Annotated in this window: 108 protein-coding genes and 1 tRNA gene (2 of these 109 cut by a window edge); 40 read left to right on the forward strand and 69 right to left on the reverse strand. The window is 51.1% G+C overall.

The window, feature by feature from the left end:
• Positions 1–1,228 carry the 5' portion of a glutamate--tRNA ligase gene (gene gltX / locus ACEVG1_RS14135; RefSeq protein ID WP_374744395.1) on the reverse strand. The gene continues 305 nt to the left of window position 1, outside the view, so only the first 1,228 of its 1,533 coding nucleotides appear in the window; its start codon is at positions 1,226–1,228; its stop codon lies beyond the left edge, outside the window.
• A gap of 157 nt (positions 1,229–1,385) precedes the next feature.
• Between gltX and ACEVG1_RS14140 the strand changes: the two genes are divergently transcribed.
• From ACEVG1_RS14140 to ACEVG1_RS14155, 4 genes are all read left to right on the forward strand, one after another.
• The gene (locus tag ACEVG1_RS14140; RefSeq protein ID WP_374744397.1) at positions 1,386–2,606 is read left to right on the forward strand and encodes a sensor histidine kinase; all 1,221 of its coding nucleotides are present in this window, start codon (positions 1,386–1,388) and stop codon (positions 2,604–2,606) included.
• Complete coding sequence (locus ACEVG1_RS14145) at positions 2,587–3,102, forward strand: DinB family protein (protein WP_374744398.1); 516 nt, start codon at positions 2,587–2,589, stop codon at positions 3,100–3,102. The genes ACEVG1_RS14140 and ACEVG1_RS14145 overlap by 20 nt, the downstream gene beginning before the upstream one ends.
• Before the next feature lie 297 nt (positions 3,103–3,399).
• Entirely contained in the window at positions 3,400–4,695 is a 1,296-nt protein-coding gene (gene gluP / locus ACEVG1_RS14150) for a glucose/galactose MFS transporter (protein ID WP_374744399.1), read from the forward strand.
• A gap of 199 nt (positions 4,696–4,894) precedes the next feature.
• Positions 4,895–5,743: a DUF2911 domain-containing protein gene (locus ACEVG1_RS14155; RefSeq protein ID WP_374744400.1), complete on the forward strand. Its 849-nt coding sequence runs from the start codon at positions 4,895–4,897 to the stop codon at positions 5,741–5,743.
• Positions 5,744–5,810: 67 nt separating this feature from the next.
• Here the strand turns inward: ACEVG1_RS14155 and cdaA are convergent, their stop codons facing one another.
• A complete protein-coding gene (cdaA, locus tag ACEVG1_RS14160) occupies positions 5,811–6,599 on the reverse strand; it encodes a diadenylate cyclase CdaA (RefSeq protein WP_374744401.1) in 789 nt (262 codons plus the stop codon).
• 77 nt (positions 6,600–6,676) lie between these two features.
• Between cdaA and ACEVG1_RS14165 the strand changes: the two genes are divergently transcribed.
• The gene (locus ACEVG1_RS14165) at positions 6,677–7,393 is read left to right on the forward strand and encodes a pyridoxine 5'-phosphate synthase (RefSeq protein WP_374744402.1); all 717 of its coding nucleotides are present in this window, start codon (positions 6,677–6,679) and stop codon (positions 7,391–7,393) included.
• A gap of 9 nt (positions 7,394–7,402) precedes the next feature.
• Here the strand turns inward: ACEVG1_RS14165 and lepB are convergent, their stop codons facing one another.
• The 5 genes from lepB to ACEVG1_RS14190 form a co-directional block, all read right to left on the reverse strand.
• Positions 7,403–8,824: a signal peptidase I gene (lepB, locus tag ACEVG1_RS14170; RefSeq protein WP_374744403.1), complete on the reverse strand. Its 1,422-nt coding sequence runs from the start codon at positions 8,822–8,824 to the stop codon at positions 7,403–7,405.
• Positions 8,825–8,947: 123 nt separating this feature from the next.
• Entirely contained in the window at positions 8,948–9,691 is a 744-nt protein-coding gene (gene dapB, locus ACEVG1_RS14175; RefSeq protein ID WP_374744404.1) for a 4-hydroxy-tetrahydrodipicolinate reductase, read from the reverse strand.
• A 65-nt stretch (positions 9,692–9,756) separates the two neighbouring features.
• A complete protein-coding gene (locus ACEVG1_RS14180) occupies positions 9,757–10,497 on the reverse strand; it encodes a DUF5683 domain-containing protein (RefSeq protein WP_374744405.1) in 741 nt (246 codons plus the stop codon).
• On the reverse strand, positions 10,497–11,420 hold the full coding sequence (locus ACEVG1_RS14185; protein ID WP_374744406.1) for a ParB/RepB/Spo0J family partition protein: 924 nt from the start codon (positions 11,418–11,420) through the stop codon (positions 10,497–10,499). Before ACEVG1_RS14185 ends, ACEVG1_RS14180 begins: the two co-directional genes overlap by 1 nt.
• Before the next feature lie 3 nt (positions 11,421–11,423).
• Entirely contained in the window at positions 11,424–12,224 is an 801-nt protein-coding gene (locus ACEVG1_RS14190; RefSeq protein WP_374744407.1) for a ParA family protein, read from the reverse strand.
• 126 nt (positions 12,225–12,350) lie between these two features.
• Here ACEVG1_RS14190 and ACEVG1_RS14195 point away from each other — a divergent pair, with 126 nt between their 5' ends.
• On the forward strand, positions 12,351–12,872 hold the full coding sequence (locus ACEVG1_RS14195) for an NADPH-dependent FMN reductase (protein ID WP_374744408.1): 522 nt from the start codon (positions 12,351–12,353) through the stop codon (positions 12,870–12,872).
• A gap of 55 nt (positions 12,873–12,927) precedes the next feature.
• Here the strand turns inward: ACEVG1_RS14195 and ACEVG1_RS14200 are convergent, their stop codons facing one another.
• From ACEVG1_RS14200 to ACEVG1_RS14245, 10 genes are all read right to left on the reverse strand, one after another.
• Positions 12,928–14,976, reverse strand: coding sequence for a M16 family metallopeptidase (locus ACEVG1_RS14200; RefSeq protein WP_374744409.1), 2,049 nt, complete (start codon positions 14,974–14,976; stop codon positions 12,928–12,930).
• Between the two features lie 39 nt (positions 14,977–15,015).
• Positions 15,016–16,350: a M16 family metallopeptidase gene (locus ACEVG1_RS14205; protein ID WP_374744410.1), complete on the reverse strand. Its 1,335-nt coding sequence runs from the start codon at positions 16,348–16,350 to the stop codon at positions 15,016–15,018.
• A 158-nt stretch (positions 16,351–16,508) separates the two neighbouring features.
• Positions 16,509–17,570: a beta-ketoacyl synthase chain length factor gene (locus ACEVG1_RS14210; RefSeq protein WP_374744411.1), complete on the reverse strand. Its 1,062-nt coding sequence runs from the start codon at positions 17,568–17,570 to the stop codon at positions 16,509–16,511.
• Positions 17,563–18,762 (reverse strand): beta-ketoacyl synthase, encoded by a 1,200-nt coding sequence (locus ACEVG1_RS14215; protein ID WP_374744412.1) that lies wholly within the window; start codon positions 18,760–18,762, stop codon positions 17,563–17,565. The genes ACEVG1_RS14210 and ACEVG1_RS14215 overlap by 8 nt, the downstream gene beginning before the upstream one ends.
• Positions 18,759–19,013 carry a phosphopantetheine-binding protein gene (locus tag ACEVG1_RS14220; RefSeq protein WP_374744413.1) on the reverse strand — a complete coding sequence of 85 codons (255 nt, stop codon included), beginning with the start codon at positions 19,011–19,013 and terminating at the stop codon, positions 18,759–18,761. Before ACEVG1_RS14220 ends, ACEVG1_RS14215 begins: the two co-directional genes overlap by 4 nt.
• Entirely contained in the window at positions 19,006–19,632 is a 627-nt protein-coding gene (locus tag ACEVG1_RS14225) for a hypothetical protein (protein WP_374744414.1), read from the reverse strand. Before ACEVG1_RS14225 ends, ACEVG1_RS14220 begins: the two co-directional genes overlap by 8 nt.
• A gap of 3 nt (positions 19,633–19,635) precedes the next feature.
• Complete coding sequence (locus ACEVG1_RS14230) at positions 19,636–20,763, reverse strand: beta-ketoacyl synthase (protein ID WP_374744415.1); 1,128 nt, start codon at positions 20,761–20,763, stop codon at positions 19,636–19,638.
• On the reverse strand, positions 20,760–21,179 hold the full coding sequence (locus ACEVG1_RS14235) for an acyl-CoA thioesterase (protein WP_374744416.1): 420 nt from the start codon (positions 21,177–21,179) through the stop codon (positions 20,760–20,762). The genes ACEVG1_RS14230 and ACEVG1_RS14235 overlap by 4 nt, the downstream gene beginning before the upstream one ends.
• Positions 21,179–22,462, reverse strand: coding sequence for an ABC transporter permease (locus tag ACEVG1_RS14240; RefSeq protein WP_374744417.1), 1,284 nt, complete (start codon positions 22,460–22,462; stop codon positions 21,179–21,181). Before ACEVG1_RS14240 ends, ACEVG1_RS14235 begins: the two co-directional genes overlap by 1 nt.
• A complete protein-coding gene (locus ACEVG1_RS14245; RefSeq protein ID WP_374744418.1) occupies positions 22,455–23,237 on the reverse strand; it encodes an ABC transporter ATP-binding protein in 783 nt (260 codons plus the stop codon). The genes ACEVG1_RS14240 and ACEVG1_RS14245 overlap by 8 nt, the downstream gene beginning before the upstream one ends.
• Before the next feature lie 97 nt (positions 23,238–23,334).
• On the opposite strand from ACEVG1_RS14245, the gene ACEVG1_RS14250 reads away from it, so the two are divergent.
• Entirely contained in the window at positions 23,335–25,818 is a 2,484-nt protein-coding gene (locus ACEVG1_RS14250) for a family 20 glycosylhydrolase (RefSeq protein ID WP_374744419.1), read from the forward strand.
• Positions 25,819–25,826: 8 nt separating this feature from the next.
• On the opposite strand, the gene ACEVG1_RS14255 is transcribed toward ACEVG1_RS14250, so the two are convergent.
• The 11 genes from ACEVG1_RS14255 to hutH form a co-directional block, all read right to left on the reverse strand.
• Positions 25,827–26,822 carry a BtrH N-terminal domain-containing protein gene (locus tag ACEVG1_RS14255; RefSeq protein WP_374744420.1) on the reverse strand — a complete coding sequence of 332 codons (996 nt, stop codon included), beginning with the start codon at positions 26,820–26,822 and terminating at the stop codon, positions 25,827–25,829.
• An 8-nt stretch (positions 26,823–26,830) separates the two neighbouring features.
• The gene (locus ACEVG1_RS14260; protein WP_374744421.1) at positions 26,831–27,232 is read right to left on the reverse strand and encodes a hypothetical protein; all 402 of its coding nucleotides are present in this window, start codon (positions 27,230–27,232) and stop codon (positions 26,831–26,833) included.
• A gap of 6 nt (positions 27,233–27,238) precedes the next feature.
• A complete protein-coding gene (locus tag ACEVG1_RS14265) occupies positions 27,239–27,703 on the reverse strand; it encodes a hypothetical protein (protein WP_374744422.1) in 465 nt (154 codons plus the stop codon).
• Positions 27,696–28,133 (reverse strand): 3-hydroxyacyl-ACP dehydratase, encoded by a 438-nt coding sequence (locus tag ACEVG1_RS14270; protein ID WP_374744423.1) that lies wholly within the window; start codon positions 28,131–28,133, stop codon positions 27,696–27,698. The genes ACEVG1_RS14265 and ACEVG1_RS14270 overlap by 8 nt, the downstream gene beginning before the upstream one ends.
• Positions 28,134–28,137: 4 nt before the next feature.
• Entirely contained in the window at positions 28,138–29,274 is a 1,137-nt protein-coding gene (locus ACEVG1_RS14275) for a beta-ketoacyl-ACP synthase III (RefSeq protein ID WP_374744424.1), read from the reverse strand.
• Positions 29,274–30,206 (reverse strand): hypothetical protein, encoded by a 933-nt coding sequence (locus tag ACEVG1_RS14280; protein ID WP_374744425.1) that lies wholly within the window; start codon positions 30,204–30,206, stop codon positions 29,274–29,276. Before ACEVG1_RS14280 ends, ACEVG1_RS14275 begins: the two co-directional genes overlap by 1 nt.
• Positions 30,203–31,069: a hypothetical protein gene (locus ACEVG1_RS14285; protein WP_374744426.1), complete on the reverse strand. Its 867-nt coding sequence runs from the start codon at positions 31,067–31,069 to the stop codon at positions 30,203–30,205. Before ACEVG1_RS14285 ends, ACEVG1_RS14280 begins: the two co-directional genes overlap by 4 nt.
• Before the next feature lie 9 nt (positions 31,070–31,078).
• The gene (locus ACEVG1_RS14290; protein WP_374744427.1) at positions 31,079–31,330 is read right to left on the reverse strand and encodes a phosphopantetheine-binding protein; all 252 of its coding nucleotides are present in this window, start codon (positions 31,328–31,330) and stop codon (positions 31,079–31,081) included.
• A 13-nt stretch (positions 31,331–31,343) separates the two neighbouring features.
• A complete protein-coding gene (locus ACEVG1_RS14295; RefSeq protein WP_374744428.1) occupies positions 31,344–32,558 on the reverse strand; it encodes a beta-ketoacyl synthase in 1,215 nt (404 codons plus the stop codon).
• Positions 32,559–32,625: 67 nt separating this feature from the next.
• Entirely contained in the window at positions 32,626–33,366 is a 741-nt protein-coding gene (gene fabG, locus ACEVG1_RS14300) for a 3-oxoacyl-ACP reductase FabG (RefSeq protein ID WP_374744429.1), read from the reverse strand.
• Positions 33,366–34,889 (reverse strand): histidine ammonia-lyase, encoded by a 1,524-nt coding sequence (gene hutH, locus ACEVG1_RS14305; RefSeq protein WP_374744430.1) that lies wholly within the window; start codon positions 34,887–34,889, stop codon positions 33,366–33,368. Before hutH ends, fabG begins: the two co-directional genes overlap by 1 nt.
• 104 nt (positions 34,890–34,993) lie before the next feature.
• Here hutH and ACEVG1_RS14310 point away from each other — a divergent pair, with 104 nt between their 5' ends.
• The 3 genes from ACEVG1_RS14310 to ACEVG1_RS14320 are packed head-to-tail and all read left to right on the forward strand — an operon-like array spanning position 34,994 to position 39,244.
• Positions 34,994–36,217, forward strand: a complete 1,224-nt coding sequence (locus ACEVG1_RS14310; RefSeq protein WP_374744431.1) for an NAD(P)/FAD-dependent oxidoreductase — start codon at positions 34,994–34,996, stop codon at positions 36,215–36,217.
• 32 nt (positions 36,218–36,249) lie between these two features.
• Positions 36,250–37,896 (forward strand): C45 family autoproteolytic acyltransferase/hydolase, encoded by a 1,647-nt coding sequence (locus ACEVG1_RS14315; protein ID WP_374744432.1) that lies wholly within the window; start codon positions 36,250–36,252, stop codon positions 37,894–37,896.
• A gap of 49 nt (positions 37,897–37,945) precedes the next feature.
• A complete protein-coding gene (locus tag ACEVG1_RS14320) occupies positions 37,946–39,244 on the forward strand; it encodes a phenylacetate--CoA ligase family protein (RefSeq protein ID WP_374744433.1) in 1,299 nt (432 codons plus the stop codon).
• Here the strand turns inward: ACEVG1_RS14320 and ACEVG1_RS14325 are convergent.
• The 9 genes from ACEVG1_RS14325 to ACEVG1_RS14365 form a co-directional block, all read right to left on the reverse strand.
• Positions 39,241–40,287: a low specificity L-threonine aldolase gene (locus ACEVG1_RS14325; protein WP_374744434.1), complete on the reverse strand. Its 1,047-nt coding sequence runs from the start codon at positions 40,285–40,287 to the stop codon at positions 39,241–39,243. The two genes, ACEVG1_RS14320 and ACEVG1_RS14325, sit on opposite strands and share 4 nt — an antisense overlap.
• 14 nt (positions 40,288–40,301) lie before the next feature.
• Positions 40,302–41,144 (reverse strand): hypothetical protein, encoded by an 843-nt coding sequence (locus tag ACEVG1_RS14330; RefSeq protein ID WP_374744435.1) that lies wholly within the window; start codon positions 41,142–41,144, stop codon positions 40,302–40,304.
• A 401-nt stretch (positions 41,145–41,545) separates the two neighbouring features.
• Complete coding sequence (locus ACEVG1_RS14335) at positions 41,546–44,299, reverse strand: DNA gyrase/topoisomerase IV subunit A (protein ID WP_374744436.1); 2,754 nt, start codon at positions 44,297–44,299, stop codon at positions 41,546–41,548.
• A gap of 101 nt (positions 44,300–44,400) precedes the next feature.
• Entirely contained in the window at positions 44,401–44,784 is a 384-nt protein-coding gene (locus tag ACEVG1_RS14340) for a type II toxin-antitoxin system VapC family toxin (protein WP_374744437.1), read from the reverse strand.
• A complete protein-coding gene (locus ACEVG1_RS14345) occupies positions 44,785–44,988 on the reverse strand; it encodes a DUF2281 domain-containing protein (RefSeq protein ID WP_374744438.1) in 204 nt (67 codons plus the stop codon).
• A 51-nt stretch (positions 44,989–45,039) separates the two neighbouring features.
• The gene (locus ACEVG1_RS14350; protein WP_374744439.1) at positions 45,040–48,762 is read right to left on the reverse strand and encodes a 1-acyl-sn-glycerol-3-phosphate acyltransferase; all 3,723 of its coding nucleotides are present in this window, start codon (positions 48,760–48,762) and stop codon (positions 45,040–45,042) included.
• 41 nt (positions 48,763–48,803) lie between these two features.
• Complete coding sequence (locus tag ACEVG1_RS14355; RefSeq protein WP_374744440.1) at positions 48,804–49,979, reverse strand: DUF2062 domain-containing protein; 1,176 nt, start codon at positions 49,977–49,979, stop codon at positions 48,804–48,806.
• A gap of 13 nt (positions 49,980–49,992) precedes the next feature.
• Entirely contained in the window at positions 49,993–50,460 is a 468-nt protein-coding gene (locus tag ACEVG1_RS14360; RefSeq protein WP_374744441.1) for a hypothetical protein, read from the reverse strand.
• 3 nt (positions 50,461–50,463) lie between these two features.
• Positions 50,464–50,832, reverse strand: coding sequence for a hypothetical protein (locus ACEVG1_RS14365; RefSeq protein ID WP_374744442.1), 369 nt, complete (start codon positions 50,830–50,832; stop codon positions 50,464–50,466).
• A gap of 74 nt (positions 50,833–50,906) precedes the next feature.
• Here ACEVG1_RS14365 and ACEVG1_RS14370 point away from each other — a divergent pair, with 74 nt between their 5' ends.
• Entirely contained in the window at positions 50,907–52,022 is a 1,116-nt protein-coding gene (locus tag ACEVG1_RS14370) for a lactonase family protein (RefSeq protein ID WP_374744443.1), read from the forward strand.
• Positions 52,023–52,031: 9 nt separating this feature from the next.
• Here ACEVG1_RS14370 and mnhG read toward each other — a convergent pair whose 3' ends face one another.
• The 7 genes from mnhG to ACEVG1_RS14405 are packed head-to-tail and all read right to left on the reverse strand — an operon-like array spanning position 52,032 to position 57,746.
• On the reverse strand, positions 52,032–52,382 hold the full coding sequence (gene mnhG / locus ACEVG1_RS14375; protein ID WP_374744444.1) for a monovalent cation/H(+) antiporter subunit G: 351 nt from the start codon (positions 52,380–52,382) through the stop codon (positions 52,032–52,034).
• The gene (locus tag ACEVG1_RS14380) at positions 52,379–52,651 is read right to left on the reverse strand and encodes a cation:proton antiporter (RefSeq protein ID WP_374744445.1); all 273 of its coding nucleotides are present in this window, start codon (positions 52,649–52,651) and stop codon (positions 52,379–52,381) included. Before ACEVG1_RS14380 ends, mnhG begins: the two co-directional genes overlap by 4 nt.
• Positions 52,648–53,124 (reverse strand): Na+/H+ antiporter subunit E, encoded by a 477-nt coding sequence (locus ACEVG1_RS14385; protein ID WP_374744446.1) that lies wholly within the window; start codon positions 53,122–53,124, stop codon positions 52,648–52,650. Before ACEVG1_RS14385 ends, ACEVG1_RS14380 begins: the two co-directional genes overlap by 4 nt.
• Positions 53,125–53,135: 11 nt before the next feature.
• The gene (locus ACEVG1_RS14390; RefSeq protein ID WP_374744447.1) at positions 53,136–54,665 is read right to left on the reverse strand and encodes a proton-conducting transporter membrane subunit; all 1,530 of its coding nucleotides are present in this window, start codon (positions 54,663–54,665) and stop codon (positions 53,136–53,138) included.
• Positions 54,662–55,018, reverse strand: coding sequence for a Na+/H+ antiporter subunit C (locus tag ACEVG1_RS14395; RefSeq protein ID WP_374744448.1), 357 nt, complete (start codon positions 55,016–55,018; stop codon positions 54,662–54,664). Before ACEVG1_RS14395 ends, ACEVG1_RS14390 begins: the two co-directional genes overlap by 4 nt.
• A gap of 3 nt (positions 55,019–55,021) precedes the next feature.
• Entirely contained in the window at positions 55,022–55,435 is a 414-nt protein-coding gene (locus ACEVG1_RS14400; protein WP_374744449.1) for a Na+/H+ antiporter subunit B, read from the reverse strand.
• Between the two features lies 1 nt (position 55,436).
• A complete protein-coding gene (locus ACEVG1_RS14405) occupies positions 55,437–57,746 on the reverse strand; it encodes a putative monovalent cation/H+ antiporter subunit A (protein ID WP_374744450.1) in 2,310 nt (769 codons plus the stop codon).
• Positions 57,747–57,893: 147 nt separating this feature from the next.
• On the opposite strand from ACEVG1_RS14405, the gene ACEVG1_RS14410 reads away from it, so the two are divergent.
• The 3 genes from ACEVG1_RS14410 (at position 57,894) to ACEVG1_RS14420 (ending at position 61,175) form a co-directional block, all read left to right on the forward strand.
• Entirely contained in the window at positions 57,894–58,853 is a 960-nt protein-coding gene (locus ACEVG1_RS14410; protein ID WP_374744451.1) for a D-2-hydroxyacid dehydrogenase, read from the forward strand.
• A gap of 3 nt (positions 58,854–58,856) precedes the next feature.
• A complete protein-coding gene (locus ACEVG1_RS14415; RefSeq protein WP_374744452.1) occupies positions 58,857–60,002 on the forward strand; it encodes a glycerate kinase in 1,146 nt (381 codons plus the stop codon).
• Between the two features lie 93 nt (positions 60,003–60,095).
• On the forward strand, positions 60,096–61,175 hold the full coding sequence (locus ACEVG1_RS14420) for a metallophosphoesterase (protein ID WP_374744453.1): 1,080 nt from the start codon (positions 60,096–60,098) through the stop codon (positions 61,173–61,175).
• 99 nt (positions 61,176–61,274) lie between these two features.
• Here the strand turns inward: ACEVG1_RS14420 and acs are convergent, their stop codons facing one another.
• Positions 61,275–63,194, reverse strand: coding sequence for an acetate--CoA ligase (acs, locus tag ACEVG1_RS14425; protein WP_374744454.1), 1,920 nt, complete (start codon positions 63,192–63,194; stop codon positions 61,275–61,277).
• Positions 63,195–63,302: 108 nt separating this feature from the next.
• Between acs and ACEVG1_RS14430 the strand changes: the two genes are divergently transcribed.
• Positions 63,303–64,178 (forward strand): UbiA family prenyltransferase, encoded by an 876-nt coding sequence (locus ACEVG1_RS14430; protein ID WP_374744455.1) that lies wholly within the window; start codon positions 63,303–63,305, stop codon positions 64,176–64,178.
• Here the strand turns inward: ACEVG1_RS14430 and ACEVG1_RS14435 are convergent.
• Positions 64,167–65,123, reverse strand: a complete 957-nt coding sequence (locus ACEVG1_RS14435) for an NAD(P)-dependent oxidoreductase (RefSeq protein WP_374744456.1) — start codon at positions 65,121–65,123, stop codon at positions 64,167–64,169. The genes ACEVG1_RS14430 and ACEVG1_RS14435 overlap by 12 nt on opposite strands.
• Positions 65,120–65,899 carry a 16S rRNA (adenine(1518)-N(6)/adenine(1519)-N(6))-dimethyltransferase RsmA gene (gene rsmA / locus ACEVG1_RS14440; RefSeq protein ID WP_374744457.1) on the reverse strand — a complete coding sequence of 260 codons (780 nt, stop codon included), beginning with the start codon at positions 65,897–65,899 and terminating at the stop codon, positions 65,120–65,122. Before rsmA ends, ACEVG1_RS14435 begins: the two co-directional genes overlap by 4 nt.
• A gap of 115 nt (positions 65,900–66,014) precedes the next feature.
• Here rsmA and pdxA point away from each other — a divergent pair, with 115 nt between their 5' ends.
• From pdxA to miaA, 4 genes are all read left to right on the forward strand, one after another.
• Positions 66,015–67,070 carry a 4-hydroxythreonine-4-phosphate dehydrogenase PdxA gene (gene pdxA / locus ACEVG1_RS14445; RefSeq protein ID WP_374744458.1) on the forward strand — a complete coding sequence of 352 codons (1,056 nt, stop codon included), beginning with the start codon at positions 66,015–66,017 and terminating at the stop codon, positions 67,068–67,070.
• A gap of 81 nt (positions 67,071–67,151) precedes the next feature.
• A complete protein-coding gene (locus ACEVG1_RS14450; RefSeq protein WP_374744529.1) occupies positions 67,152–68,573 on the forward strand; it encodes a CCA tRNA nucleotidyltransferase in 1,422 nt (473 codons plus the stop codon).
• A 68-nt stretch (positions 68,574–68,641) separates the two neighbouring features.
• Positions 68,642–69,223, forward strand: coding sequence for a hypothetical protein (locus ACEVG1_RS14455; RefSeq protein ID WP_374744459.1), 582 nt, complete (start codon positions 68,642–68,644; stop codon positions 69,221–69,223).
• Complete coding sequence (miaA, locus tag ACEVG1_RS14460) at positions 69,223–70,137, forward strand: tRNA (adenosine(37)-N6)-dimethylallyltransferase MiaA (protein WP_374744460.1); 915 nt, start codon at positions 69,223–69,225, stop codon at positions 70,135–70,137. The genes ACEVG1_RS14455 and miaA overlap by 1 nt, the downstream gene beginning before the upstream one ends.
• Here the strand turns inward: miaA and ACEVG1_RS14465 are convergent.
• Positions 70,124–71,194 (reverse strand): branched-chain amino acid aminotransferase, encoded by a 1,071-nt coding sequence (locus ACEVG1_RS14465; RefSeq protein ID WP_374744461.1) that lies wholly within the window; start codon positions 71,192–71,194, stop codon positions 70,124–70,126. The two genes, miaA and ACEVG1_RS14465, sit on opposite strands and share 14 nt — an antisense overlap.
• A gap of 79 nt (positions 71,195–71,273) precedes the next feature.
• Positions 71,274–71,606, reverse strand: coding sequence for a YegP family protein (locus ACEVG1_RS14470; protein WP_374744462.1), 333 nt, complete (start codon positions 71,604–71,606; stop codon positions 71,274–71,276).
• 219 nt (positions 71,607–71,825) lie between these two features.
• Between ACEVG1_RS14470 and ACEVG1_RS14475 the strand changes: the two genes are divergently transcribed.
• A complete protein-coding gene (locus ACEVG1_RS14475; RefSeq protein ID WP_374744463.1) occupies positions 71,826–73,604 on the forward strand; it encodes an OmpA family protein in 1,779 nt (592 codons plus the stop codon).
• A gap of 146 nt (positions 73,605–73,750) precedes the next feature.
• Here ACEVG1_RS14475 and ACEVG1_RS14480 read toward each other — a convergent pair whose 3' ends face one another.
• Positions 73,751–76,393, reverse strand: coding sequence for a CHAT domain-containing protein (locus ACEVG1_RS14480; protein ID WP_374744464.1), 2,643 nt, complete (start codon positions 76,391–76,393; stop codon positions 73,751–73,753).
• Positions 76,381–78,366 carry a PKD domain-containing protein gene (locus tag ACEVG1_RS14485; protein WP_374744465.1) on the reverse strand — a complete coding sequence of 662 codons (1,986 nt, stop codon included), beginning with the start codon at positions 78,364–78,366 and terminating at the stop codon, positions 76,381–76,383. The genes ACEVG1_RS14480 and ACEVG1_RS14485 overlap by 13 nt, the downstream gene beginning before the upstream one ends.
• Before the next feature lie 22 nt (positions 78,367–78,388).
• Here ACEVG1_RS14485 and ACEVG1_RS14490 point away from each other — a divergent pair, with 22 nt between their 5' ends.
• From ACEVG1_RS14490 to ACEVG1_RS14520, 7 genes are all read left to right on the forward strand, one after another.
• A complete protein-coding gene (locus tag ACEVG1_RS14490) occupies positions 78,389–79,006 on the forward strand; it encodes an RNA polymerase sigma factor (protein WP_374744466.1) in 618 nt (205 codons plus the stop codon).
• A 5-nt stretch (positions 79,007–79,011) separates the two neighbouring features.
• Positions 79,012–79,737 carry a tetratricopeptide repeat protein gene (locus tag ACEVG1_RS14495; RefSeq protein WP_374744467.1) on the forward strand — a complete coding sequence of 242 codons (726 nt, stop codon included), beginning with the start codon at positions 79,012–79,014 and terminating at the stop codon, positions 79,735–79,737.
• Between the two features lie 384 nt (positions 79,738–80,121).
• Positions 80,122–80,454 carry an ArsR/SmtB family transcription factor gene (locus tag ACEVG1_RS14500; RefSeq protein ID WP_374744530.1) on the forward strand — a complete coding sequence of 111 codons (333 nt, stop codon included), beginning with the start codon at positions 80,122–80,124 and terminating at the stop codon, positions 80,452–80,454.
• 60 nt (positions 80,455–80,514) lie between these two features.
• Positions 80,515–80,979, forward strand: coding sequence for a DUF6428 family protein (locus ACEVG1_RS14505; protein ID WP_374744468.1), 465 nt, complete (start codon positions 80,515–80,517; stop codon positions 80,977–80,979).
• Between the two features lie 19 nt (positions 80,980–80,998).
• Complete coding sequence (locus ACEVG1_RS14510; protein WP_374744469.1) at positions 80,999–81,613, forward strand: low molecular weight phosphatase family protein; 615 nt, start codon at positions 80,999–81,001, stop codon at positions 81,611–81,613.
• Positions 81,614–81,616: 3 nt separating this feature from the next.
• Positions 81,617–82,675 carry an ACR3 family arsenite efflux transporter gene (gene arsB / locus ACEVG1_RS14515; RefSeq protein ID WP_374744470.1) on the forward strand — a complete coding sequence of 353 codons (1,059 nt, stop codon included), beginning with the start codon at positions 81,617–81,619 and terminating at the stop codon, positions 82,673–82,675.
• 3 nt (positions 82,676–82,678) lie between these two features.
• A complete protein-coding gene (locus tag ACEVG1_RS14520) occupies positions 82,679–83,512 on the forward strand; it encodes a helix-turn-helix transcriptional regulator (RefSeq protein WP_374744471.1) in 834 nt (277 codons plus the stop codon).
• Positions 83,513–83,514: 2 nt separating this feature from the next.
• Here ACEVG1_RS14520 and ACEVG1_RS14525 read toward each other — a convergent pair whose 3' ends face one another.
• The 7 genes from ACEVG1_RS14525 to ACEVG1_RS14555 all read right to left on the reverse strand — a co-directional run bounded on the left by ACEVG1_RS14525 (position 83,515) and on the right by ACEVG1_RS14555 (position 89,468).
• Positions 83,515–85,971 (reverse strand): TonB-dependent receptor domain-containing protein, encoded by a 2,457-nt coding sequence (locus tag ACEVG1_RS14525; protein WP_374744472.1) that lies wholly within the window; start codon positions 85,969–85,971, stop codon positions 83,515–83,517.
• A gap of 446 nt (positions 85,972–86,417) precedes the next feature.
• Positions 86,418–86,870 carry a nucleoside deaminase gene (locus tag ACEVG1_RS14530; protein WP_374744473.1) on the reverse strand — a complete coding sequence of 151 codons (453 nt, stop codon included), beginning with the start codon at positions 86,868–86,870 and terminating at the stop codon, positions 86,418–86,420.
• Positions 86,871–86,942: 72 nt separating this feature from the next.
• Positions 86,943–87,608: a flavodoxin reductase gene (locus ACEVG1_RS14535; RefSeq protein ID WP_374744474.1), complete on the reverse strand. Its 666-nt coding sequence runs from the start codon at positions 87,606–87,608 to the stop codon at positions 86,943–86,945.
• Positions 87,595–87,984, reverse strand: coding sequence for a GTP cyclohydrolase I (gene folE, locus ACEVG1_RS14540; RefSeq protein WP_374744531.1), 390 nt, complete (start codon positions 87,982–87,984; stop codon positions 87,595–87,597). The genes ACEVG1_RS14535 and folE overlap by 14 nt, the downstream gene beginning before the upstream one ends.
• 7 nt (positions 87,985–87,991) lie before the next feature.
• On the reverse strand, positions 87,992–88,639 hold the full coding sequence (locus ACEVG1_RS14545; protein WP_374744475.1) for a sigma-70 family RNA polymerase sigma factor: 648 nt from the start codon (positions 88,637–88,639) through the stop codon (positions 87,992–87,994).
• Between the two features lie 2 nt (positions 88,640–88,641).
• Complete coding sequence (locus tag ACEVG1_RS14550) at positions 88,642–89,025, reverse strand: hypothetical protein (RefSeq protein WP_374744476.1); 384 nt, start codon at positions 89,023–89,025, stop codon at positions 88,642–88,644.
• Positions 89,026–89,392: 367 nt separating this feature from the next.
• A tRNA-Met gene (locus tag ACEVG1_RS14555) sits at positions 89,393–89,468 on the reverse strand.
• Positions 89,469–89,584: 116 nt separating this feature from the next.
• Between ACEVG1_RS14555 and era the strand changes: the two genes are divergently transcribed.
• The 4 genes from era to ACEVG1_RS14575 all read left to right on the forward strand — a co-directional run bounded on the left by era (position 89,585) and on the right by ACEVG1_RS14575 (position 92,920).
• Positions 89,585–90,463 carry a GTPase Era gene (gene era, locus ACEVG1_RS14560; RefSeq protein ID WP_374744477.1) on the forward strand — a complete coding sequence of 293 codons (879 nt, stop codon included), beginning with the start codon at positions 89,585–89,587 and terminating at the stop codon, positions 90,461–90,463.
• A gap of 112 nt (positions 90,464–90,575) precedes the next feature.
• Entirely contained in the window at positions 90,576–91,244 is a 669-nt protein-coding gene (locus tag ACEVG1_RS14565; RefSeq protein ID WP_374744478.1) for a 30S ribosomal protein S16, read from the forward strand.
• A 106-nt stretch (positions 91,245–91,350) separates the two neighbouring features.
• Positions 91,351–91,872, forward strand: a complete 522-nt coding sequence (gene rimM, locus ACEVG1_RS14570; RefSeq protein WP_374744479.1) for a ribosome maturation factor RimM — start codon at positions 91,351–91,353, stop codon at positions 91,870–91,872.
• Between the two features lie 91 nt (positions 91,873–91,963).
• Complete coding sequence (locus tag ACEVG1_RS14575; RefSeq protein ID WP_374744480.1) at positions 91,964–92,920, forward strand: methylenetetrahydrofolate reductase; 957 nt, start codon at positions 91,964–91,966, stop codon at positions 92,918–92,920.
• Between the two features lie 13 nt (positions 92,921–92,933).
• Here the strand turns inward: ACEVG1_RS14575 and ACEVG1_RS14580 are convergent, their stop codons facing one another.
• Positions 92,934–94,604, reverse strand: coding sequence for a glutamine--tRNA ligase/YqeY domain fusion protein (locus ACEVG1_RS14580; protein WP_374744481.1), 1,671 nt, complete (start codon positions 94,602–94,604; stop codon positions 92,934–92,936).
• Positions 94,605–94,789: 185 nt separating this feature from the next.
• On the opposite strand from ACEVG1_RS14580, the gene ACEVG1_RS14585 reads away from it, so the two are divergent.
• Positions 94,790–96,088, forward strand: a complete 1,299-nt coding sequence (locus tag ACEVG1_RS14585) for an FAD-dependent oxidoreductase (RefSeq protein ID WP_374744482.1) — start codon at positions 94,790–94,792, stop codon at positions 96,086–96,088.
• A gap of 26 nt (positions 96,089–96,114) precedes the next feature.
• Here ACEVG1_RS14585 and ACEVG1_RS14590 read toward each other — a convergent pair whose 3' ends face one another.
• The gene (locus ACEVG1_RS14590; RefSeq protein WP_374744483.1) at positions 96,115–96,588 is read right to left on the reverse strand and encodes an Lrp/AsnC ligand binding domain-containing protein; all 474 of its coding nucleotides are present in this window, start codon (positions 96,586–96,588) and stop codon (positions 96,115–96,117) included.
• Between the two features lie 398 nt (positions 96,589–96,986).
• On the opposite strand from ACEVG1_RS14590, the gene ACEVG1_RS14595 reads away from it, so the two are divergent.
• Positions 96,987–98,024: a hypothetical protein gene (locus tag ACEVG1_RS14595; RefSeq protein WP_374744484.1), complete on the forward strand. Its 1,038-nt coding sequence runs from the start codon at positions 96,987–96,989 to the stop codon at positions 98,022–98,024.
• A gap of 4 nt (positions 98,025–98,028) precedes the next feature.
• On the opposite strand, the gene ruvC is transcribed toward ACEVG1_RS14595, so the two are convergent.
• Positions 98,029–98,595: a crossover junction endodeoxyribonuclease RuvC gene (gene ruvC / locus ACEVG1_RS14600; protein ID WP_374744485.1), complete on the reverse strand. Its 567-nt coding sequence runs from the start codon at positions 98,593–98,595 to the stop codon at positions 98,029–98,031.
• Between the two features lie 139 nt (positions 98,596–98,734).
• Positions 98,735–99,565 carry an energy transducer TonB gene (locus tag ACEVG1_RS14605; RefSeq protein WP_374744486.1) on the reverse strand — a complete coding sequence of 277 codons (831 nt, stop codon included), beginning with the start codon at positions 99,563–99,565 and terminating at the stop codon, positions 98,735–98,737.
• A 176-nt stretch (positions 99,566–99,741) separates the two neighbouring features.
• On the opposite strand from ACEVG1_RS14605, the gene ACEVG1_RS14610 reads away from it, so the two are divergent.
• Both ACEVG1_RS14610 and ACEVG1_RS14615 read left to right on the forward strand, forming a co-directional pair.
• Positions 99,742–100,716 (forward strand): lysylphosphatidylglycerol synthase domain-containing protein, encoded by a 975-nt coding sequence (locus ACEVG1_RS14610; RefSeq protein WP_374744487.1) that lies wholly within the window; start codon positions 99,742–99,744, stop codon positions 100,714–100,716.
• Positions 100,697–101,833 (forward strand): glycosyltransferase, encoded by a 1,137-nt coding sequence (locus ACEVG1_RS14615; RefSeq protein WP_374744488.1) that lies wholly within the window; start codon positions 100,697–100,699, stop codon positions 101,831–101,833. Before ACEVG1_RS14610 ends, ACEVG1_RS14615 begins: the two co-directional genes overlap by 20 nt.
• Here the strand turns inward: ACEVG1_RS14615 and ACEVG1_RS14620 are convergent.
• From ACEVG1_RS14620 to ACEVG1_RS14635, 4 genes are all read right to left on the reverse strand, one after another.
• The gene (locus ACEVG1_RS14620) at positions 101,826–102,572 is read right to left on the reverse strand and encodes a lysophospholipid acyltransferase family protein (RefSeq protein ID WP_374744489.1); all 747 of its coding nucleotides are present in this window, start codon (positions 102,570–102,572) and stop codon (positions 101,826–101,828) included. The two genes, ACEVG1_RS14615 and ACEVG1_RS14620, sit on opposite strands and share 8 nt — an antisense overlap.
• A gap of 93 nt (positions 102,573–102,665) precedes the next feature.
• A complete protein-coding gene (locus ACEVG1_RS14625; protein WP_374744490.1) occupies positions 102,666–103,370 on the reverse strand; it encodes an SDR family NAD(P)-dependent oxidoreductase in 705 nt (234 codons plus the stop codon).
• Positions 103,371–103,384: 14 nt separating this feature from the next.
• Positions 103,385–104,377, reverse strand: coding sequence for a YbhN family protein (locus ACEVG1_RS14630; RefSeq protein WP_374744491.1), 993 nt, complete (start codon positions 104,375–104,377; stop codon positions 103,385–103,387).
• Between the two features lie 93 nt (positions 104,378–104,470).
• Positions 104,471–104,806, reverse strand: coding sequence for a hypothetical protein (locus ACEVG1_RS14635; protein ID WP_374744492.1), 336 nt, complete (start codon positions 104,804–104,806; stop codon positions 104,471–104,473).
• 143 nt (positions 104,807–104,949) lie between these two features.
• On the opposite strand from ACEVG1_RS14635, the gene ACEVG1_RS14640 reads away from it, so the two are divergent.
• The 5 genes from ACEVG1_RS14640 (at position 104,950) to ACEVG1_RS14660 (ending at position 109,172) form a co-directional block, all read left to right on the forward strand.
• The gene (locus ACEVG1_RS14640) at positions 104,950–105,474 is read left to right on the forward strand and encodes a hypothetical protein (RefSeq protein WP_374744493.1); all 525 of its coding nucleotides are present in this window, start codon (positions 104,950–104,952) and stop codon (positions 105,472–105,474) included.
• Positions 105,475–105,504: 30 nt separating this feature from the next.
• Positions 105,505–106,026 (forward strand): DUF2911 domain-containing protein, encoded by a 522-nt coding sequence (locus tag ACEVG1_RS14645; RefSeq protein WP_374744494.1) that lies wholly within the window; start codon positions 105,505–105,507, stop codon positions 106,024–106,026.
• 79 nt (positions 106,027–106,105) lie between these two features.
• The gene (rfbA, locus tag ACEVG1_RS14650) at positions 106,106–106,978 is read left to right on the forward strand and encodes a glucose-1-phosphate thymidylyltransferase RfbA (protein ID WP_374744495.1); all 873 of its coding nucleotides are present in this window, start codon (positions 106,106–106,108) and stop codon (positions 106,976–106,978) included.
• Positions 106,979–106,982: 4 nt separating this feature from the next.
• Complete coding sequence (gene gmd / locus ACEVG1_RS14655; RefSeq protein ID WP_374744496.1) at positions 106,983–108,101, forward strand: GDP-mannose 4,6-dehydratase; 1,119 nt, start codon at positions 106,983–106,985, stop codon at positions 108,099–108,101.
• A gap of 147 nt (positions 108,102–108,248) precedes the next feature.
• Positions 108,249–109,172, forward strand: a complete 924-nt coding sequence (locus ACEVG1_RS14660) for a hypothetical protein (RefSeq protein WP_374744497.1) — start codon at positions 108,249–108,251, stop codon at positions 109,170–109,172.
• A gap of 15 nt (positions 109,173–109,187) precedes the next feature.
• On the opposite strand, the gene ACEVG1_RS14665 is transcribed toward ACEVG1_RS14660, so the two are convergent.
• The 3 genes from ACEVG1_RS14665 to ACEVG1_RS14675 form a co-directional block, all read right to left on the reverse strand.
• On the reverse strand, positions 109,188–112,943 hold the full coding sequence (locus tag ACEVG1_RS14665; RefSeq protein ID WP_374744498.1) for an ATP-binding protein: 3,756 nt from the start codon (positions 112,941–112,943) through the stop codon (positions 109,188–109,190).
• 88 nt (positions 112,944–113,031) lie between these two features.
• A complete protein-coding gene (locus tag ACEVG1_RS14670; protein ID WP_374744499.1) occupies positions 113,032–113,802 on the reverse strand; it encodes a succinate dehydrogenase/fumarate reductase iron-sulfur subunit in 771 nt (256 codons plus the stop codon).
• Positions 113,803–113,871: 69 nt separating this feature from the next.
• On the reverse strand, positions 113,872–115,343 hold the 3' portion of the coding sequence (locus ACEVG1_RS14675) for a fumarate reductase/succinate dehydrogenase flavoprotein subunit (protein WP_374744500.1). Its footprint extends 460 nt past the window's final position; the window shows 1,472 of its 1,932 coding nt (coding positions 461–1,932); the start codon falls outside the window, past its right edge; its stop codon occupies positions 113,872–113,874.

Below are 115,343 nucleotides of genomic sequence, written 5' to 3' on the forward strand. Positions count from 1 at the left end.
CGGGGCGTTTGAAAAAAAACGATGCCTGTTCCCAGAAGTCCGGGAGGAACGTGAGCCTGTCTTTGACGAGGGCCAACACATCGGCGAGATACTTGTCATTTGCGTCGCGGATACCGTTGTTCGCCAATAATGCATTCAGTCGCGGCAGGATGGCTTGGTCGTCACTCCGCTTTATCCATTCGTGGTTGAACCATTTGGCTTTTTCAAAATCGAACTTCGCCCCCGCTTTACTGATTCGCTCCGTGGAAAATTTTCCGATGAGTTCGTCGAGTGTAAACAGTTCCTGGTCGGAGCCATCATTCCAGCCCAGTATGGCCAGCAGATTGACGAACGCTTCGGGGAGGAAGCCCATTTCGCGGAAGCCTTTCGTGATGGTGCCGGTTTTCGGGTCTTGCCAATTCATGGCGTACACCGGAAAACCGAGCCGGTCGCCATCCCTCTTGCTCAGCTTGCCATTGCCGTCGGGTTTGAGGATAAGGGGCAAATGTGCCCACTGTGGCATGGCTTCGCGCCAACCGAGGTATTCCCATAGGAGGATATGTACGGGAGCCGACGGCAACCACTCTTCGCCACGGAATACATGGCTAATGGCCATCTGGTAGTCATCTACCACCACGGCCAGGTGGTAGGTAGGCATGCCATCTGCTTTGAGGAGTACCTTATCATCGGTCAATGACGAGTCGAAGCTCACGGTGCCACGTATCATGTCGTCTAGGCTGATGGTTTCATCGATGGGCATCTTGATACGGATTACGTAAGGGTGGCCTGCATCCAACAACTGCCGGGCTTCGGCGGGGGAGAGGCTGAGGGAGTTGCGTAGTTGCAGCCGATTTTCGTGGCTGTACCGGAAGTTGGGGTGCAGCTTGCGCTGCGCGTCCAGCTCTTCGGCGGTATCGAACGCATAGTATGCATATCCATCGGCCACAAGCTGTTCGGCATATTGACGGTAAGATGGTTTGCGGTCACTTTGGCGGTAAGGGCCGTAATCGCCGCCATGTTCGGGGCTTTCGTCTGGCTCGATGCCGCACCACGCGAGGCAATCCTGTATATACGCCTCCGCACCGGGCACAAACCGAGTTTGGTCGGTGTCTTCGATCCGTAACACAAATGAGCCGCCATGCTGGCGGGCAAATAAGTAGTTGAATAATGCCGTACGTACACCGCCCAAATGCAGACCACCAGTGGGACTGGGGGCAAAGCGTACCCTTACCTTCTTATTGAAATCCATGGTGCAAACTTAGATAAATTTATCAAAAGTTATCAGTCCCCCTGTTGCCTTTGGCCACCTGTTTTTGGAACGGAAACACAAAAAATACGATGGTTGGAAACCACCATCCGACAGGAATTATGTATTTTGGCAAAAATTTATAGGCGTCCTATCGTAGATGAATCCTTACCAATACAACCAGCAGCGCTGGAAATTTGCCTTGTTGATTTTTGCGGCCTTCATAGCGGCGGCTTCGTTGCTTTACACCAATTTTCTGGTGAGGAACCTATCGAAATCTGAACGCACAAAAGCGGAAGTGTGGGCAATGAGTACCCGGAGCATCATTACCATGCCCGATGTGGACGATGAGATGATCACGTTCATTTACGCCGTCCGGGATAGCCTTTCTTTACCTGCAATTATCGCTGATGCAAGTGACAGCATCATTTACTGGCGTGATCTGGACTCCACCAAGACCAATATTTTGGCGGATGACGTGGGGATGAACGTCGTGTACGATCCGGCGTATTTCAGTCGGCAGTTGGCTATCATGAAGAAGAGCCATCCACCGATTATCATCAATTTACCCAACAACGGGCAGTGGTTTGTATACTATAAAGACTCGTTGTTATTGAACCAGTTGCGCTTTTTCCCCTATGTACAGCTCACACTGATTGCCATTTTCTTGGCCATCGCCTATACGGTATTCAATTCGATCCGCAAGTCGGAGCAAAACCTTGTGTGGGTAGGGTTGGCTAAGGAGGCCGCCCACCAATTGGGTACCCCTATATCCTCGCTCATGGCATGGCTGGAGCTGGTGCGGGCCAAGTTTGATGCCGAAAGCGATCCATTGCTCAACGAAATGGAAAGCGATGTGAAGCGTTTGGAAGTCGTGGCCGACCGTTTCTCGAAGATCGGCTCCGCCCCGGTACTGAAGAGCCAGGCGGTTTACAAGATGGTGGTCGATTTTGTCAATTATTTCAAGGTGCGGACGAGTGACAAGATTATTTTCAATGTTTCTGGCGAGACCAAAGCGGAGGCCATGCTGAATGTGCCCCTGTTTGACTGGGTACTCGAAAATCTGTTGAAGAACGCTGCGAATGCCATTGAGTCGGCGGGCCGGATTGATATCGTTATTTCAGAAAACATTGCCAAAGAGCAAATTTTTATCGACATTAGCGATACCGGAAAGGGGATACCCCGCGGCCAGTTTGAGGCGGTCTTCCAGCCGGGGTTTACTACCAGGAAGCGCGGGTGGGGGCTGGGGCTCAGCCTTACGAAGCGCATGATTGAACACCATAAAGGGCAGATTTTCGTCAAAGAATCGGAGATTGATAAAGGAACCACATTTAGAATCGTATTACCAAGTAGCCAAACGTATGAACCCGCTCAGATCTGATGAATATCCAGCAATCTATTCCCCTTATATCGATACCGTTGCCGGCGATGTGATGGAGTTGCTCAACGAGCAAATCACCACGTTTCCCGAGTTCCTGATGGGTGTCCCGGCAGGGAAATCGGAGTTCGCCTACGCCGAAGGTAAATGGACCCTTAAGGAGGTGGTGGGGCATGTTATCGACACCGAAAGGGTGATGGCTTATCGCGCCCTACGCTTTGGCCGGAACGACACCAAGGAGCTGATTGGCTTTGAACCGGACGATTTCGTTGCCAATGCACGCTTCAACGAGCGGTCACTCGAAAGTTTTTCGGAGGAATTTATTCTTGTAAGGAAGTCAAACCTCGAACTCTTTAAGCATTTCAACGACCATGAATTGGCACGTAAGGGCATCGCGTCCGAACGGTTAATCAGTGTACGGGCATTTATGTATATCATTGCAGGCCATCTTAACCATCACCGAAACATTATCCGTGAGCGGTATCTTGGTGGAGAGTGAGGGTCGGGAAATAAAAAATAAAGCGCTTTAAAAACCTTTTTCAATCCATTTTGTAGTTATAGTATCTACGAAACCATTTCCATGGTTTTATGATACGGTTTAGGTGTAGGAAATGTCCCGATTACTCGGGACGTTTCCTATTTTTATGGCCCCATACACGGTTCCCCTACCTATCCACCGCCAACACAACCGTTTGCATAATCTTTTTTGTTTCAAATGTTGATTTTATTTTATAGTCTTGCAGACTGGGTGGTGTATAAACCACCCACCTAAAAATGGAAAGTAAACTATAAATCAATGAATGCTACACCAACTCAACAGAAGACAGCGTTATTGCCGATGATCATATGCTGCGCACTGTTTTTTATCCTAGGTTACATCACTTGGGCCAACGGGGCGCTTATTCCATTCGTGCGATTGGCGTTTAATTTAGGGACCGATTTACAGGCTTTCTTTATTTTATTTGCATCCTACATCGCTTATTTCTTTTTAGCGCTTCCCAGTTCGTGGATATTGGCTAAGGTCGGCTTTAAAACCGGCATCGTCCTCAGCTTGGTTTTGATCGTGGTCGGGGCGCTGATTATATTGCCGGCCGCATCGCAGTTAAGTTATGGTTTGTTCTTGACCGCTATATTTGTCCAGGCATCGGGAATGGCACTTCTCCAAACAGCAATCAATCCCTATCTCAGTATCATTGGCCCCATCGAGAGTGCCGCCCAACGGATTTCCATTGTAGGCATTTTCAATAAAACCGCCGGCATCATTGTCCCTTTCGTTCTTGGAAGTATATTGTTAAAAGACTACGACCGGATTTCGACTAAAATAAAGGATCTTCAGACAGGGGCTGAACATGACGCATTGCTGGTTGAGCTCTCGGAAAGGATCCATAGCCCATATATCGGAATGGCCATTGGCGTGGCCATCCTCGCCGTCATTGTATATGTGGTGAAGATGCCCGAGGTTGATGTCAACAAAGAAGAGGTGGTAGAAGAGCAGGTGGGCGTCAAAAAGAAAAGCAGCATTTTCCAGTATCCCCACCTTTTCCTGGGCTCGTTGGCCATATTCTTTTGTGTGGCCGTTGAAGTGATGGCTGGCGATATCATCGGTACGTATGGGCAACTATTGTCACTCCCCCCATTCTTTGTGAAGTATGGTACCGCATTCACCCTCAGTTGCATGCTTTTGGGCTATTTTATTGGCATTGCAACCATCCCGCGGTTTATCTCGCAGCAGGCGGCGCTCAGGGTCTGTACGTTGGTCGGTATTGCGTTCACTTGTATTTCGGTATTCTCTTCAGGGCTGACGTCTTATTTTTTCGTGGCATTTCTGGGAATGGCCAATGCACTGATGTGGCCGGCGATATTTCCATTAGGCATTAAAGGGTTAGGTCGGTTCACCAAGGTTGGTTCGGGAATCATGATTATGGGTATAGCAGGTGGGGCGATTTGGCCATTGGTTTACGGCTATTTAAAAGACACGCTTGGCGTGGATTTCCAACACGCATTTCTATACGCTATGATTCCAGCGTATCTTTACCTCCTTTATTTTGCAAGTTACGGACACAAAGTAGGGCAGGAACAGAAAGCCAATTAAATACAAGCCGGAAATTGCGCCTGATTTTCCTGCACCGATCTGATAGGTGCAGGAAAACAGGACTTGGTGAAATAAATAATAACCTATTAACGCGGCACGTCTTTCCGCTAGTATGCCGCAATTGTAATATTTCGGTAATGTTGGACGGATGCTTGCCTAATATGCTTAAATTCGGGCCTTGTAACCAACGACATGTAAGATGAAAAAAAAGTTATTGAACACTGTAATGATTGCCTTGGTGATTGCCGTGGGTTGGCAACCGGCAGCAGCCCAAGTTAAACTGCCACCGGCGAGTAGTTCGCAGACGATTACCCAAGGTTTGGGTATCAGTACGGTAACGCTGAAGTATAGTCGCCCCAACATGAACGGCAGAAAGATATTTGGCGGGCTTGAACCCTATGACCAAGTATGGCGCACCGGTGCGAACGGCATCCCGACACTTACGTTTGATGATGCGGTGACGATTGCGGGCACCCGTGTGGAAGCAGGCACCTACGGGCTATTGACCATACCGGGTAAAAACAAGTGGACCGTCATCTTCAGCAAGAATAGCGAGCAGTGGGGGGCCTATTCGTATAAGCAGGAAGAGGATTTGTTCCGTTTCGACGTGAAACCCGAACGGCTGGGTAAGGCGGTGGAAACCTTTACCATTTCTTTTTCCGATGTGCAGCCACAGCGCGCACGGTTGAATATCGCTTGGGAAAAGACACAGATAAGCTTCGATTTGGTGGTTGATCAAGACGCTGAAATCATGGCATCGATCGACGAAGCGATGAAAGGGGAACGTAAGCCGTATTTCCAGGCTGCGCAATATTACTACAAAAACGATAAGGACATCCAAAAGGCACTTGAGTGGGTCAACGAGGCCGATAAGTCACCGAACCCCGCACCCTACATCAAGTATTGGAAAGCACTCATCCAATTAAAGGCGGGCGATAAACAGGGAGCCATTGCAACGGCTACCCAAGGCGTTGAGATTGCTAGGGAGCAAAACAACGACGAGTACGTGAAGCTGAATAACCAGGTGATTGTCCAAGCCAAGAAATAGGTTAGCGAAACATATCCGTGTCATAAGCCAAATAGCCCCTACACCCACGTGTGGGGGCTGTGTGCTTTTATAGGGAAGCGTTCAGCAACTCTTCAAGTTCTTCGTGGCTGATGTTCATATTTACATTGCCATCCTTGGCAAACGATATTTCGCCCGTTTCTTCCGATACCACCACCGCCACTGCATCGCTCACTTCCGTAACGCCGATGGCGGCACGGTGGCGAAGTCCGAAATGGAGCGGTAGGTCCTCGCTCTCAGACAGGGGAAGTACGCAACTGGCCGTCATGATCTTGAAGTCGACAATAACCACTGCCCCGTCATGCAGCGGGCTGTTTTTCTGAAAAATACTCTCCAGCAGACGCTTGGATAAATGCGCATTCATGTACTCGCCACTGGTTTGGTAATACTCTTCATCAAAGTATTTGGCAAATACGATCAGGGCGCCCGTGTATGATTTGGAAAGGCTTCGGCAGGCGTCGATGATGGGTTTGAGGTGAGCGTGATGGTCGTGCTCCGTGGCTTTTTTGCTCACGAAAACAGACCACAGGAAATTTTTGCGCCTCACGGAAATGTTCTTGCCGATATGGATGAGGAACCGCCGTATTTCCTGCTGGAAGACCACCACCAGCGCCAGCGAGCCCACGCTGATGAAACCGCCGAAAATCTCGGTGAGCAAATGCATGTTGAATTGCTTAACGAGTAGGAAAATAACGTAGATGAGCCCCAAGCCAATCAGGATATTGACTGCGATGGTGCCCCGTATCAAGCTGTATACGTAGTAGAGGATGACAGCCACGAGAAGGATGTCGACGATATCAAGCAACCGGAAATTGAAGTCGAAGCTCTGCAAGTCCATATCTTGGGCAAGTTAATAAAAAGTTCTCCATATAGCTTACCTAAGTTTCTATCTTTGCTAGACAAAAAACAATAACCATGGCTCGACTTTCGGTCAATATCAATAAAATCGCAACGCTCCGCAATTCGCGGGGCGGCAACAACCCCAACGTACTGGAGGCCGCGCTGGCCTGTGAGCGGTTTGGCGCCCAAGGCATCACGGTGCACCCGCGGCCCGATGAGCGGCATATCCGTTACCAAGATGTGTTTGACCTGAAGACGGCCATCCATACCGAATTGAACATAGAGGGCAATAGCCGTGAAGAGAAATTCGTGCGGTTGGTCTTGGATGCGCAGCCCGCACAAGTTACGTTGGTTCCGGACGATCCGGGACAGATCACCTCCAACCATGGGTGGGATACGCTTAAACATCGGTCATACCTGCAAGATATGTGCGCGTTGTTTAAGGGCGAAGGTATACGGGTCTCCATTTTCGTGGATGCCGATCCTGCCATGGTAGAAGCCGCGGCCGAAACCGGTGCCGACCGCGTGGAACTGTATACGGAAGCTTACGCGCGGGATTACGTGGATAGCCCTGAGCGAGCCTTGGCACCTTACTTCGAGGCCGCAAAGGTGGCTCAACAGGTTGGATTGGGACTCAACGCAGGGCACGACCTCGACTTGCATAATCTGCGGTACTTCAACCAGCATATACCCGGGTTGTTGGAAGTGAGCATTGGCCATGCATTGATCGCCGATGCACTATACCTAGGATTGGAAGAAACCATCAAGCGATACAAAGAGCAACTGCGGTAAGAAACGGTATTACTTGATTCCCATAAAGATGCGGTTCCAACGTATCTTGTCGAAGAACGTACCCTTTTCATCCCAGCTTAGCCATACGAACAGCGCTTTGCCTACAATATGGTCTTCGGGCACGAAGCCCCATGTCCGCGCGTCTTCCGAATTGTGGCGGTTGTCACCCATCATCCAGTAGTAGTTCATTTTGAATGTGTAGCTATCGGCCTTGGCACCGTTGATGTACACGCCGTCACTGCGGCTTTCCAACTCGTTGCCTTCATATACCCGGATAACGCGCCCGTAGAGCGGCAGCGTCAAGCTATCCAGGGTAACCGTCCACCCCTGTTTGGGGATGACCAGTGGGCCGAAATTATCGATATTCCAGTGGTATAACGAATTGCTCGGGAATATGCCCGGCTCATGGGTGTCCTGGTGCCTGATATTGGGGACGATTTTCGTGACATTGGCCCACCCCTTCACTTCTTCATAAGCCTCGTCGGTAAGGAAAAGCTGGTAGGGCTCGCGCGCATAAGGGTTATAGTCGATGCGCATATCCGTAAGCCGCTGTGGGTTCAAGCCGGTTCCGTCTGTATAGACGTAATAATCCATTTGGCTATGCGGCGGTTTGAAACCCGGTTCGCCATTGACGTACAGGTTGGCTCCGCGCAGCGAAATGGTGTCGCCGGGCATGCCTACGGCGCGCTTGATGTAATTTTCGCGTTTGTCAATGGGGCGGTTGAAGGGTGCATCAGCCTCCATCGGGTAGTTGAACACAACCACATCGTTGCGCTCGATGTCCTGGAATCCGGGAAGCCTTTTATACCCTATTTTTATACCTTCCCAATAGGCTTTCCCACCGACAATCGGCATGGTGTGGTGTGCAAAAGGGAAGGCTACCGGGGTCATCGGTATCCGGGGGCCGTAGTTCAATTTGCTCACGAACAGGAAGTCGCCCACCAGCAAGCTTTTCTCCATGGAGCCAGTGGGAATCATGTACGCCTCGATGAGGAATCCCCTGATCAATGTAGCGGCCACGACGGCAAATACGATGGCATCGGCCCACTCCCGGGCAACGGATTTCTTGTATGGATATTTCTCCTTGAATTCGGCACTGAACGATTGGCCGAGGTACACGACTTTTGGGTCGTTGCCCCACCATGGCAGCACTACGAAGGGCAATAGTACCATAGCTGCATATTCCCAAAAACGGCGCTTGCCAAAGCATTTGACCAGATCGAGGTATAACCCATAAAAAATGAAGATATTGACAATCGGGATGAGCAGCAGGGCTACCCACCAAGCGGGATGCCCGGTTATCTTGGTAATGACATATTCCCGGTAGATGGGTACCAGCGATTCCCAACCCTTGCGGCCGGCTTTTACGAATAGCTTCCAAAGCCCAAAGTGGATGAGGATAAGCACGATGGCAAAAACGATGTATCCCATATGTTAGGTTTTTGTTTTGTATATGATTATTAGCTGTCTACTATATATGCCCGCCAAACTTAGATAAACTTGCTTTTATATACAAGTTTATCGATCTCTCATCTGCCGCTGAAGAACAAGTTATTATAGATGAAAGTTAAACATCTCAGTCACTTGGTAAAATCCTGTACGGCCCTGCAACCATTCGGCGGCAACCACGGCACCCAGCGCGAAACCCGCGCGGCTATGCGCCGTGTGCTTAAATTCCAACTGGTCCACTTCCGAGCTGTACAGTACGGTGTGCGTGCCGGGTACTTCATCGATCCGATGGCTTTCAATGAGCAACTCGTGCGTTTTCGGAACAGCCTCTTCACCTTCACCGATCAGGTTGTTTATCCACCCCGTCTTCGCATCGTTATGCCCGATAATCCCCTCGGCAATGGTAATGGCGGTGCCACTCGGCGCATCCAGTTTGTGGGTGTGGTGAATCTCCTCCACTTGCACGTCGTATTGCTTATAAGGGCTCATTGCAGCTGCCAGCAACTTGTTGATGTGGAAGAATACATTGACCCCTATACTGAAGTTAGAGCCATAGAGGATGGTTTTGTTACCATCCAGGCACCGCTTTTTTACCGCTTCAAGTTGGTCATACCAACCTGTGGTACCTACCACGATGGGTACATTGGCCTCAAAACATAGGTCAATGTTGGCCACTGCGGCTTCCGGTCTGCTGAAGTCAATCGCCACATCGGCTCCGCTTAGGTCCGTCGCATCCATATTGTCGCGGTTGTTTTCATCCACGATCAGGTGGATGTGGTGTCCGCGTTTCTGGGCGAAGCGCTCGATCAGCTGTCCCATTTTGCCGTATCCGAGTAATACGATGTTCATGTCTTATGTCTTTAGTCGTAAGTCTTTAGTCCTATGTTTTTAGTCATAAGCCTTATGTCAAGCGCTCAAAATCTAACCCCCACTTTCACGCCGATGGTATAAGGCTGGGCCTGGTATGTCCATGATGAGCCGGGGCTGGCCAACAGGGTAGGCCCAATGTTGAAAGCCAGGTCATCGCCTATTTCCCATCGGTGTTTGAGCATTGAGTTGACGTAGGCTTCTACGGTCTGAAGCCCCCACCAACCCAATGTAACCAGGATGGTGAGATCACGGTTTCGGCGGTAATAGTCTTTCGCAGTGATCATATAGTCCGTAATCTGGCTACCTGTTCCAAGTTGCGGGTATTTCGTATCCGGCGGGATCGCGTGGTTATTATTAATTCGGTATTGCACTTCTCCGAGAATATCGTGGTAATATCGGTTGTTGAACTCGAAAATCAATACGGCACTCACGAAACCACCATAGATTACCGGCACTTTGGCCCACCACCATCCACCGTTTGTGATCTGGCCCCAGCCGGGTACCATCAGTGAGCGCTTCCATGGCCTATTGGAAAGGGCTTCCAATGCCAACCTCGCAGAATCCTTAAACACGACCTGTTCCTGCTCGGCGGCCTCCCGTTCCCGTTTCTCCCGTTCCCGCCGTTCCTTTCGGGTCTCCGCGGCAATCGTGTCGGCAGCGGCGGCACTTACGCTATCAACCGCTGGTTTGGGGATGCTATCGTGCCGTAAGCTATCGGTTTCCTGTGCGTATAGGGCGCCCGCGGATACCAATGCTACCAGCAAGATAATAAGCAGTCGATTCATCACCAATCCAATAATTCAAGAATCCGGTTCAGGTCGTCTTCAGAATGGAAGGGGATTTCGATGGCGCCCTTTCCTTTTTTATCGGAAACTTTCAGCCGTACCCGTGTCGAGAACTTGGATGCCAAGTCGTCTTCTACTTTTTGGTATTGGAAGGACAGGGCTGTATTTTTCGGGCTTTTGGCCACGCCCTTGCCGGCCTGTTGCTGCATATCGCGTACCAATTCCTCCGTTCTCCGTACGGAAAGTCCCTTTTTGACTATCTCGCGGAAAATGTATAGCTGTTTGTCGATTTCGGGGATGTTGATTAGTGCCCGTGCATGGCCCATACTGAGCTGCCCATCGCGGATGGCCGCCTGTATCACGGGTGGCAGTTTTAACAACCGCAGGTAATTGGTTACCGTCGATCGGTTTTTGCTCACGCGTTCGCCGAGTTCCTCCTGCCGGAGGTTGCATTCTTCGATCATCCGCTGGAAACTTAACGCCACTTCCATGGCATTGAGGTTTTCGCGCTGGATGTTCTCAATGAGCGCCATCTCCAGCATCTGCTGATCGTTTGCTGTGCGCACGTAGGCCGGTATGTCCGTTAGGCCGGCAAGTTTAGCCGCACGGAGCCGCCGTTCGCCGCTGATAAGTTGGTAGGTGTCCCGTGCTGTTTGCCTCACGGTAATCGGCTGTATCAACCCCTGGAGTTCGATCGAGTCGGCTAGTTCACGCAACGCTTCCCCATCGAAATCTGTGCGTGGTTGGAAAGGGTTGACCGCAATTTGGGAAATAGGAACCGGACTGATACCGGCCGGTATTCGCTGTTCTTTCAATTCGCCCGTACCGCTGCTGCCGGCAGATCGATGCGTTACCTCTTCGGAGGTATCGAGCAATGCACTTAATCCCTTACCCAAACCTATTTTCCGTTGTTGTGCTGCCATGGCTTACGATACGCTTACGTGTGCTGTTTCTTCTTTGGTAAGGTTGTTCTTCTGAAGGATTTCCCGAGCCAGGTTGAGGTAATTAATCGCCCCCTTGCAGTTTGCATCGTGCATGATGACGGCAATACCGAAGCTAGGCGCTTCACTCAACCGCGTATTGCGCTGGATAATGGTTTCGAAGACAAGTTCATTGAAATGTGTGCGCACTTCTTCCACCACTTGGTTGGAAAGCCGTAGCCGCACATCGTACATCGTGAGGAGGATGCCTTCGATCTCCAGCGCGGTATTGAGCCTGTTCTGCACGATTTTAATGGTGTTTAGCAGCTTACCCAACCCCTCAAGAGCGAAATACTCGCATTGTACCGGGATGATGACCGAGTCGGAAGCCGATAGCGCGTTGATGGTAATCAGACCCAGCGAAGGCGAACAATCGATTACGATGAAATCATATTCGTCTTTTATTTCGTTTAGGATGCCGCGCATTTTATATTCCCGTTCATGCAGGTTGATCATCTCGATTTCAGCACCCACCAGATCGATGTGCGCAGGTAGCAGGTCGAGGTAGGGCGTATCGGTATGCTGGATGGCCTCGCGTGGATTGAGGTCGTTGACCAGGCATTCATACACGCTGGCTTTGACCGTGCGGGGGTCGAAGCCAATCCCCGATGTTGAGTTGGCTTGGGGGTCTGCGTCTACCAACAACGTTTTATATTCCAGCACCGCCAAACTGGCTGCCAGGTTAATGGAGGTAGTTGTTTTACCCACCCCTCCTTTCTGATTAGCTATTGCAATGATTTTACCCATGGGTGATGAAAAATTAGCGCTCTTTATTATTTCGCCCGCCAAAAGTATCCATTAATTTGTACTTTTGGGCATTTTAGTAACTGCGAAAGCGACGGGCTAAGATACGCTTTTTTAATTTAATCCATTATGATAACCATCATATCCGGCACGAACCGCCCACATAGTAATACGTTCAAGCTGGCTACTTATTATCGGCAAAAACTCACCGAGCGGGGCGTTGATTCGCATATCCTTTCGCTCGCCGATTTATCGGCCGATTTTATTACCGCCGATATGTATAAAAGCCGTAGTGCCGCTTTCCAGCCTTATCAAGATTGTATTACGGCTACCGAAAAGTTCATTTTTGTTATCCCCGAATACAATGGCAGCTTTCCGGGGATATTGAAGACATTTGTAGATGCTTGCCAGTTTCCCAATAGTTTTTTTAACAAAAAGGCAGCATTGGTGGGGTTATCGAGCGGTAAGTATGGCAATGTACGCGGAGTGGACCATTTTACCGGTGTGTGCCATTACGTCCGCCTGCAGGTATTGCCGCTGCGCATCCATATCCCACACATTTTCCAGGAACTCAATGACCTGGGTAACCTCTATCGGGAAGATACCTTACGGTTTACTAACGAACAGATCGACGAATTTATACGGTTTTAAAAAAAAATGGGCACGCATGCGTGCCCATTGATAGCTTGCTTTTGAATGCGGGGAACTACTTCAGTTCCTCATCGCCGATTTCGCCGTTGATGGCCACGGCCTTGGTTACGGCTTTCAGCGGCATGGGCATCATTTTACTGACAATGGAGACGGTTTCCGGTAGCTGTATGCCATCGTAGGTCCGGTAATTTTCGATGGTCGTTTCGCCCGAAAGTTCACTTTCTGTTTTCAGCTTGAGGCCCGAGGCTACGCTGAAGTAGGCCACGGATACGTTCGTTCCCTGGGTTACCTTTAGCTTGTAAGCTTCTTCGTCGTTTACGTTGACGATGCCATCCAGCTCAAGCGTAGTAGCACCGTCCGTTGCATAGGTGAGCTCGGGAAAGATGGTCAGGAGGGATTGGTACGCGGAGGCGGCTTCGGCCGGCAACTCTTGCGATTGCCCCTGCGCGGTCACTGTTACATTGGAGGGGGTAACCACTACCTTAGATAATACCTGTGGGCCGAGTTTCGTGTTCTGCACCGCGATGCCTTTGGTTTTATCCACCAATTGCTCAATGGTGATGGTCATTCCCTGTATTTCCGCCTCGCTCACCGTTTTGATGGTGTTGACGGCGGCCAGTTTCTCCTTGCCACCGATGGCTTCTAGGTATTTCGTTACCACGCCTTCCGCAGTGATGCTTGCGTCCGTGATGGCCACTTTCACTTCCGGATCACCGGTAACTGTATAGTATTGCACATCGCCGAACCGGGCCATCTGATCAGCGAAATCATCGGTTTTTCCTACAACGGTAATCTGCAGGTTATCGGCATGTACATATTTGCCGGCAATGGCATTGATTTGATCCAGCGTCAAGGCATCCAAGTTTTTCAGGTAGTTCTGGTAGTAATCTTTCGGTAGCTCTTGCAACTCGGTGTTGATGGCAAAGCGTGCGATCGTTGCAGGCTGCTCCAGCGACCGGCCGAAGCTACCCGCCATGGATGCCTTGGCCAAATCGAGCTCTTTTTGGGTAATAGAATGCTCGCCGATGTGCTTCAATTCGTGGATAAACTCCTGTGTGGCGCTATCGGTTACTGCATTGCGTACACTCGCGCTGGTGTTTAACCGCGCTACCAATTCGTCCGGACTGATGCTGCCATAAGCACCATAAGTGTAGCCTTTATCTTCGCGCAAGTTCTGGAAAAGCCGCGCCGAAGCCCCGCCACCCAAGATGTCGGCTACAACCGATACGGCAATAACGTCGGGGTTATTGGGCTTTAATACAAGCGGGTACCCTACGTTAATGACCGACTGGGCACTGGCCGGCCGGTTTACGAGGATGACCTTGTTGCCCGCCGGCGCTTGTGGTGTAGGCCAATCATGTTTCGGTACATCACCGCGCTGCCAGTCCGAAAAGTAGGTCTTCACCAGCTTCTCCGCTTCCGCCGCCGTAATGTCTCCTACAATGGCCAGGTAGGCAATATTCGGTTTGAAATAGGTGTTGTAATAGGCCTTGATATCTTCCACCTGCACATTTTCCACGGTCTTTTCGGTTTCGGTCTCGCCGTATGGATGATCCTTGCCATACATCACGGCATTTCGCACCACACCAACAATGCTGTTGGGATCTTCCTTTGCTGCTGCCAGCCCGGAGATGGCCTGTTTTTTCAGCTTGTCCAATTCGGACTGCGGGAAAGCCGGGTTGAATAAAACGTCGGCGAAAAGGTCGAGCAACTGGTCGTTGTATTTTGTCAGTGACGATGCATTGGCCGAGGTAGACGATGCACTGATGCGTGCTCCGATGCGGTCAATGGCTTCGTCGAGCTCGTCTTTGCTGCGCGCCGTGGTGCCACCCATGAGCATCTCGCCCACAAATGAGGTGAGCCCGGCCTTGTCGCCCTCTAGGATGGGGTCACGGTCTAATACCAAGGAGTAGGTCACCCGCGGTAACTTGTGGTTTTCCACTACAAATACCTTCAGGCCATTGGGCAGGGTAAACGTAGCAGGGTCACCGATATTGATTTGGGGGGCAGGTCCGGGTTCCGGGTATTTGCTGCGGTCTGCTTGTGCAAAGGCGGTTGCCGTGCCGCACAGAGTTACCAAGAGAAATATGCTGAACTTAGTCATTGTTGTCTTTTTTATGGTCATTGCTTAAGGGTTGGATGATTACTCACTGTCAGCGGGTTTCGGGAGGTAGTAGAGCACCACCCGCCCGTCTTTACCGAGGTATTCCTTCGCCACGCGCTGGATGTCGGCACGCGATACATCGTTGTATTTATCCATTTCGCGGTTCACCTCGTTGGCATCACCGAAAAACGTCTTCGCTTCGGCCAGACTTTCGGCTATGCCGGCCACGGAGGCGTGGCGGCTTACGACCGCGTTTTCAACCTGTGCTTGTAGCTTCTGGAAATCGTCTTCCGATATGCCGTTGGCAATCACTTTCTCCAATTGTTCGTCTATGGCATACTCCAGCGAGTCTGCCGATACGCCCATGTTGGCAATCCCGTACAACAAAAATACACCGCCATCTTCCAAGTCTAGTGGAAATGCAGCCACCGCTACCGCTTTCTGCTGCTTATCTACCACCTCTTTGGTCAGCAACGAGCTTTTCCCGCCCGTAAGATAGGTAGAGAGCATGCTCAGCGCATGGCTATCTTTGTGTTTTTTCGGCGGCAGGTTATAGGCTTGGATTACGGCGGGCAGCTGGATGTTGTCGTATACCACATCGCGAGTTTCTTCCGTCCGCCGGGGCTCGGTCACCGTGGGCCGGTTGATGGTGCCGGTACCTACAGGAATCTCGGTGAAATACGCCCGTACCCATTCTTCGGTCTGGTCGTAGTCGATATCGCCCGCAATAGACAATACGGCGTTGTTGGGTACGTAATAGGTGTTGTAAAACTGCATGAATTCGTCAAGCGTTGCAGCGTTCAGGTGGTCCAGTGATCCGATAACCGGCCATTTGTAGGGATGTACCAAATGCGTCCGTTTGAAGGTCTCTTGCAAGATGGTTCCATACGGTTGGTTGTCTATGCGTTGCCGCATTTCTTCTTTCACTACACTGCGTTGGGTCTCCACGCCAATGGTGTCGATCTTGGCATGCAGCATCCGCTCACTTTCCATATAGAGGGCGGTTTCGAGGTAGTTTGCCGGTACCACTTCGTGGTAATAGGTGATGTCGTTTGATGTGTATGCATTGAGCGTGCCACCAATCGACTCGATTTTTTTCATGTATTCGCCACGGCCGATATTTTCGGTGCCTTCGAAGAGCAGGTGCTCAAAGAAGTGGGCAAACCCGGTGCGCTCGGGGTTCTCGTTTTTGGAACCCACGTGGTACATCACGGATACAGCCACGATGGGGGTGGTCTTGTCCTGATGCATCACCACGGTGAGACCATTTTCTAGCTCAAATTCCTTGAATTCGATGCGGTTTTGGGCCAAAGCGATGCCACTTGTGCAAAGCGATGCGCCCACGAATGTGGAGAGGATTAAGAATTTATTCATTGTGCCATGTGGTATTAATAGAACTTATTGGATGTTTATGATAAAACATACTGCAAGTTTACCATATCTTGGATGAAAAATGGCACAGGTTGTTACAACTTTCGTATAACCTCAGGTTTTAAGTGTTGGTTTCCAGTGGTCTGTAGGGATGTGGATAGCTACCGTTCTACCAACACCAGTCCGTGGTTCCTCCCACGCCGCTGCGTATAGATCAGTAAACGGGTGAGCTGCTTTGGTTGCGGTCCACCCAGATGCAGTGCCGTTGGGATACGTTGCTCTCGGAGCATTTGCAGTGCCAATGCCAGCGCAGCGGCAATCACGGTGTCGTATTCGCCCAATACATGCTTGAACCCGATAATGGGTACTCCAGTAAACAGGGATTGCGTTACTTCCCGGTAAATGCCGTCGTAGCGGGAGTCGCCGTTATAGCCCATGAGCACGGCGTCGATCGCGTGGGCGCCCAGGCCGTTCTTTTGTAAGAAGCGGTCCACCAATGCCATCGGTTCATCGCTTTCTAGCCGTGCTTCCACGGCGGTTACCTTACCGATGGTAGCTGCCGACGGATGTGATGAGGCCACGAAAAATGTGGACCCTTCGGCAATGATTTCACCGGGCGTTGGGGGGGCGCCGAGAGCAGTAGGGACGGCCGGGGCATCGCGTTTGAGGTATTCGGCGATATTCCAGAAATCGGTGGTCCGTTCGCCGAGCTCATCCACACCACCCAGCAGGATGGTGGCATCGGGGTGTTCGCTCAGGTATACCATGCCATCGAGCAACGCCGACTCGAAAGAATTGGCGTTGTTTACATAGGTCATGTTGTAACCGTTGCATTTAAGGGCCAGCGCAATAGCTGCAGCAGCCATGTTATGGGTGGATTGGATGAACGGTGTCGGGTTTAGGGCTTGCCCTTCGTCAGTCAGGAGCGCCTCAACAAAACGCTCCGAATCGCGGAGACAGCCCAATCCCGACCCGGTAATGACAGCATCCACTGTGGTCCTATTGGCTTTCTGCAGTGCCGATTGCGACGCGAAAATCGCCATGCGCATGCTTTTGTTCATACGCCGTAGCTGCAGCGGCGGAATCAGCGATTTATAGTCGGGGTCACGTGCCGGTATGGGATTTTGCGTATAGGGCAGTATGCTATCGAAAAAATAGTCGGTTTCGGTGGTCGGCTGGATGGAAATGCCGGCCATGCCATGGATATAGACGGGCTTAATCATGGTTGCTTGAAAATAAGAGAGAACTGCAGTTACCCCCGAATCCGAACGAATTGGATAGCACGTGGTTAATCGCTGTCGGCCGCAGGGTCGTTTGTGGAACGATGCCCAGTGCGGCGATGGGCTGTGAAAAATTCAGGTTGGGAAAGATTTGCTGGTGCTGTAACGCGAGCACCGAAAAAACCGCTTCGATTGCGCCGGCGGCGGCCAATGTATGGCCGGTGTATGCTTTCGTGGAGCTAAAGGGCGGAATCGAGGCGGCATCGCCGTAGATGCGGAGCAGGGCTTGCCCTTCCGCAAAGTCGTTGTTGGGCGTGGCGGTACCGTGGGCGTTGATGTAATTAACCGCGCCCGCATCCAATCCAGCTACTTCCAGTGCCTGTTTCATCGCTAGGTAGGCGCCCTCACCATTGTCCGACGATGCGGTTTGGTGGAATGCATCGTTTGCATGGCCATAGCCGGAGAGGTAGGCAACGGGCGCTTTCGACTGCTGCCCTGCACGTTCCAGCACAAGGTATGCGGCGGCCTCGCCGAGATTCAATCCGTTGCGATGTTCATCGAACGGGCGGCAATGGCCATCGGTATAAATCATCAGGGAGTTGAACCCGTTGAGGGTGAAGCGCGATAAGCAGTCCGTGCCACCCACGATCGCGCGGTCCAGTAAGCCGGCCTTGATCATCCGCGCACCCAACATGATCGCATTGGCTGCGGAAGAGCAGGCGGTACTGATGGTCGTCACAAAGTCGCTTATGCCAAGGTAGCGGGCCATTTGCTCGGTGGAGTACCCACAGGGATGTGTAGGGATAAAGTGGCGGTGCTCGTCGGAAACCAGGTAGTCTTCGTAATATTGTTCGGTCGCATCCATGCCACCCACCGTGGTGGCAGAGATGAGTCCGGTCCGGTTGCCGTCGGCCAGATCGATTCCAACGGTAGCTTCCTTAGCGGCTAGCAAAGCCAGCAAGGTGCTGCGTGTATAGGCCTCACCGGCGGGGATTGCCAGCCGTTCAATCAACTGCTCATTCGTGATATCCACCTCGCCGACCAAGAATTTACCCCGGTGGGGGGTGTCCAGTTGCCGGATGGGGCCAATCCCATGGCGCGATGCACACAATGACCGGTAGTTGGACGATACGTCGTCACCGATGGCTGAAACAGCCCCCATTCCCGAAATAGCAACCCCGGTTGGAATGTTCATGTTCGGTTGGCCTCAATAAAATCGGCCATCGTTTGGATGGTTTCAAAAACTTTCCGTCCCTCTTTCGGGTCGGAAAGCTTGATGCCGTAGCTTTTGTCCAGCATCACGATGAGCTCAAGCGCATCGATGGAATCCAAGCCCAGTCCGTCGCCAAACAGCGCTGTCTGATCGTCTAAATCATCGACGGTCAGGTCCTCCAGATTCAATTGTGCAATGATCTTGGCTTTTAGCTCTTGTGTCAGTTCACTCATCTTCTTCGTTGTATAATTTTTTCAGTTGCGCGATGCTATGCGCCAGTTTCCCCGAAGTTCCAATGCGGTACAGTAGCAGGTCGCACGTTTCTTCCGTTACTTCCGTCCACCCGCAGAGGACGCCTTTCCCGCTCTGTTGGCCGTCCAATGTCGCATGTACGTACGGCACCATAAACTCGGGCAAATAGCTGTCAAAAATAAAGAAAACATTCTCGCTTTGCAATTGGTGGCGGATACTGATTTCGCCCATGGCAATATTGGGTAGGGTATATACGAAGGTAGCCGGGCTGGCCTGTGGGTCATCGGGCCTGAAAATATCGTGGGCATGGCGGCTGTCTGACAAATAACTGGACGACCGGTTGGCGAAAACGAGGGCTGTATGGCGCTTGTAGGGCCCTGATGCACGGGCAATAAGTTCAGCGGCAACGAAAATGGCCTTGCATAGGCCGTCCATCTTGTGGAATTTCGGATAGTCGATGGCCAGCTTACGGTAGGCCGATTTGAGGAAGTCGCCCAATGGCATCGCCGGGTCGGCAGTTAAAAAGCTGTTTCCATCCACGCGGACGGAGCGACCGCGGATGGAACAATAGGACCGGATACCGTAGTTGCTTCTTTCCATGCGCTACACTTTTTGGATCATCATAGCGATATTGCAGCCCCCGAAACCGGAGGCTGTTTTCAGGAATGTGCTGAGCGGTTGTGCGGCTCGCTGCGTAATGATGTTCAGCGGTTGGCTCGTGCCGGGGTGTGCAAATCCGTGAGAAGGGATCAGCTCATTGTTTTTCAGGGAATGGATGGCCATCACGGTTTCGAGCAGGCCGCTCGCTCCGAGCGTATGGCCAAAGTAACCTTTCAGGCTATGGGTGGGTACTGCCGACAGGCCGCACCGTTGGAAGGCGATGGATTCCATCTCATCGTTGTACGGGGTGGCGGTACCATGGGCAGAAATGAAATCCGGCGTTATGTTGCCTGCTTCGTGTGTGGCCTCTTGGATGCTCAGGTATAATCCCTCACCCGTACGCGAAGGTCCCGATATGTGGTTGGCATCGTTGGATGAACCTACACCCAGTATCTCCACGGCATCCTGCGTAGGCGTTGTTGAGAGGTAAACCGCTACCACTGCCTCGCCGAGGTTCAGCCCTTTCCGGTCCCGGTCGAATGGGCGGCAAGGCCCATCGGCCAATGCTTGGAATGCGTCGAATCCGGATACGACGAACCTCGATAGCTCGTCGCCACCTGCTACAATCGCCCGTTTGTACCGGCTATTGTACCGAAGCAGACGCCGGGCCACGGATATCGCCAGCGCACCCGATATGCATGCATTGGAAAGGGTGAGCAACGGGTTCTCGAATCCGAAGTAACGCCGGATGGCCTCCGCCATCGCAGTGAGATTCGCTCGCTGTTGCGGAAAGGCACTTTCGGGGTTACCCAATAGCGAAATATTACCCTTCGTGGTCGAGAGGATGACCAGTGTCTCGTTATCCAGCGGAATATCGTGTTTGTCGATAAGCCGCTGCAATACCAGGATGGACAACCTTTCCAACCGTGTATAGTGCCGTGCGTCTTTGACCAAATGGTGCCACGGCGCGTCGTCCATCTGTGCTGCATAGATGGGGTGGTCGCAGAGGTTGGCATCTACCACGGGTGCTATCGCCGTATGTCCATCCCGCAATCGTTGGAAATTCAATTCGCTCCCCGCCCCCAACGGGGAGATGACCTCGTCGCCGATGATGTATACCTGATCCCTCATAACAGGCCCTGTTTGGTCTTCCAATCGGCAAAGAACGGTGGGTTGGTGAGCACCAGCTCGCCGTTCAAATCGGTGAAAACCTGTATCGTCTCGCCGGTTGCCACTACGTGCTGGGCCGTATTGAATATCGTGTAGTGAAATATCATTTTGGCGGCGGCGCTATTGACAAATACGGTTTCGATGTCGGCCCACTCGCCATGGCGCAGGGGCAATTTATATTCGCACGTGCACTTCACCACCGGGGCAAGGTAGCCCTGCTCACGGATATGGCGATAGCTGATGTCCATGGCTTCGCCAAATGCTTCTCGGCCGTCTTCGAAGTAAGTGATGTAGTGGCCATGCCACACGATGCCTAGGGGGTCCGTCTCATTGAAGCGTACGCGGAAGTGGGTGCGGTGTCGTAGGGTAGGGTCCATCAGCTTATGTTGTTCCGTTTGTCATACAAAATTGCGGCCAGCAACGTAACCGCAAAAAACATAAGTAAGTAGGTGAGTGGCTGCGCGATGTCGGCGGCAGATCCATTCCGTAGGATCACATCATAAAATGCCGAAATCCCCCAGTTCATAGGTGAAAATGCTGATATTTTCTGCATGATTTCGGGCATGATGAAGGTGGGCACCCATACACCGCCCAGCGCGGCAAGGATAATGACGAAAATGGCGCCGAAGGGGGCGGACTGCTCTTGTGTTTCGGCGATGGTACCAATGAGGATACCCAAGCCGATGGCGGCAAGTCCAGCGACAAAAGCAATCAGCAACATCAACGGGAATTGCCCGCCCGGGTCAAATTCAATCAGGCCAATCAGCGGGAACACATATTTGGCAATCATCAACATCAAGATGAACTGGATAAGGCAGATAGCCGTGTAGGTGAGTATTTTGCCCCCAAGGATAATGGCGTAAGAAACAGGGCTGGTACGCAGCCGGATGTAGGTGCCTAGGTTCTTTTCTTTAACCAGGTTGATGCCCAGTGGCACCACGATGAAGAAAATGCCAAACAAGATCCATGCTGGTACATTGTGTTGCACCGCGTTGGGTATAATGCCGTCGTTTCCTTTCTGGGCGATCGTTTCCTTGAATGAAATGATTTCGCCATTCAATAGCCCCGGATCTTTTTCCAGGCCCATTTGGTCGATGAAGACATCGTATATTTTGCGGACTTCCACCTTGGCGAGCAGCTGCTCGATGCTGCTTTTCACACCGTTCCGGAAGGTCTGACCCGCTGCCGGATCAAAATAGATGGTGATTTCCTGCGTTTTCCACGTCTTTTCTTCGGCCTGGGCGCTGTCGGCATCAACCAATGCAAATTCCGCTAGTATCTGGTCAACATTGTGGTTTACCTTTTCGGTCAACTCCTTGCTGATGCCCTCGGGGATGATGAGGGCAATCTGGTACTTGCCTTCGCTCACCAGTGTCCGCGCGCGTGCTTCGTCTATAGGTTCGCCTCCCGCTTCCGTAACCAATTGGATGTTTGGGGCTTCACTTAAGTTGGTGGCAACCATCTGGCCGATTTCACCATTATCTTCATCAACCAATACAATCGGCAGGCTCGATTCGCCCACTGCTTTGAAGGTGCTTTCCTGGATGAGGGTGATGGTGACAATCAATACCGCCGGCATAAAAAACAGGATGGCGAGGCCGCCCCAGTCGCGAAGCAGGAGCAACACTTCCTTGTATGCCGATGCCATCAGTTTACGCATAATCCCTTAATTGGCTTCCGGTATGGTGTATAAATACATTTTCGAGGGTGGTAGCTCCCGGTACCGCCGCAATAAGCTGGTCGGGCTCGCCTGCCACCACGATGCTCCCTGCATCGATGATGGCTATCCGCGTGCAGAAATGCTGTGCTTCATTGAGGTGGTGCGAACTGTAGATGATGGTGGTGCCTTGTTGGTTGAGCTCACGGAGCAATGCCATGATGACCTCTTTGGAGTGTACATCCACGCCCACCGTAGGCTCGTCGAGGAAAAGTACGTCGGGGCGGTGCAGTATTCCAGCCAGTAGGTTTACCCGTCGCTGCATACCGCCAGAGAAGGTTTTGATGGGCTTTTTGGCGAACTCCGATAACCCGACCCGTTGTAGCCCTTCCGTAATACGGTTCGCTAACTCCGTTGCAGAAAGCCCGTACAAGCTCCCGAAATAGTAGAGGTTTTCCTCGGCCGTGAGCGTGGGGTAAAGCGCGTATTCTTGCGGTACTACACCTAGCTGCCGTTGGATGGACCTACGTTGTCTGCCGTAATTCAACGAGCCAAACCATAGTTCTCCCGATGAGGGCTTGATCATTCCGCACAAGGTAGAAATCAAGGTGGTTTTGCCCGCTCCGTTGGGGCCCAATAGACCGAAGATCTCTCCTTTGCCGATGGAAAGCGATAAATCCTTAAGTGCATACCGCTCGCTGCCCGCATATCGTTTAGACAGCTCATGTATGCGGATGATTTCGTCCATGGGGGCGAAAATAAGGAAAGTTGGGGACATGGATGTGTTTGGTGTAATTTTCTTATACTTGCTCTACGGAAGGGGAGGTCCGTGTATCACCCATGATGATCCAACGGAAATTAAAAAAATGGTTATAATGATGTATCGAAATCTTTTTCTCGCTTTGTTTGTTCTCGTGGAAATGTCGGCCTGTTCAACGCGCAATATGGGCGACAATGGTGCTGGGATTTCTCTGCAGTGGGAGATCTTGGCTTCGCCTTATCCGGGAACGGACGAAACGCATTCCACGCTGACCATTACCAATAATACGGCCGATACGCTCGCAGCCACCGGCTGGTCCATTTACTTCAATACGGGTGTGGCTCGGGTGGCCGATACCGATAGTGCGGTGGCCGGCATTGAAATGATCAATGGCGATTTTTTCCGGTTCTATCCGCGCGAAGGGTGGCAATCGCTGGCGCCGGGTGCCACCGTAGCCATCAACGTCATGTCGCGTATGTTGCGGAACATCACCGATATCCCCAGGGGGTTTTACCTCGTCTCGGACAATCATCCGGCAGGGGTATCGTTACCAATGGAGGTAGTACCTTTTGCGCAGGCGGATAGTTTGGAAATAGTACTGGCTGCTCAGGTGTATGAACAGAACGTCCACATCGCTGATATACCGCTGGCACAATTGCCTCCCGTGCTGCCCACGCCGGTAAGCTATACATACACGACGGATTCCTTTACATTGACCGCTTCGGAATTGACCATATATGCCGATAGCGCTTTTGCTAATGAGGCCGCTTTCCTGCAAGACGAACTCGCCAGGGTTCTAACCCGAGCGCCACGGTTGGTAGACGATCCGCTTGTCGCGTCGATTGTGCTCCGCCGACAGGAAGGCATCCACCCTGAGGGGTACCGATTGCTGGTCGATACGGGCGGTGTGGTAATCGAGGCGACAACCCCGGCAGGTGCATTTTACGGTATCCAGTCGCTCAAAGGATTGTTACCTCCTTCGGCATGGGCAAACCAAGTGGCTGCGATTACCCTTCATGGGGTTACCATTACGGATGAACCGCGGTTTTCACACCGTGCGGTGATGTTGGACATAGCGCGTAATTTCCAGACCAAGGAGCAGGTGATGAAGATACTGGACCTCCTGGCGCTTTACAAAGTCAACGTGATGCACTTCCATTTCAGTGAAGACGAGGCATGGCGGTTGGAAATACGGGGACTCCCCGAACTGACCGAGGTCGGCGCCCGGCGTGGCCACACGCTTGACGATACGGAATGGCTCATGCCGTCGTACGGTTCGGGCCCCGATGTGGCCAACGTAACGGGGAGTGGGTTTTACACGCGCGCCGACTATATCGAGCTCCTACGATACGCCACGAAGCGCCACATCCGCGTCATCCCTGAGATCGAAACGCCAGGCCACGCCCGGGCGGCGATAAAATCGATGGATGCGCGTTATCGGGCTTTTATGGCCAAGGGCGATACCGCCGCGGCAACGCAATACCTGTTGCGCGACCTCAACGACCAGTCGGAATACCGCTCGATACAGAATTGGGACGATAACATCATCAACGTGGCATTGCCTTCTGCGTATGTATTTCTGGAGAAGGTGGTGGACGAGCTCATCGCCATGCACAAGGAAGCGGGTGCACCGTTGCAGACCATCCATTTCGGTGGCGATGAGGTGCCCGATGGCGTATGGGAAAAATCGCCCGCTGTACATCAGCTCATGGCCGCGGAGTCTGATATCGCGCATGTTGACGACCTGTGGCACTATTTTTTCGGCCGCGTTAACGATCTATTGCAATCGCGCGGGCTTTACCTCTCGGGGTGGGAAGAAATCGGTATGAAAAAGGCTGTGGTAGATGGTCGGCGCAAAATGGTGGTGGAGCCACGCTTTGCAGATGAAAATTTCCATACGGATGTATGGAATAACCTCGGTGACAATACCGACCTCGCGTACCGACTAGCGAATGCCGGCTACCGGGTGGTATTGACTAACGTGACGAACTTTTATATCGATTTGGCCTATAATAGCAGCTTTTATGAACCTGGCCAATATTGGGGTGGGTATGTAGATGTAGGAAAGCCTTTCCGGTTCGTGCCATACAACCAATACCGCGGGTTAGATACTGAAACCACCGGCGAGCAGCTCACGGGCATCGGCCGGGCTAACATCGTGGGGTTACAGGCACCGCTGTGGAGCGAGATCATCACGTCGCCCGAGCGGATGGAGTACCTGCTGCTGCCCAAGCTTTATGGGCTTGCGGAACGCGCTTGGGCAGCTGATCCCGCATGGGCTGAAAGTAAAGCAGCCGAATTATATGCGGCCGATTGGTCGAGGTTCTTAAACACGGTAGCCAAACGTGAGTTGCCCCGCGCAAGTCATTACGCCGGTGGTTTCGCCTACCGCATCCCTACGGCAGGCGTGGTTGAGCAATCGGGGAAACTCCATGCGAATGTGCAACTGCCCGGGTTTGCTATCCGGTATACCGTGGATGGCAGTGAGCCAACCGAACAAAGCACGCGTTATACTGAGCCGGTAGCCGCGACAGGCGGGGTGGCTTTCCGTGTTTTTGACGGCAATGGGCGGGGTGGGCGTACGGTTTTTTGGAGGTGACGGAAGGGTCAAATGTCTTTTTTCAATGCGTTGAAAAACTGCTTTTCCCGCTCGGCAAGTTCCATTAGCTGTTCGGATAGTTTTTCATAGACATCGCTTCCCGACTTGCGGTTTTTGTATATGCGCGAAATATCCAATGCAAAGTCGCGCCAGGCATCGCCGATGGCGGTCATCTCTTCCGATCGCCGGGCGAGTGCATCGTTATTGAGCATTCCACTAGCTTCTTGTAAAAAAGCCGCATAGATAAACCGGAAGCCGCCGCCACCGGTACCGATTTCTTCCTGCATGCGCACCAACTGGCCCAGGTAATGGTTGGTTTTTTTGATCCCGATGGTCTTTGGCCATTTGCGGATATTGCGCGCTACCCATTTCATCGCATTTACACCGATAATGGGTACCGGTGCCAGCATGTCGTTGCACGTTTGCCGGATGCCCTTTTTGATGGCCTTTTCGAGGTCGTAATGTTCCGGAAGCCGTTCCAAATAATACAAGTGCCCCTTGGGTGGTAGCGCGCCTTTAGCAAAACGTACCCGCTGGAGCTCGGCGTCAGTGAGCTTGGTGGTATAGTCCATTACCGGATCACTGATGAGGTATCCATCGGCTTCCTTGCCGTAGACCACCAGGTTGTGTGCATTGAAGTGGAACCGGTATTCGTCGGGGAAGTAGGTGAGGTTATACACGCCCACTTGCAGCCCTACGGGAATGCCCCGGGCGAGCTTCTCATCCAATACGGCCTGCGCCTTTTCGGGCGAAGAAAACCGTTGGTGTACCACCTTGATGCCCAATCGGCGCGCCAGTTTTCGGAAAATGCTTCCCGGCATAGGGCGGTAGCTGAATCCCGGGGCGAAATTGACCTTTAGGAAGGGAAGGTATACAAAAAACAAGCCGCTGCCAATGCCGAAAACCATCGGTTCAGACAAGGTGACCCCTTGGTGGTTCAATAAATTTGATATAACCCCATTTTCGCAATGGGCGGATTGGCGGTGTTCAAAAGCAATATCCATGTAGTTGTTCAATCAATCGGCGATTTCAGTTGCGCCACGGTAATGCCGAAAACATCTGCATACTTTCGGAGTGTTTTGTCTTTCAGCTTATCGAACCGATGCGGATAAAAGTGTCGCTTCACGAACCAGCGGTGTATGCCCACATAGCTGGCCAATAGGGGCAAATCCATGCGGTGGAGTTCCATATAGTAAGCGATGGGGCTGAGTGTGCCTGCCGCTACCGCTTGTTTGGTGGTGGCTATACGCTCGTCGATGAGCTCCAGCGACTCGTTAAGGGCTAAGGTCTTTACTTCCCAGCCCCTGCTGGGCACCACCGTATACCGGCCATGCTCGTCTACCGCATAGCAGAGTTCATGGACATTCTTTTTGGCCAAACTGCCATCGTCCTGTGGTACTTCGTTTTTATTCATGGTCACTCACTGCTCCTTGGTTTGCAACAGCATTTTCATCGTTGCTTGCAATGCGATTTCGCCGCCAACCGAAATCGTTCCCCGGATATTGCAAATTTTCAAAAAATCCGAGGTAAAAACAAGCTCGGTTTGTGTGTGGGTATATAATTCCTGTCCAACGAGGGGGAGCGTTGACACGTGGAGATCAAGTATCGTGCTAATCACACCGAGGTTGTTTTTTTTCTTATCCCAGAGCACTTCATCGGGCCTGATAAAGAAATAGTTGAGGAAAATGAAGCTCGTCTGTGCAAGGTTTTCGAGCATTCCCATTTCTGATAGTACTCCGTGGGCCACAAAAAGGCAGTTAGGCGTGACAGAAAATGCGGTTTCCGTTTCCACGCCTTCCACTCGTACCACACGGTCTACCAAGACCATGGGCGGTCGGTGGGGGATGAGTTCTTCGATGGCGGGGAAGGTCATGGCGCTATTCACCTTCCTTGGCTATGACGGTTCGCATTTCGCCCGTTGCAATCAGCTTGCCGTGGCATTTCACTTCGCCGCGTACGGCGGTAACCCCAAATAACTGCTGCAAGATATAGATGGTAGTGGAGAGCGTTTGGCCCGCATGGGGCAACCGATGGATTTCGAAATTCTTGATGGAACCAATATACCCCACCGGCGGCGAGAGGTTGCGCATGGAATAGTCGTATCCCTGATGCAGGGCGATGGTCTGTGCGAAATGTTCGACGACGCCTGCTTCGGCGAGCACCCCGTTGCTATCAACCAATACGTGTTGGTGGGGGATATCAAAGGAGGAAACGATGCGGTTAGTTTCGTATTCAATCAGCGTATCCACCAATACAAAAGGGGGTTGCTGCGGGATTAATTTGCATATCTGTTCTTGCGATGAGATGAGCGTCATAACATTAGGTTACTTCCAACAACGCGTAAACATAAGAAAATCTTCCGCTTTCGGGGACCGACAGCAGTATTTTTTCGCCCTTTTTGAGCGTCTTCGTATTAAAAAGCTCTTCCAGCTGGATATAGCTGGAGGCCGATCCAACGTTGCCGATTTTCTCCAGATTGATGAACCATTTCTCTTCGGGGATGTCGACACCTGCCGTTGAAAAAGCTTCGACAAGCCGGTCTTTAAAAAAATAAGACGAAATATGGGGCAGGAAGTGGTCGATTTCGCCGGCCACGAGCTGGTGCTTATCCAGTATTTCCCGAATGCTTTGCACGCCCTTGGGGATTACATATGACTCCAATAACTTGATGTCCTGTTTGATGGCAAACATCGACTGCTCCAACCACGCTTCCGGCGATGCGTCGCTCCAAGGGAGCAGCTTGCCGTTTACCTTGATGGCCCCGGCATACATGCAGGGTTCCAACTCGTGGGCGTAGGAAATACCATCCACCCAACGGATGGCAAGCGATGTCCGATGGTCGTTGGGTTGGTGGCTCAGCAGCATGGCGGCAGCCCCATCCGAGAGCATCCACCGTAGGAAGTCTTTCTCGAAGGCAATGATGGGATTTTGCTCCAGTGCCGCCAACCGTTCGGACTCGTTGTTGAATTTGTCGGCCCGGAGCCAAGAAGATACCCGTTCGGACCCCGTACACACCGCCCGCTCGGCGCTACCGGTCGCAATGGTCATGTAGGCATACTTGAGGGCGTTCATGCCAGATGTACATATGCCCGAAGCGGAGTTGAGTTCCATGGGCTTGTTTTTCCACAGTCCGTGCACCATGCTGGCATGCGAAGGCAGCAGCTGGTCTGGGGTGGAGGTACCACACGATAGCACGTCGATTGCAGACTTAGACACCGCGGATTGCTCCACCAAACGGTTTATCGCTTCTATGGTGAGCTCGGCATTGGTATGTGTGGGCTGTCCATCGGCGCCGATGGCATAATACCGCGAGGTAATCCGGTTGTTGCGCAGCACGATGGCACGTGCCCTGGAGGGCGCACCATTGATGACACCCAATACCGTTTCCATCCGGTCGTTAGCAACTGGGTCATTGGGCAGGAATGTGGTAATCGCATTGATATATACCGTTGGCATTACCGGGGCATTTTAAAATGAACAGACTTATAGTACCTCGTTTCTTTCTTAATGAAAGAAAGGAACGGCAAATGTAGTATTAAAAATAATAAACTGACGATTGGTGCGAGTACCCATATGGCGAAGAGCAGGTAATAGTTGAATGCTTTGAGCCATGGTCTTCGCGCCTTTGCCCCGGGCGAACCTTTGCTCCGGATGAGTTTGGCCCATTTGGCAAAAAGTGTATTCGCCCGTTTGTCGGTGAAAACAAGAACCGGCCTGATCATTACGGCGCCCAACTCCAATAATTCAACTTGGAGGGAACTGTAATCGTTGCGTTTCAGGTGGGCCAATATCGGTATGCCGAACTTATTGGATTCGGCGATGTCTTTGTCAGAAACCCCCGGTTTGGGGAATAGCCCCAAATAGGCATCTTTCCGCCCGGTCATCATCCAGTGCACGATGGTAATCACGCTGACATGGTTGAGGTGGCGGTCTACCCGTGCAATATTGCCCACGTGGTTTGCCCCGATAGCGTGTAATAGCCGTTTTACTTTCTCCTGTGCCATTACCCACATATTGCGGCAGTTGATTACCGTAATCACCGGTTTGCCGCGCAATAGCCGATCGGCAGCCTCGCTTTTCAGGAACGAGTTGAATGGGATCGATGGCGAAAGGTACCACACTTGGTAGCCCAGTACGACCAGGTCGTAATCTTGCTGAAGAATAGCGTCATCAACGGGCGCTAGTTCGCAGGGGAGTTGCAGGAACGACTCGGGGAAGGCGTCGAAGAACGTGTGCCCGTCCCACGGGAAGGGATAGTCCACCGCGGGTGTTATCCGATGATACGTCAATTCCACTCCCGGATCAGCCGCGAGCGGCGAAAGCAGGCGATCCAATATTTCCCGCTGTTGCCCCGTTTGGGTATAGTATATGACTAAAACACGCTTCATGTCTTCCAAAAATCATAGTAATTAAACCACTGTAGCGGGTATTTCGTTAATATATGCGCTATACTCTGTACGTAGGCTTGGAGCAATGACTGGGCATCACGGTGGTTGAACGTAGCAGTACGTGCATACAGGTGGTAATGCCTGCGGCGTTCGCGCATCACATAGACAAAAAGCACCGGCGTGCTCAATCGGGAGCTGATGAGGAACGGTCCCGCGGGGAAATGTGCTTCTTTTCCCAGGAAATCGGCTGTCATCGTTTTGCTTCCTTCCACGAAGCGGTCGCCCGTGAAGCAGATCATCCCTTTCTCATCGATGACCCGGTTGATCTCGAACACGTGCGATAGGTCGTCGTTCACAACGATAAATTCCGTCTTGGGTTTAGCCATGATATTGGCTAGGTACGACTTGATGGCCCGCCGCTCTTCATCGGTGGTGACCAGGTGTATCTTTTTGTCAAATTCGCCCATGAAGTACTGGGATACCTCGAAATTGCCCACATGGGCACTGATGAGGATGCCAGCACTATTATCTTTGGCCAGTTGCCGGATCTGGTCTATCCCATCGAACTCATATGTGTATTTATGCTCCAACCCGGCTGTGATGGCAATTTTGTCGATGATGGTTTGCCCGAAAACGAAGTAATTGCGGTAGGTGTTGATGGCGCTGCGAAAGAATGCCTGTTTGCGATGGTGGCGGAAATAACGGTATATGGCCCCCGTTTGGCGTGGCGAACTGAAAAAGTAGTAAAGCGAAACGAAAATCAGCAGGAAATAGGCAACGGATATTCCCGCGTGCTTAATCAGGAAAATAAATATTTTGTATCCGGAAACGGTACCCCTCGATTTTCCTTCCCATTCAGCCATTGGATGTGATTAGGCAATCGCATGTATCTTGCTGCCGATTAAGTCGTATAGGTTATCGAATGTATTTACGTTGGTAAAATCCTTGCTTTCCAGCTTGATGCCGAAATTGGATTCGATAAGGACAACCAAATCCACATAGTCCAAGCTGTCCAAATCCAATGATTCTTTCAAATCCGCATCGGGTTGGATGACGTCGGACTGCACCTCGAACTCCTCTATCAAAAACCTATTGGTAATATCAATAATCTCTTCCCTGCTCATGGATGCTGCGCTATTACAGTTTTTTTACAATCAATGCGGAGTTCGTTCCACCGAATCCAAAAGAATTTGACAAAAATACATTAAAATTTTGGTTTATGGTATTTTTTACCAAACTCAGACCGCGGGCAGTTTCGTCTATCTCATCGAGGTTGATGTTGGGGGCAATGAACCCGTGCTGTGCCATGATGAGCGAATAAACGACTTCGCTGGTCCCAGCCATCCAGCATTCATGGCCGGTCATCGACTTGGTGGAACTGACCATCGGGTCCGAGCCGAACAACTGGGTCAATGCCCGTGCTTCGTTGGCATCGCCCATGGGGGTGGAAGTGGCGTGGGCATTGATATACTCGATGTCGGCCGGTGAGAGGCCCGCTTGCCGCAGCGCCATTTCCATGGCTTCAATAGGTCCCGCCACATTGGGGGTAGAAATATGGTCGCCATTGGAGGAAAAACCGTAGCTCAGTACTTCGGCCAGGATGGGTGCACCCCGCTTTACGGCCGTTTCATAATCTTCCAAGATGATAGTGGCCGCGCCGCCGCCGGGTACCAAGCCGTTTCGATCTTTGTCAAACGGGCGCGATGCTTTGGTTGGTTCGTCCTCACGATCCGAAAATACACCCAGGCCATCGAAGCTTGCCATGGCATATTTGTTGGTTTCCTGTGCGCCACCGCAAATCACGCAGTCTTGTAATCCTTGTTTGATGAATAGGTAGGCCAAACCAATGGCATGCGAACCGCTTGCACAGGCAGCGCTGATGGTCATGTTGACGCCACGAATGCGGAAGATAGTCGATAGGTTCATGGTTACCGATGAGTTCATCGATTTGAAAATAGCCCCCGACCCTACCAACGTGGTGTCTTTTTTCTGGCGCACAATATCAATGGATTCCATCACCGCCTGGGATACGCTGTCGTTGCCATATACCAGTCCCACCACCCGGTTATCGAAAAAGCCTTCATCTATTCCGGCGTTCCGCAGTGCTTCCTGCGTGGCCACATAGGCGTACTCGCTTTCTTCGCCCATGCTGATGCGCTGCCTGCGTGATAAGGCTTTGGTGAGGTCGGGTCGCGCTACCGAACCCATCAGTGCCGATCGGTAACCGAAGTCCTTGCGGTCTTGTGAAAACACAATGCCCGAACGGCCATGGTATAAGGAGTCCCGCACTTCGGTGAGGTTTTCCCCCAACGAGGAGTAAATGCCCATTCCGGTAATGACCACACGTTTCATTTTTTTTGCCGTTTGCTCTTTGCTTTTTTGCCCCTCACAGTCCTTATTCTTCAGTCCTTGCCCAAGGCTATGAGTAGATTCCGCCATTGATGTTAATCACTTCCCCCGTGATGTACGACGCTTTCTTCGAAGCGAGGAAACAGACCAAATCGGCTACTTCCTCCGCTTTCCCGAAGCGGTTCAGCGGGATTAATTTTTTCAATTCGTCGGCATTCAATGTGCTGGTCATATCGGTTTCGACAAAGCCGGGTGCCACCACATTTACAGTCACCTTTCGTTTGGCCACCTCCTGTGCCAACGCCTTCGTGGCCCCGATAAGGCCGGCCTTTGCCGCGGAGTAATTGGTTTGTCCGGGTGTGCCCTTTACGCCCGATACGGAGGCCACATTAATGATGCGTCCGTATCGGTGCCGTAGCAGGTCTTCGATGAGGGGCTTGGTTACGTTGTAAAAGCCGTTCAAGCTCGTTTGGAGCACGGCATCCCAATCATCGTTTTCCATCCACATGAATAGCCCATCGCGCGTTATCCCTGCATTGTTCACAATTACCTCAATCCGGTCGTCAGGGTGTTCGGCTTTCCACCTGGTCAGTTGTTCGTGGGTTTCCGCGCGATTGCCTACATCAAACCGCAGCAATTCCGCTTCGCCTCCGTTTGCAGCGATCAGGCTGCGGGTTTCCGTTGCTGCTTCGCTATTCGACTGGTAGTTGATGAGGATCGGATAGCCCAGTTCGCGGGCCAGCGCCACACACACAGCCCGGCCAATGCCCCGCGATCCTCCGGTCACCAATGCATATCGCTTACCTTCCATCAATCGTTTGCTTTTACGTGGTCTTTTATCGCCGCAAGATAGGGCGAGAGTACCATATCCTCTTTAAAGATAGGGACAATTGACCGGATGTCTGTATAAATTTTCTTACTTTTTGACGAAAGGCGTTCCGCACAGCCGAGCGACTCTATCGCTTGTACCAATGTGAGCAGTTGGATTGCCAGCACTTCGTATGCATTGTCAATGACCCGTTTGGTAAGCCATGCCGAGTTGGTGCCCATACTCACGATGTCTTGGTTGTCTTTGTTGTTGGGGATGCTATGGGTATAAATGGGGGTGGCCAGCGTCTGGTTTTCGGCTGTCGTGGATGTCGCCGTGAATTGGGCGCCCTGCATCCCGAAATTAAGCCCCAATTTACCCAGGTTCACAAAAGAAGGCAATATGCCGTTCAACGAGGAGTTGAGCAGGTAATTAAGCTGCCGTTCCATCAGCATGGTCAGCTTCGCGATGGCAATCCGGAGCGTGTCCATTTCAAAAGCGATGTAATCGCCGTGGAAATTGCCGCCATGGTATACGCTTGCTGACGCCACATCGATGATGGGGTTGTCATTGGCTGAGTTAACCTCTTGGATCAACGTGATGGTGCTGTGCTGTATGGCATCCCAGATGGGCCCCAAAATCTGCGGTACACACCGGATAGAATAATACTCCTGGAGTTTATCTTTGAATATCGTTTCTTCTACTTTGCGGTTGTACAGGTGTTCGTGGCGTTTTCTGATGAGTTTGCTGTCCGCAACGATTTCCCGCATGCGCGCTGCAACCTGGCGTTGTCCATCATGCTTTTTCGCTGCATTGAGGGTTTCGGAAAGGTGGTCGTCGTAGGCGCTTACCAGCTCATTCATCAGTGCGGAGCATGCGACGGACCAGTCCAGCAGCCGCTTGCCATAGATTACGTTGACGATGCCTATGCCGGTCATTGCCGACGTGCCATTGAGGAGGGCGAGGCCCTCACGGATGTATACCTGCATAGGTCGCAGACGCTCATTGGCAAAGGCTTGGGCTGCAGGCACCTGAGCCCCCCGGTAGATTACGTTGCCTTCGCCTATCATGTTGAGTGCCAAATGCGCCAGCTGTACCAAGTCGCCACTGGCACCCACGCCACCATGCTGGAAAATCACCGGTAGGATGTTGCGGTTCAGCATTTCCTTCATCAATTCCACCACATTGGGGTGAACACCCGAGAAACCCAACGAGAGGGTATGCAGTCGGGCCAGCAGGATGGATTTGGCGTATAGCGGATCCATGACATCGCCCATGCCCGCAGCGTGGCTTCGTATCAGGTTGTATTGCAGTTGTATTTGGTCGGTATCTGCAATACGGTACTGGGCCATGGGCCCAAAGCCGGTGTTTACCCCGTAAATGATTTTATCTTTGGCAAACTCCCGTAGGAAATCGTGGCTTTGGTGTACTTTGTCCGATATTCCGTCGGACAGCTTGATTTTTTCTTCATCAAAAAGTACCGCGCGAAAATCGGCCAACGCAATCGGGTTCGTTAGTTCTATCATCTAGTCGGAAATGCGTACTATTAAAGCGGTTGCAAACTTAGATAAACTTGCTTTTATATGCAAGTTTGTCTAAGTTTGGGCCATCCATACACCAATTTATTAGTATGACTTCAGAATACGTTGATGTCTTAGTGATCGGAGCGGGGCCATCGGGTGCCGTAGCGGCCTCAATCTTACATAAACAAGGGGTCAAATTAAAGGTCATCGAGCGGGAACATTTCCCCCGATTCGTGATCGGGGAGAGTTTAATTCCCCGTTGTATGGATCATTTCGATGAAGCAGGGTTTGTGGAGGCCGTGGAAGCCAAGGGGTTTGAACGGAAATACGGCGCCCGTTTCTTGCGGGGTGACGATGTGTGCTGGTTTGATTTCAGCCAGAAGTTTTCCGAAGGGTGGGACTGGACCTGGCAGCTTCCGCGGGCCGAGTTTGATAAAACCCTCACGGATGTATTGGAAAGCCGTGGTGTGGATATCGCTTTTGGCACCACGGTTGAAAATGTAGTTTTCCACGGCACTGATTCGATGACAACCGTTCGGTACGAAAGCGGGGAGCAGCACGAAATCCATGCACGCTTCCTGATCGATTGCAGCGGGTACGGCCGGGTGTTACCCCGGTTGTTCGACTTGGATGAACCTTCTAAATTTCCGCCCATGGCAGCTACGTTTGTGCACGTAGAAGATACCCGACGCCCGTCAGGTGACGAGGGCACGTTGATCACCTTCGATGTACTGGAACAAAAAGTATGGTTTTGGGTCATCCCTTTTTCAAATGGGCGGTCGTCGCTGGGCTTGGTTTGTCCAAAAGAACATTTGGAGGCTATCCAGCAGGCAAATCCCACAGAAACGTTCAAGTATATCATCAACCAGTCCGATTACTATCGGCAGCGGTTCGAGGGCATCGATTTCCTTTTCGAGCCCAAACAGATTATTGCCTATACCAAAGCGTCGAAGAAACTGTACGGTGATGGCTTTGCCATCACGGGCAACAGTGCCGAGTTTTTAGATCCTGTTTTTTCGTCTGGTGTATGCTTTGCCACGGAATCGGGCGCATTATCGGCCAAGTTGGCAATCAGGCAACTGCGGGGTGAGGTGATCGATTGGCAGCAGGAATACGAAGAGCACATGCTTTGGGGAGTGAGCGTATTCCGTTCGTACATCCGGGATTGGTATTCGGGCGATCTCCAGAAATTTTTCTTCCACAAGGAAGTCAACGAAGACGTGCGCCGTAAGGTGTGTTCGGTGTTGGCCGGCTATGTGTGGGATAAGGATAATCCGTTTGTCAAGAAGCACGACCGCGCGGTGAGAGCCGTGACCCATATGTTGCCATAAATTAGTGAACCATCTCACATGCTCACAAGTATATGAGAAGTCTCCTACATTCGTTATGTTTTCTAGCGCTATGTAACGCATCCTGTGTAGGCGTTAAGCGGCTTCCTCCCATTGCCAACTACAACCACCGCATTGGCGAGCGCGTGGAGGTATCGCCCGGTAGTTACACCTTGCCGAATGGCCTCCTACGCAAAAATCCGCAGGGCCTGTGGGAGCTTTATGTAGCTGGCGATCCGCTGGAACGTGGTCTGGCCAATGGCATCCTCACCGAAGAGCTGCTCCACCGGCAGGAGACCGCGTTCATTTCACGGGTACAGGAGCTGGTGCCATCGCCGTTCCGCCAATGGATGTTGCGACGGTTCCTCGACCGATTCAACCGGCACCTCACCGACCACATACCTACCGCGTATCAGACCGAAATATACGGCCTTTCGCGTTCAGCTTCCGATACATTTAATTTCATCGCGTCGTCCTACCCGCGTCTCCTATACTTCCATGCCGCCCACGATATTGGCCACGCGCTGCAAGACCTTGCCCTGGTGGGGTGCACGTCGTTTGCCGCTTGGGGCAGCCACACCGCAGATGGGAAGCTGCTGATTGGCCGCAACTTCGATTTTTACGCCGGCGATGCCTTTTCGGAAGAGAAAGTCATTGCGTTCATCAACCCCGACCGCGGGTATAAGCATGCGATGGTCACCTGGCCGGGGATGATCGGTGCCGTATCGGGAATGAACGAACACGGGCTTACGGTAACCATCAATGCGGGTAAATCGGCCATTCCCCACGAGGCCAAAACCCCCATTTCACTGCTTACGCGTGAAATCCTGCAATATGCCCGCCATATCGATGACGCCATCCACATTGCCCGCCAGCGGGAGGTCTTCGTATCCGAATCGATCATGGTGGGCAGCGCTGCCGATGGGAAAGCGGTGCTCATCGAAGTGTCGCCGCATAAGATAGGGGTCTATGAAGTGCCCAATACCGGCGAGGTGCTGGTATGCGCCAACCATTTCCAAAGCGAACCGTACTACTCGGACAGACGCAACCTGCGGCAGCTCGAAGAAAGCCATTCGAAATACCGCTTCGACCGGATGAATGAACTGATTGCCCAAACGCCGCAGCTCACGCCGGCCGATGCGGCCGCGATGTTGCGCAACAAGGAGGGGATAGGCGGTGTGGACCTGGGCTATGGCAACGAAAAAGCCATCAACTTGCTCCACGCCCACCATGCGGTCATCTTCCAGCCCGAAGACCGGCGCATGTGGGTGGCTGCCGCCCCCTACCAGCTTGGCGAGTTCGTGGCCTATGATCTGGATGAAGTGTTCGAGCGGCTGGCCACGTTGGATACGGGAGTGCACCTGGCTGCCGATTCGCTGAACATCCCCGCCGACCCGTTCGCTTCATCGCCCGATTTCCGGCAATATGAAGAATTTCGGGTGCAGATGCGTAAATTGGAGGCCGCTATTGCAACGGACACCCGGCTGTCTGACGCTGAGCTACTTGATTTCCAGCAGCTCAACCCAATGTTTTGGAAAACCGACTTCCTCATCGGCGAATACTACCGGGGCCAGCGTCGCTATGCAGATGCTCTGCGGCATTACCAGTTGGCAGCAAGTAGGGTGGTAACGACGAAGGCCGACAGCGCGCTGATACAAAAGCGAATTAAAAAGTGTAAATGACCTCACAAACTCACAGGCTCACAAACTCACAAGTTCACAAGTTCACAAAATGACCATACCATCCATTGAACAGGCCCCGCGCGAAACCATCAACCGGTTTCAGGAAGAAAAGCTACAGCGGCTTCTGGCGTACCTCCAAGCCAACTCTGCCTATTACCAACAGGTGTTCCATACGCATGGTATTGATATATATGGCATTCGCACATTGGATGACCTTGCCTCCCTGCCCTTTACGACGAAAGAACACCTGCAGCAGGAAAATACGGCGTTCCGTTGTGTGGCCACGTCGCGCACGGCGGATTACGTCACCACCTCGGGCACGTCGGGCGACCCGGTTTTGTTGGCCCTTACCGACGGCGACCTTGAACGGCTTGCATACAACGAGTCATTGTCCTACCAGTGCATGGGATTGGATGCGGGGCACACCGTGCAACTCACCACCACCCTCGACCGCCGTTTTATGGCCGGCTTGGCCTATTTCCTGGGCGCCCGCAGGGCTGGCATCGGTGTGGTGCGGGTTGGCTCCGGCGTGCCGGAGCTGCAGTGGGGAACTATTGAACGGGTACAGCCCGATGCACTGGTATGCGTACCGTCGTTCTTGCTCAAGATGATCGAGTTTGCCGAAGCCAATGGCATTGACTACCGCCAGAGCAGTGTAAAAAAGGCACTCTGCATTGGCGAACCTATCCGCAACCCAGATTTCTCGCTCAACGCATTGGCTAGCCGGATACGTAGCAAGTGGGGTATACAACTTTTTTCTACCTATGCTTCTACAGAGATGGCCACTGCTTTTACGGAATGCATGTATGGTGTGGGCGGGCATCATCACCCCGAACTGATTATTACCGAGTTTGTGGATGAAAATGGGCATCCTGTGCCCGACGGTGAGGCCGGTGAGTTGGTTGTCACCACGTTGGGAGTGGAAGGGATGCCCTTGCTGCGTTTCAAAACCGGAGACATCATGCAACCGCATTATACCCCCTGTGCATGCGGGCGAACCACCCTGCGGCTGGGCCCCGTCATTGGCCGAAAAAACCAGATGGTTAAATACAAAGGGACCACGCTGTATCCGCCAGCGTTGTTTGATTTACTGAACGACGTTGAAGAGATTGTGAATTATGTGATCGAAATCGCTTCTGACGAGTTCGGTGAAGATGAGATTACGGTCAAGGTGGGAACAAATGCCATGTCTGACGAACTGCTGTTGAAAATCAAGGACCGGTTCCGGGCCAAACTCCGGGTGAGCCCCAAGATTGTTTTCGCCTCCATCGAGGAAATTAATAAGATAAAGTTTCCTGAGAACGCCCGGAAGAGCGTCACACTACTCGATCGGCGCAGGCCGCGTTAAACTTCTGTTCCGAGGTTTGCCAAGTCAGCTATAAATTGGGTGCTGATTGCATCGGGCGTAGCCCATGAGGTTACCAGGCGTATGGCTGCATGGTCCTCGTCAATTTGGTGCCACGTATGGAACAGGTATTTTTCGGAGAGTCCGTCAATGATCCGTTTGGGCAGTATGGGGAAAAGCTGATTGGTACACGGAGGAACCAGAAATGAATAGCCCAGTTGCTCGATACCCCGTGCCATGGTTTGCGCCGTTGCGTTGGCATGGCTAGCCAATTTGAAAATCAGATTGTCACGGAATAGTTCGCGGAATTGCAAGCCCAGTGTACGGCCTTTGGCCAATAACGCACCCCGCTGTTTGAGGTGGTAGCCAAATCCGGTTTGCAGGTCGGGGTGTACGATTACCAGCGCTTCGCCGAATAATCCGCCGTTTTTCGTACCACCGATATAAAATGCGTCTGTCAATGCCGCGATATCCGCTAGGGTAAGGTCGTTGCAGGGGGCGGTCAACGCTGCTGGCAGCCTGGCGCCATCGAGAAAGAGGTACCACCCCTGCGCACGGCAAAAGACGGATAGCGAGGAGAGTGTTGCTTTGTTATACACAGTGCCCAATTCCGTGGTATTCGAAATGTACACCATTCCCGGTTGGGTGCTATTGGCATTGCCCAGTTGGGCGATAAGCGGTTCCAGTTGATCAACGGTTACCAGTCCGTCCTCGGTGTCTATGATTTCCACTCGATGTCCTGTTGCCTCAATGGCACCCGCTTCGTGTCCATTGATATGGCCTGTTTGCGCGGAGATGACCGATTGGTAGGGTTTCAGCGCAGCTGCAGTAACAACTAGATTGGCCTGTGTGCCGCCCGATACGAAATGGATGTCGGCATTGTGCGCCGGCATCAGCTTGGCGATGGCGGCTCTCGCCTCGAGGGTGTAGTCGTCGTTTCCGTAGCCGATTTGCTGGGTGAGCGCATTTTCCTCCAATGCGCGCAAGATATTGGAGTGGCAGCCTTCGCTGTAGTCGTCTCTGAAAAAATAGGTGTATGCACTCATATCTTGTTGTTAACTTAGTTCACATTCTCTGGCATTCCTAAATTTTCCTGCAATTTGCTAATCACTTCCCTTTCAAGCACAAGGGCCAACTCATGTCTTTGTTTATGTGAGACGGAGTCTTTTGTTTGCAGCCTATATTGATCACCGGTAAGTACACCGATAAGCATTAACAACGTAGGTTTGCGATCCCAATTATCTGTACTTCCGGAGAATTTGGTCCAATAGATTATTTTTTCGTTTTCGTAAGGGAGATAAAAGTAAAAATTAATACTATCGGAGTCCAATCTTTCAACTTTAACATATTGTTTGTACCTCAACAATGAATCGGGAAGCCTGACATTTTGGTGGTTATCAAAATAATTCAAAATAGATTTCCGTAGTTCATCTTTTGAACAATTGAATTCATATTGTTTCATCCGACCATGTGTACCTGCGGTTGAAATAAAGATGAACAACGAAGATACCACTACTGGGATACGGATAAGACGCTTTGTTGAAATATAGCTGTATTTTGCGTGGTGGAATAATATCGGGATAACGGAAAGGGCAATTAAGTCCGTCAAGTCAACTACTCTCGAAATCTGAAATCGAGCATTTTTATTCCAGCCTGCTATAAAGCCTGATGCATGAGGTGATTTCCACCATACGAATCCTAATGCCACAACTGAAAACAGAGAAAATATCAGCGTCCTATTTTTTGTGAAAGTTGTAATGACAATGCAGAGACAGGCTATTCCAGCAAAATCACTAAGTTTTCCCGTGACGATGCCAGGGTAGCTGTATTTAAAATATTGATCGTTTAAGAAAAGGAGTAAAATTAAAACAAGGTATATTAACTTTGGTCCGTAGTTTCTCATTAAAATATCAGCCTCAACTTAGAATGGTCCTGCTTCCGAGGTTATTTTTGTTGATTCCGCCCATTCCCTTTATCGTTTTGTTGGTTATGTCAGATTTTACCTGACGTAGTCTACACTTTTATCCGATCATCACTATCAAAATCCCTTGTATTAGGCCAGATTGCACTGGTCAGATATAAAGGTAGGTGGTTACACATTAATTTCCAAATATTTGGTTAATTGATCAGCGCACTCATCAGCAGCCTGTTTGCTGCCCGCAAAGTGTCCGACCGGGTTCAGCATACACCGGCACGGGTTCATGTTGCACAGACATGAGTTGATGTTGCGCCGCCATGGGTTCATGCTGCATCAGATTGGATTCGTCCAGACGTGCGCTGAAACCATTGTTGTATATCAATAGGCTAAAACAACCCCATTTGCCCGTTGTCATCCACACGGATGTCATCGGGGTTGGTGATTTCGAGGTCGATCTTCGGCCGCGGACTGGGTACCTCGGCTTGTTTTTCCTCGGTTTCGGTAGTTTTTTCACTGGTCTCGGTCGGTTTACCTCCGGTTTCGGGGCGTTCCGATCTTGTTTCGGGAACGGCTGGCGTCTCCGGCACGATTTCGGGTGTTTCCGATGCCTCCGCTTCGGCCGTGAGCAGCGTCACCTTTGCCACTTCATGGGGGCTCAGGCGGTTGCCCTGCGCTTTCATGCCTTTCACGTCGACAATGTCGGCCAAGTGTTGCGCAACGGTTTCCGCCGTGCGGCTCTTGCCCTTCAGGATATCCACCTGTACAACGGGAGCCGCTGCGTTTGTGATGAGCACGAATTTGGAGCCCGGCTCGTCGTTGATGATCGAAGTGCGCTTGCCGATGGGGAGGTCATCGAACAGGAATCGCTTTACGTAGTATACGCCCGATTTACCGTCGCGGTGCACCACACTGTATACCTGCTGCGGGTTGTACTGTTCGATGCGTAGCAGCTTGTCGTCAAAATGGTTGCTCAGGTCGAAGCTGGTCAGCTCATAGGTGCCGTCGGCCATCACCGTAAGGATTTTGTCGTCGCCATCGAATTCGCCAAGGAGCTTGCCGCGGCCATCGGCATTGAGCCGCTTAAGCACCTCGTCAAACCATACCTTGCGCCCCGATAAGGTGGATACGCCCTTGCTTTTCAGCGTGATTTTCTTGATGGGGTATTTCGTCACGATGTTTCCCTGCGAACTGCGGCCCTTGATCGCGACTTCGGCGAAATCTACGTCGAACTGAAGTTTACGGAGCTTGGACTGCGGTTTGAGCTGTACGCCGATCACTTCGGCCTCGCCATTTGGGTTGGCGGTGAAATATTGCAGCCGTGATCCCTTTTCGCCCTTGGTGAGGTCATATTCCTTATCGCGCGTGACGCCCACTACCGAAAAACGCTTCACATAAGACGTGCCTGACTTCCCATCGCGGTAGATCAGGTTGTACACGGTGCGGTCGTCGCCTTTTTTGAACACCGCCACGTGGATGACGTCTTTGCCCACAAATACCTTGTCCTGCACTTTGGTGACCAGGCATTTGCCATCGCTGCGGAACACGATGATGTCGTCCAGATCCGAGCAGTCGCCCACGTACTCGTCTTTTCGTAGGCCAGTGCCGACGAACCCATCCGCACGATTCACGTACAGCTTTACGTTGGCAAGCGCCACCTGGGCGGCCTCTACCCGGTCGAATGCGCGAAGCTCGGTTTTCCGTTCGCGGCCTTTGCCATACTGTTTTTTGAGACGCTCGAACCATGCAATGGCATAATCCGTGAGATGACGGAGATGGTGGCGCACCTTTTTGATTTCCTCTTCCAATGCCGCAAGCTGCTCATCTGCCTTCTTCACATCGAAGCGGGTGATGCTGCTCATGGGCTTATCGATAAGTTTCCGGTAATCTTCCGGTAGTATTTCGCGGTAGAACTGGTCAAAAAATGGGGTGAAGAGCTGCGTGAGCACTTGCACCACGGTATCAAAGTCGCCCGAGTTCTCATAGTCGGGATGCTTGTACATCCCTTCCTGGATGAAAATCTTGAGCAGGCTGCTGAAGAATATCTTCTCCTGCAGCTCTTTGAGGCGGATTTCGAGTTCCTGCTTGAGGAGGCCCTTGGTCTGCTTGGTATTGGCGATGAGCACATCGTTCACACTCATGAAGTGCGGCTTATCTCCCTTGATGACACACGTATTGGGCGATATGGACACTTCGCAGGAAGTGAATGCGTAGAGCGCATCGATGGTCATATCGGGCGAGATGCCCGGCGCGAGGTGGACCATGATTTCCACATGTTGTGCCGTGTTATCCTCGATTTTCTTGATTTTGATTTTGCCTTTGTCGTTGGCGGCGACGATGCTTTCAATCAAGCCACCCGTGGTCGTGCCGTAGGGAATCTCGGTGATGGCCAGCGTCTTTTTGTCGCGCTCTTCGATTTTCGCGCGCACGCGGATTTTGCCACCGCGCTGGCCTTCGTTGTAAGCCGAGCAATCGGCCAGGCCGCCTGTCGGGAAGTCGGGTAGCAGGTTGGGCCTGCCGCCCCGCAGCACGTCGATCGAGGCGTCGATGAGCTCGATGAAGTTGTGCGGCATGATCTTGGTGGCCAGCCCCACGGCGATACCTTCGGCCCCTTGGGCCAGTAGTAACGGGAATTTGACGGGCAGTGTAACAGGTTCGCGGTTACGGCCATCGTAGCTGAGCTGCCACTCCGTGGTATCTGGATTGAAGACTACGTCGTTCGCGAATTTGGAGAGACGTCCTTCGATGTAGCGCGGCGCGGCGGCAGAGTCGCCCGTGATGGGATCGCCCCAGTTTCCCTGGCGGTCGATGAGCAGGTCTTTTTGCCCGATTTGTACCATGGCATCCCCGATGGAAGCATCGCCGTGGGGGTGGTATTTCATGGTATTGCCGATCACATTGGCCGCTTTATTGAACCGCCCGTCGTCCATCTCCTTCAGCGAGTGCAGGATGCGTCGCTGTACGGGCTTGAAGCCGTCGTTGATGTGCGGCACAGCCCTGTCGAGGATAACGTATGATGCATAGTCCAGGAACCAGTTTTCATATAGCCCCGATAAGGGGATGGTTTGGCTGCCGCCCGGTTGCTGGTCTACTGCTTCATTATCCCCGCCTTCGTTGGGGATGGGGTTCGTTTCGTCGCTCATGAAATCGTTTCGCTGTTATCTCCTTAATCGCGAACCAAACTTAGTCAAAGTTGGTTTTTTTCGCAAATTTCATTTTTTTCGGCACGCTACCGTCCGTTCAATTACCAAAGCAAATTGTTTGTATACTTCGGAAAATTTCCGTCTCTCGAAACAATAGTGAGGTCTTCGGTTAAGGCTTGGGCGATAATTACACGATCGAAAGGGTCTCGATGGTGATACTCCAGGGTAATGAGCCTTTGCAAATGTTCGAAACCTATGGGCAGAAGGTCAATTTCATTGCTTTCTAAAAAATCTGTCATCTGACTGAAATCGGAACGCAATTTTAAGTTTCCTAAACTGGACTTAATGACAATCTCCCAAATACTGGCTATGCTAATAAAACAATTATTTTGTATATCTTCGATAGCTTGTCGGCAGGATTTTGGCAAGGTTTTGTCTCCCTCCATGAACCAAATAAAAGCATGTGTGTCTAGAAGGAGGTTCATTTACATGTATTCCTTAAAGTCATCCAATGGGTTATCAAAGTCTTCCGTCATTTTGAAATAACCCTTTGCATAACCGAACTGTCGCTTTTTTACTGTGGTTTTTTTTTGCTTTTTGTATTTCAAAAAGGCAACAAAATCTGAAACTTCCTGTCTAAGATTGGCAGGTAAGGAACTGATTTCTGTCAATAATTGAACATCGGTCATATCACCTTTCTTTTTTTACTTTACGCAATAATACATAATTTCTCGGGTATTTCAAAGCAGCACACCCCGCCCAGCGCTTTTCCGGTATACCGCCAGTGGTGACGCTTCTAGCACCGGTACGTATCCTTGGGCACGCAGGAGCGCGGGCACGTCAGCCGCCACATCTTCCAGCACCACCCACGCCGGGAGCTGCGCCCCATCCCAATCGAGGGCGGTGGTTTGCATGGATACGATAAGCACATCATACCCGTTTGGCGCGGGTACGCCGGCAACGAATCGGAGCGGGTACCGGTTTACGGTAAACGTGTTTTGGGCCGCGGCAACCCGATCGGCGCGGGAATCCCAGCCCGTAACGTGCCGCAGGGCGCTATCGTACACCAACAGGAAATCCAATACGCCGTATCCGCAGCCCAAGTGCAGGAAATTGCCTTTGAGCGGCAGCAGCCGCAGCAGCTGGTGGTAGTCTTCTTTGCGTTGGCGGAAGACCGCCTTGACTTCCAGCTGGATAGCTTTCGGCTTGTACACGAAGTTGAGAAGCAATTTTTTACGGAAATAATCCGCGGGCTCCCGCTCGTTTCGCAGCATGCGGAATTCCCGCCTGAAGTAGGCGGATATTTTCTTGGTGCGCTCGGCATAGCTGGTGCCGAAGGTTGGATCATGGGGTGTAATGCGCGGCAGGAATTTCATAGTAATGGGTCCTGGCTTAAGCATATTGTCATTTTTTGGCAATGCATGCACGTTGCCGTGGACCAGTACGGGTTGGATGTCAACCTGCAATTGCTCAGCAAGGTAAAAAGCCCCTTTATGGAAACGCTGGATGGCTGTGGTGCGCGACCGCGTACCCTCAGGAAAGACGATAACCGAATAACCCTGGTTGATCTTTGTGCGCAGCTTCTCGAGGTCCTCGGGCCGGTTGCCCGATGCGGGGTGGGCGCCCACCAGCCGCATGGCGCGGCCGAAGAACGGCGAATTCAGCTGGCGGTCGTTCATCATGAACACCTGCATGGGGTGCAGCAGGCCCATGGTGGGCGTATCCAGGATGGAGGTGTGGTTGGCGATGATGATGGCGGGCCGCTCGTATGCGTCCGCATTGCGTCCGACAACTTCCATGCGGATGCCGGGCGTACGGTACATGAGGTTGTGGAAGAACAACTGCAATACCCGGTGGAACGCCCTGAATTTTTTCTTCTTGCTGATGGGAACGACGGGGATAAGCAATCGCCCCACGATGCTGACGGCCATGCCCCCCAGGAAGAAGTAGCCGAAAGTGAAACAAGTGAGGATAAAGTTGACCAACCGCCAGGGCGTGTTGCCTTTCGCCTGTGGCCCGCTGATGAACAGGCGGAAGAGCCACGGCTGTATGGAGAACGACATGAGCACCACCACCAGCAGCCCGATAAGCGGTATGATGGAAATGGAGCGGATGGCGGGGTGTTTGGCGAAGACGAGGATGCCGAAGCAGAGCATGGTGGCCAGGGCAGACATCACCACGCCCGATTTGTAGGCGGGCATATCGGCACGGCCATAAGTGTATTGCTCCAACAGGCCTTTGGTAACGAAGATGGAATAATCGACCCCCAGCCCGAAAATCAGCGTGGTGATGATGATGTTGAACGCATTGAAATCGACACCGAACAGGCCCATGAGGCCCAGCGTAACCAGCCACCCGAGGAAGATGGGGATGTTGGTGACCAGCGTAAGCTCCAAGCTGCCGAAGAAGAGGAAGAGGATGACGAACACGGCAATGGAGGCAATGAAAAAGAGCGTGTTGAAGTCGGCCTCGAGGTTGCTTAGCAGTGTTTCCTGCACCTGCTTGCGGTCGATGGCGAGTATGCCCCTGTCGTTGTCTGTAAATGCTTGCACGAGCTGGGATGCCTGCCCCTCGGCGGCCTTGACCACGGTGGTCACCGTGGTGAGCGCTGCGCCGTGGCCCATAAACTCGGCAAGGAAGAGGGTATCGAGCAGCTGCCGATCGGCATCATCCAGCGGCGTGAAGGGCTGCGCGAGCGCCTCGAAAAAGGGTTGGTATAGTTGGTCGTTGAAGCCCGCGCGGATACCCTCGCTGCGGAGCTGCTCCATGAGGCGCTCTTTCTTGTCGGCCGACCAGAACCGGTTCCACCGGTCGATCTTTGCCTGCTGCTGGGCAGGGGCGGCCGCGATGGCGCCCACCGACTGGAAGCCGACGATGGTGCCTTCGGCTTCCAGCTGCTCCAGTTGCTGGAACAGGTCGGCGTTCCGCGCCAGGGCCTCCTCGGCGGTGTTGCCGTAGGCCACGAGGTAGACCGACTTGGCCGCGTACTGCGTGAGCGAATCGAGCCGCCGCTCGGCCTGCTGGAGGGGCTTGGGCTGGTAGTTCAGCGCGGCGAGGTCGTCATTGAAGCCTACCCGCTGGAAGGTGAAGAGGCTTAAGAGGGTAAGCAGCGCACCGATGCCGAGCACCCACTTGTTGCGGCTGAAGTCGTACCGCGCGAGCGCGTCGACGAACGTGTTTTGCCTTAACGTGACTTCGCGCCGCGGCGCATACACCTGTGGGATGAAGATGAGCGAGAAGAGCGCGGCCCCAAGCACGCTCACGGCGGCGAAGACGCCAAGGTCTTTCAACACGTCGGAGTGCAGGAACAGCAGGCACAGGAAATCCACCGCCGTAAAGATGGCGCACATGAGCAGGGGCTTGGTGGTGCTCTCAAACAGCCGCTTCACATCGCCCGTGCCGCGGTAGTGGGTGAGGATGTGCAGCGAGTAGTCGAGCGTAAGGCCCAGAAGCACGGAGCCGATGCCGATGGAGATGGCCGAGATGGTGCCGTTGAGCCAGTAAAGCACCGCGATGCCCAGCAGGCTCCCGAAGGCGGCGGGGAGGATGATGATGAGCGGGATGGTGGCCCGCCGGTAGAAGTAGATGAAGAGCGCCACCAGCGCCAAAAGGGCGATGGACAGCGTATTGCGGATGTCGTGCTTGATCTGCTGGGCGTTGGCCACGGCCATGGCGGTGGCGCCGAAATATTCGGCAGCGGCGCGGCCGGCAAACGTGGTGTTGAGGTCGTTAATGGTGCTATCAAGGATGCGGATGAATTCGGTATTGCGGGCGGTTTCGCTGGCACCAGCCGTGGTGGTGATGAAGGCGAGCAGGTGGTTGCCGCCGCCGGCGAGGAGGTAGCCGTCATCGAGCGCGATGCCCTTGCCCGACTGCAGCCGCTGGAATTTGCGGAGGCCCATGAACGTGATGCCCAGTGGGTCCTGCCTAAGCATGGGTGCCGTAACGAAGCTTTGGGGGGCGGTGATGGCCCGGTAGGTGCGGTCCACGATGGCCGCCAGCGAGTCGGGCTGCAGCAGCGAATCGATGCGGCGGTAATCGCCTTCATCGAGGAAGAGCGGCAGGTTGCCCGACACCAAGGCCATCAGCTCGCCGAGCTGGTCGTCCGCCAGCCGCACCTGCAACCGCCCGATGTAGGCGGCGGCAGCGTGGTCGATGGCCGTAGCGAAGCTGTCGGCGTAGGCCTTTAGCGCGGCGGTATTGCCTGTATCGGTAGCGGTGATGTGGATGACGGTCTTATCGGCGAAGTTGGCCGATTGCAGCACAGCGGTGATGGTTTCGCTGCCTTCGCCGGTAGGGATGAGCTTGGTGATGTCTTCTTCGAACCGGATGCGGCTGGCCCAGTAGGCGAGCAGCGCGAACACCAACGGCACGGTAAGGAAGAACACGGTGCGGTGTTGCTGAAGGTAGCGGTATATGGAATAAAAAAACGAAGCCAACGTGCGTATCTTGTATTTGGGCAAAGGTAGCAGATTTCCGGCAACCCCACGGGCTCACCATCACACTACTTGCGGTTCTTCCATGTCAGCAAAAAATAACTCCCCGTTCCCAATACGGCGGCACTGACCGTAGCGAGCACCAAACTTCCCAACACATACTCCTGGAGGTGCTGCTGGATGAATGGCCGGTAGGTGCCGATATCCTGCCAATGGAATGCATCGCCGGTGTGCGTGCCGAGCAGCGCGGTGCCGATTTGCAGGCACGCGTAGATGATGAACGGGATGAGCGGCGGGAGGCTCACATTGGAGAAGGCAAATGCAATGAGCTTGTTGAGCCGCAGCACCACCGCCAGGAACAATACCAACAGCGTGTGGAAGCCCCAGAAGGGCGACAAGCCCACCCATACGCCCAGGGCGACTGACGACGCTTTCTTCAGGGGCGTATCGTCACTGTGTAACAGGTCTTCGAGAAAAAAACGGCGGAACCCTTTCTCCCGGAAAGTCCGAAAATAGTCGCGCGGCCGGATGTAGAACAGCATGACCAACACCAGCCACGTGTTGAGGATGCTGATGCGGGTGAAATCGCGGAAGGGTCGGAAGTGCGACACCCGCTCGGCGGGATCATACAGCACCCGGATGGGGATGTTGCGCACGGCGATGCCGCGCCAGGCGGCCTTGACGATGACCTCCACCTCAAACTCAAACTTGGTGGTGTAGAAACGGATGTCCTGCAGTTCGGTGAGCGGGTACAGGCGGAAACCCGACTGCGTGTCGGAGAGGCTGATGCCCGTTTCGAACCGGAACCAGAAATTGGAAAACCGGTTGCCGAAGCTGCTCTTGCCCGGTATACCTTCGCGCTCCATGTTGCGGTCGCCGATGAGCAGGGCGGGGCCATCGGCCTCGATGGCGCGTACGAACAACGGGATGTCATCCGGAAAGTGCTGGCCGTCCGAATCGATCGTGACCGCATATTCGAAGCCGCGGGCGGTGGCCTCGCGGAAGCCAGTGCGCAACGCGTTGCCTTTGCCTTTGTTGCGCGGCAGGTGGATGGCGGTTATCTCGCAATAGCCGACCAGGACCTCGGTCGTGGTGTCGGTCGAACCGTCGTTCACCACGATGACCCGCTGTGCCGACGTATGCCGAAGGACGCCGTCCAATACTCTAGGCAGTGTTTTGGCGTTGTTGTAGGTGGGAATGATTACACAACCATTGATGGAAACGAATACCTCGTTACTGGTCATTCAGGTTTATTCTTCAGTCGGTTGAAAACGAATCGAAATACCCGTTTATCATGGCTTTGAGACCGGCATCTTCTATTTCGGGCAGCGCCTGCTCGACGAATTGCCGATCGGCTTCGATGTTATCGTTGTATTTCAGAAACTTGGGCAGGTGTTCCTGTACGCTGAGGCGGATCAGCCGGATTTCGGCGTTGTTCGGCTCATCGGCGACGGCCTGCTCGATCCAGGGCACGGCTTCTTTCACTTTGGCCCCCCGCGCCGTCAGTTTTTCGTAACGGGCCAGCAACATGAGTCCCGCGCCCTTGTAAGCCACCAGTACCGGGTCGTCGCTTTTCGTTACCGTTGCCAGCGGTGCATAGAAGGCTTGCGCCTGGGCTTCCGATTTGGTCGCATCGCGGTAAAGCAGCCGCAGCGCATCGCGGTCCTGTGCGCAGACCACCGCGGTGTAACAGACGAGTACGAGGAACGGAACGAGCTTTTTCATAGCCTAAACTTTTTGGAACACCCCGCTGAACTTCAGTGCGGTGGTATCTTCAAACGACGTGGTGCTCTTCACGGAAAGCAGCCCGCCTTCTTCTTCAACATCCAATTCGACCCGAATGTTTGGATGTTGTGCCGGATTGATGATGGCCATGAACTTGACGTTCCGTGCGGTGGTCAGCATCAGCGGCGATGCGGCCCACTTTTCGGCCAGCTCCTTGATGATCTGCATCATGCATACCCCCGGCGTTACCGGGTTGCCGGGGAAATGGCCTTGGAATACCGCATGGCCGCTATTGAGCGAAATCGATGCCGATACCTTGGGGCCGTCTGCGGTGAATGCGTCGAGCGAATAAAAATCGTGTAACAGCGACATAAGAGGCAAAAGTAAAAAAGAACGGGAATATAAATGGATTTTTGTTAATATTGGGGTTTGACGAAGACAAGCGTATGAAGCTCCTAACGATTTACTTACTTTTAACGGTATCCCCCATTATGCTACTCGCCCAACATACCCGCCTCTTGGTTGGCACGTACACCCAAAGCGGAAAAAGTGAAGGCATTTATGTGTATGATGTTGATTTGGGAACGGGTGAGGCTACACAGGTGAGCAGCATAGCATCCGAAAACCCGTCGTTTTTGGCGCTCAGTGCCGATGGGAAGTATGTGTATGCCGTTAACGAGAACGGTGATGGGAAAGGGGCGGTGAGTGCTTATGCCTACGATAACCAAGCGGGCACGCTGACGTTCCTGAACCGGCAGCTGACGCTGGGCGACCACCCCTGCCACGTAACGACCGATAGGGAGGGTACTCACGTCATCGTTTCCAACTACTCGGGGGGCAGCATCAGCGTGTTCCCCGTTGGGCCGGCGGGCAGCCTGGGCGGGATGGTGCAGCAGATCCACCACGAGGGTAGCGGCCCCGACCTGCAGCGGCAACAAGCACCGCACGTGCACTCCGCTTTTTTCAACCCGGACGAAACACAGCTGTTTGTGCAGGACCTCGGAACGGATAAGGTGAATATCTACGATTTCCGGCCGGAAGAGGCCGCCCGCCCGCTGGCGGCGGCGCCTTTTATTGCCGGCACGCCGGGTGGCGGCCCGCGTCACCTGACTTTCTCGGCCGATGGCCGCTTTATCTACCTGGTGCAGGAGATGGCGGCCACGGTAGCGGTTTACCAGCAGCGGGGGGATGGCTGGGAGGCCATCCAGGAGGAGCCGATCAACGCGGCGGACTTTGCAGGTGCCGACGGTGCGGCGGATATCAAGCTGTCGCCCGACGGGAAATTCCTATATGCATCCAATCGTGGTGATGCCAATACCCTGGCGATCTACGGGGTAGACACGGCTTCGGGTAAACTGACGAAAGTGGGGAACCAGTCGGTATTGGGTCGTGGCCCGCGGAACTTCACGCTGTCGCCCGATGGCAAATACCTGTTGGTGGCCAATCAGCAGACCGATGAGGTGGTGGTTTTTGAGCGGGATGCCGCTTCGGGCTTACTCACGGATACGGGAAACCGGATAACGGTAGGGTCGCCCGTTTGTTTGGTTTTTTCCTCTTATTAATGAGCGGCTTCACTCAAGCTCATGCGTCTCTTCATCATACTTACCAGCAAGGTCATCCTGGATGGTCCCTTTCCATTGGTCGGTCTTGATCAGGTAAGCGGTACGGGCGATGAGGTGGGCTGCCACCGGCGCGGTAAGTATCAGGAAGAAGATAATGGCCAGCGCCTTCGTGGTCACCGACACTTCATCCGGGAAATAAAAAGCCGCGCTGAGCAGCAACAGTCCGCCACCCAGTGTGGCCGCTTTTACGGTAACAGACAGCCGTAGGTAGAAATCGGGCATCCGTAAAATGCCGACAGCTGCGATGAGAATAGCGACTGCACCGATGGTACAAAGCGCCCCGATGAGGATATCAATCATTTCCGCCCCCTTTTTTCAATGTAATAAGAAAACGCGATGGTGCCTAAAAAGGCGATAAGTGCCAGGATCATGGCCACATCGATCAGTGTCGATTTGCCGGTGCTGATACTGTAAACCGTGATGACGCTGATGCCGATGGTGATGAGTAGATCCAGCGCTATGACACGGTCCACGATGGTGGGCCCTTTGTAGAGCCGGATGAATACCAGCAGCAGCGATACGGCCAGGATCGGTAAAATCACGTATTGAATGTAACTGTCTAATGTCATCGGATAATCTCCAATAATCTCCGCTCAACGCGTTCCTTAATCTGTTCGATAAAATCTTCCTTGCTCTTCATGTACATGGCATGGATATAAATAGCCTTCCGGTCTTCGCTAACGTCGATCACCAGCGTACCGGGCGTCAATGCAATCATCGTGGACAGCATGTTGATCTCGAAATCGCTCCTGGCGTCCATGGGATACCGCACGATGCCGGGCTTCATGAAGAACTTCGGTGTCACCACATCGTACGCCACCTGGATGTTGGCTTTCACCATTTCGTAAAGGAAGTACAGGATAAACCCGATGATTTTGGGCACGCGGTTGAAGTACCGCCGGTCACTTTCGTTGCGGTTCATCAGCCACAGCAGGAAAAACCCGACGGCAAAACCGAACAGGAAATTCGAGTAATACAATACCCCTGTCAAAGCGACCCAAGTAAAGGCGAGTAACAGGTTCATCAGAAAATGTTTAACCATAGCTGTACCGTTTACTGTGATTGATCCGTCCTTAAAACTGCCTCGATGTAAGGCGTGGTATCTTTCATCTCGCCGGCGATGTGCTTGGCCACTGCCATGACGTTCTCGGCGCCCAGCCCGATATAGAGTGTAATGGCTGCCAGGAAAACAATCGGCGCCACCAGCAGCGATTTGCGGAAGGTACTCAACGGCTGGAACTCGTCCGTCAGCACCGCCCCGCTCTCTGCCGCGGGCAACGGCTGGTCCTTCCAGAAGACCTTCGCCCACATCGACGAGATAACGTATAAGGTAGCAAAGCTACCGATAATGATGGCCACTATCAATGCGTACTGGTTATCCATGAAGCCGGCCTCAAATAAGTGTATTTTGGGCCAGAAACCCGAGAGCGGCGGGATACCGACCAACGAGAAGAGCACGATGGCGATGACCAGCGACAGTAGCGGGTATTGGGCATACAGTCCGCCGAGCTTATCCATGTTCATGGTGCCGCGCAGCTTGCGGATGAGCCCCGCAATGAGGAACATGTTGGTTTTCACCATGATGTCGTGGAACAGGTAGAACAGCGCTCCCGTGAGGGCCACCTCCGAGAACATACCCAGGCCGCCGATCATGAATCCGATGTGGCATACGATGAGGTAGGAGAACATCCGCCGGATATTGTTTTTGATGACGGCACCGAAGGTGCCCGTAAGGATGGTGAAGATGGCCATGCCGATCAGCAGCGTGCGGGTAAACTCATCGGGGATGAAAATGAGCGTGAACATGCGGAACAGGGCATAGATCCCTACCTTGGTGAGCAGTCCGCCGAAGATCGCCGCTACCGCCGATGGCGGGGTGTGGTATGAGGAGGGCAGCCAGAAATAGAGTGGGAACACGGCCGATTTGATGCCGAAGCCGATGATGAAGAAGATGGCGGTGATGTCTACGAGGGTCCGGTTTTCCAGTGCGGCCACTTTGAGCGACAGGTCGGCCATGTTGAGGGTGCCGGTAATGCCGTAGAGGATAGCGATACCGGTGAGGAAAAACGTAGAGGCCAGGATGTTCATGGCCATGTACTTTACCGAGCCCTCAATCTGTGCCTTGCGGCCGCCGAGGGTCATCAGCACAAACGAGGCGATGATGATGACCTCAAACCACACGTAGAGGTTGAAGATATCGCCCGTAAGGAAGGCGCCGTTCAGCCCCATCAGCAGGAAATGGAAGATGGGGAAATAGCCGTATATGATACGGCCGCGCGCAATGCCGGTGGCGGAGAATACGGAAACGGCGAGGCCCGAAAACGACGTGAGGAGCACCATGCTGCTACTGAAGACATCAGCTACGAACGTGATGCCGAAGGGGGCGTCCCACCCGGCGGCCTGCATGGTGAGGATGCCATCATCCCACACCTTGGCAAACAGCCGGATGGCCACCAGCATGCCGATGGTGCTACCCGCGATGCTGATGACGCGGTGGGCGATTGTTTTACGCCAGAAGAACAGCAGCAGGATGGCCGTGAACAGGTGGACAACAACAGGAAAAACGATGGTGTTATCGATCATATATCTTCTTCTTCCGGTGTATTTAAATCGTCAAGGTCATCCGAATTGACCAATACGTAAACCCGTTTGAGTAAAACGATGGCGAAGGACTGGATGCCGAAGCCAATCACAATGGCCGTTAATATGAGGGCCTGGGGCACCGGATCGGCATAAATATCGGTGAACAGCTTGGCAGCGCTATCGATGACCGGCGGCTTGCCCTTGGTGATGTTGCCCAACAGGAAAATGAGCAGGTTGGCCCCGTTGCCCAACAAGGTGATGCCCACGAGCAGCTTGACCATGCTGCGCCGGAGGAGCATGAATATGCCGGCGGCATACAGTACGGCGATGAGTATGATGAAAACAATTTCCATGGCTTACTCGCTATATTGCGCAATGGTGAATAAGATGGTGAGGACCACGCCGATGACCACCAAGTACACCCCCAGATCGAAAAATAGCGCCGAGCCAATCATACCGATTACGGGGAAAGGCTCGTCGAACCACAGGCCCGTCATCACGGGCTCGCCCCCAAGCATGGGCGCAAACATGCTGAGTGCCGCCAGTGCGAGACCCAGGGGGATAAACGCGTTGGGATGGGTGCGGAGCAGCTTGAGCGTGGCGACGCTGCCGTGGGTGAAGCTATGCAGCACAAAGGCGATGGCGGCGATGAGGCCGCCCACAAAGCCACCGCCCGGGTGGTAGTGCCCCCGCAACAGGATGAATATCGAAAAAAGCAGCAAAATGGGCAGCAGGTAACTCGATGCGGTCTTTAAGATGGAACTATTCATATTATTCTTTCTCCGATGCTTTAAGTCGTAACTTCAATAAACTGACCACGCCGATGGCTGCAATGCTCAATACCACGATTTCAAACATGGTGTCGAGCCCCCGGAAATCCACCAGGATCACGTTGACGACGTTCTTCCCTTTCGCCAAGGTGTAGGCATTGTCGCCGTAGAACTTGCTGACCTCCTGATCAACGGGCTGGTTCAGTACCTGTATGGCGATTAACGCGATGACGAGACCGAAAGACGAGGCGACCAGCCCGTCGCGCAGCCTGATACCGCTATTGGCAAAATTGAGGAACGGCGGCAGGCGGAACAGCACCAGCACGAACAGCACGACGGTAAGGGTATCGATACTGAACTGGGTCATGGCCAGATCGGGGGCGCTGTAAAAGACGAACAACAGGCACACGCAGTAGCCGAGCACGCTGGTGGCCACCACCACGGTAAGGCGTGAAGCCGCCGTGACGGTGATGTACACTGCCGCGATGAGGATGACCGCCACCACGATTTCGTAGCTGCTGACAGGCGACAGGCTGTCGAGGGTGAACCGTACCGGTCCGCCGGTAACCAACCGGACAGCAAATAATAGAACGGCCGCCACGATGATGCGCAGCAGATATGCACGCAGGTAACCGTTGTGCAGTGTGCGCGTGTACCGGATGGCTATTTTGCGGGCAAACCGCGCCAGCTGGCCGATTACGTGCTTGGGCCCCCACGTATTGTAGCGCTCAATGCCGGCCAGGCTTGCGGCCGAGGGACGCCGTGCCAGGTAAAGTACCGTACCCAGTGCCAGGGTGATGCCGCTGAGCAGCAGCACCAGGTTGAAGCCGTGCCATATCTTCAACGGCGAATCGATGGCCGACTGGTGCATGGCCTGTGCGGCAGGGTTGAGCAGGGCGGCATCGGCCAGCCAGGGGACGCAACCGAAGATGACACCCAGTATGGCCAGCAACAACGGGGCACCCCATAGGAGGCCATGAGGCAGATGGACGTGGCCGAAGCGCTCGGGCAGCGTACCGGCGAACGGCTTGATGCCGGCAAGAAAGCCCGCACAAAGGAGCAGCACGTTGGTGGCCACCGCCAGTGCGGTGAGTACGATGGTTAAGATGCCGGTGGTATGCAGGGTAGCCTCATAGATGAGGTCTTTGCCGATGAAGCCGAAGGTAAGCGGCAAGCCGGCGCTGGATAGCGCCGCAAGTATACCGGCGATGGATAGCGGCATCAATACCTTGCGTAGGCCCGACAACTGCGTGATATCGCGGGTGCCCGTCTCGTGGTCAATGACGCCGGCGGTGAGGAATAGCGATGCCTTGTAAAGTGCGTGCACCAGGATGAAAACCGATGCCGCCAACAGCGACTCGGCGGTGCCAATGCCGATGAGGAACACCAGCATGCCCAGGGCGGCAACGGTAGAATACGCTAAAATGGACTTGAGGTCGGTGCGGAAGATGGAGTGAAAGGCGCTGTATAGCATGGTGATGCCACCAATGACAACAAGCGGATACATCCAGTAGTCGGTGCCGCCTAGCACTGGCTGGAGCCTGGCCAAAAGGTACACGCCCGCCTTGACCATCGTAGCCGAATGGAGGTATGCCGACACGGGTGTGGGTGCTTTCATCGCCCCTGGCAACCAGAAATGGAACGGGAACTGGGCCGATTTGGTGAATGCGCCGGCAAAAACCAATAACAATATCAACCCGTAAAGGGCATGGCTTTTCAAATACTCATTCGTGCCCAGCATCTCCTGGATGGAGTAACTGCCGGATAAGTGGCCCATCAGGATCAGTCCTGCCATCAGGAGGAATCCGCCTCCCCCCGTAACGCCAAGGGCAATGAGCGAGCTTTTGCGGGATGCCGCGTTGTCGTTGTTGAATCCGATGAGGAAAAAGGAACTAATACTAGTAAGCTCCCAAAAGATAAAAAGGAGCAGCACGTTATCTGCGAGTACCACGCCCAACATAGCGGCCATGAAGAGACTGAGGTACGCATAGAACCGATCCAGGTACCGGTGCCCCTTCAGATAGGGGGCTGCATAGAGAAATACCAGCGATCCGATACCGGTAATCAGCAGACTGAACAGCAACGAGAGACCATCTAGATGGAAATCAAAATTGACACCCAATGAAGGAACCCATGGATGGTGGAATTGGATGCTGCGGTCATCCTGGATGGCGGGGATGAAACTGGCAAAATAAGAGAATAAACTAATCGGCAATAAAGCAGCCAATATGGCCAGCCGTCCCTTGAGATATTTCCCGAATGGGATGTATAAGATGGAAACAATAAGGCCTGCAAGTACAGCTATCAGCATCAATCAAGTTCATTTAGTCCTTGGAGGGCACTAAAATATATAAATTTATAGAAGGGAAACGCATAAAAGTTGAAATAATAGGATTTATTGAAAGGTTCTTCTTAATATTGGGTGTTCTCAAATATAACTCATTAACGCGAATAGGCGATGAAGATAACGATATTGGATGGATACCCATTGAACCCCGGCGACCTGAGCTGGGAATACCTTGAAAAATACGGTGATTTGACGGTATACGAACGGACGGCAGTGGCGGATATTGCCCAGCGGGCTGCCGGGGCCACGGCTGTATTAACCAACAAGGTACCCCTGGATGCCAGCGTGCTGGCGCAGTTGCCCGACCTAACGTATATCGGTGTGCTGGCTACGGGGTATAATATTATCGATATCGCCTATGCTAGGGAACGGGGAATCGTGGTAACCAACGTACCGGGCTACAGTAGCCAATCCGTGGCGCAACTCACGTTTGCTTTACTACTGGAATTGTGCCATCATGTACAACGGCATAGTGACCGGGTGAAGGAAGGTAAATGGTCCCAATCGCTTGATTTCAGCTTTTGGGATTATCCGCTAATGGAGCTTTCTGGGAAGACCCTTGGTATCATTGGCTTCGGCGACATTGGCAAACAGGTGGCTGATATCGCCACGGCGTTCGGCATGCAGGTGGTAGCGCATAGCCGCACGGAGACAGACCAATCGCACCGTGCCAACTTCCAGTGGGTGGGGTTGGATGAACTGCTTGGGCGGTCGGATGTAGTGAGCCTGCACTGCCCACTGACACCGAAGACTCAGGGATTGATAAACATCGATACCTTAGCCAAAATGAAAACCAGTGCCTTCTTGCTGAACACCTCGCGTGGACCATTGGTAGAGGAGGAAAGCCTGGCGGCTGCACTCAATGCCGGTAAGCTGGCTGGAGCGGGGCTCGATGTGTTGTCCGCGGAGCCACCATGCGCGGATAATCCCTTGTTTACAGCGAAAAATTGTTTGGTGACACCTCATATTGCGTGGGCAACGAAAGAGGCCCGGGCACGTTTGATGGGGACCGTGGAGGAAAACCTGAAGGCCTACATGGGAGGCCGGGCAATCAATGTGGTTAACCCGTAAACAATGCATATCCTCATTGCTCCTAATGCCTTTAAACATGCGGTTGATGCTACCGCTGCTGCCGATGCCATACGGCGCGGACTGCAGGCGAGCCGCTTATCGTGTACCTGTGAATGTTTTCCGATAGGCGATGGAGGCAATGGCACGGGCCGGTTGATCATCGACCGCCTGCAAGGCGAACTTGTCCGGGTGCCGGTATGCGATCCGTTGGGGAGAACCATCATCGCTACTTTCGGACTTATTGAAGACAGACAGACCGCCCTGATCGAAATGGCCGATGCCTCCGGATTGCATTTGTTGGAACCGACGGAACTGGACCCCATGCATACCCATTCTTACGGCACCGGTCAGTTGATCAAAGCAGCGTTGGACCGCGGGGTACGCAAGGTCATTATCGGCATGGGTGGGTCGGCGACCGTAGATGGGGGTAGTGGTATGCTGCGGGCCCTGGGGGCGTGTTTTCTGGACCACGCGGGAAAAGAGATAACAGACTTGCCAGCGGGCTTGGAGGCGTTGCGCCGGATTGACCTGTCGGGGTTGGATGGACGCCTGCAACAGGTAGGTATCACCGTACTCTGCGATGTGGAAAACCCGCTATTGGGCGAAATGGGCGCAGCAAGCGTATTCGGTCCGCAGAAAGGGGCATCCACTGCGCAAGTGGTGAAATTGGATGCGCTATTGGCACATTACGCAGCGGTAATACGGGCGACGACGGGGGCAGCTATTGCTGCGTACCGTTCGGGCGGGGTTGCTGGTGGCGCTAGCGCCGGCCTAGCCGGTCTATTAGGTGCGGATCTGGTTAATGGAATCGATCATTTCCTCGATTTGACCCAATTCGACGCATCCTTATCGATGAGCAGCTTGGTGATTACGGGTGAAGGCAGCATCGACAACCAAACGCTGCAGGGCAAGGGCCCCTATGGTGTAGCCCGGAGGGCCAAGCGGAAGGGAATACCCGTTGTTGGCCTAGCGGGTAATATACCGATGGAGGTAAGCAGTGGACTTGCCGCTTATTTCGACATGCTGCTGGCCATTGGCAATCGTCCAGCGCCGCTGGGCGATGCCTTGGCAGCCACCGCCGACAACCTGACCCGAACGGCCATGCAATTAGGAAACCTGCTTGCGGTTTCATCGGATCATGGATCGTGAATCGTTCATCGTCCGATGAGCTAATATACACCGCAAATTTTTATGTTTGTAGGAATAACCCATTAACGGTACTAATTAAAGATACTAAAGACGATGAAAAACCAATTTTTCTTTCTGTTTACTTGCTGTGTTTGTTTTTTTGCGATGGGCAGCCGGGCCCAGGAAGCAACGTACGAGCCGCCGAAATTGAGCGATTCGGCTTCTTGGTCGTTGGTATTACTGCCCGATCCGCAAAGTTATGTGAAGTTCGAGCGCAATCAGGGTGTCCTGGAACTGATGACCGGCTGGATCAGCGAGCAAATCGAACCACTGAATATAGGGATGGTACTCTGTACGGGTGACTTGGTGGAGCATAACGACTGGCTGAACCCGAACGGTACGCAAGCCAACCAACCAGGTAAGCAACAATGGCAGGCTGTGGCGCGGGCTTTCGGCCGCCTGGACGGCAAAGTTCCCTATGTAGCGGCTACCGGCAATCACGATTATGGTGTGAAAAGTATTGAATATCGCCGGACAAATTATAATCAGTATTTCCCGGTGGATAAAAATCCACAATCGCAGAAATTGCTGCGTGACGTAGGTATTGATAACGATGGCTACCCGTCGCTGACGAATGCAACGTATGAATTTACGTCTCCGCACGGTCGGCAATTCTTGGTGATGGTGCTTGAGTTTGCGCCGCGCGACACGGTGCTCCGCTGGGCGTTTGAAACCGTTAATCAAGAGCGCTATGCCAACCACACCGTTATCTTGCTTACCCACTCGTACCTCAATTCGGCGAGTGAGCACATCGTCAAAGAAGGCTATCCCATTACGGATGGCAACTACGGTGCTGCGGTATGGGAAAAGCTCGTGAAGCCCTCGAAAAATATTCAACTCGTATTCAGCGGCCATATCGGTAAGCCCGACGATATATTAGGTCATATCGGTTTCCGCACGGATACCAATGCCGGGGGGAAAACAGTCCAACAGATGGTCTTTAATGCCCAGGCGTTAGGTGGTGGTTGGCATGGCAATGGGGGCGATGGATGGCTGCGCTACTTGGAGTTTCTGCCTGATGGTAAGACGGTGAACGTAAAGACGTTTTCGCCGTTGTTTGCGATATCACCGGCCACACGGCATCTCGCATGGCGCACGGCTGGCTACGATGAGTTTTCGTTTACACTGGATTGATGGTATTGGAACACGGATGACGCGGATTCAACAGATGCACTGATTCTTTGCCAGACTGGCGACGATCCGCCAAATCAGTGTCATCCGTGTTCAATACTTTTAATTCCTCAACTTCTCCGCACCTTCCTTGATTTCTTCTACTACGGCGGGGTCTAGCAGTGTGGTGATATCACCCAAATTGGACGTGTCGCCCTCCGCTATTTTCCGGAGGATGCGCCGCATGATTTTACCCGAACGGGTCTTTGGCAGACCACTGACAAACTGGATTTTATCGGGCTTGGCTATGGCACCGATGATACGGCTTACCGTTTGGTTGATATCCTGCCGGGTAAGGTTTTCATCTACGTGATGCCCAGAGGCGATGACGTATGCATAGATACCTTGCCCTTTGACCGGATGCGGATAACCCACGATAGCCGACTCGACCACATCGCTGTGCATGTTGATGGCATTTTCCAGCTCTGCCGTGCCGATGCGGTGGCCCGATACGTTCAGTACATCATCCACGCGCCCGGTGATGCGGTAGTAGCCATCTTCGTTGCGCAGACATCCATCGCCCGTGAAATACATGTTCTCATATGCCGAAAAATAGGTCTGCCGGCAGCGTTCGTGGTCGCCGTAGGTAGTACGGATCATGCCGGGCCACGGGAACTTGATGCACAAGTTGCCGCTCACACCGTTGCCTTGTAGCTCTTTGCCGTTTTCATCTACAAGAACCGGCTGGATACCCGGGAGAGGTAGCATGGCAAAACTTGGGATAGTGGGGGTGACGCCCGCAATGGGCGAGATGAGGATGCCGCCATTCTCCGTTTGCCACCACGTGTCTACGATGGGTGCCCCCCCCTTCCCGATTTTTTCGTTGTACCAATTCCACGCTTCCTCGTTGATGGGTTCGCCCACACTGCCAAGTTTACGGATACTGCTGAGGTCTTTCCCATCCACATACTCATCGCCCGCAGCCATCAGCGAACGGATGGCAGTGGGTGCCGTATATAGAATGTTTACTTGATGTTTCTCCACGATATCCCAAAAACGCCCCGCGTCAGGCCAGGTAGGTATGCCTTCGAACATCAACGAGGTAGCCCCTTGCGACAGCGGACCATAAATGATGTATGAGTGTCCCGTAATCCAACCGATATCGGCGGTACAAAAATAGACTTCATCGGGCTGGTATTGGAATACATTGGAAAACGTATAGCCGGTATACACCATGTACCCCCCGCAGGTGTGCACCACACCTTTGGGTTTGCCTGTAGAGCCGGATGTGTAGAGGATAAACAACATGTCTTCGGCGTCCATCTCTTCGGCGGGGTAAGTGGGGTTGCCCTGGGTTTCTACTTTGGTGATTTCATCCTCCCACCACACATCGCGCCCCTTGATCATCGAAACCGGTGTTCGGGTGCGCGTTAGCACGATCACACGGTCCACGGATTTACATTGCACCAACGCGTCATCTACGATGTTCTTAAGTTCGATGGTCTTTGTGCCGCGGAACCCGCCGTCAGAAGTGATGACCAGTTTGCAACCGGTGTCGTTGATACGGTCGGCGATGGACTGCGCTGAAAAGCCACCAAACACAACCGAATGGATAGCACCGATACGGGCACATGCCAATACGGCGATGACCAGTTCCGGCACCATTGGCAGGTAAATGCATACCCGATCGCCTTTCCGTACACCGTTATTTTTCAGCACGTTGGAAAACTGCTCCACTTTCTCAAGTAGCTGTTTGTAGGTTAACACGCGGTGTGCTTCATTGGGGTCATTGGGTTCCCAAACAATCGCTGGCTTATCTCCTGATTTATAGATATGCCGATCCAGGCAGTTTTCTGTGATATTGAGCTTTGCGCCCTCAAACCATTTTATGTTGGGTTCCTTGAAATTCCAGTTTAGTACGTTATTCCACTTACGCCGCCAATAAAAGTGCTCGGCGATCCCCGCCCAGAATCCGTCAGGGTTTTCTACACTGTTTTGGTAAACCCGTTGGTATTCATCAAATGATTTGATTTGTAAATCCATATTTAGTTTAACTTTTTTGTGTTACTTTGTCGAACAATAAATCGGCCTATTTGGTCTTTAGAATGCGCTAATTTACATACTTTTTGCAGAAAAGCGAATTTTCTACGCGTGCTACCGAATTACACCCGAAGGTTTCTGGATATGTTGCTCTTCAGCAATGTATTTATTGCTTGTTGTGCTGTAGCGCAGGGAGGTATCACCTATCTCTTGCTTGCGCTGCCCGTTGACTACACCGTATTGACTATCCTCGGGTGCGCAACACTTGCGTTGTATAACTTCAGTATGATTTTGGCCAGGCCGCAACGTCCGGAAACCTCCCCTTTCCGGCGGGTACGGTGGGTATTCAGGCATGAACGGTCGCTTTGGATTTGGACTGGCCTGGCACTGGTCATCGCGTTGGTGCTCGGTTTGCGACTTCATATGCCGTCGTTTGTATTGTTGGGAGTGATGGGGGCCATGGGACTGGCGTATAATCTGCCCATCGTGCGGGTGGCCGGTGAACAACGACGGGCGGGACTGCGGCAGATTACTGGATTAAAGTTGTTCTACATTGGCCTGGTGTGGGTGATGAGTAGCGTGTTGCTCCCGGTGGCGGAAGCATATCACGATGATATCACTATTTTATGGCCGCATGTATGGCAGCTGATGGCATGGGTGTTCCTTTTCGTGGTGGCCATTACCATCCCGTTTGATATCCGCGATATTTATCAGGATCGGTACTACGGACTGAAAACCATCCCGGTGCTGTTCGGCGAACGGAAGGCGCTGGTACTTTCTACGGCATTGCTGGTGGTGCAGATGGGGTGGGTGTGGTTTAGCGACTACCCATTGGACGTTCGATTGGCCCTGGTTATTGCAACGGCCGCGTGCCTATTCCTTATTTTGTCTCCCCCGATCAAAAAGAACGAGTACTACTATTTTTTGTTTCTGGACGGTACCATGCTCCTGCAATTCGTGGCGGTGTGGCTGGTATTACGTGGCTGACGCTTCCGCTGCTAGGTGGGCGATTATTTTTTCAACCAATACATCGGCTATTTTAAAATAACTCTCCACACTCCAACCTGCTACATGGGGGCTTAATGCCACCCGCTCGTGTGCCATGAGGGGTTCGAACCACGATTGCTCTGCCAGCACCGGGAATTTCTCGATGGGTAGCACATCGAACGCTGCGCCCAATACCCGACCTTCATCAAGGGCCGCTAACAGGGCAGGAATCTGTACGATTTCGCCCCGGGCACCATTCAGGAAGAAGATGGGTTTATGGAAACGCGCCAGGTAGGCGGCATCAACCATTCCGCGCGAGTCCGCTGTAAGTGGAATATGCAGACTGACCACATCGGCTTGTTGTACCACTTCCTCCATGGTTGCCTCCGTGGCGTATTCATCGCTGAACCCGGTCTTGTATTTGTCGTACGCAATCACCTTCACGTCGAAGCCCGCCAGCTTTCGGGCCATGGCGCCCCCGTTATTGCCGTAGCCGATGAGGGCCACGGTGCGCCCCGCCAGTTCCAGTCCGCGGTTTGCTTCGCGCAGCCATAGGCCGTTTCTGATTTCTGCATTGCCACGGTAGAGGTTATTCATCAATCCCAACAGCATGCCTACCATGTGCTCACCTACGGCATTGCGGTTACCCTCGGGTGCATTGAGGAGCGCGATGCCTTTTTTCGTCGCATGTGCCTCGTCGATGTTATCCATACCTGCACCACCCCGCGCAATGAAGGTAAGCTGGGGAGCCGCATCCATGAATGCAGCATCTACTTTAAACTTGGAACGGATAACCAACCCGTTGTATCGGGGGATGATTTGTAGGGCCTCCTCTTTGCCGATGGATGGTAGGTAATCAAAAGCAATGTTTTTTGCGGTGAGTTTTTCTGCGAAAACAGGGTGGATATCATCCACGATCAGCAACCGGGCAGGAAGTTTTGTCATATTTGTTGAGCAATATGGTTGGTTAATGATATAAAATCAGCGACGGCGAGCCGCTCTGCCCGCAGGTCGTAAAACGGGTTTTCGCCCATTTTATCTTTTGGGATAACACCCGACAGCGCATTCCGAAGGGTTTTGCGCCGCTGGTTAAAAGCGGCTTTCACTATACGCCAAAACAGCTTTTCATCGCAACCCAGCGTTTGTGCCTGCTTGCGGGTAAGGCGGATAACCCCGGAAAGCACCTTTGGCGGTGGCACGAATGCACCTGCTTTCACTGTAAAGAGGTATTCGACGTCGTAATAGGCCTGTATCAACACGCTGAGGATACCGTATTCCTTTCCGCCCGGGCGGGCAGCGCAACGTTCGGCCACTTCTTTCTGAAACATGCCCACTACTTCAACTGCACGGTGGCGTTCTTCCAATACCTTGAACAGGATCTGCGAGGAGATGTTATAAGGGAAATTTCCGATAATGGCTAATTTATCGGTAAAGAAAGCATCGAAATCCATGGTCAGGAAATCGCCGTGGATAAGCCGGTCACCAAGTGCGGGGTACCGATCATGTAAAAACTGAACGGACTCGCTATCAACATCGATGAGTAGGGTCCGGTAATTTTTTTCTTGCAATAGCAGGTCAGACAGGATGCCCATGCCGGGGCCCACCTCCAATACGGTTTCATAGCCCAGTTGGGGCCGCAGGGCTGCAACAATCTTTGCAGCGGTCTGTTTATCCGTTAAGAAATGTTGCCCCAGGTGTTTTTTTGCGCGGACGCTACTCATGGATGTGTTGGATTTGCTGTGAGCCGAGCAAAAGTAACCTTTTTTTGTAACTTTACGGATTGCACCCTAAAATTCCTACTTTTGGGGCTTTTGGTAGCCAAAGAACACATTGGATATGAGTGATAAACTGAAAATAGGGATATCGATCGGCGACATAAATGGCATCGGACTCGAAGTAATTATTAAGACATTGATAGACAGCCGGGTACTTGAGTATTTCACGCCGGTTGTTTACGGAAGCACGAAAGTTGCCTCGTTCCATCGTAAGGCACTGGGGATTAATGATTTTAGTTTCAATGTGATCAATGAGGCGCAGCAAGCCCATCCAAAGCGGGCCAACATGATCAATTGCTGGCAGGAGGACGTAAAGATTACCCTGGGCGAGGAAAACGAGATTGGGGGTAAATATGCGTTCCTCTCGTTAAAACGGGCGGTTGATGATTTGGTGAAAGGCGAAATCGACGCACTGGTTACCGCACCGATCAACAAACACAATATACAGCGGGAGGAATTTGGTTTCCCAGGTCATACCGAGTATCTCCAAGCAAGGACGGAAAGCAGCGATGCCCTCATGTTTATGATTAGCGAGGAACTACGCGTTGGAGTGGTCACCGGCCACATTCCGGTGAGAGATATCGCGGCGAATATTTCGACAGAAGCCATTGTGTCAAAGTTAGCATTGATGGATGCAAGCCTTAAACGCGACTTCTGGATCCGGAAGCCGAAAATAGCGGTACTAGGGCTAAACCCACATGCTGGCGACAACGGATTAATCGGCACGGAAGACGAAGAAATTATCACGCCCGCTATCGAACAGGCGAAATCAAGGGGGGTATTTTGTTTTGGTCCGTATCCCGCGGACGGTTTCTTTGCCTCGGAGACCTACAAGAAATTTGATGCCGTGTTGGCGATGTACCACGATCAGGGCTTGATACCGTTTAAGCATATTGCCGCGCGCAGCGGCGTTAACTTCACAGCCGGACTTCCGGTGGTACGTACCTCGCCCGATCATGGCACGGGTTATGATATCGCCGGCAAAAATGTGGCATCGGAAATGTCGTTTAGTGAAGCCTTGTTCGCTGCGGTCCATATCGTGGCCCGTAGGCGGGAGCAAGATGTGCTGCTATCAAATCCGTTGGCCGCTAGGCGCTTGTCGCGCGACCGGGACTAAACCCGCCGTGAGGGCGCTGTATTACCCGACGATTATGTATTTTTGCGGTCAAAATACGAATTGCTGATGCCCGAGATAATCATGAGCGACTACCTGGACCACCCTGTGTTCTCACTGCTGAGAGATGTTGCCAGTGAAGCTAAGGTAGCATGTTTTGTGGTGGGAGGGTACGTGAGGGACCGGATCATGGGCCGTGATTTCAAGAATGACATAGATGTGGTTGTGGTGGGTAGCGGTATCGATTTCGCTACGCAGGTGGGTATTCGGTTGGGTGTGAAAGTGGCGGTTTACAAGAACTTCGGTACGGCCTCTCTCCGTTATGGAGAGTTGCAGCTTGAATTTGTGGGCGCACGGAAGGAATCGTATCGGGCAGATTCGCGCAAGCCCATTGTTGAAGGTGGGTCGTTAGCAGACGATCAAAACCGCCGCGATTTTACCATTAACGCCATGGCGTTATCACTTAACACGGCTGACTTTGGAAAGCTACTCGACCCGTTTGATGGCCGTACCGACATCCAACACCGGATTATCCGAACACCGCTCCACCCTAATGAAACCTTTTCTGACGATCCACTTCGCATGATGCGAGCCATTCGTTTTGCCACCCAGCTGAATTTCAAGATTGATGTGCTGGCAGTCAAGGCAATATCGACCAACAAGGAACGCATAAAAATCATCTCGCGCGAGCGCGTAATCGACGAATTGAATAAGATAGTATGGTCTCCGAAGCCATCCATCGGTTTCAAATATTTGTTTGATGTTGGATTGCTGGGGCTTGTTTTCCCGGCGATGGCCAATCTGCAAGGGGTAGAAGTGATCGACGGGAAAGGGCATAAAGATAACTTTTATCACACGCTGGAAGTGTTGGACAATGTGGCCGAGCTCAGTGACGACCTGTGGCTGCGATGGGCGGCGATTATGCACGATATCGCAAAGCCGGCTACCAAGCGCTTCGATAAAAGGCATGGATGGACTTTCCACGGTCACGAGGATAAGGGAGCACGTATGGTGCCGAAACTCTTTGGTGAGCTCAAGTTGCCGCTTAACGAGAAAATGCGGTTTGTGCAAAAAATGGTTGCACTGCACCTCCGGCCCATCGTGCTGGCACAAGATACGGTGACCGACTCGGCCGTTAGGCGTTTGCTGTTCGAGGCCGGAGATGACATCGACAGCCTGATGATGTTGTGCCATGCGGATGTAACTACGAAGAACGAGTACAAGAAAAAGAAATATAGGCAGAACTTTGAACTCGTTAAGCAAAAGCTTAAAGATGTGGAAGAGCGGGATCAGATACGCAATTGGCAGCCCCCCGTTACCGGGCAGGACGTGATGGACGCTTTTGGATTAAGGCCCGGAAAAATGGTAGGTATGATCAAGAATGCAATCCGTGAAGCGATATTGGATGGCGAGATACCCAACAGCGTGGATGAGGCATATCGATTCATGCTAGCCAAGGGAAAGGAGCTTGGGCTGAAAGTGGATGCACAAGACGAAACACGGTAACATTGCTTATAAAAGGATTTTATATAAGTTTGCATAAGTTGACGTAAAACAAACTAGAGGGAAGTATTATGGCTATCTATCGTTTTAGAATTTCATTCGAAGATTACGATGACGTGACCCGCGAAATCGATGTGCTGCCAAAACAGACATTTTTAGATCTGCACCGGGCGCTGCATACCGCAACGGGCTACGACCCCGAATTGCCGTCTTCGTTTTACGTGAGTAACGACCGATGGAAAAAAGGAACGGAAATCGCCTATTTGCCCAACGAATCGAAAAAGGGCCGAGGTGTAGCATTGATGGAAGAGTCAAAGATGAACAAGTTCATTGATGACCCCCACCAGAAGTTTTATTATGTGTACAATTTTGAGCGCCCGCTTGATTTCCACGTCCAACTGATCAAGATATTGAAGGAGGAAGAGGGCAAATCGTATCCGGCACTCTTCAAGAGTGTCGGCCAGGTTCCCAAATTACCCGGCGCGAAGGTTGTGCCGGCAGAAACGTCTAATAAAAAGGAAGACGAGGAATTTGATTTCCTGGGAGAGACCGAATACGGTATCAATGAGGAGGAAGATTTGGATATGTTGGACGAGGAAGAGCAGGAAGAAGGAAAAGAGGAAGGGAACGGCGGGTATGGGGAAGATTATTGATGGTTTCGGCAAAGACATTGGTCTGTGTAGTCGGTCCAACAGCTGTTGGGAAAACGGCATCTGCCATCCGGTTGGCCCAGCATTTCCAAACGGACGTCCTTTCTGCTGATTCTCGCCAGTTTTACCGGGAGATGACCATCGGCACGGCCAAGCCCAGCGACGGGGAGCTAGCTGCGGTGCCCCACCATTTTATCAATTCCCATCACATCACGGAAGACTACTCGGCGGGCGATTTCGAGCGCGATGCGCTGGCGTTGCTCGCGAAGCTGTTTTTGCATCGTGATGTGGTGATACTCGTCGGCGGTTCGGGATTGTTTGTCCAGGCTGTCTGTGAGGGGTTGGACAATCTTCCTAAGCCACTCCCGGGGGTCCGGGACCGCCTTAATAATCTTTATAAGCAATACGGCCTTGCGCATCTGCAGGCGTTGCTTAAGCAGGTCGACCCGGTATATTTTGGCGAAATGGACAACCAAAATCCACAACGCGTCATCCGTGCACTCGAAGTGTATGAAAGTACGGGTATGCCGTTTTCTCATTTCCGGCGTGGACATGCCGCAGCGAGACCATTTGACGTGCTCCATTTGGGCTTGGATACCGATAGAGAGCAGCTGTACCAACGTATCAACGCGCGTGTGGACACCATGATGGCGGCAGGACTACTGAAAGAAGCGAAATCATTGTTGCCGTACCGTGAGAAACCGCCCTTGCAAACGGTTGGCTATGCCGAGCTATTTGACTATTTCGATGGTAGGTGCACGTTGGAAAATGCCGTGGATAGAATAAAGCAAAACACACGGCGATACGCCAAACGACAACTCACTTGGTTTCGGAAAAACAAAACCACCGCATGGTTTGCGCCAGCGGATACCGAAGGAATGATTGCTTACGTCTCTTCCAGGCTCAATCTACTATAACATTCCACCCAAATTCATCCGCGATGCGTCCATAACGTAGGTCGTTGAGGTACTGCAGTACCTTATTCGAGAACTCGCGTTTTGCAGGGTCCGGCAGCGTATAGGTTGTTCCTTCGTAGCCGATTTCGGAGATTGGGGTAAGGGTGGCTGCTGTACCGGCTGCGAAGGCTTCCGTTACGCTTCCGTTTTCGATGCCTTCTATCAGTTCTTGTACGGAGACTTTGCGTTCCTCCGCTTCGTATCCCCAATGCCGAGCTATTTCGATGATGGTACGGCGGGTAATACCGTGCAGTATCGTTTCTGACGATGGTGTAATGATTGTGTCGCCCACACGGAACAGCAGGTTGGCTGTGCCAGCTTCTTCGATGTATTTGTGCTCATTGGCGTCTGTCCACATCAGCTGGTCAAAACCTTCCTCCTGTGCGAGGCGCGTAGGATGGAGTGACAGGGCATAATTGCCTGCATTTTTCGAAAAACCCACACCGCCAGATGCGGCCCGGGTGAAATGCGTTTCAATTTTTAGGCGCAGCGGCTTGTTATAATAGGCACCTACCGGACCGGTGATGACAATAAATTTATACGAGTCGGAGGGATGCACACCCAAGGCGGCCTCCGTGGCAAACATGAACGGACGGATGTATAATGAAGCCCCTTCAAGTTGCGGTACCCACTCGCGGTCGAGATCGAGCAATGTTTTGATGCCTCCGACGAATAGCTCTTCTGACAGTTCTGGCATTTCCAGCCGTGAGGCCGATTTATTGAAACGTTCGAGGTTCTTATCCGGTCTGAACATGCTCACCTTGCCATCGGCGAATTTATAGGCCTTTAGGCCTTCAAAAATGGATTGCCCGTAATGGATGGCCGATGTGGCGGGGCTAAGCGATAGGTTGCCATAAGGCACGATGCTCACATCCTGCCAATGGCCGTTGGCATAGTCGGCCACCAGCATATGGTCAGAAAGAATCTGGCCAAATTTCAGATTGTTGAAATCAACTTGCGGCAGTCTTGACTGTCGCACTTGCTCCACCCGGATTGCTGTTGTTACTGCCTCACTCATAACTATGTATTATTAGGGTGGCAAGTTAGGAAAAAAAGCGGATTGGAAGAAAAGATTTCCTTCCGATCCGCTTCGTGTATCATGCGGATTGGTCGTCCGTCGTTGCGTCGGAGGCATTCCTTTTCACCGATTCGATTCCCTTGTCGCGGCCGGACGCAGACTCATACATTTCGCTGGAACCGATAATCTGACCGTTGCCAGCCTTGAGGTTGAAGAAGAATTTCCCGTTTTTGGCTTCTTTCCGGTCATAGCGATTGTCGTCGGAGGCATTTTTCTTTACCGACTCGATGCCGTTGAGGCATGAGGCTTTGGCGGTATACCCTTCACTCGTGAGGATTACCTCTCCATTGCCAGCTTTCAGGTTGAACTGAAATTCCCCATTCTTACGTGTTGAAATCACAAATTTTCCCATGATCTTACTGATTTTGTGTTACTATAAATTAATAATACCGGTTTCTTGCAACGCTAATTTAAACAACTGTCTTTTAAATCAAAATTAAATTATTGATTCCTTGTTTGTTTTCATTGGTATTAATGAATGCTTGGCAATTTGGTTTTGCGGGGTAACAAATGTAGGTCCCGGATGATATACCTATAAAGAATGCAGGTTTAATCATTAATGAAGACTATTATGAAGAAGGTTTTACAAGGTACATTGGTCATGTTGTCGATATGGCTGATAGGGCATCATTCGGTGAAGGCACAGGACCGCGCCCCCTGGCAGATCGGTTTTTTCGGAGGTGCCAGTGCCCCGTTGGGCACTTATCGCGGGGATACCGCCCGTGCCGATATGGGGTATGTAGGCGGGCTGTTTGCCGATTACTATTTTGGTGGCCGTTTCGGTGTCGGCGTCGATGCACGTTTTATCCGGCATCCGCAGCGGGGAAGTGATAGCTTGATTTTTAGCAATGGATACATGGCTACCGTTTACAGTGGCCCAGCGTACTTCCAACACATTGGTCTGGCCGTTGGGCCTACTTACCAGTTCAAGGCCAAGCGGGTCGCTGTGGATGTGTTTGCGAAGGGCGGGCTGTTGTTGCAACAATTCCCCGATTACCAGCGTGAAATGGTTTACGACATCAAGGACCCCCGGGGCGGTGTGATTAGCCAGTCTACCGTGATCCGGAAAACTGCCAATTCGTCCAATAGAGCTACTGCTTGGATGGGTGTGGGGGGCGTGCGCTTCAACTACGAAGTTGCCCGCAACCTGAGTTTATTTGTTCAAGGAGACTACCTCACCGCCTTCGGCACCCGTTTTGGTAATAAACAGAGCGAATTTTTCATCGAAGAGCACCCCGTATTGAAACCGCTTGAGGAATCGGATTATGTAGACAGCCCGCTGGAGTTTTTTGCAGAAGAACCCCAGCGACGCCGTACGTTTACCCAAGCTGTGAATATGGCCGTTGGCATCAAGTATGTATTCGGTCGAAAAAAAGATATCGAACCATCTGCAGCGCAGCCACCGGCGGCAGAAGATGCGGCCGTGAAACCAAAGGAACAAGCGAGCAAAGATATTGTGGTTGTAGTGAAAGATAAACAGACCGGTTTAGCATTGAGTGGGGTGAAGGTCGTAGTGGAGGGCAACGGTGTTGAATATATTGCTACCACCAATGCTAATGGTGAAGCCGAACGGCTGGTGGCGGCGGCAAGTGGGACATACCGTGTTTCGGGGGTGAAGAATGGTATCGCTGCGACCGAGGCCACCGTTACGCTGGCCGATTTCGAACGGGCTGGCCAAGTGATCTACAAAGAACTGTTGCATGACGACCCGCGGTTTACGTTGGTAGGTGAGACGATTGAATGCGATACCCATACCAAGATGCCGGGTATCAATACGACGTTGACCAACGAGGTGTCTGCCGCCAATATGAGCCAAGTCTCGGATGCTGAGGGCAAGTTTATCTATCAATTGGACCAGCGGGCGGTTTATAACGTCGTGGCCAACCAAACGGGCAAATATTCGCAGACAGAGCGCATAAGCACCGAAGGATTGGATCGCAGCAAAACGCTCTATGTAACCCTTAAACTGGGTGTCTGCGCATTGGAGGAAGGTACCTCTTGGGTGGTCAAGAATATTTTATACGATTTCGACAAGAGCAATATCAGGCGTGATGCGGCACTTGTGCTTGATAACGTAGCCAACACCTTGCAGCAGAACCCGACGTTGCGGATCGAACTGTCTTCACATACCGATAGCCGTGGCAAGGATGCATATAACATGAGATTGTCCCAACGGCGAGCCGATGCCGCAGTAAATTACCTGGCGTCAAAAGGGATCAGCCGTGGGCGGATGATCGCTAAGGGCTACGGCGAAACGCGGTTGGTAAATGCATGCGAAAACGGGGTGGATTGCCTGGAAGAAGATCACGAGCAAAATCGCCGTACCGAAATCAGGGTATTAAGTTATTAATTTCGTCAAACGAGCAGAACGGGTCTCCGCGGTGGGACCTGTTGTGCTTTTACATTATGAAGATCCGATGAAAACATTTGTTAGATATTTTTTCGGCTTTCTATTATTTACACTTAAGTGGGTATTCAGAACACCGTAATGCTCGGTCAATGGATGCGCTTGGTGCGCCACCACGCCCAGCCGACGAGGCAGGAAGCGAGTATTGCGATGAAAATGATGGATAGCCGGTATAATCCAGGGTGAGGGGGCCGTATAACGATGCAGGTATCGGTCCCTGTAAACTGTAGTGATGCCCAATACCACGGGTTTTGCGCAGTCTTGGGGGCAGCAGCTATGTAACGGCGCTTTGCAAGTGCGAGCGCCTCGGCTGGATGGCCCGTTTCGCTGAGAGCCTCATAAAATGACCGGGTGAGTGCGGTAGTAGCCCGGTCGTCAACCGACCAGTAAGCGGCAACCACCCCTTGTACACCTTTACTAAGAAATGCCTTGTTTAGGCTTTCCAGGCCTTCGCCAGGTAACCATTCGCCTGAGGCGGTTTGACAGGCCGAGAGGAAGACCAGCGGTGACGTGGCCCGGGCATATCGGAGCTTACCGAGTGTGAGCGGTTGGTTCAAGGCGATATAAGGGTCGGTGTGGCCATCGGCAACGGCATGGGCCGCGATGTGGATGAGATCACCGTTTTCCAGTGCGTGGAAGAAAGTACTGTCCGTAGCTTCGTCATCCCAAAAGGAAACGGCCCGGAATCGTTTGGCCAAATGTGCCGCTTCTTGGGTAACGGCAGGCAAGTCGCGCAGGCCCGAGGCTGCGTCGTAACGGCTTTTGGCGAAGACCCGTACAGCCGGGTGCTGTTGCATGGATGTATGGTCCGATGCGGTTTGCAGAAGGAAGGTATACGTGTATTGTATGACGTGTCCATGTCCAAGAAATTGCTGGTCGTGTATCAACGCGTCAAAAGGCAACATGAATAGCAAACCATCGGGCGAAATGTTGAGTCGGGCATCGGTATCTGCGTTTAACGAAGGGAGGAGCATGTCTGCTATCCGAGATGCTCGGCGTGTGTAGGCGTGCGGATCGTTATCATATGAGTCTGGGCCGTCAGCGAAGTACGATTTGATGAACCCCGATAATCCGGCGAGGGAATCGGCGGGGACACGGTGGACGGACGCGTGGCGATCCTTAAATGAAGTGACATAAGCATCGCCTACGGGCGTGATGAAATAGCTTATTAACGTTGAAGAATCGGATAGCGTGGTAAGTTGTCGTATGAAGGCACTTGCATCCGGAGGCCCGAACGATTGGTTGAAATGTGTCTCTGTCAATTGGAACTCAAATGCCACTTGTTCGGCTTCGTATGTCAGTCGGCTTTTTTCCAATGAATCCGTGGCTTGGGCAATCGCTTGATAGAGAAGCTGTAATTGTTGGCGCTTGCGCAACTGCGGGTCATCATTATCACGCCACTGCGCGGTACGGTTTATTTCCTGAAGGAGTTGGCGCCCCTTGGAAAGCTCCGTTAACCAGCACAGGGTCTCGGCGAGCGATTGCCGTTTGGTGCTGGCCTGTTCAACCGTGTAGGCATTCCACAACTGATCTGCCGCTTCGCCCAATAAGCCACGATTCCAGGCAGAGTTTTGGTAGTGGCTCTCGTTGCTCACAATTAATTGCTGGGTATAATAAGCGTTTTCGATGGCTTTAGCGTAATAGTGGATAGTGGAATCTGAATGGCCAATGACCGCGTGCGTGCGCGCTAATCCTAAAAGGGCCTCGGTATATGTGTAGTCTGGAAAATAGAGGGTGGGAGACGCGGGAGCGAATGCGTGTAACGCTCGCTTGAAATCCTTTATGGCATCGGTATCGCGTTGGAGCCGGTAGTAGAGGCTGCCGCGGGCATGGTAGTATTTGGCCCGGTCGCGCTGCTTGCTGTCGGGAAAAGTATGTTCCGTTACCTCAATGGCACGATTTAAATAACGGAGTGCGTTGTCCAGCTGTCCCTGCTCGACCGCCAGGACCGCTTGTTGGTGCAACGTATTGGTATACCATATCACGGTATCGCCCACTGGGCTTCGGGAAGCAAATCGTTCTATCGCCAACGCGTTATACCGGCGTGCACTATCTAACCTGCCAAGTTGTTGGTAAGCACTCGCGAGGATATTGTACAGCAGTGCGACAGAGGGATGCCCGCGATCAGTATATTGCAGGCCTTCTTCACAAATGCGCAAGAGACTGTCCGGCCGACCTATTTGTTGGTAGGCCGTGGCAAAGTTGGTAAACAAAGCGGGCAGCTCCGTGTTGTCTCCGCGCCTCTTTGCATGCGTAACCGCCAGTTCGTGAATATGCAGGGCCTTTTGTAAATCGCCGATTTGGGTATACAGGTTACCCAACGGCTTGGCGATATATAGTATGAAATCGGGTTCGGCTAACTGATGGGTAGCGCAGTATTCCATCGCCTGCTCATAATATTTGACACTGCCCAGCAGATTGCCAGCTTCCCGCAAGCCGTAGCCGATGTTCAACAGCAGCCATGCATACATCTCCCGGCCTTCGGCGGTGCCAGGCAGGGCCGGTAGGAGGTTTACGAACGAATCGGGATTATGGATGAATTGGTCGGGATGGTCATAGGCAATGTTGCCCAGGTATTCCAATTGCGTCAGGATCGCTAACGTATCTGCCGGGGGAACCACGGCAAGTATCGCGTCTTGTGGAGGGTTGGCTGCGCGGTGGCAGGCTGTGCAGTTAGCTAACCAAGCAGCCATTACCACGAACGCCACGTATCGCCATCTTAGAATCGCCATGCCGCATATAGCTGGCCGAACTGGCCCTCGTTGCCCCCGAAAGCATAGCGCAGACCTAAAACCGGTCCTAGGTACGTGCGTCCGAAATTGATGTCGGCAAAAGGTTGGATGTGCAACCTGCCCATTGCCATCCGCTCATCGGAATAGGGTAAGCGGGCAGCGAGTTCTCCGGCCGCCGCGAGCAGGTGATACGTTCTTTCCTCCTTGTATTTGGTGTTTATCGTCGTTTCGGCCAGAGCGCCCACGCCTGCGGACACCCAACGGTTGAAGTTGTACCGGAGGTGCAGTGGCACCATCCGCAGTTGGATAAAGCGCGTATGGATATGACGGTCGTACCGTTCGTATTTATACGGCTGTGTGCGGTCCGTTCCGGGGTATGTATATTCAATCTCACCGGGTTCATACAGCGTGGTCGCCTCGGAGGCCCGGTAGGCATTGGCGTATACTTCCACCTGCCAATAGAGCTTGCGATAGGGCGCGATGGGGGCCAGTCCAACACCCAGCATGGGGCCGTTGTTTACGGTGGTCGTCGTTGCATCGCTGTTTGGTGGTTGCAAGAAAAGGTGGTAACCTATGAACACCATCGGCGAGAGGCCCTTCTTGAAGCGTCCGGTAGAGAAATTGGTGGTGATAGGCTCGTTTTTGTCGAAATAGATGTCTGTTCGCCCCCTAAACGATTGGTTAGGCAGTTTCTTTTTAGGACGTACGGTGAAACGGATAAAGCCCTGTGTACTGTCTTTGTCATGCACATCGGGTGCTTTCGATCCGGGAACGGCGATGTTTTTGAAGTGGAATACGAGCGTGTCCGGGCCCTTTAGGCCATACTGGTAACAGGGTGCCTGCTGGGCCGTGGCACAGGAGTCGACCTCGGGATACAGGTTAAGTAGCTGGAAAGAGCTGGGGTCGAGCACCTCAGGGAGTTTGATTTCGAGCCGGATGTTTTTTGCATCGCCCTCACCATCATTCTGGAATTGCACTTTGTATGTCAGCGCTTTGCGCTTCGATAGCAGCCGATAACTGAGACGGGATTGCTTGAGCGACATTTTATTGGGGTCGTGTGACGTAACGATGGGTACATCCAGCCGATGCACACGGGCCGGGCCCTTTTCCGGTACGAAAACGCCGGTAATGGTTACCGTGGCATTGGTGTCGGCCAGCATTTCGGGGGTAATATCCAGGTTAATCAATGAAAACTGTGCATTGGCCCTACCATCTACTTCGTAGGAGGTCACGGTTTTGTAGCTATTGTATAGTTCGGCGAAATAGGCGATAGACTCGTTCCCTTTAAAATCCATTTCTTCGCGGATTCCGTAATCGGGGCTTCCGCTTTGGGTTATGGTTACACTGGGTATGGCGGCCCATAGGCTTTCAAGGGTTTTCGGGTCATCGGCAGGGGTGATGACCTCCTCGTTGTAGGTGGTTTGACCGGCATAGGCAAATCCTTCCGGTCCGAAAATCTTTTCGTTGGTTAGCAAAAATACCCTTCCTTTTTCGGTGGTGTTTATGCCGGCAATCACAACCATATCCTGCCCCGGCAATGCATTGGCATTTTTGGAAAGCTTAAAAGTGCCGTCGGTGTTGAAAAAGTTTTGTTCGGCTACGGAGGCAATCGGCTTCGGTGCCACGTTGGTAGAATCTACATTGATTTTCCTTGTCGGTCGCTTCGGTCGCGGACCATTGTCGTAGTTGTTGACGGTATAAAGCGTCACCGCATAATCGCCGGGTTTGGCATATTGATGCTTGGGCGCCTCTTCGGTGCTAAAATGGCCGTCGCCGAAATCCCATAGGTACGTGTAGAATGGCTGTCGGCCACCCGGGATGCCAGCGAGCTGGGGCAATACCGCTTGGAAGGAGGCTTGGTTTCCGAGGAATTGTACCTCGATTTTAGTTTCGACGGTGTCTACGGCATTGGCGCAAGTGGTGCCGCAAGCAAAGACTAGGGAGAATAGCGCCAGGTAGTGTATTATTGTCATCGTAGTTCAATGGGCGATTTCGGTGAAAAGTAAGAATTTTTTTTATTTTTACATCCATCACATCCAATACATCATGCATCCGGACCAACGATTTATTAATTCGCTGCAGCACAACGACAGTCAGGGGATTGCGGAGATTTACCGCCTATATGCCGATAAGATTGTGCGGATGATTCGCCATAACAATGGGGATGAGGCGGACGCTGCTGATATCCTCCAGGAAGCATTGATAGCCATTTACCGGCTGAGTGCGGATGGAAATTTCAAGCTCACCTGTCCTTTTGAAGCTTTTTTGGTAACTGTCTGCAAGCGGAAATGGTTGAATGTGTTGAAAAAAAGGTCGGTCAACCCCGTAACAAAGTCCTTGGATGAGGGATTTACCTTTGAACGGAGCGACGAGATGGAGGCCAATGGACTCGCTGACCAGTTGGAGCGGGAAAGCACGTTGATGCAGGTGCTGGAATCAATGGGTTCAACCTGCCGTGAGCTCATCAAAGCGTGCATGGGGAAAGAGCACCAGGAAAAAGTGGCAGAGCGATTGGGGCTGACCTACGCGTATTTGCGTAAGAAAAAAAGCGAGTGCATGGCGCAACTGGGAAAACTAGTGAAAGCGCATCCGTTGTTTAACCGTGAACAGTAGACGACATGGACAATTTTTTTGAATCTATCCAAGACTACCTCGATGGTGCTTTATCGCCAGAAGAGCACCAACGTTTTGAACGTGAGCTTGAACGTAACGAACCATTGCTATTGGAAACCGACAACCAGCGGATGTTGAGGGAGGTCCTTGGGAAGCAAGTTGCCGCAGCGCCGATGATCCCACTGTTGCGAAACACGTTGAAAGAGGTGAGCGATCGACATTTCGGCAGCGTACGCAAGAAAAAGAAAATCACCGTGGTACGGTGGCTGGCGCCTCTTGCAGCAGCGGCAGTGATTTTGGTGGTAGTTAACTTTATGGGTTGGTTTGCTGCAGATTACGATGCGCTTCCTCCTATGCCTTCTTCGGTAACACGCGGTGCTGTGGACGATAGCGCCGTTTCGCAAGCCACCGAAGCCTACAATGTGGGAGATTATTTGCAAAGTATCGGTTTGTTCCGGCAATTAATGGCGGCAGACCCGACCGTAGCACGGTATCCCTACTATTTGGGGTTAAGCTACATCGGAAATGAAGATTACCAACGGGCGATCGAGCAGTTGCAAGCCGTCGCTGATGGAAAATCGGTATTTGCCGAAGACGCCTGTTATTTCACCGCGGTAGCGTTGTGGAAGTTGGGTAAGGACAAAGAAGCACTTGTATATATGCGGAAAGTAACCGAAGCCAGCGAATACTACCGGAAAGCCGAGAAATTACGTAACAAGTTGGACAACTAGGTCTTATCTAGCAAGGTCGACGGAGCAGCTTTGTAATGTGTGGGGGGACGGGCGAAAAGAAAAAAGATTTGAGCTGAGGTTTTGCGTTAAATGTTAGCCCAAACGTTGTGCCAACAAAATGAAAAGAGGCCACCAACTTTCGCTAATAACTTCATTTTCAGTGTGTAGGTGGGTTGTCAGATGTCGAGCTTTTTGGAGGATTACCAGGCAGTATTAAACACAAAGAATCTGATAGAATAAGCAGAGCACAATATTTCAATCAAACTGCCTTTCGTCGACAACAAATGCCTTTCTCTCATTTACCTGCAAACATCAACAAACAAAAAATAATTGTTCGGTATTAAAAACTATTATCGTAATATTGCGATACTAAAAAACAAGGACATGGGACTTACTAAAACAGAAATATTTACGGACGGACAGAACAGATTGGCTGCTTTGTTTAAAGCCTTGGGGCATCCGGCAAGGATCGCCATCCTTCAGTATATCATCAATCAGAAAGCCTGTATCTGCAATGATTTGGTCGATGAATTGGGATTGGCACAGGCCACCATTTCACAGCACTTAAAAGAGCTAAAGCGCATTGGTATTATCCAGGGAACGATTGAGGGCAAATCCGTTTGCTATTGCATTGATGAAAAACTGTGGAAACAAATCCAAGCGGAATTTAATGTGTTCTTTAACCAAGAGGTAAAAGTAACTGGTTGCTGCCCGTAATATTTTTTAACTCTTATCATCGTAATATTACAATATATTGTTTAATATAAATTTACTTTCATGAAACTATCAGCAATCAAAGAAATCCTGCCAACACTGGACAGTGTCGAATTTCAGCTAGCCAATGGAACCTTTGTTCCCGAACACTTCCACGTGACGGAGATCGGACAGATCACCAAACATTTTATTGATTGCGGCGGTGTTATCCGTACAGAGAAAGCCGTAAATTTCCAACTGTGGGATGCCAATGATTACGAGCACCGATTGAAGCCCACCAAGCTGTTGAACATCATCAAGCTATCAGAAGAAAAATTGGGCATAGCGGATGCCGAAATAGAGGTAGAATACCAAACCGAAACAATCGGCAAATTCGACCTGGATTTTGACGGCCGGCATTTCATCTTAAAGAACAAACAAACAGCCTGTTTGGCAAGCGATGCCTGCGGTATTCCGGAGGAAAAGCAACGCATAAAATTGGTGCAACTGAAAAGCGATTGCTGTTCACCTAATTCGAGACATTGTTAACTAATAAAAACGAACCGCAATGTATAAGAATTTAGCTGAAACCCTAAAGGGGATTATTGACGACCAAACAGTAAGCGAGGAGCGTAAGGCCATACTTCAACCGCTGATAGACTATGTACAGCAGAAAGCAAGTAGCGGTGCGGATATAAACATCAATTTCATCTGTACCCATAATTCGCGTAGAAGCCATTTCGCACAGGTATGGGCGCAGGTGGCAAGTGCATACTTCAATATCCCGAGTGTACATTGCTATTCTGGCGGTACGGAGGAAACGGCACTATTCCCGAAAGTAGTGGAAACATTGGGCGACCAAGATTTTCATATTTTCAGGATTGCGGAAACCGAAAATCCGGTATACGCTATAAAATACGGGGATAATGCCTTGCCAATCATCGGGTTTTCTAAGAAGTACGATGACCCTTTCAACCCTTCATCGGCATTTGCCGCTATTATGACCTGCTCGCAGGCCGATGGCGGATGCCCGTTTATTGCAGGTGCGGAAAAGCGAATACCCATTACATTTGAAGACCCCAAGATTTCAGACGGTACGCCCGAACAGGCACAGATATATGCTGAAAGGAGTTTGCAGATAGCAAAGGAGATGTGCTATGTTTTTTCAATGATTAAAAGTTAGCCGATGCAACCGAAATTAAAGTTCCTTGACCGTTACCTTACCTTATGGATATTCCTTGCGATGGCGGCTGGCGTAGGCTTGGGTTATTTTTTTCCGAACATTTCCAATGCTACCCATGCTTTCTCCGTAGGCACGACCAATATCCCTTTGGCGATAGGGCTTATATTGATGATGTACCCGCCATTGGCTAAGGTGGATTATTCGTTGTTGCCCAAAGCACTTAAAGACACCAAAGTAATCGGCATATCGTTATTGCTGAATTGGATTATCGGTACGGTACTGATGTTTGGTTTAGCCGTTTTGTTCTTACGGAACGAACCCGATTACATGACAGGTCTGATATTGATTGGTTTGGCAAGGTGTATCGCAATGGTCATCGTATGGAGTGACTTGGCAAAAGGGAACAGGGAATATACGGCATTATTGGTGGCACTGAACAGTATCTTTCAGATAATAAGTTACAGCTTCTTTGTTTGGCTGTTCATCAACGTATTACCAAACAAATTAGGCCTAGCCAATTTCAACGTAAGCGTATCAATGAAAGATGTTACTGAAAGCGTGTTGATATATTTGGGTATTCCTTTTTTCGCAGGTTTTATTAGCCGTTATGCACTTGTAAAGCTAAAAAGCATAGAATGGTACAATAGAAAATTCATACCCAAAATATCACCGATTACTTTGTATGCCTTATTATTTACCATCGTATTGATGTTCAGTCTGAAGGGCGACACGATATTGGAGTTGCCAATGGATGTCCTAAAGGTAGCTATACCGCTAGTCATCTATTTCGTTTTGATGTTTTTCGTGAGCTTCTTTATCAGCAAATCATTGAAGGTTCCCTATGGCAAAAACGCATCCATTGCATTTACCGCCACAGGAAATAATTTTGAACTGGCGATCGCCGTATCGATCGCGGTATTTGGCATCCACTCGCCACAGGCATTTGTGGGCGTCATCGGCCCACTTGTGGAAGTGCCGGTACTGATACTGTTGGTAAGGGCAAGCCGGTGGCTGAAAAAGCGATATTATTTAAATTTATCTACCTTTAGAACGAAAATATGATCAATGGGAAAAACCGTACATAAATACTTTACTATCAAGGATAAAACCGAGCCGCATCAGCACATTAAAATCGCGGAGTTTCGGAAAAATGTGCGTAAAACCAATCCCCATAAGCACAACAACTACTTTGAATTCGTTTTCCTGGTACGGGGCAGCGGTTCGCACACCATCGATGGTAGGGCGTATATCGTAAATCCCCCGGTTCTGTTCATTATTCGCAGAGATCAGGTGCATCATTGGGAGCTTGATGACGAGCCGGAAGGATATGTACTGATCATCAAAAAACAGTTCATCGATGATTGTGTTGACAAGGCATTGAAGGAATTCTTGTTGCGGATGAGCGGCCATAGTTGCTTTTATCTGGAAGACGCCACCCCCGTCACAGCGTTGTTCGGACTGTTGCTGGCTGAGTGGCAAAAACCGGCTCACGGAAACGCCGAGGTGACGGAAGGCTTGCTCAAGGCTCTTTTAGGAATTTCGTTGCAACAAGCACCCTATCCCAAGAAGCAGTCCAGGACCAAGACGGATATCTACCAGCGTTTTGAAGAGCTGCTCGGGCATACCGACACGCTTCATAACAGCGTGGCCCATTATGCGCTGTTGTTAAATACGACCCCTCAGAACCTGAACGCAGTCTGCCGCAGAGCAACCGGTGAGCCAGCGGCTTCGGTACTGGCGGCACACCTGCTGGGGGAGGCTAAACGTCTCCTGCTTTACACAGATCTAACCGTAGGGCAGATCGCGGCCCGTCTGAATTTCAAAGATGGCTCACATTTCATCAAGTACTTCAGGCGACATATTGGATCTACCCCTCATGCCTTCCGGCAATTGGAATAGGCCTAGAACTCTTTCTCGCCGAATTCGCTAGCAGGTAACTTGATCTGTCGGGTTAGTCGGTTCAGGTTAAACGAAAGGTTGAGCATGATCACATCGGTTTCATAAATATAATTGGTTGTGGTATAAAAGTCAGGCGCCCACGTAGTAATCCGCTGCTCGTTGCTCGGCAAAATACCCATCCCGATGTTCTGCCATTGCACCAGTGCCGTCAGCGCACCATCCATAAACGTATGCTTCAGCGAGAGATTGGGGGAAAGGAAACGTGAATCTTCCCCCTGTACGGTCGGTCTGGCAGACAGGTAATTGACGTTGCCCTGGATACTGAATTGCCTTGTCAGCTGAAAATTGACGTTGCCATTGATCGAATACACCCATGCTTGGTTCTCACGGGTTTCGACGTAATCCAAAACAATCCCGGTTGTGCGGCTATGGTACACGTTGGCGCCCAGGTACAACTGCGCCCATTTTGCCAGTGTATAATTGGTGCCGAACTCAAAGCCAATGCGGCTCGCCCGATTGGCATTGGTAAAGACACGGTTCAGAATGGTATCGGCAAATACACTGTTGACACGTTGGATGGGATTTTTGATATCCTGAAAATAGGCCGTTGCAAAAAATGAACCCTGTTTAAATTCGTTGATAATCCCGAGTTCAGCCAGGTAGATAAACTCAGGCAACAGATTTACGTCACCTTGTTCCAGTGTTTCCGAATGTTCCCGTTCGGGAATAGGGTTTAACTCAAAATTACTGGTACGTTGCACCCGCCGGCTTACACCGGCTTTGACCTTCCATCCGTCATCAAAATTATACAGCGCGCTGGCAGAAGGGAAAAAATTGTGCAATGCCAGTAGGTACCTATCATCATTGATGGAGTGGACATCCAAATCGCGATTGGCATATTCATAGCGCAGGCCACCGCTATATTCCAGCCGGGCGACCTTGCCCGAATACTGTGTGTATACCGAATGAATTTGGTTGATTGCCTTTACATCGCCCGTGAACTCAGGTGCTGTCGAGAAGCCGGTTTCACCGATTTCCTTTACCGAATATAAGAATTGTCCATCCTGGATATCCAACCGGTACTGATAGCCGCTTTCCAAAGTTCCTTGTCCGATGGGTATCGCAGCGTCAATTTTCCCACGGAATCCATCCAGCGGGTTCCGGTAAGTGCTTACCGTATTTTGTGTCGTATCGCCCGCCGCGATATTTCGGTTAAGGGTCGAGCCATTCAGGCCGGCATGTTCATAGAGCGTAGAAAAACTAAGCTTGGTGCCACTTGAAAAGGTATGGCTATAATCGAGATTACCCAAGAGAAAATCACCCTGCTTATTCTGGAGGTTGGCATTGAAATACCGATGTCGTCCAATGACGGTACCGGTACCAACTTCAGTTGTGACGTTGTCATAATCAATGTCTGCAATCCGATCCTGGAATTTATGGCCGGCGAAGAAACCGGCGGATAGCTGGTTACGGGTGTTCGGCGTGAAGATGACGTTGAACCGCCCGCCGTAATTGTATTTGTCGAAACTGCGTTCACCATAGGAGGGGAACGAAGTCTTTCGGCCGCCAATGATGGTAAAGACGTCCCCATCGCGGAGACCGGCATTGTCATTGCGGAGGTAGTTGGCGCTTGCCGAGATATCCCATTTGCCTTTCCGAAAGTTTGCCGTTACATCGGCGCCGTAGCGCTGCTGCCTTTCGGCATTGCCATAGTCATTGGAGGATGGTGTTCCCCCCTGGATATTAGCGATAAGCGCAAATCCATCAGCCACCCCTTTTTTGACCGTCACATTAATGATACCGCCCCTGCCGTCGGGGTCGTATTTCGCTGAGGGCGAGGTAATCAATTCGACGTTTTCAACCTGGTTTGCCGGAAGCTGACTAAGGACTGTGGCCGCATCGGTCTGTACAGGTTTTCCGTTGACCAGCACGAGGAACCCCTGGGCACCCCGCATAGTGATTTGGCCCTGACCATCTACCGAAACCGACGGCATGTTACGGATCACGTCGATGGCCGTACCTCCCTTGGCAGCCTCGAATTGCTCCGCCCGGTAAACCTGCTTATCGATTTTGTTGACGCTTTGCAGCTGGCGACCCGTCACTTGCACTTCGTTGAGAAATTGCGGGTTCAATTTGAGTGCAATACGGCTCAAATCGACGACTTGTTTATCTCCAACCATTTGGCGCGATGATTCAGCAGTCTCATAACCTAAAAATTGCAGCCGCACGAAGTAATCACCTGGCTTCACCTTATCAAATAAAAAGCTGCCGTCTGATCCGGAGAGCTGACCGTTAACCAGAGAGGAATCTTTGGCAAGATGCAATGACACGCTGACAAAAGCTAAGGGACTTTCGGCCATCTTATCAAAAGCGACACCTTTGACGGATCCTGTTTGTGCGATAAGCTCCCCTGTCAGTAAAACCAGTACGCAGGCGAGCAGCAGGTATATTTTCTTCATTCTCTGTCCGAGATGATGTTGATAGCTAATTAAATATTGAACGCAGCAAAGTTAATTGGATAACCTGTCGATTTATGGTTTATTTGAAAATATGGCGGTACAAACCAAACGTAAAGGAGTCTGTCTGAATTGGTCACGGCAGGTAAAGTTACTAGGTAATGATAGTGTCGATTTTGTTGTAAAATTCGCTCTTGAATTGCCTTTAAAGTGGGTTTATTCGGATTATAATACCGAGTAATTATTTTTAGCGAATTACGGCACTATTCTTAGTGGTAGGGGAACTTTACAAATGTCAAACTTTTTAGCCGACTACGAAGCCATTATGGATACGAATAACTTCTTCGAATAAACACGTTGTTCAATCAGTCTGTTTCTACGTCGGAGGCAGTTTTTTTGACCCCAATATGCAAATACAAAGGATTTGTCATAGGACAACCATAACCAAGTCATTGGTGCAAGCTTGCACACTCCTTTTCCAATATACCGTGTATAACGATAGGTGGCTTTGTCCACCTTTGAATGGTCGCATCCAACAGCAGCGGTAATTGGGAACTGAATCCGCCGATCTCACCTGTTGTAAGTCCAATGACGACCATTGGTATTTTCGTATGTCGTATCACATAGGAGCACATAATACACGGCTCATGTGTGGTATACATAATGCAATCTGATAGGTCCTGTTTTTCAATCTGTTTTGTGGCATGGCGTATGGCTTCGATCTCGGCGTGGAAGGTAATGTCCCCGTGTGCTTTTCCGCCTTCAATCCCTTCCCCGATGACGGTGCCGTTCTGAACGATTATCGAACCGACTGGACTCTCTCCACGTTGCCGGGCAATTTTGGCGAGGTTTATGCATATACCCATGTAGGATTCGTGTTGCTTTAATTTTATATTTTCCATACGGACAGTTGCTACAAAAAACTGTTACAAAGCGGCGCCAACAGTTGAAACAACAACCTTACATGATAGTTGTCAAAACGTCTCTTTCACAATCGCACCACCTGTTATTCCCAGGGAGGAGAGCTGTTGTTCAACGGCCTGCATCATGGGGTCGGGCCCGCAGAGGTAGACATGTTCCAGGTGTCCGTCCATATATTGTTTAATCAAATCCGCCGAGATGTAACCATGCCGAAAGTCCGCGTTTTCTTCATCAGATAGTACATTGATGAAGTTGTCGCCCAACAGCCGGCTGAACCAATCTTCAAGGATAATATCCGCTTTGGTTTTATTGGCAAAGATAAGTTTATTATTACCGATTCTGTTTTCCTTTTCAAGCTGTTTCAGGATGGCAATGAAAGGTGTGACACCGGCACCGCCTGCAATGAAAATACCCTCGCCTTTATAGGCGATATCTCCAAAAATATCGTGGATAATCAATTCATCCCCTTCGGTAAGTGAAAGCAATTGTCCGGTTACGCCATGGCGTGCAGGATAAGTTTTGATTGTAAACGCAATGTGATCATCGTCTGGCAGGGAAGTAAATGTAAATGCCCTCATTTCCTGCTCCCAGCCCTGCTTGCCGATGGATATATCTGCAGCCTGCCCGGGGGTATAGGTTATTCCAGCTGGTTTCTCGGCGGTTATCCCCAGCACATCATGCGTGAGGTGTACGGTAGATAATATTTTAATGCGCTCCATTGTATATTATATTAGTATCGTGTATATGTGATAAAAATTCTTGTTTTATAGCTTGATCCTCGAATTGCCCCGAGTAACTGGCTGTGACGGTGCGGCTGTTGGTGTCTTTGATGCCCCTCGATGCTACACACAGATGGTCGGCCTCTATAACGACCCCCACATCGTTATGCCGCAAGGCTTCTTTCATTGCGGATGAGATCTGCATGGTCAGCCGTTCCTGCACCTGCGGGCGTTTGGCGTAATACTGTACCAACCGGTTGATCTTGGATAGGCCGATGACCTTGTCGTAGGGAATATAGGCGACGTGTAATCGGCGCGAAGCGGTGTATCCGTTACGGTATTGACCGGATTGATGGTTGTAATTTCCTGCATAGATAGCATAATCAAAGTCCGTTTATTTCCTTCATGACATTTTCCACCATAGCATCGCAGTAAATCAGGTTGAACTCGAACAGTTCACTGGCGGAATAGGTCTTTTCTATTTCACCGCGCAGCATAGTCTTTGCCCTGTTTAACCGTACCTTTACATTAGCCTTGCTGATGTGGAGCATTTCGGCGGTTTCCGCCACATTCAGTCCGTTTATCTCCCGCAGCGAGAAGACCATCCGATAATCAAGGGGGATTTTCCCAAGCGCGTTTTCAATAATATGCCCCAATTCATGGTTCTGGACGATGCTGTCCGTATCGCTGTGAGTATGGGTAAACATGGGTGTCGATTGGTCGTTTACATCCTGCATGACTTCGTTCTTAAAACCTGACTTTTCCTTTTTCCGGTAGCAGTTATTCATCATGATACGGATAATCCATGTTTTGAAATTAGCGCGGCCTTCAAACTGCGACAGACTCCTGTATGCGTCAATAAAGGTTTCCTGCATGAGGTCCTGCGTGTCCTGGTGATTGTAGTTGTATGACCGGCCGATTTTGTACAGATAAGGGTTGAACCGCCGAACAATAATTTCATAGAGGGCCTTTTCGCCGCCCATAACCCGCCAAATGATTTCTGCTTCGGTTAATTTTTCAGATGGGACCATGTTTATGCTACTATTTTGGCAATCCTCGCCATTGACAGGGCAGCGATTGCCATCACCAGGTCACGCACAGCAACATCCACATAATTGAAGCCGGCCAATAGCGTGAGGGCGATGACGGTGAGCCACGCAGCCACAATGTATCCGCCAATCTCGGGTTTTTTTAGCACAATGAGGCCGGCAACGATTTCAATAATGCCCACAACCATCATAAAGGTTGCTGCTGAAAATGGCAGGAGGCTAGCCATTGACGGGTTCAGGTACTGGTCCCAGTGGGTAAGCAGGTTGGTAAATTTGTCCGCCCCCGCTACGATGGGTACGATAACAAAGGTGTACTTTAACAGGTTGAATGTTTGTTTTAACGATTGCTGTGCATTTTTCGATTCCATGACTTTTCGTATTTATATGTTACTGGATGGTTAGGGTGAACATGGACCAGAAAGGTTACAAAAAAGCCACGAGTCCTTAAAAGAAGTCGTTACATCTACTATTGATGCAAGCGGAAAATATAGCTATGGCAAGGGTATATGCTACATACGGGGTCTTGAATTGCCTTTAAAGTGGGTTTCTTCGGATTATAACACCAAGCAACGCACCCAGTTTTACGCTGCCCTTCAGGCATTAGTTACAGCACGAAAACAGGTAAAAGTCGAACCACAGAAATAAATCCGTTGCTTTTTGTATATTGCTTGTTGTTAGTGATTTGTGACAAAAAGAAAAGGCTTTCAGATGTACATCTAAAAGCCCTATTCTTGGTGGTAGCGGGGATTGGACTCGAACCAATGACCTTCGGGTTATGAGCCCGACGAGCTACCAACTGCTCCACCCCGCACTATCGTTTCTTTATGTTGAACCCCTGCAATCGCTGCGGGCTTTTTCAATTCTTTTTCCGAATTGGACTGCAAAGATATAATTTGTTTCTTTGCAAAGCAAATAAGATTGAAAAAAATGCCATACAAAGCAGGTTTCGTTAGTATTATCGGAAAGCCCAACGCGGGTAAGTCTACCTTAATGAACGCGTTGGTGGGTGAGAAGATGTCGATCATCACCCCCAAAGCCCAGACCACCCGACATCGCATTATTGGCATTGTCAACGAGCCGGAATACCAGGTTGTTTTTTCGGATACGCCCGGTGTAATTAAACCGGCGTATACATTGCAAGCATCCATGATGAATGCGGTGCAGGGGTCATTAATTGATGCAGATATCATCTTATTGGTTACCGATATACACGAACGGTACGATGAAAGCGATATCATCGAAAAACTCAAGAAAACGGAATCGCCGGTAGCCGTACTGATTAATAAAATCGACAAGTCCACGGCAGAGGAGGTGCAAAACAAGATCCGTTACTGGCAAGAGACGGTAGCTCCGAAGGTAACCTTGGCCATATCTGCGCTGCACGACCATAACATCCAGGCGGTGATGCAGTTTATCCTCGACCATCTGCCGGAGCACCCTCCTTATTACGAGAAAGATGCTCTTACTGACAAGAATGAGCGTTTTTTCGTCTCGGAGATTATCCGCGAGAAAGTATTTAAATTGTACGAAAAGGAAATCCCTTACAGCACGGAAGTGGTTATTACCGCATTCAAAGAAGAGGAGCATATCACCCGCATAAGCGCTGAAATCATTGTCGAACGCGATTCGCAAAAGAACATCATCATTGGCAAGGGGGGTATCATGATTAAAAAGGTAGGTACCTATGCGCGGCAAGACATCGAGGAATTTCTGCAAACAAAGGTGTTCTTGGAGCTTTTTGTGAAAGTAATCCCCGATTGGCGGAAAAAAGATAACTACCTGAAGCGGTTTGGTTATGAGCGGTAGGCCGAAAAATAAAATGCGCGGAATGCTTAGTTATCAAATAATTAATTATCTTTGCAGCCCCGCAGCAAAACGCTACCGGGGACTATGTTGGATACATAATTAACAAAAAAGAATGGCAGTTAAAATTAGATTGCAAAGACACGGTAAAAAGGGGAAACCTTTCTACCACGTAGTGGTGGCCGATTCACGTTCACCGCGTGACGGTAAGTTTATCGAGCGTATCGGCTCGTACAATCCCAACACAAATCCCGCTACCATCGATTTGAATTTCGATAAGGCACTCGATTGGTTGGATAAAGGAGCGCAACCCACGGATACAACCCGTGCGATTCTATCGTATAAAGGGGTCCTTTACAAAAAGCATTTGTTGGGCGGCGTGAAAAAAGGCGCTTTTGATGAAACGGCTGCGGATGCCAAATTCGAAGAATGGCTGAGCGCTAAAGAAGCGAAAATACAAGGTAAGCAAGACAACCTCGCAGAGAACAAGGCAGAAGCTAAGAAAGCTGCTTTGGCTGCTGAGGCGAAACGCAAAGCTGCGGTAGCTGCCGCGGTAGCTGCGAAGAACACACCACCGGCGGAAGAAACGCCTGAAGTTGAAGAAGTAGAAGCAACGGCTGAAGAGGCACCAGCGGTAGCAGAAGAAACGGCTGCTCCTGCTGCTGAAGCGACCGAACCTGCTGCGGAAGAAGCTGCTGAAACGGCTGCTCCTGAAGCTGCTGCCGAACCAGAAGCCGCCGCCGAAGAGGCCCCTGCTGACGAAGAGAAAAAAGCTGAAGAATAAACGTTTATTCATCCAGCATGGAAGAGGCCGCTCAGGAAGGAAACCAAATCCATCCCGAGCGGCCTTTCTGTTTTGATCAACAATAACAAATTAGCAGCATTTCGAAATGGAAATAGCAGACCATTTTTATATTGGGTATATCAGTAAGACACGCGGGCTCAAAGGCGAGGTACAGTTGTTCTTCGAGTTTGAGGACTATAAAAGTCTGGAGCTCGATGTGTTGTTCCTGCAGGTTGGTGGCAAGTTGGTGCCTTATTTCGTAGCGAACGCCAATGTATTGCCTAACCGTACCGCCTACCTGTTCTTTGATGATGTGAATCATATTGATGCCGCAAAGTCGCTAGTGAGAAAGCACGTTTACCTGCCGAACAATAAGTTTCCTGAACGCCACCCCGACGATTTTCGGTTGACTGATCTGAAAGGGTATACGGTAGTGGATAAAACATGCGGTACGTTGGGCGAAATCAGTGAGGTACACCAATACCCGCAGCAATTTGTGGCTACGGTGATCCACAAGGGGAATGAGGTGCTGTTCCCGTTAACCGATGAATGGATGTTGTCCATCGATAAGGAAACCAACACGCTCGAAGTCGATTTGCCCGAAGGGCTGATCGATATCTATTCTTGAGTTCCGTCGGCGTACGCCGCGCGACAAATTCACTTTGCATTAAAAAAGAATTTGGCTAAGTTTGGCGGCTGCTTTAGTAAGGCCCGGCGATATGAAGATAACCGAACACATTAAAAATGCCAAGGGTAAAACCCTTTACTCGTTTGAGATACTACCGCCCATAAAAGGGCAGAGTATACAGTCTATCTTTAATGCCATCGACCCACTGATGGAGTTCGCTCCGCCTTTTATTGACGTGACCTACCTGCGCGAAGATTACATTTACAAGCAGCACCCCAATGGGTTGTTGGAAAAGGTGGCGTACCGGAAACGACCAAGTACGGTGGCCACCTGCGCGGCCATCATGAATAAGTATAAGGTTGACGCCGTGCCCCACCTTATTTGCGGGGGGTTTACGAAGGAGGAAACGGAGAATGCCCTCATTGATTTACAGTTTCTAGGTATTGACAACGTGTTGGTGCTGCGGGGTGACGCGCGCAAGAGTGATAGTTCTTTCATTCCCACCCCGGGGGGCCATGCGTACGCCTCTGACTTGTTGCAGCATGTGGTTAGTATGAATAATGGCCGGTACCTCCACGAGGATATGGAAAATTCGGAAAAGACCGATTTTTGCATCGGGGTAGCCGGGTATCCCGAAAAACATTTTGAGTCGCCCAATCTGGATACCGATTTCAGGTACCTGAAGAAGAAAGTGGAGTTGGGGGCCGATTTTATCGTAACCCAGATGTTTTTTGACAATAGTAAATATAAAGCGTTCGTTGACAAATGCCGGGCAAACGGTATCCACGTGCCCATCATCCCCGGTTTGAAGCCATTGACAAGCAGCAAACAGCTTGTCAGCCTTCCCAAGGTTTTCCACTTGGATATTCCCCTGGCACTGAGCGAAGCGGTACATGCCTGCAAATCGGAACAGGATGTCCGTGAGGTTGGCATCGAGTGGATGATTCACCAATGTAGGGAACTTAAAGCCATGGATGCCCCGGTACTGCATTTTTATACCATGGGCAATCCGAAACCGACCAAACGGATTATTGAAGCGGTATTTTAAACTGCCGGCGCCCCTACTCCTTGCCGATTTCCTTTGCCCATGTATCCCGTAGGGTCACCGTACGGTTGAAAATCAACTCGTCTGGTGCCGACCTGGTGTCAAGCGTGAAATATCCCTTACGGATAAACTGATAGCCTTTTCCCGGAACAGCATTCAACAAGTCGGGCTCGACATATGCGTTCGCGATAATTTGAAGACTATCCGGATTGACCGTAGCTCGAAAGTCGGTTTCTGCTGCCGGGTTTTCCACGTTGAATAGACGGTCGTATAGCCGTACTTCAACGGTTTCGGCGTGGGGTACGCTTACCCAGTGGATGGTTCCCTTTACCTTGATGCCGCTGGTATCTTCCCCGCTTTTTGATTCGGGGATGTATGTGCAGTGGATTTCAGTCACGTTTCCGTCTGCATCTTTCACAAAATCTTCGCATTTGACAATATAGGCGTGCTTCAATCTAACCATCAATCCGGGGCCTAGCCGGAAGAACTTTTTGGGTGGGTTTTCCATGAAATCTTCCCGTTCAATCCATAGCGTATTACTGAACGGGATGCCGCGGCTGCCCTCGCCATCGGCGGCTTCGGGGTTGTTCTCACCGGTTAATAGCTCCTCTTTCCCTTCGGGGTAGTTGGTGATGACGAGCTTGATGGGATCGAGTACAGCCATACGGCGCCACGCGGTCCTGTTGAGGTCCTCCCGGATGCAGAACTCAAGCAGCCCAACGTCGATAATGTTTTCCCGTTTGGCCACCCCGATACGTTCACAGAAATTGCGGATACTTGCAGGGGTGTAACCCCGACGGCGCAATCCACTGATGGTGGGCATCCTCGGGTCATCCCAGCCCTCCACATACTTCTCATTGACGAGCTGGAGCAACTTCCGTTTGCTCATTACCGTGTAGTTTAGATTGAGCCGTGCAAATTCGTACTGCTTGGAAGGGAATATTTCCAGCTCTTCGATCAGCCAATCGTAAAGCGGCCGGTGTGGTATAAATTCGAGGGTACAGACCGAGTGTGTTATCTGTTCGATCGAATCGCTTTGTCCATGTGCGAAATCGTACATGGGATAGATGCACCAATTATTGCCCGTGCGGTGATGGTGCGCATGTTTTATGCGGTAAAGGAGGGGGTCCCGCAGGTGCATGTTGGGATTGGTAAGGTCAATTTTTGCCCGTAGCACTTTTGCACCGTCACTATATTTCCCATCGCGCATTTCTTCGAATAGGCGTAGGTTTTCGTCCACACTCCGGTCTCGGTAGGGGGTGGGCGTGCCGGGCTCCGTGGGTGTGCCCTTGGAAGCGGCAATAGCTTCCGATGTGCTATCGTCTACATAAGCCAATCCCTTTTTGATAAGTTTAACGGCAAAATCGTACAGTGTATCGAAGTAGTCGGATGTGTATAATTCTTCCACCCATTGGAATCCCAACCACGCAATGTCATGTTTTATGCTCTCCACGTACTCCGTTTCTTCGGTTACCGGATTGGTGTCATCGAAACGCAGGTTCGTCTTGCCTCCGTATTTCTGTGCCAATCCGAAATTGAGCACAATGGACTTTGCATGGCCTATATGCAGATAGCCATTCGGTTCGGGGGGGAATCGGGTCAGTACCCTCCCACTATGTTTACCCTGCTGGATATCTTCCTCGATGATCTCTTCTATGAAATTGAGGGATTTTTCTTCGTTTTCCATAACGCAAAGGTAGCTGTTTTCGGTTGAAGTCTGAAGTTAGAAAAGGATATCCGGGATGCGAATGATCCACGGGATAAAAACCGTTGAGACAACAAACTGGAAATACGAAAAGTAATTAGACAAAAAATAAACCTTACTGAAGCAAATATGTCTAATTTTACGTCTTTCTTTCTAAATCAGTAAGTATGAATAAACGATACGTCCTTTTTTGCATGCTTTTAATCATCCCATTCTTGGGAAGTGCACAGCGTAAGCGGCCGGAGGTGCTGGTGTATGGTTATGGGGCGGATGCGTATGCGGCCGCACTCCAATCGGCCATGTCAAACCTGAACATCATATGGGTAGTCAATGGGGATCGTGTCGTGCCAGAATTGACCTCGGAATCCCTTTCCATTACCACCAATGCCCATTTAGATGGAGGCGTATGGGCTGGCCTGCTGGCAGCGACCAAGCGGGAGAAACCCAGTGATTCGATCGCGGCGGCAGTGAAACGGCGGATAAATCCCCGACTCATGCAGGATGTGGTCGATAGTGTGCTAAGGACATTCAACAACTTAACCGTCATCCGGGGAGGCACGCTCCGCTCGGTAAAAAAAGCCGGGAAAAATTGGCAAGTCGAGCTGAATGACCGCCGCCGTTTCAAGGTACGGAGTGTAGTAGACGCAACTACAGACGGGCAGCTCTACGCAATGGCATATGGTACGTTGGATAGTTTCCATGTGAGGACCGATATACGGGATGATTATTTCCGATCGGTACCCTATGATGGGCTCGCCCGTACGGGAGTAGCCGTTGGCGAGCGCGATGGGCATGGCTATTCACTACCCTTGGCGGCACTCGTGCCAGCGGGCGAGCATAGCCTGTTTTTAACCCGGCTCATACCCGCCGTGCAGCGGTTATCAACCTATACCGAAGGCGATATCCCTTTGTTGATGCATATAGGGCAGGCCGTGGGCGCAGCAGCGTCGTACACAGCTTTTTTCAAAACTACGCCCGACAAGTTAGATACACGCAGCGTGCAGGGCGAGCTATTGCAGTATGGGGCTCGGCTGGTGCCTTTTGTGGATGTGCCCCTGGAAAGCCCCCATTTCGATGCAATCCAACGGATGGGCGCCACGGGCATGTTGCAGGGAAGGAAAGGTGAAGACGGGGGGCTGTATTTTGACGCTGATGCACCTGTTACTGCCGGAGAGATTAAACCCTTGCTAAATACGCTGTTCTCGAGGAGCCAGATCTGGTTTATAAACCATGCCGAGGTTGATACTTTCACCGTGGCCGACTTATTCAGTTATATCAAGTTTGTGGGGCAGCGCGGAAATGAACTGGAAGCACAGGTGCAAAAAAATTGGAAGCGCCGGTACCACTTTGAAGAGGAATATGACGAGCAGCGACCCGCCTCACGCTTGCTTGTGGCGGTGCTATTGGATGCGTATTGCAATCCGTTCGACGTGAAGGTAGGGCTGGATGGCGTGATTCAGCGATAGCTCCCTATTTATCCCTCCGGGCAATCTTAGGCGAGACTGATCTGTCTTTTTATGCTTTCTTCCAGCGATATGATGGTCTCCGTACGCTGGATGCCCTTCACGGCCTGAATGTCTTCATTGAGGACCTTCCGCAGGTGGGTCGTGTCACGGCACACGATTTTGGCAAACATACTATAGGTTCCGGTGCAGTAGTGCAGTTCCACGACTTCTTTCACCTGTTTTAACTGCTCTACTGCATTATTGTATTGAGAACCTTTCTCTAGGTAAATACCAAGGAATGCGGTGATGTCAAAACCTATTTTCTGCGGGTTTATGACCAGGTTTGATCCTCTGATGATACCCAGTTCCTCCATTTTTTTCATGCGTACGTGGATGGTTCCGCCTGAAACAATTAGTTTTTTTGCAATTTCGGTGTATGGTATGGAGGCGTTATTCATTAAAATAGATAAAATCTGTGTATCTAGGTTATCTAACTCGTAATTATCGTTGCGTTTTTCCATAATTAATAATTATTTTGATAAATTATGTTATAATTTCTTGTGTTTTTGGTAAAAATACAATTTTTTTATAAAAAAACTTCATTATATTGAGTGTTTTATTAAATTTGTATCAATAAGTCAATGTAAAATATACGAACGACTTGTTTTTCGTGCTGCCCTCCCTTAATTAAATATAGGTTTATAATTGGTTAGCTTAGAAGCTCCCTTCCCCGGGGAGCTTCTTGCTTTTATATCCAAATTTCGATTTTTGCTTAATTCAATTGTTATAATAGGTGTTTGTTGCCAATTCCTCAAAAATAGGCACTAAATTTCGATTATTTATGAAAATATTTCAATTTTTCAGGGTGTCGTGTCAAAAGCGTACCTTTACTTAACAACAAGTGGTTCATTAATAGAAGATGGAAGACGTTAAGATTTCCCGGAAGAAACCGGTATATGCAGTGAGTCCGGCCTTGCGTAAGTACCTGCGCCATTACGAACGTGAAGCCCGTATGCCAATTAATTATGAAGACCTGCTTGATTTTTACGAGACATTGCCGGTAATGGATAAGAACGGTCGCGATACCCTATGGGAAACACCGATATATCCGCCGCATATCCAGGAAAACTTGTACAACGGACTTAAAATCATCTATGCGGAATTAAAGGCGTCTGGTAACACCCGCATTGTAGAACACAAATATATAGACCGTGTCGAATATTGTGCATTTGGCAATACACACCCGTTTAGGATACGTATTGTAAACCGACTGAACGATGTGTATGATTATTTCTATGTAAAACAAGTCGATGCGTCGCGGATATACGGTCTGGAATTGGAGCAAATCATCTCGCCCAATACCGTAAATTATCTGGTGGGGGAACAGACACTCGTGGAAGAGCATATTGTGGGTATTCCCGGCGATGTGTTTCCCAAGTCGTTGATGTACAATCCGGATTATAACCCCAAACGGATTGCCAAGGAATTTGTGAAGTTCAATGAACGGTGTTTCATCACGCTGTTGGGCGATATGCGTTCGTATAACTTCGTTGTGCAGATCACGCCGGATTTCGATGATTTCCAATTTCGGATACGCGCCATCGATTTTGACCAGCAGTTTTATGAAGGGAATCCCAAAGTGTACATGCCCCAGTTTTTCAAAGACAACCTCGCTTATGTGCAGCTGTGTATGGAGCACCTTACAGACCGGACTGCCTTGCAATACCAGCAGGAAGAGCGATCGTCCATCGTGCACCGGGTACGTAGTGAGCGCCACCGCATCGCGGCATTGCGCGATGTTTCCAATACGGAAGAGTTATCCTCGCCGGAGAATGTAAGGCAACTTAGGGAAGGGTATGCGCAGTACTACCGGAATGGGCAGTACCTGAAATGCCGTACCATGACCGATATCATTGAGCTCAATATAAAGAATGTCATCAGGCAGGTGAAGCTTTGAGGGGTTACTTGAGGCGGTCGGCATTGTCCTTTACAAAGGCTGCCCATCCGGAGTAGTTCCCTTTTGCGCTCCCTGCCCGCTGGTTTTGGAATGCATGGCAGACCGCGACCGCCAATCCGTCGGTGGCATCCAGAAACTGGGGTGTTTCGTCAAATCCCAATAAAGTTTTAAGCATGGCCGCTACCTGTTCCTTGGCCGCATTCCCGTTGCCGGTAACGGATTGTTTGATTTTCCGCGGTGCATACTCGAAAATAGGAATGTTTTTACTCAAAGCGGCGGCCATGGCTACGCCTTGCGCCCGGCCGAGCTTAAGCATGACCTGTATGTTCTTTCCATAAAAAGGAGCTTCCAGTGCCATGCAGTCAGGTTGGTATTGTTCGATCAACACACTGATTTTCTCGAAAATACGTTGCAATTTGAGCGCATGATCGTCCAGATGGTCTAATTTGATGATGCCAAGATTGATGAGCGACAGCTGTTTGCCTACTTCTTTAACGATGCCGTAGCCCAGAATGGCAGTGCCGGGGTCGATTCCCAAAATAATCCGCTCCACCTTTGCCGTTTTTTGCATGGTGCAATATTAGGGTTTTTCCGTATAACTTGTCGCTGTTTGCAGATAATTGAACAGGGTGTATCCGTGCTATCCGGTGTTGTAAATCAGCGGCCCGCCAATGGGCAGGCCGCTGAATCGTTTGTTGCAATTCCTATATTCACCGGCTAAGGTCGAGGGCGATGGGCAGGGTATAGGCCACACGGACTTTCCGTCCGTTCTGGATGCCAGGACTCCACTTAGGTGATGCTTTTAGCAACCTCACAGCCTCTTCGCCGGTGCCGAATTTAAGGTCACGCACAATATGTATATCCGTAAGCGAGCCGTCGCGTTCCACAATAAACGACAGGATCACCTGGCCTTTTACCCCCGACTCGACCGCCGGTGCCGGATATCGATAGTTTTTCTGCACATACTTGAAAAATGCTTCCATGCCGCCAGGGAAAGCGGGTTCGATTTCTACGGCCACGAACAGGTCATCTACTTGGCCGGCGGCCTCCGTCATCATCGCGTCGTTATCAGCATGTCCCGCGGGGATGTCGATGTGGATTTCCGCCCCGGGGCTGCCTTCGATAGTCTCCGGACCAGGATTGGTCAATTGAAGTGTCTCGGTCGACGGGAGGTCTTCTGTAGCCATTGCTGCACTCACTACCACCGGGGGTGGCATGCGGACCTGGCTTGTACGCGGTAGGGGGCGCGCTGCTGCGGGTGGTTGGGGGAGGGGTTTCTCGATCGGTGGCGGCGAAATCAGTTCGACGATGTGTATTTTGTCAAACGGATCCGTGGCCAGCGGCGGGCGAGGAACGAGACGCTGCTGAATCATGGGCGCCAGTAATAGAACAACGAAAACGGTAGAAGCAATAAATAATGCCAGCATCGCCGTTTTTGACGCATCTCGGCGCAATACGTAAGCGCCGTATTGCTTATTGCGTCCCTCGAAAACGATATCCAGCCAAACTTGGCTGAATATATCCTGCTTTGGATAATCCATAACGATGAAGATTAGTGAACGAAAAAGTGAAACAAACGGCCGTCATGTTTTTATCCGACAGGAAAATAAAATCTCCTGTTTCATTATGGATGCGCTACGCCGATTAATTCCATAAATCATTCCGTTGGGAACGGAACGGATAAATTAGTAACATTGCACGTTATAATCATTCGGGTTTGACTAATAAGACAAAGAAGACGCTGGGCGTTGCACTGAAGGTTGCCATTTTAGCATTGGTGGCTTGGGTGCTCTACCAAAAGCTCAACAACCACCAAAACCTGAAAGAGTTTGAGCGGCTGATGCATAACCTGGGCACCCAAACGGTGGTGACCACCTTATCCGTGGTTATAACGTTAATGTTTGCCAACTGGTTTTTGGAGGTGGTGAAGTGGCAGTACCTTTGCCGTCCTATCGAGCGGATAAGTGTATGGCGGGCTACGCAATCTGTTTTTTGCGGATTAACATGGGCTGTTTTCACGCCGAACCGCATTGGCGAGTATGGTGGCCGGGTCATGTTTCTCCAACCCCGCAAGCGTATTTTCGGTGTGGTGGCGATGGGTGTGGGAGCATTGGCCCAACTGGTACTCACCAGTGTAGCTGGTTCGCTCAGCATCGCATGGTTTGTCAACCGGTTTTTTGGTGTGGGTCCCGTTGGCGGTATCGCCATTTGGCTGGCCGCGGGCCTATACGCAGGTTTTTTCCTACTATTGTATTTTAACGTGAGGTGGATTAATAGCTGGATGCAACGGATCGGATTCCTGCGCAAATTCCACCGTTTTTTCGAAATCCTTACCCGTTATAGCCGGAGGGAACTGACAACCGTCTTTCTAAACTCACTTGCTAGGTTTGTCATCTTCACTTCGCAATATTGTATCTTGATGCTGGTCATCATCCCCGATATCGAGTTCCTCCCTATGTTGCTGCTTATCTTTATCCTGTTTTTCGTACAGGCGGCATTGCCTACGCTCGACCTGTTTGATTTCGGTGTGCGCAGTGTCACGGCAAGCTATCTATATGCGCATATTACCGATCAGGACATTGCTGTGATGGCAATCGCTTCTTGTGTTTGGTTTATTAACCTTATATTGCCCGCCATTTTGGGATCAGTGTTTGTCTTAAAAATCAATTTCTTTGGCGACACAACTAATTAGTATCGCATTAGCTGTATTCGCCGGAATATATGCGGTGCTGGTATGTTACATGCGGGCGGGATGGTCTGCCTTGCCATCCTTTTCTAGGAAAGGTACTCCGAAGACGAAGATAAGCGTCTTGATAGCAGCGCGCAACGAAGCGGCCAATATCGGCCGTACCCTTTCGGACATATTGGCGCAGGATTTCCCAAAGGAACTGCTTGAGATCATCGTAGTGGACGACCACTCCACCGACGATACAGCGGCCATTGTACGCTCATTTGCCGAAAATGGTGTGAAACTCTTGAAACTAAACGAATCAGAGCCTCTAAATTCATACAAGAAAAAAGCGATATCGATGGCGATTCAGATGGCCACAGGTGAATTGATCGTAACTACCGATGCCGATTGCCGGATGGAAAAGGACTGGCTGGCTACCGTGGTTACCTATGCTGAGGAAAAGGAGGCTGTGTTGGTTTCCTCACCCGTAGTGTACTCCCAGCAAAAGGGGTTTTTCGAAGAATTGCAAACGCTGGAGTTCCTCTACCTAATCGGGTTAGGCGCAGCGGGGATTGGTAAAAGGCACGCATCCACCTGCAACGGGGCTAACCTTGCCTATCGCCGTGATGTGTTTTACGAATTGGGTGGCTTTAACGGGATTGACCACCTTGCCTCAGGCGATGATGAGCTGTTTTTGCATAAGGTCGCTAGTAGGTATCCGGACAAGATAGGGTTTTGCAAATCAAGGGATGCCATTGTGTATACCGACGCCAAAAGGAGTTTGCGCGGCTTCATCAACCAACGGCGGCGGTGGGCATCCAAGAGCACACACTATAAAAATAAGGGAATCGTGGCATTGGGCCTAGCCATATGGATCTTTAACCTGTTGTTGTTGCTTACCGGATTGGCTCCGTTTCTGTTGGATGTAAGCTATCTCATTGGTGGATTTCTTATCGCTGTAACCTTGAAGTTGGCAGTGGAGGCTTTCTTCCTGTATCCGCTATGCCGGTTTGCCAATCGGATGGATTTATTGGCCTACCTGCCCATATTGACCCTGCTGCACATCGTTTATATGGTGTATATCGGTATTGCCGGGAACTTGGGTAAATATCAGTGGAAAGGAAGGCGGGTCAATTGATCGTCAATTTTCCAATCCGGCTCCTGATTTTTTCTTCTACTTCCGCCACCACGTCTTCTGCAGGGCGTCCCCGAGGCTCGATGGGTTCAAGTACGTCCCATGACATCCGTGTGAACGTGTTGAGTGGGAAAAAGCCGTAACGTACCATTTGCCACGAATTGTTGATAGCCACGGGCACCACCAGGACTTCCGGTACTTTTTTCAATATGGTGGCGATACCGCCCACATTGAATGGCTTGATGATCCCCGTTTTGGCACGGGTGCCTTCGGGGAAAATGAACGCCGACCAGTTTTTGGTTTTCATGTTATTGGCCAGTTTCAGGATTTCAGCAATGGACTGCTTGGGGTCCTTGCGGTCGATATTAGCTGCCCCGCCATGGCGCAGATTGAACGATATGCTGGGGATGCCCTTCGCCAGTTCGATCTTTGAAATGAACTTGCCGTGATGTTTACGCAAGAAGAAAATCAGCGGTGGGATGTCATACATGCTTTGGTGGTTGGCCACAAAAAGTATGGGCCGTCCAACCGGCAGGTTTTGCCGATTGATAAAGGTTATCGTATTGCCCAATACATAGTATGTGGCAAGCAGGCACATGTTGAGGACGTCTACACATCGCTTATGTGCAGGGTATCCTCCCAATTTAAGGCACAACCATTGGATGGGATGGAATACAGTGATGATGATGCCGAAAAGCAGGTAAAAAATAGGAGAGAGGATATATCCGGCGAATTTTCTCATGTGTGGAATACCTTGGTGTATCTATTGAAAGCCGCAAACTTAGCCTTTTTTGTTTGCTTTTTTTGGTGTCAACTGGTTTCGTGCCATGTTATTTCACGGTGTAGTTACTGCCACCGGTAAGATTTTGCCATTGAAGAGCCGGTGGCCGGTGAGCGCAAATTGGGCGATATAGGCGCCCATTTCGTGCGCCGTAACCGGCGACTCATATTGGGGAAACGCATTTGCCAACATTTCTGTTTGTGCCGAACCCAAAGCCAAGCAATTTATTTTTATCATTTTGTCTTCAAGTTCCATCGCTAAACATTCGGTGAGGGCATGCAAAGCAGCCTTACTGGCCGAATAAGCAGCCAGTCCGGGAAACTTGACGCTCCCCTGAAATCCACCCATACTGCCGATATTAACGATATGGCTATCGGGTGGCATCAATGGGAGCAGGTGCTGAATCATGCGCACATGCCCCAATAGATTATCTTCTATCATAGCGGAAAAGTCATTTATGGAGGTTTCTCCGAAATGTTTATTGATAAGGGTGCCTGCGTTGTTGACCAATGTGTCTACCTGTTTCACCTTTTCCATCAGAAAAGGTAGGAAGTCTTTCTTATAATCGCCGTGCACGATATCAAAAACAAGGGGATGGACGATTGCATTGGCGGCATGCTTCAGTGACGTTTCCCGCAGTTTTTCCAATCCATCTCGTGAGCGGGAGAGGGCGACCACAACGTGGCCCCCTTTGGCCAGCGCCAGTGCCGTTTCGAATCCTATTCCTTTACTAGCCCCGGTAAGTACGATAGTTGCCATACTGTTATATCCATTCAATCATTTTCGTCATCCTCGTCCATGCGGCCCTGTTCCGCGTCGGCGGCATCGGGCAGCTTATCTTCGCCCAGTCCTTGCGGGCGGAAAATAAAATATGAACCGGTAGAAGCCAACAGGGCGGATGTCAAGTAGAATAACAAACTGATGAGTATAGCGAGGTGGGCGTCGAGATGGAAATACTTGGCGCCAAAAACAAACACCATTTCACGCGCACCAAGACCGCCCACCGTAAAAGGTACCACCGCCACCAGCGAAGAAAGTAGGAACATGAGCAGATAAGGGGCAAATTTGCCGTCGAAAGCCAGGGCATAAAGCAAAAAAATAGCACAAATCACCTGCATCGATTGCGTCCCCAATGCTTTGAGGTGCGTACGGACAAAACGTTTGCTGTAGTCGGAGAAGTACCTGCGTATAATCGTGTAATAGGCAACCGAGCCGATGATGACGACAACGATAGGGACCTCATTTGGAATTTGGAGCCGTGGTATAAAAATCACGAGCGCTGCAGTGATGAGGCAAAGTGCCCATAGTCCACTTAGACGGTCAAAGAACACGGCCGATAGGAGTTTGCGGCCCTTTACCTCGAATTTACGACGCAGGAAATAAATCTTGTAGCCATCACCACCCACGCCACCCGGTAGAAAAAGGTTGTAGAATAACCCCAGTAGGTACAGCTTGAAATTATACCGTTCGGAGAGCTCCAAGCCCACTCCCTTGAAAAAGCCGTTGAGGCGCGACGAAGCAATCACAATTGAACATCCATATGCAAGAAAGGCAAGGACCAAGAAAAACGGATTGGAGCTGAGGATCGTCTGTTTGATGAATTGCCAAAAACTGGGCGGGTATTCATCGGAACCCGCACTGATATTTTCCATCGCCTGCTCGTGATAGTCAGTTTCTACTTTGCTGAACACCCAATATAACGCAATGGCTGTAATACAAACCTTGAAAACGGTTTTCGTAATTCGCCATAGCTGCTTCTGCGTCATAGATACTATTGTAACACTATCAGGTAAATGTCCGAAAAGGACCGTACATAGCGGGGCAAAGTTAAAAAAAGGAGACGATTATCATATGATTTGTCAACCGAAGATAATAGGATATAACCTCACGTATATCATCGTCACGTAGACGATCAAGAGCACAGTGTTTAAAGACAACATCCAATTGAGATCGGCTTTCTGATACTTGTGGCGAAGGGTGAGGAAAAGCAGGACCAGAAAACTGATAAAGAGCAGTGCAGGAAATATAAGTGCCCATTTGTTTTCTATATATATGAAAGTTTCGCTGTACGACCGCGTGGTCTCTTGCTCGAGCACCACGGGAGCGAAGGCAAATAATAGCAGCAAAATGAACAGCCGTACCAATAATTTTGCCGCAAATTGACTGATGGTATGGTTTTTGGACTGGATTGCCATGCGAAGTGGATAATATGTCTTTTGCAAACAAACATACATGAATATCCCCTTTGGACATAAAAATAATTCATTTTATGGCTGAATCCGTTATCTTTACGTCGTGATGCGGCTTGATTTTGTAATCCACCAGTTAGTTTAATACCATGAACAGAACGTTGTCTTTTTTCGTAGTCCTCATATCGGCTTCTTTTTTATTAATGTCCTGTACGGCCCAACAAGGTACGGTAGATGGCTCACCTACCGCTGCTTCGTGGCGTAGTGGTGTGAAGGGCCAATGGGTGCTGCATTCTGTAGATAAGGAAAATGTCCCCACAGCCTATAGTGTAAAGACGATTTTCGAAGAGGCACCTGCGGAATGTTTTATAGGCAGCGTTTGGAACCTGCCTAATAACGGAAAGGGAAGTATCACGTTTGATGCGGAAGGGACGCTTTGTGCGCCTGGTGCGGTTCGGAACATTGTATGGTCCATTTATAATCCGGGTAAGGGCAATGGCGAACCGAAGTTCCAATTCAAGAAGATTTATCCGGGTGATAAGCCGAGCAACGTTACGGCAGGCTACCGGTTGGATTTGTCGTACGCTGACGCGGACCAGTTGACGATGCGGATGCCGTTGGATTTGGATGGGGAGACTGGTTATCTAGTGTTCAATTTTGAGCGTCTTAAGTAAGAAATTTAGAAACCCAATAAACAAAAAGTTATGAAAGCAACCCTGTTATCATTCTTCGCGGTAGTGGTCATGTCTACCGTTGCTTTTGCACAGCAAGACAAAAGCCAGCGGGCCAGCCCGCCCGCCCGTACCACCTTGACAACCGACGATGGTGTCACCATCGATATCCATTACAGCAAACCTTCGTTAAAGGGTCGGCAGATCGGCGTAGAGATTGCCCCCTTCGGTAAAGTTTGGCGTACCGGAGCCAATGAGGCTACGACATTTGAAGTGGATAAGGACGTCTTAGTGCAGGGGCAGCCGCTCGCTGCTGGAAAATACAGCCTTTACTCCATCCCCGGTGAGCAGCAGGTGACCCTTATTTTCAACAAAGTATGGGACCAGTGGGGCACACGCTATGACCAAGAGCAGGACGCTTTGCGCGTCATTGCTACACCCAATGAAACGGGAGGCAATTCGATAGAGCAATTCACGATAAGCGGCAATAAAAACGGCACGGTAACGTTGCTTTGGGGTATTTTTGCTGTTCCGTTCACGGTTGCCGCGCAATAGCAGCGATCTTTTACCTTTTTGGGGCAGTTCGCCTAAAAATTGATAGCTTTGCCTTTCTGTTTATTTTAGAAGGAAAAAAGTGAAAGGTATTATTTTGGCTGGAGGGTCCGGCACACGATTGCATCCATTAACACTGGCTGTAAGTAAGCAGTTGATGCCGGTTTACGACAAACCGATGATTTATTACCCCCTCTCCACCCTGCTATTGGCAGGTATTCGGGAGGTGCTGATTATTTCTACTCCGCACGACTTGCCTGCTTTCCGTAAATTGCTGGGCGATGGATCCCAAATCGGTTGCTCGTTTTCCTATAAGGTGCAAGCTGAGCCCAACGGGTTGGCACAGGCGTTTGTGATCGGTGAGGATTTTGTAGGGAAGGATAAAGTAGCCCTTATCCTTGGCGACAACATTTTCCATGGCGAAGGGCTGTCGCGTTTGCTGCAGCAGAGTGCGGATCCTGTAGGCGGCGTGGTGTTCGCTTATCCCGTATCCGATCCCGAACGTTATGGCGTGGTTGAGTTTGACAACGACCACCGTGTCGTTTCCATCGAAGAAAAACCAGCCCGGCCCAAATCCAATTATGCTGTGCCGGGTTTATATTTTTATGATAACTCCGTCATAGACATTGCCAAGCATATCCAACCATCGGCACGCGGTGAATATGAGATCACGGATGTGAATCGTGTGTATCTCCAACAAGGCCAACTAAAGGTGGGTATATTCAGCCGGGGTACAGCCTGGCTAGATACCGGAACATTTACGTCACTTATGCAAGCCGGGCAATTTGTACAGGTTATCGAAGAGCGGCAGGGCCTGAAAATCGGATGTATCGAGGAAGTGGCCTACCGCATGGGCTATATTGATGGCCAACAACTCGAAGCTGCCGCCCGTCCGCTTTTAAAAAGCGGATATGGGCAGTACCTGTTGAAATCGGTATTGAAACAACATAGTTGATTATATGGCTAAGACCGCATTAATCACAGGGATAACCGGACAGGACGGGGCCTATTTGGCCGAGTTCCTGCTCGGAAAAGGCTATCGTGTACATGGCGTGAAGCGCCGTAGCTCACTGTTCAATACGGACCGTATAGACCATTTGTACCAAGATCCGCATGAGACCAACCGTCATTTCACGCTGCATTACGGCGACCTTACCGATGCCACGAATCTTATCCGCATTGTTCAGGAAACCCAGCCCGACGAAATCTACAACTTAGCCGCACAAAGCCATGTAAAGGTGAGTTTCGATACGCCCGAGTATACGGCAAATGCCGATGGGTTGGGTACGTTGCGGATATTGGAAGCTATCCGGTTGCTCGGGCTTGGCAGCAAATGCCGTTTTTACCAAGCGGCAACATCCGAATTATACGGGTTGGTGCAGGAAGTGCCGCAGAACGAACGGACGCCTTTTTACCCACGAAGCCCTTACGCGGTTGCCAAGCTATATGCCTACTGGATCACGGTCAACTACCGCGAAGCCTACCAGCTCTATGCATGCAATGGCATATTGTTCAACCATGAGAGCCCTATCCGGGGTGAGACCTTCGTAACACGGAAAATTACAAGGGCGGTCGCCCGCATTGCCGTTGGATTGCAGGATAAGTTATTTTTGGGTAACCTCTCGGCGCAACGCGACTGGGGACACGCCAAAGATTATGTCGAAGCGATGTGGCTGATGCTGCAACAGGAATCGCCAGAGGACTATGTCGTGGCTACCGGCATTACGACCACCGTACGCGACTTCGTAAAGCTGAGTTTTGCTGAATTGGGTATCGAGGTTGAGTTCAGTGGGAAGGGCGAAACGGAAAAAGGGGTAGTCATTGATGTCGATGAAGTTCGGTTGGCTGCGCTGGGCATCGATGCTGCGCGGATCAAGTTTGGGCAAACGGTGGTAAAAATAGACCCAGCCTACTTTAGGCCCACAGAGGTGGATATTTTAATCGGCGACGCAACAAAGGCGCAACGCCAACTCGGTTGGCAACCGAAATACGACCTTGCAGCGCTGATAAAGGACATGGTACATGCTGACCTTCAACTGATGCGTAAGGAAGAATACCTACACCGCGGTGGTTTTTAGCCACTGGAATATCGCTTCCGCACCTTGCTGAACCCCAGTTAGTAACCAAACTACAGCGGGAAAAGTATGTTGGAACAATTTTTGCATTGTAATGGGCTGGTGTGTTAGCGGGGGTGTTGTCAATAGGCCATGCAAGAAATACGTACGATGCAAGAAAAAAGTACCGAGTCCGTTCCGGAAGAATCGAGAAGGGATTCCACAAAGATTTACTTCTTTGTGGTTGCTATTGCTGCCTTGCTAGCGACCAATGTGTATTTCTACGTTAAATACAAAAGTACAGACGATAAGGTTTATGAGCTGACGGAAGAGAAGGTGAGCATGGAGGCTGAAATAGACCGTATCGAAGCGGAGCTGGATCGGTTGACCGATCAAAATATCGAACTTAATGCTGCGTTGAAGGGTGCCCAGGACAGCGTACGGTCCACCATTGCAACGTTGCGGGCAGAACTGGCCAAAAGTAATCTCACCCGTGAGCAGTTGGGCAAAGCGCAACAGGAGATAAACCAATTGAAGCAGCAAGCATCGAACTACATACAAGAAGTTGAACAGCTCCGAAACCGCAATGCACAATTGATTTCTGAACGTGACGAATTGAAACAAGCCGTTTCTTCGTCTTCCGACCGCTTGGCCGAACTGGAGGCAGAGCGTACCGATTTGGTCGATATGGTGAAGCTAGCCTCGGCCATCAAGGTTTCGAGTATTTCCGTCAATGGTGCGAGGCAACGGAATAATGATAGGGAGAGTGTGGAAACCCGGGCACGGAGGGTTGATAAGTTCCGTATCAATTTTACATTGGCAGACAATCCGCTGGCGGCGGTTGGTGAGCACGATATCTACATGCGTGTCATCGATCCCAACGGGAATCTGGTGACTACGGAAGACCGGGGGCTTTTTGAAGTGGACGGTAGGCAGATGCAGTACACCTACAAGACGAAGATAAGTTTTGAAAACGACGGGGCTGCTTATACCCTCCAATGGGCCGATGCACGAGGTTTTCAAAAAGGGACCTATACCATTTTGCTCTATGCCGACAACGCGGTGATGGGGCAAAGCAGCGTTGTATTGAAATAGCCCCTCAACGTATAGTTAGACGGTAGATTGCTGCGCGTTTACCGATGGGATACGCAAGTAGAAAGTTGTCCCTTTCCCCACAAGAGTCTCGTACCGGATGCTTCCGCCCATTCCTTCCACAGCCTGTTTTACAAACGCCAACCCCAACCCGGTCCCGGAACTTTTGGTAGTGAAATTGGGCTGGAACAACTTTTCCCGGGCCCCGGGATTTATGCCCTCCCCGTTATCCTGGATGGCAATTGCCACATAATGATCCGCATCATAGGCAACGGAGATATTGATTTGGCACCGACGCTTCGTGATAGCTGCCTCAATCGAGTTCTTGATTAAATTGTTGAACGACCTCAGCAATTGGTCGCGATCGCCCTGTATGTTAACGGCATTTTCGCCACAACTATTTGTAACCGCAATCCGAACGCCCACATTATTACGGAACACTTCGACCGCCTTGGCTAGAATGTCCAGCACATCGACCTTCTTGAGCTGTGTATCGGGCATTTTGGCGAACTCGGAGAACTCGGATGCGATATGTGAGAGACTATCGATTTGTTCGATGAATGATTCACTGAATTTTTCGAACCGCTCTTCAAACCTCGGGTCCTTTTCTTTCCACGAGCGCTCCAATTGCTGGATGCCAAGCTTCAACGGCGTAAGTGGGTTTTTGATTTCGTGGGCCACTTGCTTGGCCATTTCGCGCCAAGCCGATTCACGTTCCGAGCGCATAATGGTATTGGCACTCTGTTCGAGCGCTACGATCATCAGGTTATACTCCTTGATAAGGCTGCCGATTTCGTCGTGGCGTTTCCAGAAAATGGGTTCATTGGGTTTTCCGATGCTGGTTTTGGCCAAGCTACGCTGCACTAGCGCGAGCGGCGCCGTAATTTTGTTGGCTACGAATACCGCGAAGAGGCCGAGCACCAGAATGACCAATGCATAGATATTGATGAGGGTATTGAGCAGGAGACCTACATTCTGGTCAAATTCTTTCCGGTAACTATAATGCGGTAAACTGAGGAATGCCACCGCTTCGTATTCGTCGTTTCTGATGGGGGCATAGGCAGCGATAAAATTCAACCCTCCGATATGCTCGTGCTGCAGAAATTCAGACCGCTGATACCGGGCCATATGCAGCCACGCGTGCGGCTGCATATAACGTGATAGCAGACGCAGATCGTAGATGCGCGGCTGAGTGGAATAGATAAGCTGTCCATTGGTGTCATAAAGGTTCAGGTCGGCCGCAACAGATTCGGCGATGGTATTGAATTGCTCATCCGCCGATAGCCCCTTGTTCAAGTCAAGTTCCTTAAGCCAGCGGGACTCCAGTCTGGAAGCGATGTCTGCCACATATTTCAATACACCGCTTTCCTGTTGCTTTTTAAACTGGCTACTGATGCTAAAAAACGTGATGATACCAGCTACAATCAGTGTGGTCACCACAGCTACCACCATGAATGTCTGGATGCGGGTACTATACAATATTTTATTGGAGAGTATTAAGAAGCTCCATCGGAGGTTGCGCAAGCTGAAGTCGTTGCCGTTGAGTGTCAATACCAACCACCGCGCAGTGAATGCTAGTATGGCGAACAGTAGGAATACAAGGAAAATGAACGATAGTGCGGCCAGTTGCATCCAACTACTACGCTGCGGACTGCTCACCACAATCAGGGTGCGGCTGTTGGGACGGCGCATCATGTGCTCATAACCCCCTTCGGTGCCCAGTGAAATGAATTTCCGGAGTTCATTGGGGTAAGCCGCCGTAGACAATGGATATACATAGTCGCCATACTGGCTTACCAGCGTACCATGCTGGTAGAATGCATACGCATAGCCGGCTATCAATTCAGTTTGTTGTTGGTCGATCCTACTGTCGGCAAGGATATCCGGGTAGGAAGACAGTTGGCTGAACGACCGGTTTTGGAGCTCGATAAGCAAAATCCCCAATAATTCGCCGTTCTCCTGCACCGGTAATTGAGCGAAGTATTCGAAATTGCCAAACCGGCTGTTTCCGCGATAGAAATTTTCAGATACTTTGATGGCGCCCGAAATGACCTTTTCGCGGTAGGCCTGCCGCTTACTGGCAGAACTGTTGCCAATAGGTACCCACTCCGTGTTGTATTCATTGGCTACAAATTCGTAACGCGAGAGGTACCCACTTAAGTAGGTCCTTTTCAGGTGCTCGTTGAGTAGCTCGCGGTTTTCATTTCGAGGCATTTTGAAGTAATCGATGAGGATGGGGTCCTTCACGATCTCTTTCTCCAGGTCGTGGAAAAGGGCGAGCGCATTCGCATCATCGACGGCCTCCAGCCTGGAGAGGGCGATTTTTTGCTTCTCCTCTTTTTTGTAGTGTTGGTATTCGCTGTGCTTTATCGCGGTAATGGAAGCCAATAGCAATAGCGTGGCGATGAAAACAGCCAGGTCGAACCGACGTTCCTTCTGTGTATACCACACCCGCAATCCAATCAGCGTGCTCAGCAGCAGGAAGGTAAGCGGTGGATTGCTGAACGAAAAATCGGCTAGGCAAACAAGTATCCCAGCAACGACAACGGCCGTTATACCGGTGAAAAGCAACCATTTTTTGTTTGGGATCAGAGTATGGGCAACCTCGGCCAGTAAATCGATGAGTAGTAGCAGCGACATCATACTCAAGCAAAGAGCGAAAATGCCAATCCAACTGTAGAAGCTGAGGCCTAAGATGTTGGTCACGTCAAAATTGATGTCGGAGTTGGTCACCAGTCCCGAAAATACATCGGCCACTGCATGGCTAACAGTATAAATCACGGCACCGAGGAGGAGGACCATTAGTAAACTCCCCACCCTCGTGCGGCCAATCGCCGGTATATGGAGCTGTTTTCTGAAGGTATACAGGTAGCCGATAAACCAAGTGAATGCGACAATGTTGAGGAGCAGTCCGCCCAGATGGGGAAACAGGAAACTGGACGCGAAATTGCGTGAATCGAAAAGGCCCGTATAGAAATGGGAAGACAGCCAACCATAATAGAGGTCTAGGTAACGAATACCCGCCAAACAACAGGCAAAGAGAACTATTGAAGACCATACCCAACCGCGTCTACTCAGCCAAATGCACATGATATTGAGCAGAAGCACTACGGAAAGCCCCGCCAGTATCCATATGGCGAGTTCCAGTTTGGAAAAAAAAGTGTCGTGGCGCCCGTCGTTCAGCTTTACGGAAAAAAGGTACTCACCGGTTATACTCCTGATGTTATAAATCAGGTGGTCATCGTAGTCGGCGATCTCGAGGTTGTTGGTTTCGATGAGATTTTTGGAGAACCTATCCTGCAGGTATTCATTGTTTTTCTGGAAGTCAGATTTTATCGGGATCAGGAATAACGCCGAGAAGTTACCCGCACTTTTTTTGATCGATTCATACCACCCGTTTCCGAGGTTGATGATGTCCACTCCTTCCGTGATGCCTGCATCGGTTTTCGGAACGGCTTTGTCCGTACCCCAGATAGCCAGTTCGCTATTTACGTAGATGAAAGGATAGATATCATGTTGGCCCACGAAATAATCGAGGATCTCCTCTGCGTGGTTCACATCGGTTTCCATCGCTCTAAGCGCGTTGAAGCGCATCGAGTCGCTCAGGAAGTTGTATACGATCTGTTCTTTTTTGTGGAGGTTATTTTGGATACGCCGGCCATCGAGGAGCAGGATTTCCTCCTTGTTGAACGTCAAGTTGATGGTGACAGCGGTGCCTATGAAGCATAACGTCAGCACCAACAACAATAGCCGTATTTTGACAACTGTACTCACCGTTTATAGCTGCTAATCTACATAAAAATAGAGACCCCCACAATATTGCATTATTGTGGGGGTTCCGGGTAAGCCAATGGCAGCTCCCTTAGTGCACTTCTTCTTCTTTAAAGAGCTTGGCCGTGAGGTATTCACGGTTCATCCGCGCAATATTGGTCAGTTTGATGCCTACCGGGCATTCCGCCTCGCAGGCCCCTGTATTGGTGCAACTGCCAAATCCTTCTGCATCCATCTGGTCGACCATCGCCTGTGCGCGGCTATACCGTTCGGTTTGGCCCTGCGGCAACAAGGCGTATTGCGATATTTTGGCCGAAACGAATAGCATGGCCGAAGAATTCTTGCAGGCGGCTACACAAGCACCGCAACCAATGCAGGTAGCAGATTCAAACGCTTCATCGGCTACGGTCTTCGGAATAGGGATGCAATTCGCGTCGGGGACCCCGCCGGTATTTATATTGACGTATCCCCCCGCTTGTTGGATGCGATCAAATGCGGTCCGGTCTACCGCCAAATCCTTGATTACCGGAAATGCCGATGCGCGCCAAGGCTCAATCACGATGGTTTGCCCATCGTGGAAGCTCCGCATGTGCAACTGGCAGGTGGTGGTCAGTTGTTTTGGTCCGTGAGGCCGGCCGTTGATATAGAGCGAGCACATACCACATATCCCTTCGCGGCAGTCGTGGTCAAAGTGGATGGGGTCTTCGCCTTTCCGTACCATCTCCTCATTCACTACATCCAGCATTTCAAGGAAAGACATGTCGGGCGATATACCGTTTGCCTGGTAGGTTACAAATTTACCCCTCGTATCGTTGTTCTTTTGACGCCATACTTTGAGCGTCAGGTTCATGTTTCCACTCATGGTTTTTTGCTTTATGCTTTTGCGCTACGACTTACGACTAGCGGCTTATGACTATTGACTTACGACTTATTACTTATAGCTCCGTTGTGTCAATTTAACGTTCTCAAACACCAAAGGTTCTTTATGCAATACTTCGGCTTGGTCAGCACCTTTATACTCCCATGCAGCCACGTAGCTGAAATTTTCATCATCACGCTTAGCTTCGCCTTCTTCCGTTTGGCTTTCTTCGCGGAAGTGGCCCCCGCATGATTCGCGGCGGTTAAGGGCATCGTCTACCATCAGTTCGCCCAATTCGAGAAAATCAGCCACACGGCCAGCTTTTTCAAGCGATTGGTTCATCTCTTCGTTTTCGCCCAACACCGTCACATCATTCCAAAACTCCTGCCGCAACGCTTGTATGAGTCCTTTGGCTTTGGTGAGGCCCGCTTCATTACGGGCCATGCCGCAGTACTCCCACATGATGTGGCCGAGCTTTTTGTGGATGTCGTCCACGGTTTTATTTCCTTTCAGCGAAAGCAGGTGATGCACGCGGTCCTCTACTTCCTTGCGGGTTTTTTCGAAATTCGGGTGGCCTTTGTCTACGGGAGCGAAGCCTAGCCCAGCGAGGTAATTACCCACGGTGTAAGGAATCACAAAGTAACCATCGGCCAGGCCTTGCATCAGCGCCGAGGCACCTAAGCGATTGGCACCATGGTCTGAGAAGTTGCATTCGCCAAGCGCATAGAGACCGGGCACCGTCGTCATCAGGTTGTAATCGACCCAAACACCGCCCATCGTGTAGTGCACGGCAGGGTAGATGCGCATGGGTTGCTTATATGGGTTCTCGTCCGTGATTTGGTAGTACATGTCAAATAGATTGCCATACTTGGCACGTACGGCATCTTCCCCCAGCCGTTTGATGGCGTCTTCGAAATCGAGGAATACCGCCACGCCCGACGTGCCGACGCCCCGCCCCTCGTCTACGACCTCTTTTGCATTCCGGGAGGCCACGTCACGCGGCACAAGGTTACCGAAAGAGGGGTATTTACGTTCAAGGTAGTAATCGCGGTCCTCTTCTTTGATGTCGGCGATTTTAATTTCGCCCTTGCGTAGTTTTTGTGCAAGCTCCACCGTTTTCGGCACCCACACACGGCCATCGTTACGCAATGATTCAGACATCAATGTCAACTTCGATTGGTGGTCGCCCGTTACCGGGATGCAGGTAGGGTGGATTTGTGTATAACATGGGTTGGCAAAGAACGCCCCGCGCTTGTGGGCGCGCCAAGCCGCGGTAACGTTACAGCCCATGGCATTGGTAGAGAGGAAAAATACGTTGCCATAGCCTCCTGTACATAGCAATACGGCGTGGCCTTCGTGCGATTCGATGGCCCCCGTCACCATATTGCGTGTGATAATGCCACGTGCATGGCCGTCGATGGTCACGAGATCCAACATCTCATGGCGGTTATACATCTTCACCGTACCCTTGTGTATCTGGCGGTTCAGCGCGGAGTAAGCACCCAGCAACAGCTGCTGCCCCGTTTGGCCCCGGGCGTAGAATG

This window comes from Parapedobacter sp. 2B3, assembly GCF_041925275.1.
GTDB classification, from domain to species: domain Bacteria; phylum Bacteroidota; class Bacteroidia; order Sphingobacteriales; family Sphingobacteriaceae; genus Parapedobacter; species Parapedobacter pyrenivorans_A.

Coding starts and splice junctions, on each gene's coding strand:
- ACEVG1_RS14565 (WP_374744478.1), top strand. CDS start 90,576: ATGGCAGTTAAAATTAGATTGCAAAGACACGGTAAAAAGGGGAAACCT.
- era (WP_374744477.1), top strand. CDS start 89,585: ATGCCATACAAAGCAGGTTTCGTTAGTATTATCGGAAAGCCCAACGCG.
- ACEVG1_RS14535 (WP_374744474.1), bottom strand. CDS start 87,608: ATGGAGCGCATTAAAATATTATCTACCGTACACCTCACGCATGATGTG.
- ACEVG1_RS14410 (WP_374744451.1), top strand. CDS start 57,894: ATGAAGATAACGATATTGGATGGATACCCATTGAACCCCGGCGACCTG.
- ACEVG1_RS14365 (WP_374744442.1), bottom strand. CDS start 50,832: ATGTCGCTGTTACACGATTTTTATTCGCTCGACGCATTCACCGCAGAC.
- ACEVG1_RS14380 (WP_374744445.1), bottom strand. CDS start 52,651: ATGACATTAGACAGTTACATTCAATACGTGATTTTACCGATCCTGGCC.
- cdaA (WP_374744401.1), bottom strand. CDS start 6,599: ATGGACTTGCAGAGCTTCGACTTCAATTTCCGGTTGCTTGATATCGTC.
- ACEVG1_RS14320 (WP_374744433.1), top strand. CDS start 37,946: ATGACCATACCATCCATTGAACAGGCCCCGCGCGAAACCATCAACCGG.
- ACEVG1_RS14480 (WP_374744464.1), bottom strand. CDS start 76,393: ATGGCGATTCTAAGATGGCGATACGTGGCGTTCGTGGTAATGGCTGCT.
- rimM (WP_374744479.1), top strand. CDS start 91,351: ATGGAAATAGCAGACCATTTTTATATTGGGTATATCAGTAAGACACGC.
- ACEVG1_RS14415 (WP_374744452.1), top strand. CDS start 58,857: ATGCATATCCTCATTGCTCCTAATGCCTTTAAACATGCGGTTGATGCT.
- ACEVG1_RS14200 (WP_374744409.1), bottom strand. CDS start 14,976: ATGACTAAGTTCAGCATATTTCTCTTGGTAACTCTGTGCGGCACGGCA.
- ACEVG1_RS14395 (WP_374744448.1), bottom strand. CDS start 55,018: ATGGAAATTGTTTTCATCATACTCATCGCCGTACTGTATGCCGCCGGC.
- ACEVG1_RS14310 (WP_374744431.1), top strand. CDS start 34,994: ATGACTTCAGAATACGTTGATGTCTTAGTGATCGGAGCGGGGCCATCG.
- ACEVG1_RS14520 (WP_374744471.1), top strand. CDS start 82,679: ATGGGAAAAACCGTACATAAATACTTTACTATCAAGGATAAAACCGAG.
- ACEVG1_RS14525 (WP_374744472.1), bottom strand. CDS start 85,971: ATGAAGAAAATATACCTGCTGCTCGCCTGCGTACTGGTTTTACTGACA.
- ACEVG1_RS14605 (WP_374744486.1), bottom strand. CDS start 99,565: ATGGATTATCCAAAGCAGGATATATTCAGCCAAGTTTGGCTGGATATC.
- ACEVG1_RS14280 (WP_374744425.1), bottom strand. CDS start 30,206: ATGAAGCGTGTTTTAGTCATATACTATACCCAAACGGGGCAACAGCGG.
- ACEVG1_RS14505 (WP_374744468.1), top strand. CDS start 80,515: ATGAAACTATCAGCAATCAAAGAAATCCTGCCAACACTGGACAGTGTC.
- mnhG (WP_374744444.1), bottom strand. CDS start 52,382: ATGATTGATATCCTCATCGGGGCGCTTTGTACCATCGGTGCAGTCGCT.
- ACEVG1_RS14620 (WP_374744489.1), bottom strand. CDS start 102,572: ATGAGAAAATTCGCCGGATATATCCTCTCTCCTATTTTTTACCTGCTT.
- ACEVG1_RS14165 (WP_374744402.1), top strand. CDS start 6,677: ATGGCTCGACTTTCGGTCAATATCAATAAAATCGCAACGCTCCGCAAT.
- ACEVG1_RS14585 (WP_374744482.1), top strand. CDS start 94,790: ATGAATAAACGATACGTCCTTTTTTGCATGCTTTTAATCATCCCATTC.
- ACEVG1_RS14295 (WP_374744428.1), bottom strand. CDS start 32,558: ATGAAACGTGTGGTCATTACCGGAATGGGCATTTACTCCTCGTTGGGG.
- ACEVG1_RS14220 (WP_374744413.1), bottom strand. CDS start 19,013: ATGAGTGAACTGACACAAGAGCTAAAAGCCAAGATCATTGCACAATTG.
- ACEVG1_RS14435 (WP_374744456.1), bottom strand. CDS start 65,123: ATGACAAAACTTCCTGCCCGGTTGCTGATCGTGGATGATATCCACCCT.
- ACEVG1_RS14670 (WP_374744499.1), bottom strand. CDS start 113,802: ATGAGTGGAAACATGAACCTGACGCTCAAAGTATGGCGTCAAAAGAAC.
- ACEVG1_RS14215 (WP_374744412.1), bottom strand. CDS start 18,762: ATGAACATTCCAACCGGGGTTGCTATTTCGGGAATGGGGGCTGTTTCA.
- ACEVG1_RS14315 (WP_374744432.1), top strand. CDS start 36,250: ATGAGAAGTCTCCTACATTCGTTATGTTTTCTAGCGCTATGTAACGCA.
- ACEVG1_RS14635 (WP_374744492.1), bottom strand. CDS start 104,806: ATGGCAATCCAGTCCAAAAACCATACCATCAGTCAATTTGCGGCAAAA.
- acs (WP_374744454.1), bottom strand. CDS start 63,194: ATGGATTTACAAATCAAATCATTTGATGAATACCAACGGGTTTACCAA.
- ACEVG1_RS14190 (WP_374744407.1), bottom strand. CDS start 12,224: ATGGGTAAAATCATTGCAATAGCTAATCAGAAAGGAGGGGTGGGTAAA.
- ACEVG1_RS14450 (WP_374744529.1), top strand. CDS start 67,152: ATGAGCGACTACCTGGACCACCCTGTGTTCTCACTGCTGAGAGATGTT.
- ACEVG1_RS14630 (WP_374744491.1), bottom strand. CDS start 104,377: ATGACGCAGAAGCAGCTATGGCGAATTACGAAAACCGTTTTCAAGGTT.
- ACEVG1_RS14330 (WP_374744435.1), bottom strand. CDS start 41,144: ATGAGAAACTACGGACCAAAGTTAATATACCTTGTTTTAATTTTACTC.
- hutH (WP_374744430.1), bottom strand. CDS start 34,889: ATGATAGAACTAACGAACCCGATTGCGTTGGCCGATTTTCGCGCGGTA.
- ACEVG1_RS14290 (WP_374744427.1), bottom strand. CDS start 31,330: ATGAGCAGGGAAGAGATTATTGATATTACCAATAGGTTTTTGATAGAG.
- ACEVG1_RS14270 (WP_374744423.1), bottom strand. CDS start 28,133: ATGACGCTCATCTCATCGCAAGAACAGATATGCAAATTAATCCCGCAG.
- ACEVG1_RS14660 (WP_374744497.1), top strand. CDS start 108,249: ATGCAAGAAAAAAGTACCGAGTCCGTTCCGGAAGAATCGAGAAGGGAT.
- arsB (WP_374744470.1), top strand. CDS start 81,617: ATGCAACCGAAATTAAAGTTCCTTGACCGTTACCTTACCTTATGGATA.
- ACEVG1_RS14420 (WP_374744453.1), top strand. CDS start 60,096: ATGAAAAACCAATTTTTCTTTCTGTTTACTTGCTGTGTTTGTTTTTTT.
- ACEVG1_RS14335 (WP_374744436.1), bottom strand. CDS start 44,299: ATGAGCGACGAAACGAACCCCATCCCCAACGAAGGCGGGGATAATGAA.
- ACEVG1_RS14230 (WP_374744415.1), bottom strand. CDS start 20,763: ATGAGGGATCAGGTATACATCATCGGCGACGAGGTCATCTCCCCGTTG.
- ACEVG1_RS14545 (WP_374744475.1), bottom strand. CDS start 88,639: ATGGTCCCATCTGAAAAATTAACCGAAGCAGAAATCATTTGGCGGGTT.
- ACEVG1_RS14640 (WP_374744493.1), top strand. CDS start 104,950: ATGAACAGAACGTTGTCTTTTTTCGTAGTCCTCATATCGGCTTCTTTT.
- ACEVG1_RS14595 (WP_374744484.1), top strand. CDS start 96,987: ATGGAAGACGTTAAGATTTCCCGGAAGAAACCGGTATATGCAGTGAGT.
- ACEVG1_RS14225 (WP_374744414.1), bottom strand. CDS start 19,632: ATGGAAAGAAGCAACTACGGTATCCGGTCCTATTGTTCCATCCGCGGT.
- ACEVG1_RS14340 (WP_374744437.1), bottom strand. CDS start 44,784: ATGAACCTCCTTCTAGACACACATGCTTTTATTTGGTTCATGGAGGGA.
- ACEVG1_RS14325 (WP_374744434.1), bottom strand. CDS start 40,287: ATGAGTGCATACACCTATTTTTTCAGAGACGACTACAGCGAAGGCTGC.
- ACEVG1_RS14345 (WP_374744438.1), bottom strand. CDS start 44,988: ATGACCGATGTTCAATTATTGACAGAAATCAGTTCCTTACCTGCCAAT.
- ACEVG1_RS14210 (WP_374744411.1), bottom strand. CDS start 17,570: ATGATTAAGCCCGTCTATATCCATGGCATGGCCGGCATTTCCATCCAG.
- ACEVG1_RS14485 (WP_374744465.1), bottom strand. CDS start 78,366: ATGACAATAATACACTACCTGGCGCTATTCTCCCTAGTCTTTGCTTGC.
- gluP (WP_374744399.1), top strand. CDS start 3,400: ATGAATGCTACACCAACTCAACAGAAGACAGCGTTATTGCCGATGATC.
- ACEVG1_RS14155 (WP_374744400.1), top strand. CDS start 4,895: ATGAAAAAAAAGTTATTGAACACTGTAATGATTGCCTTGGTGATTGCC.
- ACEVG1_RS14625 (WP_374744490.1), bottom strand. CDS start 103,370: ATGGCAACTATCGTACTTACCGGGGCTAGTAAAGGAATAGGATTCGAA.
- pdxA (WP_374744458.1), top strand. CDS start 66,015: ATGAGTGATAAACTGAAAATAGGGATATCGATCGGCGACATAAATGGC.
- fabG (WP_374744429.1), bottom strand. CDS start 33,366: ATGGAAGGTAAGCGATATGCATTGGTGACCGGAGGATCGCGGGGCATT.
- gmd (WP_374744496.1), top strand. CDS start 106,983: ATGGCTAAGACCGCATTAATCACAGGGATAACCGGACAGGACGGGGCC.
- ACEVG1_RS14475 (WP_374744463.1), top strand. CDS start 71,826: ATGAAGAAGGTTTTACAAGGTACATTGGTCATGTTGTCGATATGGCTG.
- rsmA (WP_374744457.1), bottom strand. CDS start 65,899: ATGAGTAGCGTCCGCGCAAAAAAACACCTGGGGCAACATTTCTTAACG.
- ACEVG1_RS14470 (WP_374744462.1), bottom strand. CDS start 71,606: ATGGGAAAATTTGTGATTTCAACACGTAAGAATGGGGAATTTCAGTTC.
- ACEVG1_RS14145 (WP_374744398.1), top strand. CDS start 2,587: ATGAACCCGCTCAGATCTGATGAATATCCAGCAATCTATTCCCCTTAT.
- miaA (WP_374744460.1), top strand. CDS start 69,223: ATGGTTTCGGCAAAGACATTGGTCTGTGTAGTCGGTCCAACAGCTGTT.
- ACEVG1_RS14405 (WP_374744450.1), bottom strand. CDS start 57,746: ATGCTGATAGCTGTACTTGCAGGCCTTATTGTTTCCATCTTATACATC.
- ACEVG1_RS14385 (WP_374744446.1), bottom strand. CDS start 53,124: ATGGTTAAACATTTTCTGATGAACCTGTTACTCGCCTTTACTTGGGTC.
- ACEVG1_RS14240 (WP_374744417.1), bottom strand. CDS start 22,462: ATGCGTAAACTGATGGCATCGGCATACAAGGAAGTGTTGCTCCTGCTT.
- ACEVG1_RS14255 (WP_374744420.1), bottom strand. CDS start 26,822: ATGGATATTGCTTTTGAACACCGCCAATCCGCCCATTGCGAAAATGGG.
- ACEVG1_RS14235 (WP_374744416.1), bottom strand. CDS start 21,179: ATGGACCCTACCCTACGACACCGCACCCACTTCCGCGTACGCTTCAAT.
- dapB (WP_374744404.1), bottom strand. CDS start 9,691: ATGAACATCGTATTACTCGGATACGGCAAAATGGGACAGCTGATCGAG.
- lepB (WP_374744403.1), bottom strand. CDS start 8,824: ATGGGATACATCGTTTTTGCCATCGTGCTTATCCTCATCCACTTTGGG.
- ACEVG1_RS14355 (WP_374744440.1), bottom strand. CDS start 49,979: ATGACCAGTAACGAGGTATTCGTTTCCATCAATGGTTGTGTAATCATT.
- ACEVG1_RS14500 (WP_374744530.1), top strand. CDS start 80,122: ATGGGACTTACTAAAACAGAAATATTTACGGACGGACAGAACAGATTG.
- ACEVG1_RS14250 (WP_374744419.1), top strand. CDS start 23,335: ATGATGTATCGAAATCTTTTTCTCGCTTTGTTTGTTCTCGTGGAAATG.
- ACEVG1_RS14180 (WP_374744405.1), bottom strand. CDS start 10,497: ATGAATCGACTGCTTATTATCTTGCTGGTAGCATTGGTATCCGCGGGC.
- ACEVG1_RS14245 (WP_374744418.1), bottom strand. CDS start 23,237: ATGTCCCCAACTTTCCTTATTTTCGCCCCCATGGACGAAATCATCCGC.
- ACEVG1_RS14510 (WP_374744469.1), top strand. CDS start 80,999: ATGTATAAGAATTTAGCTGAAACCCTAAAGGGGATTATTGACGACCAA.
- ACEVG1_RS14400 (WP_374744449.1), bottom strand. CDS start 55,435: ATGAATAGTTCCATCTTAAAGACCGCATCGAGTTACCTGCTGCCCATT.
- ACEVG1_RS14575 (WP_374744480.1), top strand. CDS start 91,964: ATGAAGATAACCGAACACATTAAAAATGCCAAGGGTAAAACCCTTTAC.
- ACEVG1_RS14550 (WP_374744476.1), bottom strand. CDS start 89,025: ATGGAATCGAAAAATGCACAGCAATCGTTAAAACAAACATTCAACCTG.
- ACEVG1_RS14580 (WP_374744481.1), bottom strand. CDS start 94,604: ATGGAAAACGAAGAAAAATCCCTCAATTTCATAGAAGAGATCATCGAG.
- ACEVG1_RS14360 (WP_374744441.1), bottom strand. CDS start 50,460: ATGAAAAAGCTCGTTCCGTTCCTCGTACTCGTCTGTTACACCGCGGTG.
- ACEVG1_RS14285 (WP_374744426.1), bottom strand. CDS start 31,069: ATGGCTGAATGGGAAGGAAAATCGAGGGGTACCGTTTCCGGATACAAA.
- ACEVG1_RS14205 (WP_374744410.1), bottom strand. CDS start 16,350: ATGAATAAATTCTTAATCCTCTCCACATTCGTGGGCGCATCGCTTTGC.
- ACEVG1_RS14495 (WP_374744467.1), top strand. CDS start 79,012: ATGGACAATTTTTTTGAATCTATCCAAGACTACCTCGATGGTGCTTTA.
- ACEVG1_RS14260 (WP_374744421.1), bottom strand. CDS start 27,232: ATGAATAAAAACGAAGTACCACAGGACGATGGCAGTTTGGCCAAAAAG.
- ACEVG1_RS14465 (WP_374744461.1), bottom strand. CDS start 71,194: ATGAGTGAGGCAGTAACAACAGCAATCCGGGTGGAGCAAGTGCGACAG.
- ACEVG1_RS14590 (WP_374744483.1), bottom strand. CDS start 96,588: ATGGAAAAACGCAACGATAATTACGAGTTAGATAACCTAGATACACAG.
- ACEVG1_RS14275 (WP_374744424.1), bottom strand. CDS start 29,274: ATGCCAACGGTATATATCAATGCGATTACCACATTCCTGCCCAATGAC.
- ACEVG1_RS14195 (WP_374744408.1), top strand. CDS start 12,351: ATGATAACCATCATATCCGGCACGAACCGCCCACATAGTAATACGTTC.
- ACEVG1_RS14185 (WP_374744406.1), bottom strand. CDS start 11,420: ATGGCAGCACAACAACGGAAAATAGGTTTGGGTAAGGGATTAAGTGCA.
- ACEVG1_RS14530 (WP_374744473.1), bottom strand. CDS start 86,870: ATGGAAAATATAAAATTAAAGCAACACGAATCCTACATGGGTATATGC.
- ruvC (WP_374744485.1), bottom strand. CDS start 98,595: ATGCAAAAAACGGCAAAGGTGGAGCGGATTATTTTGGGAATCGACCCC.
- ACEVG1_RS14370 (WP_374744443.1), top strand. CDS start 50,907: ATGAAGCTCCTAACGATTTACTTACTTTTAACGGTATCCCCCATTATG.
- ACEVG1_RS14390 (WP_374744447.1), bottom strand. CDS start 54,665: ATGATCGATAACACCATCGTTTTTCCTGTTGTTGTCCACCTGTTCACG.
- ACEVG1_RS14645 (WP_374744494.1), top strand. CDS start 105,505: ATGAAAGCAACCCTGTTATCATTCTTCGCGGTAGTGGTCATGTCTACC.
- ACEVG1_RS14140 (WP_374744397.1), top strand. CDS start 1,386: ATGAATCCTTACCAATACAACCAGCAGCGCTGGAAATTTGCCTTGTTG.
- ACEVG1_RS14455 (WP_374744459.1), top strand. CDS start 68,642: ATGGCTATCTATCGTTTTAGAATTTCATTCGAAGATTACGATGACGTG.